Below are 113,787 nucleotides of genomic sequence, written 5' to 3' on the forward strand. Positions count from 1 at the left end.
ATAAAAAGATAAAGCCAAACCCCGATGGTTCGCTGGCCGAGATTCGGGCTTACCTGAATAAAGACGTAGAGGACAAGAAGGCGAAGGTGATCAACCGGCTGAACTTACAGGGCGAGTCGACTACCGAGCCGGAATTGACCTTTACACAGCTGTTCAGCATCGATGTGCGCGAGGGAGCCGTGCCGAAACCGCTTACCCGGAGCTTTATGTCCTTTCAGGCGGCTACCTGGCTGCCGAACGGTGAAGGACTGCTGGCTGTCACGGATCGTGACTCCCTCATTCATCCCGACCGCGGGGAGGATAACGCCATCATGTTTGTACCGGCGAGTGGTTCGGGCAAGTACGTAACGGTGCTCGCGGAGGCTGGTAAAACATACGGTTCGCCCGAGATTTCGCCCGATGGAAAGCAACTTGTGTTTCTGACGAGTGCATCGGAAGGGGTTAACTTTTCACAGATTGGCTTAGCCCGGTTAACCGGATATACCGCTTCGGATCTGCAACTCGTTACGTTCGATCGGGCCGCTGGAAATATGGTCTGGGCGGAGACGATGGCGTCGGCGAAAGCTAAGAAAGGAACGACCTATTCAATTTACTTCACCGCCCCCGCTAACGGAGGTATACCCATCTATCAACTCGATCCGGCGACTCGTCAGGTCACCCAGTTAACCGACTTTACGAGCGGCATTACGAGTTTCGACGTAAAAGGTAATCGGATTGTTCTGAGCAAAACAGAGGTCACTAACCCGTCGGAACTGTACATAGCTGATGCTACGGCTAAAAATCAAACCAGACTGAGTAACCACAACGCCTGGGTGGCGGAGCGGCAACTTAGCTATCCGGAAAAGCGGACCTACAAAAACTCCATCGGCCAAACCGTCGATTACTGGATCATGAAACCCTCGGTAGTAGAGGCCAGTAAAAAACATCCGCTTCTGCTCAACATGCACGGTGGCCCAACGGCAATGTGGGGACCGGGCGAACCATCGATGTGGCACGAGTTTCAGTACATGTGCGCACAGGGGTATGGCGTCGTGTATGCGAATCCGCGCGGCTCGGGCGGCTACGGCCTAAATTTTCAGCGTGCGAACATTAAAGACTGGGGTACCGGCCCGGCCGAGGACGTCCTGGCTGCGGCTACTGACGCAGCTAAAGAATCGTGGGTCGATACAAGCCGACAAGTGATTACCGGCGGGTCTTACGCGGGGTATCTGACGGCCTGGATTGTTGGGCACGACAACCGGTTCAAGGCGGCTTTTTCGCAGCGGGGCGTGTATGACCTCACTACGTTTATGGGTGAAGGAAACGCCTGGCGGCTGGTGCCTAACTATTTTGGTGGCTATCCCTGGCAGGCTGAAGCTCAAAAAGTTCTGGACGCGAACTCGCCTTACACGTTTGTCGAGAACATCAAAACACCGTTACTCATCAAGCACGGTGAGAACGACCTGCGCACGGGTGTCATCCAAAGCGAGATGCTGTACAAGAGCCTGAAAATCCTGGGTCGTCCGGTTGAGTACGTTCGCATGCCCGGCGCGACGCACGAATTGAGCCGGACGGGCAACGTGCGCCAACGTATCGACCGACTGTTACGTATCTATGAATTTTTTGAGCGCTACGTCGGCCCCGACGCGCAGGGACTAACCCAGAAGTAATCGCCAGCTAAAAAGTTGATAAGGAATACAATTTGATTGATTAAACAACCATGAGTAAGAAAGAAGAAACGCTTCAGGATGCTCCGAAATTCCGGTTCTGGAAGGGGCAGATGGAAAGTAACGGACTAAAAATAAACGAAGTAAAAGAGCATTTCATCCGGCGTCGTCACAATGGAGAAGTATTGTTTGCCATGATTGAGGTCGATGCTGATACGCCGGAGGGTGACAAAATTCCACCCGTTTGTTTCCTGAAAGGTCATGCTGCGTCAATTCTGGTTTGTTTGATTGACAAAGACACGAGAGAAAAATTTGTGGTGTTAGTGCGTCAGCGACGTATATCCGACGGGTCACAAACCTACGAGCACCCGGCGGGCATGGTCGATTCGAGCGACGCACCCGATGAGGTGGCGGCTCGGGAACTGGGCGAAGAAATTGGCCTGTCAGTCACGGCTGCCGAACTGACCAAGCTGAATCCGAGATTGTGGTTTCCCAGTACCGGAACCAGCGACGAAGCCATGCATTTCTTTTACATCGAACGGGAGCTTCCACGAAATGAGATCATGGCGTTTCACCACAAAAACATGGGTAACCAGTCGGAATTCGAGCGTATCACGACGATTATAGCTTCCTTGCCAGAGGCTCATAAATTAGTCAATAACGTCAACGGGCTACTGATTCACTTTCTGTACTTGAAGCACGTTGGGGATTACGACACTATGAAGTTATTGTGATCGGCGCCTAACAACCTTCTCCGAAGTACATAGGTCAGTACGTAATATTCACGGTGTAATGAGTCGTTTGCTGTACCTCAAAGAAGTAGGCGATTACGATACATTGAAATCATTATAAATCCACTACAATGGACGAGTTTATGCAGGAGGCCATTCGTCAGGCTCGAAAGAGTTTGGACGAAGGCGGTATCCCGATTGGGTCAGTGTTAGTGAAAAACGGTGCGTTAGTAGCTTCAGGCCACAACAAGCGCGTACAGGAAAACAACCCCATTCTGCATGGCGAGATGGATTGCCTGAACAACGCCGGTCGGGTTGGATCGTTTCGCGACACGGTCATCTACTCTACGTTGATGCCTTGCTATATGTGCGCTGGCACCATCGTACAGTTTAAGATTCCGAAGGTGATTGTTGGCGAGTCGAGGACGTTTGCCGGTGCCCGCGAGTTTATGGAACAGCACGGCGTTGAAGTCATTGATCTCGACTTACCCGAATGCGTTGATATGATGAACCAGTTCATTGCCGAAAAGCCAACGGTCTGGAACGAAGACATCGGCGAACTTTAGCAAAGAGTGTTACGTCGCCCACACCCAGATTGCCCTGTATGTCGACCACTTTGTAAAGTTAGACGACATATAGGGCAATCTGGCTTTCATTTCTTCTGGTAAGGCGTTACCTTGTCCGCTTTAAAAACAACCGTAACGTACTGAACTTGTGAAGATTTGTTGCCTTGTGTTGGCTACAGCTATGCTGTGGCTATTGTTGTCTGCTGACGGGGTCGCGCAGCGCTCCGAAATCTGGCGCGAAAAACCCGGTACCTGGCTCTTGAACGTTGGTGCTGGGCCTACTCATTACGCTGGCGATCTCACCGAGTGGGGAAACCTAGGCCATCTGCAGTTGGGTATTGCTTTAAACGCAGCCGCTGCGTACCGCTTTTCTCCCCAGTTAAGTTTTCGGGCTGAAGCGCAGGTCTATTACATCCGGGGTAGTCAGCAGAATACCCACTTGTATTACAACAACCTCTCTTTTAAAAGCGTAAATCCAGACCTGTGGGTAGGTTTGCAGTGGGACTTCTGGCGGGCCGATAATCGGAATCACGTCATTATTCCGTATGCTCTGGCCGGAGTAGGACTGACGTACCTCACCCCAAAAGCCAGCTACAAAGGACAAACCTATAGTCTGGCTCCCCTGCAAACCGAAGGCGTTGCGTATAACCGGTTACCGCCAATTATTCGGTATGGGATTGGGGTGCCCGTTCTGGCGACCGAACGATTCAAATTTCACCTCGAAGCCACGTATACGCACGTAATGAGCGATTACGTAGACGACGTGAGTACGGTTTATCCGGACCGTAGTCGAATGCAACCGATGGCTGCGGCCTTATCCGATCGTCGGGCCGAGATAGGGCAGAAACCCAGCTTCGCCGGAGAGCAGCGTGGAAACAGTGCCCGAAACGACGGCTACTTTACGGTATCAGGCCGATTGATTTTTGTAATGAGCACGCCGAACCAACGTAATTACCGCCGAATGTTTAGCCGTTAGGGTTTTGGGGGCTTTTGCCTTATTTTTGGCGCTAAACCCAGCGGTATACCGCACGAGCCGAATGATTCCAGCTGTTTTTGTTGACGCACTTCAAAACGAACTTCAACTTACTCAATACGGGCAGTACCCGCCTGAACTATACGATCCGATTCGATATATTATGGGCCTAGGTGGAAAGCGTATGCGTCCACTGATGACGTTACTAAGCGCTCAGCTATTTACGGACGAGTGGCAGAAAGCCGTTCGACCCGCTTTAGCCGTTGAGGTGTTTCATAACTTCACCCTCATGCACGACGACATTATGGATCAGGCTCCCCTTCGTCGGGGTCAGCCTACGGTGCACGAGAAATGGAACCAGAATATTGCCATTTTGTCGGGCGATGTTATGCTGGTAAATGCCCATCAGCTTCTGCTTGATGTCGAAACCGACAAAATAAAGTCTGTAATGGCTCGCTTTACCCGCACGGCGGCTGAAGTCTGCGAAGGCCAGCAGATGGATATGAACTTTGAAACCCGGTGGGACGTAACGGAAGCGGAGTACATTGACATGATTCGCCTGAAAACGTCTGTTTTGTTAGGCTATGCACTCGAACTCGGTGGGTTAATCGCGGGGGCAGATGCGGCTACGAACCAACTTCTGTACGAAGGCGGGGTGAACATCGGGATTGGGTTTCAGTTAATGGATGACCTTTTGGACGTTTATGGAGACCCCGCCAAATTTGGTAAACAGGTTGGAGGAGACATCATCGCCAATAAAAAGACATTTTTGCTGATAGAAGCGCTGGAGCAGGCCAGCGGAACCGTAAGGGACGAATTAACGAGCTGGCTCAACCGGACGGAATTTGATAAAGCCGAGAAAGTACAGGCTGTTACGTCTATTTACGATCAGTTGGGCATCCGGCAGATTACCGAAGCCCGCATCAGCGACTATTTCTCCCGCGGCTTTGCCAACCTCGACCAAGTCGACGCTGATCCGGCGCGGAAATCCGTATTAATTCAATTTGCCAAGCAATTGGTCGAACGAGAAAGCTAACATGAGCGTAACGCTGATCATTATTTTAATTACCGTCGGCATAAGCCTCTGGGCCTGGAACGACTATGCTGTAATGGATCGCTGGATTATGAACCCGTATCGGGTGGCCAATCGGGGCGAATATTATCGACTGCTGACATCTGGTTTTCTGCATGCCGACTGGAGTCACCTACTGTTCAACATGCTTAGCCTTTACTTTTTTGGTGGCTTCATTGAGCAGGTATTTGGGCTTTTGTTCGGAGCTAGCGGAGCCATTTATCTGATCGGATTCTATTTAGTCGGGATCATTGTATCGGATATTCCTACATTTTTAAAATACCGCAACAGCCCGAACTACAACTCTCTTGGGGCATCAGGCGGGGTGTCAGCTATTTTATTTGCCGCCATTTTTTTCGCTCCTCTGCAGAAAATTGCTCTGCTTTTCATCCCAATCGGCATTCCCGGATTCATCTTTGGCGGTTTATATCTGGCTTATTCATATTACGAAGCCCGGCGCGGGTACGGCACAATCAATCACGATGCCCACTTCTACGGAGCCTTGTTCGGTATCTTGTTCATGATTGTCGTGTACCCACCCGTTCTGCCGCAGTTTATCGAGCAGATTTCCGAGTGGCGGCTGTTTTAATGCAAAGATGGCAAGACGTGTATGGTCAAATTCTTTCGCCAGCCTTATCCTTCCGAAGAGCGACCGTGGCACCAACTGCGTAAAGCCGCCATCATTGGGTTGTTCGTCGGTGTGTTTCTCGTGGTGTTTCAGCCCTTTGGCCTGAACAATTGGGAAACGGCAAACAAAGCCTGGAAGGTCCTCGGATTCGGTTTGGTTACCTTTCTGGTGACGGCCTTTAACTTCCTGTTCTGGCAGCAGCTTTTCCCAAAACAGTTTTCCGACCAGTACTGGACCGTAGGGCGCGAAATCCTGCTTGTTACGTGTAATATACTCTTGATCGCTATTGGAAACCGGCTGTATCTGGAGTGGTTGTTGGGGAAGGGCCAGCACGGCGGCATGGACTGGACGAGTACTATTCTGGTTACGTTTCTGGTGGGCCTGTTTCCTGTAACAGGTCTGGTGTCGCTCCGGTACATCACCCAGCTTAAGAAATACAGCCAGGCTGCGGACGAACTGCAACTTCATGCCAACACCTCGGTCGTTAATTCAACTCCTTCCTCCGACACGAACAGCGAGCCAGCCGATGTAAGCTCAGATCACGAGATACTAACGCTCACCGCCGAAAACGATAAAGACACCGTTACGTTGCCAGCTCAGGATTTGCTGTTTATTGAGTCCAGCGATAATTACTGCACTGTGGTTTATATTAACCATGGTCAGCCAATTAAGTCTTTACTACGTAGCAGCCTGAGCCGCCTGGAGGGGCAAATTAATGCTCCACACATCGTTCGATGTCATCGTTCGTACGTCGTCAATCTTGATAAGGTTGAGCGGGTAACAGGCAATGCTCAAGGGTACAAGCTTCATTTGTCAGGTGGACAACACCAGGTGCCGGTTGCCCGTCGGTACAATGATACGTTGGTGGCGGAGCTTAAAGCTTTGTAGAACGTCCCACCGGCTTTGTCAAACGGCCTAGGCTTTGTCAAACTCCCCAAACCACTACTGTTCAGCCCTTTAATTTGCGGTCGATGACCCGGTCGCTGTACGTTTGTTTCATCGAATCGCAAACGTATAGACGCCATGAAAACGCTGATTACTGCCATCACCATCATCCACGTACTGTCTGGAACTGTTGCCTTACTCATCGGGCTGGTCCCTATGTTCTCGCAAAAGGGTAGCCGTCTTCACAACCGCACCGGACTCATCTACGTCTGGTGTATGATTAGCGTCGCCATAACTGCTCTGCTGATGTGTGGGTTGCAGCCTTTCAAAATGCTACGACTGTTTCTGACGGGCATAGCCGTGTTTAGCTTCTATTTGTGTGTGACTGGATGGCGCGTTACTAAACAAAAAAAGTCAGGTCCTAAACAAGCCGATAAGCTACTTACCTACGTAACGCTGGTGATTAGCGTAGCGATGGTTGGATTTGGCGCTTATCTACTGACCACGGGAGTATCTACTTTCGCCATCTTATTCCCATTTTTTGGGCTGCTTACTTTCCAGAACGCGTGGTTTGACTTTAAAAGTTTTGGCAAGGCGCCCGAGAAGATGCACTGGTTTTATCATCACATCACGCGCATGGGCGGCTCATATATCGCTACGTTCACTGCTTTCCTGGTAAACAACGTATACCGGATGCTACCAGCAGATGCTCCGGCCTGGATTGGTATGATGGGTTGGATTGCGCCGTCTATCGTCGGGGGGATGCTGATTGCACGAACTATCCGCTATTACAAGAGTAAATCTTCTCCTAAAAGCCCTGCTTTCGCTTAATCATACATTAAACAACAACTTACTGCCATGAGATCCTTTCGCTACGTAATCGGTATCTTGATACTGACTATAGCCAACCTTGTTTCAGGAAAAAATATGCCGCTAAGCCTAACAGGGGTTGTTACTGACACGTCGGGCATACCGTTGCCGTTTGCCAGCGTGGGTGTTATAAACACGTCTGTTGGCACAGTCGCCGACGAAAACGGACGATTCAGCTTATACGTAACGGAAACGATTCAACCCGCCGATACGCTACGTGTCTCCTTGTTGGGTTATTCTGCCGTGAGTTTGCCAATCAATACAGTTATGGCCAGACTAGCTGCCAAGCCCGTCATAACACTTACACCTTTGTCGATGCAGTTGAATGAAGTAACCGTACGTTCGGCAGACTGGACAGTACGGCAAACGGGTAACGACCGTATTCAGACGAAGATGAAAACGAACTTTGCTTTGTCGGGTAAACCGAGACAAAATTTAGGCGCTGAGATTGGCAGAGTATTTCGCGTACCAAAACGGGGTGCATTTCTGGAAGAGTTTCGCTTTTACGTGAGTGCCAACAATTTTGACTCAACCCGGTTCCGAATTAATGTTTATACGTTACGTGGTAATTATCCTGCCAATTCATTGCTGCAACGTCCGGTATATATTGATTTGAAGAAAGCAGAGAAAGGATGGATCACCGTCGATTTAAAACCCTACAACCTATACGCGACAGACGATGTGGCAATAAGTGTTGAGTGGGTTGACTACGGCGGAAATGGGAGTTACCTAGGTATTCCAATCACAATGCCATCCATTGGCGCCGTACACTTATACAAGTATGGGAGTCAGAGCCGCTGGAAGAAATTTGGTCAGATGTCCGCTTGCATGAATCTGGCGATGGTCTGTGCACCCCGGTGACTACTTCTTCAGTAAAGTTTTGGCTACGGGTAGGGCGGCTTCGGCCCACAACCGCATTTGCCGACCCGAATAATGAAGACCATCATTCGCAAATTGCTCGGTGTCGCCAACGGCCTGGCGTGTCAGCGGTGTGATGTCAACGTAAGAAACGCCTGCTTTCTGAGATTCTTCTTTAGCAATGGCGTTAAAAACATCAATTTCGTCCGCAATCTGCTTTTGGTCGCGGCCCTGCGCGAAAGGGGAAGCGCCCCAATCAGGAATTGATAGAACGAACACACGATCTGGTTTGCCTCCTGCAAAGTCTATTGCCGTTTGGAGGAGCTGGCTAAACTCTGTACGGTAACGATCCTGGTTTTGCCCGCGGTATTGGTTGTTGACACCAATGAGCAGCGATACTAAATCATACGTCTTCTTGTTGCCGCTGGCTTTAATGGCCTCTTGTAGCTCAGCGGTTGTCCAGCCGGTTCTGGCAATGATATCGGGGTTACCTAAGTCAATCCCATCTTTCTGTAGCATACCCGCTAGCTGTACACTCCAACGGTCCTTTGCCGACACGCTTTCGCCAATCGTGTATGAATCACCTAAGGAAAGGAATGTGTATTTCGACGCTACAGCATTAGGGTTCATGACCATAATAGAGTCATCGGAATGTTGCGTACAGGCAACTAGGAAGAGTGCCTGAACCAGGATTTTAAGGAGATTGAAAGGACTTATAAGTAACATCTGTTGAGTGGCAGTAAACCGTTTATGTTTAAATAAACGCTGGCTAGCCAAAATCGGATTTCTCCAATAAAATCCTGTAAATCCTTCTAATCTTGTTGAAATCCCGGTTCAGACAACTTATTCCTGCTCCAGCAAAAACGCTTTAATAAACGGATCAAGGTCGCCGTCGAGCACGGCATCGGTATTGGATGTTTGGTAGCCAGTGCGATGGTCTTTCACGCGCCGGTCATCCAGTACGTAAGACCGGATCTGGGAACCCCACTCAATTTTTTGCTTACCCGCTTCGACCTCGGCGCGGGCAGCGTTACGTTTCTGGACCTCTATTTCGTAGAGTTTTGATTTCAACAGACGCATCGCCACTTCCTTATTTTGCAACTGGCTACGTTCCTGCTGACACTCAATGATCAGACCCGACGGACGGTGACGTAACCGCACCGCTGTTTCTACCTTGTTCACATTTTGGCCACCCGCGCCCCCAGATCGGAACGTATCCCAATCAATATCGGCCGGGTTAACATCAATTTCGATGGTGTCGTCGACTAATGGATAAGCGAACACCGACGCAAAAGACGTATGCCGACGTGCATTTGAGTCAAATGGCGATACACGTACAAGTCGGTGTACCCCGTTTTCAGATTTAAGAAAACCATACGCCAGCGGCCCATCTACTTCTATGGTCGCCGACTTAATCCCGGCCGTATCACCTTCCTGGTAATCAACTTGTTTGAGCGTATAGCCGTGTTTTTCGGCCCAGCGCATATACATTCGGTAAAGCATATCGGCCCAGTCCTGGCTCTCTGTACCACCCGCTCCGGCATTTATTTCGAGCACGGCGCTGAGCTGATCTTCCTCATTACCGAGCATCTTTTTAAGTTCGAGGTCTTCGAGTGTATCGGTCACTTTGCGACCTTCCTCGTCGACTTCCTCTTCTGGTACGTCGCCTGCCTCGTAGAACTCAAACAAGGTTTCGAGATCGCCAAACTGGCCATTCAATTTGTCGAAGCCGCTTATCCAGCCCTTCAGGCCACGTACCTGCTTCATCACGCCTTCGGCACGATCTGCATCGCTCCAGAATTCAGGCTGAAATGTTTGTTGCTCAAGCTCAGCTAGTTGCTCTTTCTTCGCGTCGTAGTCAAAGGTACCCCCTCAAGGCCTCTACTCTGGCCCTCAAGTCGTTCAACTGGTCAGTTGTCATGAACTTGTCGTATACTGGTTTATTAGAAAAGAATGCAAAGATAGAACAAAAGAAGGCGGGTAAGAGGTTTGGCTCCGGTATCAACTTTTCAGTCTACCTTTGCGTTTCAAAATTGACAGCCATTACATAATCATTGATTGTCATTGGTTAATTAAAACGATGAATGACAATCAATGACTATGTAATGTCCACCTAATGACTAACTAAATCAAACTAATGGCTTCACAGTACGATGTAATCGTTGTGGGTAGCGGTCCGGGCGGTTACGTAGCCGCGATCCGGGCGTCGCAATTGGGTATGAAAACGGCCGTTATCGAGCGCGAAAGCCTCGGTGGCATCTGTCTGAACTGGGGCTGTATCCCAACTAAAGCCCTGTTAAAATCAGCGCAGGTTTTTGAATACATTAAGCACTCATCCGATTATGGAATTACCATCCAGGGTGAGTCGCAGGCCGACTTTGGAGCTGTTATTAAGCGGAGCCGGGGCGTTGCCGACAGCATGAGTAAGGGCGTCCAGTTCTTGATGAAAAAGAACAAAATTGACGTTATCAACGGCGTTGGTAAAGTTAAAGCTGGTAAGAAAGTCGAAGTGACCGGAGCCGATGGGAAAGCCACCGAATACGAGGCAAAGCACATCATCATCGCTACCGGAAGCCGCGCTCGACAACTGCCCGCTGCCCCCTACGACGGAGAAAAAATCATTGAGTACCGGAAGGCGATGTCTCTCGAGAAGCGGCCCGACTCTATGCTGGTGATCGGTTCGGGAGCTATTGGTGTTGAGTTCGCTTACGTCTACGCCAGCATGGGCACGAAGGTGACAATTGTTGAGTTCATGCCAAGCATCGTACCAGTTGAAGACGAGGAAATCTCGAAAGAACTTGCCAAACAGTACAAGAAGCTAGGCGTAGAGATATACACCAAGGCTGAGGTGACGAAAGTGGACACGAGCGGCCAGGGCTGTAAGGTGTTCGTAAAGACGCAGGATGGTGAGAAAACTTTCGACGTAGATATCGTTCTGTCAGCTGCTGGTATTGTCGCGAACATCGAAAACGTCGGCCTCGAAGAAGTTGGCATAACGGTTGACCGCGGAAAGATCGTTACGGATGATTATTACCGGACCAACGTTGAAGGATATTACGCCATCGGCGACGTAACGAAAGGGCAGGCGCTGGCACACGTAGCGTCCGCTGAAGCGATCATCTGCATCGAGAAAATTGCTGGCTTACCACACGTTGAGCCACTGAACTACAACAACATTCCGGGCTGTACGTACTGTACACCCGAAATTGCGTCGGTTGGCTATACCGAAAAAGCCGCTCGCGAAGCGGGTTATGAGTTGAAGGTAGGTAAGTTTCCGTTCTCTGCTTCAGGCAAAGCAAAAGCGTCGGGTACGCCAGAGGGTTTCGTAAAAGTAATCTTCGACGCGAAATATGGCGAATTCCTGGGTGCTCATTTTATTGGCAATAATGTAACGGAAATGATTGCTGAGGTTGTAGCCGCTCGCAAGCTCGAAACTACGGGCGAAGAGATACTCAAAGCGGTTCACCCGCACCCAACCATGTCGGAGGCTATCAAAGACGCAACCGAGGCTGCTTACGGTGAAGCAATTCACTTGTAGTATAAACTAACGTTAGCGGACAATCAGCGGCCAGCTCAATTCGCAGGAATCTAAGCTGGCCGCTGATTGTTAAGCTAAAAGAATCAGTAAATTAGTTTTAAATAAATTTTCTGATTCTTATTATTATTTCTTACTTTTGCACTCCCAAACTCGGAGTACAATTCAACGACATACGAGGATGAAGGTCCGCTAAGGTCCAAGCGACTTGGTAGAAACCACATCTGACTTTTCGGTAAACAAACCTTGCGGTGTAAGGCTTTGTTGCCATTGAAGGTCAGGTGCAGCGCGCCCGACCTTTTTTTATGTCTTTCTGGTGCTGATTGTTAAGCAGATATAGGATTCGTCTGATGATTTGCCTACCTTTGCGGCCCGATTCGGAAGGTCCGAGTGCGGAAAGAGTATCTAAATTTTACCTGCTTACTTTAAACAAACACAAATGTCTGGTTTAATTGGCAAGAAAATCGGGATGACCAGCGTGTACAATGCGGACGGGCAGGCTCTGGCATGTACTGTGATTCAAACAGGTCCCTGTGTCGTAACTCAAGTTCGTAGCGTCGAGAAAGACGGCTACGCGGCTGTGCAACTGGGTTTCGGCGAAAAGAAAGAAAAGCACACCAACAAGCCGGAGTTAGGCCACTTCAAGAAAGCTGGTACTACGCCCAAGCGCAAACTCGTTGAATTCAAAGAGTTCGACAAAGAGTTTAATCTTGGCGAAACGCTCACGGTAGCCGATGTATTCGCCGAAGAAGATTTCGTTGATGTTGTCGGAACAGCCAAAGGGCGCGGTTTCCAGGGCGTTGTGAAGCGTCATGGATTTGGCGGGGTTGGCGGTCAAACGCACGGCCAGCACAACCGGGGTCGTCACCCAGGTTCGATTGGTGCCTGTTCGTTCCCTTCGCGGGTGTTCAAAGGTCTGCGCATGGCCGGTCGCATGGGCGGCAACCGTGTGAAAGTGCAAAACCTGCGCGTTCTGCGTGTTATGCCTGAGCAAAACCTGCTCGTTGTTAGCGGTTCGATTCCAGGAGCCAAAAATTCATACGTTATTATCGAGAAATAGGCCATGGAAGTAATCGTATATAACAGCAAGGGCGAGGACACAGGCAAGAAGGTCACCCTTCCGGAAGAGGTTTTCGGTATTGAGCCGAACCAACACGCGATTTATCTCGACGTGAAACAATACTTGGCTAACCAACGTCAGGGAACTCACAAAGCGAAAGAGCGTGCCGAAAATGCGCACTCGACTCGTAAATTGAAGAAGCAGAAAGGCACCGGTGGTGCTCGGGCTGGTAGTGCTAAATCACCCGTATTCGTTGGTGGTGGCACCATCTTCGGTCCCCGTCCCCGCGACTACAGCTTCAAGTTAAACAAGAAAGTTAAATCGCTGGCGCGCAAATCAGCATTGGCTGTTAAAGCGCAGGCTAATAACATTTCGGTTATTGATAACATCGCTCTTGAAGCTCCTCGTACAAAGGATTACATTCAGTTCCTAAGCGCTCTGAACGTAACCGGTCGTAAGACTCTTCTCATTCTGCCAGATGTAAACGCGAACGTTGTTTTATCAAGCCGGAATGTGCAGAAAGCAAAGGTTACCACAGCTTCACAGGTAAATACCTATGATCTGATGAACGCTGACCAATTGCTGATTAGCGAAGAAGCTTTGTCAACCATTCAAACGCTGTTCGACAAATAATATCATGAGCGTACTGAAACGACCAATCGTCACCGAAAAGATGACGGGCCTTAACAAGCAGGGGAAGTATGCTTTTGAGGTTGAGCTAAAAGCGAACAAGCTCGAAATCGGTAAAGCCGTCGAAAAAATGTACGGTGTCAACGTTGAGTCTGTGCACACACTGCGGTCGCTGGGCAAAAAGCGTAGCAAGAACATTAACGGACGCGTTGTAACGGGGAAAACCCCAACTACCAAGAAAGCAATCGTAACGGTTGCAGAAGGCGAAGTAATAGATATCTACGCTGACCTGTAAACTAGCATTGCTCTACCAATTATTCAGTCATGGGAGTTAAAAAACTAAGACCAATAACGCCGGGTACACGTTTTCGCGTGGCACCCGACTTTGCGGAACTGACAGCCTCCAAGCCAGAGAAGAGCCTGCTGGAGCCCATCAAGAGAACCGGTGGCCGTAACAATGAAGGTCACCGCACTATGCGCTACATTGGTGGAGGTCATAAGCGGCACTACCGTATTATTGACTTCAAGCGCGACAAAGTCGGCCAACCTGCCGAAGTTTTGACTGTAGAATACGATCCAAACCGTTCAGCTCGTATCTCACTGGTACAGTACGCTGATGGTGAGAAACGTTACATCATCGCTCCTCAAGGTATTACTGTTGGTCAGACCGTAATGTCTGGCGAAGGTGCTACACCTGACGTAGGTAACGCTATGCCGTTGAACGCTATGCCGATCGGTACGATTGTTCACAACATCGAACTGACGCCTGGTAAAGGCGGAGCTATGGCTCGCTCGGCTGGTACGTATGCTCAGTTAGTAGGTCGTGAAGATAAGTATGCTATCCTGCGCCTTCCATCTGGTGAGACTCGCCGGGTATTGAGCGTCTGCGTTGCTACGGTAGGTTCGGTATCAAACCCTGATCACATGAACGTTGTGATGGGTAAAGCTGGTCGTAACCGTTGGTTAGGTATTCGCCCACGTACACGGGCTGTCGTGATGAACCCTGTCGATCACCCAATGGGTGGTGGTGAAGGTCGGGCATCTGGTGGTCACCCACGCTCGCGCAATGGCCAGTTCGCTAAAGGTCAGAAGACCCGTAAGAAGAACAAGGCATCGAACAGCATGATTATTAGCCGACGCAAAAAGTAACAGATAACAATGGCACGTTCACTTAAAAAAGGCCCATATATTGATTTTCGTCTGGACAACAAGGTGCAGGCGCAAAACGAATCGGGTAAGAAATCGGTCATCAAAACCTGGTCGCGTCGTTCGATGATTTCGCCAGATTTCGTAGGCCACACGTTTGCTGTTCACAACGGCAACAAGTTTATCCCCGTTTATGTCACTGAAAACATGGTGGGCCATAAGCTGGGTGAATTTTCACCGACGCGTAACTTCCGGGGTCACACCGCAAAGAAAGACAAGGGCAAACGATAAACATGAGTTGTATAGTTGTAGGGTTGTAAAGTCATATAGTTAGCTTACAAAACTAAACTTCATAACTCTAGAACTATACGACTTTACAACTCACAGTTTCAAATGGAAGCAGTAGCAAGACTTAGAGATGTGCCCACGTCGCCCCGTAAGATGCGGTTAATAGCTGACTTAATTCGTGGTCAGCGCGTTAGCCGGGCGTTGGGTTTACTAAAATATCAGCCGCAAGCCGGTGCCGCCGTATTGCAAAAAGTGCTGTTGTCGGCAGTTGCTAACTGGCAACAGAAAAATGAAGATGAGCGGATCGAAGACGCTGACCTTTATGTAAAAACGATTTTTGTTGATGGTGGTCCGATGCTTAAGCGTCTACGTCCAGCTCCTCAAGGTCGTGGTCACCGGATTCGTAAGCGGTCAAATCACATTACGATTGTGGTTGACAGTGCGGCTCAGTCTGCATTAACTCAGGTAGAAGAAACCACCCCTGAAAACGAACAATAAGAAATGGGACAAAAAATAAATCCAGTTGGCCTACGACTTGGCATTGTTCGGGGCTGGGAATCGAGCTGGTACGGCGGTAAAGAGTTTTCGGACAAACTCGTTGAAGACGAGAAAATCCGGAAATACGTAGCTGCACGTATCCCAAAAGGAGCTATCGCTCGTGTAGTTATCGAGCGTACGCTAAAGCGCGTAACGTTGACAATCCACACAGCTCGTCCGGGTATTGTGATCGGTAAGGGTGGTGGCGAAGTCGATAAAATCAAAGAAGAGCTGAAAAAGATCACGGGCAAAGATGTCCAGATCAACATCTTCGAAATCAAGCGTCCTGAGATTGATGCTAAACTGGTTGGCGAAGCAATTGCTCAGCAGCTACAAGCACGTATCTCTTTCCGCCGTGCCATGAAGCAGGCTATTCAGTCAGCCATTCGGGTAGGTGCGCAAGGTATTAAAGTAAAAGTGTCAGGTCGTCTTGGCGGTGCTGAGATTGCCCGTTCGGAGCAGTACAAAGAAGGTCGTGTCCCTCTTCACACGCTTCGTGCTGATATTGATTACGCCATTTCGGAAGCACAAACTGTCTACGGTAAAATCGGCATCAAGGTGTGGATTTTCAAAGGAGAAGTGTACGGAAAGCGTGATCTGTCACCAGCAGCTATGATGAGCCAAGCTCAAGCTGGCGAGCGTACTGCCAGTGCAAACGATCGCGGTGATCGTCGTGGTCCCCGTGGTGATCGCGATGGTAACGACCGTGGCGGTCGTGGCCGTGGTGATCGCGGTGGAAATGACCGTGGCGGTAATAATCGTGGCGGTGGCCAGGGCGGCAATCGTGGCGGTGGTAACAACCGCGGTGGCGGCCAGGGTGGTAACCGTGGCGGTGGAGGACCAAGACGATAAACGAGTTTCGGTTTTCAGTTTGCAATGTCGAATTTCTCTTGATAAATGCTTGTTAAACTGAAAGCCGCTAACTGCAATATGTAGACTTCTTACAAAGATGTTACAGCCAAAAAGAACAAAATTCCGTAAGCAGCATAAAGGGCGGATTCCAGGTATTGCCTCTCGCGGCCATGAAATCGCCTTCGGTACGTTCGGTATTAAATCCTTAGAGCCAGGTCGGATTACCGCTCGCCAGATTGAAGCCGCTCGTATTTCCGTAACGCGGGCAATGAAACGTGAAGGCCAGGTTTGGATTCGCATTTTCCCCGATAAGCCGATTACTAAAAAGCCAGCCGAAGTACGGATGGGTAAAGGTAAAGGTGCTCCCGAATACTGGGTAGCTGTAGTGAAGCCCGGCACGATTATGTTCGAAGCAACGGGCGTTGATTTAGCAACGGGTATGGAAGCCCTGCGCCTTGCCGCTCAGAAATTGCCAGTTCGGACCAAATTTGTGGTTCGGCGTGATTACCAGGAGCAAGGTGACGAGTAGTATCCTTAAGCGACGAACAAGATGAAAAAAGAAGATTTAAAAGGATTGTCAGCTGATGAGCTCCGCACGGAGATCAGTGCCGAGCAGGACCGACTGTTGAAGTTGAAGTTTGCTCATGCGGTATCTCCTATCGAAAACCCAATGCGCATTCGTGAGAGCCGTAAACGGATTGCTCGTTTGCACACGGAATTGACGGTTAAATCGGCACAAGCCTAATAAGATACGACAATGGAAGAGCAACAAGCACCAGCACCGCAGGCAGAAGAACAAGCTCCAGCGGTTACAGCAACAGAACAGCCGCAGGTAGCCGCCACTGCAACTCCTACCCAAGGTGATGCAAAACCGACGTCAGAGCGGAACGCTCGGAAGGAGCGCGTTGGAAAGGTGACTAGCAACAAGATGCAGAAAACGATCACGGTAGCGATTGATCGTAAAGTAAAGCATCCTTTGTATGGTAAGTTCCAGCACAAAACAAAGAAGCTGACAGTTCACGATGAGAACAACGAATGCGGTATCGGTGATACCGTTCGTGTGATGGAGACTCGTCCGTTGAGCAAGAATAAACGTTGGCGTTTAGTCGAAATCATCGAAAAAGCAAAGTAAGCCATGGTACAGCAAGAATCTAGATTAGGTGTAGCCGATAACAGTGGCGCGAAGGAAGTGCTGGTTATCCGCGTCTTGGGTGGTACAGGCAAGCGGTATGCGTCAGTCGGTGATAAGATTGTCGTAACGGTTAAGCAAGCGCTGTCATCCAGCAATATGAAAAAGGGTACGGTGTCAAAAGCCGTTGTCGTTCGTACAAAGAAAGAAATACGTCGTAAAGACGGTTCATACATTCGCTTTGAAGACAACGCAGCCGTATTGCTCAACAATAACGATGAGCCACGTGGCACCCGGATCTTTGGTCCTGTTGCCCGTGAGTTGCGCGAGAAGCAGTTCATGAAAATCGTATCGTTAGCCCCAGAGGTACTGTAAATAATGGAGAAGAAAATAACGCTGCCGAAACATAAATTCCACATCAAAACGGGCGATACGGTTCTCGTGATTGGTGGAAACTCAAAAGGCCAGCGCGGGGTTGTGAAAGAAGTAATTGTGGAAAAAGATCGTGCTCGGGTTGAGGGCGTCGCCATCATTACTAAACACACGAAGCCGACTGCTTCAAACCCGCAGGGTAGCCTGGAGAAAACGGAAGGATCTATTCACATCAGCAATTTGCAATTGATTGATCCTGCTACGGGCGAACCAACTCGCACAGGCCGTAAGTTGAACGATAAAGGGAAACTGCAACGCTTCTCGAAGAAGACAGGTAATTTCATTCCTGACTCGTTCCGTAAGTAACACTAAGAAAGGTCTAATAAGATGGCAACGCCAAGACTGAAAGAAAAATATGTAAATGAGGTTGTACCTCAGTTGAAGGACAAGTTCCAGTATAAGTCGGTTATGCAAGTACCGCGTCTGAGCAAAATTGTCATCAATAAAGGTATTGGAGCCGCAGTCGCTGACAAAAAGCTGGTAGACGTGGGTGTTGAAGAGCTTACCACCATCACAGGTCAGAAAGCTATTCCTACCTTATCGAAGAAAGCGGTATCTAACTTCAAACTGCGGGAGAAAATGCCCATTGGTGCGAAGGTAACGTTACGCGGTGAGCGGATGTACGAATTCCTGGATCGGTTAACGACTGTTTCGTTACCACGGGTACGAGATTTCAAAGGCATTAGCGACAAAGGGTTTGATGGCCGCGGCAACTACACTTTCGGTGTACAAGAGCAAATCATCTTCCCTGAAATCAGCATTGACAAAGTAGCACGTATATCGGGAATGGACATCACATTTGTGACAACGGCCTCGACGGATAACGAAAGCTATGAACTGCTGAAAGCAATGGGTATGCCGTTCGCAAACGCTGGTAAAAAATAACCAACCAACATGGCAAAAGAATCAATTAAAGCACGGGAACGGAAACGTGAAGCGCTGGTCGCCAAGTACGCTGCAAAGCGGGCTGCTCTGAAAGCCGCAGGTGATTACATTGGACTGGATAAACTGCCCAAAAATGCATCGCCTGTACGTTTGCACAACCGTTGTAAGTTAACGGGTCGCCCTCGCGGATATATGCGCAAATTTGGTATTTCACGGGTTACGTTCCGTGAGATGGCATCGGCAGGTAAAATTCCAGGCGTAACCAAGGCAAGCTGGTAAGTTCCAGAGGCCATTTTCATTTGTAATTCAGTTTCCGTAATTTTGCGAACTTTCTTGGAAACAGGGGTTTGCAAGTAACGCAACGCTAAGAATGAATACAGATCCAATAGCAGATTTTCTGACTCGAATCAGAAACGCTATCCGGGCTAAGCACCGGGTTGTGGAAATTCCTGCTTCCAATATAAAGAAAGAGATTACTAAGGTATTGTATGACAAAGGCTACATTCAGAACTATAAGTTCGATGATAGCACTCCACAAGGCATTATTAAGATTGCCTTGAAATACAATCCAACAACGAAGCAGCCTGCCATCGTTGACCTACAACGGATCAGCCGTCCTGGTCTACGTCAGTATCGGGGAGCCGATCACCTGCCACGAATTCTGAATGGTTTAGGTGTAGCCATCATCTCAACCTCCAAAGGTGTGATGACAGATAAAGAGGCTAAGACCTTGAACGTCGGGGGTGAGGTATTATGTTACGTATATTAATCCGAACTGAACGATGTCACGTATAGGTAAGAAACCCATCACCCTGCCCAGCAACGTTACGTTGTCTATTGACGATCAGAACATCGTCACTGTAAAAGGGCCAAAAGGTACGCTGACCCAGTCAATTGATCCGGATATTTCGGTTGCAGTTGAAGATGGTCAGATTCAGGTGAGCCGTCCTACTGAGCAGAAACGGCACAAAGCTCTGCACGGTTTGTATCGCTCATTAGTGAACAATATGGTAACCGGCGTAAGCGAAGGCTTCAAACTGGACCTTGAGGTAATTGGAGTTGGTTATAAAGCTTCTGTAACAAATAATGTTCTGGAGTTGCAACTCGGTTACTCACACAACGTATATGTTGCTGTCCCATCTGAAATTAAGGTAACCGCCGTTACAGAGAAAGGACAGAACCCAAAAGTTTATCTTGAAGGATCGGATAAACAACTTTTAGGCGATGTAGCCGCAAAAATTCGTTCGCTGCGTAAAGTTGAGCCTTACAAAGGTAAAGGTATTCGCTTCGTGGGTGAGCAGGTTCGCCGGAAAGCTGGTAAGTCTTCAAGCAAGAAATAGTTTGGTTGTTTATCTGTTCGATTGTTTAGCTGTTAGTATCAGAACAACAGTCAAACGGATAAATAATTAGACAGACAAACATTTTTAAATCGCCTATTTGGTCGGAATCAAATAACATGGCAACGAATAAACAAGAAAGAAGACAGCGGATCAAGTTTGGTATCCGGGCAAAAGTTTCCGGAACGGCCGAGCGTCCTCGACTGTCAGTTTTTCGCTCAAACAAAGCAATTTATGCACAATTAATCGATGACGTTGCTGGCAATACGTTAGCATCTGCTTCGTCGGTTGAGTTGAAGAGCGAGATTGAAGGTAACACTGTTGAAACCGCAAAAAAGGTTGGACAACGGTTAGCTGAAAAAGCAGTTGCTAAAAATATCAACGCCGTCGTGTTTGATCGCAATGGCTACTTGTATCACGGTAAAGTAAAAGCATTGGCCGACGCAGCCCGCGAGGGTGGCCTTAAGTTCTAAGCAATGAACACGAACGCAGCAAGACCGACAAAGTTTAACGAAGCCGACCTGAAAGAAAAGGTGGTGGCCATCAACCGCGTAGCGAAGGTGGTAAAAGGTGGTCGCCGGTTCAGTTTCTCGGCGATTGTCGTCGTCGGCGACGGAAACGGTGTCGTTGGTTATGGATTGGGTAAAGCCAATGAAGTAACTGACGCTATTGCCAAAGGAGTTGAAGATGCTAAGAAAAACTTAGTACAGATTCCTCTTCTGAAGCATACAGTACCTCATGAGATGGAAGGTAAATTCAGCGGTGGTTTTGTTCTGCTGAAGCCTGCTGCTCCGGGTACAGGAGTTATTGCTGGTGGTGCTATGCGGGCCGTTCTCGAATCGGCTGGCGTACGTGACGTACTGGCAAAATCGAAAGGATCATCTAACCCACACAACGTAGTAAAAGCGACTCTTGACGCGCTGCTGAAAATGCGGTTGCCTCACCAAGTGGCTTTCCAACGTCAGGTTAGCTTAGCTAAAGTGTTTAACGGTTAAAACAGGAGCAACAGACATGGCACGGGTACGTATCACACAGGTCAGAAGCACCATTGACCGTCCGCAAACGCAGAAGAATGCAATCAAATCGTTAGGCTTGGGTAAAATCAATCGGAGTGTCGAACTTGAGTATAATGATGCATTGAAAGGTGCACTTACGAAGGTTCAACATTTAGTAAAGGTTGAAGAAATTTAAGTATCTTTGTGATTCTTTTGGCTCTCAAGCTATCGTGAACAAGTGTTTACACGGATAGGAGAATCAAAAGAATCATTTTTTAACTAATAATACAATGAATTTAAGCAACCTTAGACCGGCAAAAGGTTCCGTCAGAGAGCGCAAGCGAGTCGGACGCGGGCAAGGCTCTGGTATGGGTGGTACGTCTACCCGGGGTCACAAAGGAGCGCAATCGCGCTCAGGTTATAGCCGCAAGACTCACTTTGAAGGTGGTCAGATGCCACTTCAGCGTCGTGTTCCCAAGTTTGGCTTTAAGAACATCAACCGCGTTGAGTATAAGCCGCTGAATCTTGATTCGATTCAGGCACTAGTTGATCAAACAAAAGCGACTGTAGTTGATATCGACTTCTTACGTCAGCATGGCTTGATTAGCAAGAATGACCTGGTGAAGGTGTTAAGTCGCGGTGAACTTACAGCAATTGTCGAAGTTCATGCGCACGCTTTTTCATCCAGCGCGAAAGAAGCTATTGAGAAAGCAGGCGGTAAGGCCATCGTGCCAACCAAACAGGCGAAAGAGGAAGCAGCGAACTAAGTTGTGAGCATGGCAATAGCCGACCTATCATATGAACCGACTCATCACCACGTTTAAAAATATTTTTGCAATTGACGAGTTGCGGAGTCGAATCCTCAACACGCTGTTGTTTATCACAGCGTTTCGTCTTGGTTCGGCTATCGTACTGCCGGGCGTTGACCCTAACAAACTAAACTTAAATCCGCAGGGATTACTTGGTTTGTTGGACACCTTCCTGGGTGGTGCTTTCAGCAAAGCGTCAATTTTTGCGTTAGGCATCATGCCGTACATATCGGCTTCGATTGCCATCCAGTTATTAACGCTAGCACTGCCTTATTTCCAGAAGATGCAGAAAGAAGGCGAATCTGGACGTAAGCGGTTAAATCAGATTACTCGAGTACTCACTATTGGGGTAACGGCGGTACAGGCGATCACTTATATCCGTACTACCATACCACAAGAGGCTCTTTTAATCGACCGTGGGCTGTTCACGATTTCTTCTCTATTCATCCTTACGTCAGGTACAATTTTTTGTATGTGGCTTGGTGAGCGTATAACGGATAAAGGTATTGGTAACGGGATCTCAATGATTATCATGATTGGGATTGTGTCACGTCTTCCGGGCGCTATTATCGGTGAGCAACAGTCTCGTGGTTCAGCAGGTATTCTGATTTTTGTATTGGAGCTTGTCGCCCTTTACTTTGTCGTGATGGGGGCGGTTGTCCTGACGCAGGCTGTGCGACGTATTCCAATTCAATACGCCAAACAAGTAATCGGTAATAAAGTAGTCGGTGGTCAACGGCAGTACCTACCTCTAAAGCTTAACGCGGCAGGGGTTATGCCGATCATCTTCGCCCAGGCGCTGATGTTCATCCCGACTTATCTGGCAGGTCTCTTTGCTGAGAAAAGCGATTTTGCTGCGGGTGTTCAGAATGCTTTCCAAAGCTACACGACCTGGCAGTACAACGTTTTGTTCGCTTTGTTGATTATCGTCTTCACCTTCTTCTACACTGCTATATCGGTCAACCCAACTCAAATTGCTGATGATATGAAGCGGAGTGGTGGGTTCATCCCTGGTGTGAAGCCTGGTATTCAGACTTCTGAATATATTGGAACTGTTCTCGACCGAATCACGTTACCAGGTGCTATTATGTTAGCTATCGTGGCAATTTTACCAGCAATTGCTAACCTACTTGGTATGACAAGCGGATTTGCTCAGTTTTTCGGGGGAACATCGCTGCTCATTATGGTAGGCGTTGTATTGGATACGCTGCAACAAGTAGAAAGCTATCTGCTGATGCGTCGGTATGAAGGATTAATGAAGTCAGGGCGTGTTCAAGGTCGAACAACCGAGACAGTAGCTGCCTAATTCAGAATGGCCGGTTCAGATAAGAAAGACAAAGTAATTTTTATCAGAAGTGATGAAGAAATCGCTTTGATAAAAAGTAGTGCACAAGTTCTGGGTAAAGCTCATGCTGAAGTAGCTAAACTAATTCGGCCAGGAATCGCTACGAAGGAACTTGATAAGGTTGCCGAGACGTTTATTAAAGATAACGGTGGCATTCCGTCTTTCTTAGGGTATAATAAGTTTCCTGCATCGTTGTGTATATCAGTTAATGACGTAGTGGTACATGGATTTCCTAGCCGCTATGAACTTCGTGATGGAGATATTATCTCAATTGATTGCGGAGTTAAACTAAACGGGTATCACAGTGATAGCGCGTATACATATCCAGTTGGCGAAGTAAATCCTTCGATAAGAAGGCTGCTTTCCAGGACTAAAGAATCTCTTTATGTTGGTTTAGAAAAAGCCGTTGAAGGGAATCGTGTCGGTGATATTGGTTACGCTATTCAGTCTTATACAGAAAAGTTTGGCTATTCTGTTGTTCGGGAGCTGGTTGGGCACGGTGTTGGGGAGAATCTACATGAAGCCCCAGAAGTGCCTAATTATGGTAAACGAGGACAAGGCCCCAAATTACTCGAAGGTATGATATTAGCTGTAGAGCCTATGATCAACTTTGGTAAAAAGGGAGTAGTACAGGAACGGGATGGTTGGACTATTCGTACGGTTGACAGAAAGCCCTCGGCTCACTTCGAGCATACTGTTGCTGTACGGAAAGGAAAACCTGAAGTGTTAACAACCTTTGAATATATAGAAGCAGTCACCGCGAACACGAGCCTGATGGTCGATACACCGGAACTGATGGCAGCATAAAGCGAACATGGCAAAGCAAAATTCTATAGAGCAGGATGGAGTTATTTTAGAAGCGTTATCAAATGCAATGTTCCGGGTTGAACTTGTGAACAAGCATGAGGTAATCGCTCATATATCCGGTAAGATGCGTATGAATTACATAAAGATCTTGCCTGGAGACCGCGTGAAATTGGAGATGTCGCCCTACGATTTAAGTAAGGCACGGATTGTGTACCGGTATAAATAAATAAGGAACCATGAAGGTCAAAGCGTCGATTAAAAAGCGCAGTGAAGACTGCATTGTGATCCGTCGGAAAGGGAAACTGTACGTGATCAATAAAAAGAATCCCCGTTATAAACAAAGACAAGGCTAAGAATGGCACGTATTGCAGGTGTTGATATTCCAGACAAGAAGCGTGGCGAAATTGCGCTGACGTACATCTATGGCATCGGCCGTAGTCGGGCTAAAAAAATTCTAACTGATGCTGGTATCAGCGTTGATAAGAAAGCCAGTGAGTGGTCAGACGATGAAGCTAGTGCTGTACGTAATGCCATCTCTAACGAGTATAAAGTAGAAGGTCAGCTGCGCTCAGAAGTACAGTTGAGCATCAAACGTTTGATGGACATTGGTTGCTACCGTGGTCTTCGGCACCGGAAAGGATTGCCAGTTCGTGGTCAACACACTAAAAACAACTCGCGTACTCGGAAAGGTAAGCGTAAGACAGTTGCTAATAAGAAGAAAGTAACGAAGTAATTAATTGGTCGTTCATCGCTGTTAGGATCATTTACAGTCATTAGAGATACTGATGACAATTAATGAAAACCAGCGGCATATTGACGATTACCTCAAAAAACAATGGCTCAAGCAAAACGCAAAGACAAAGCGAAAAAGCGGGTGGTGGTTGTTGAACCAGTTGGTCAGGTACATATCCGGGCTACGTTCAATAACATCATTATCTCGATTACCAACATGAACGGCCAGGTTATCTCCTGGGCGTCAGCGGGTAAAATGGGCTTCCGTGGCTCTAAGAAAAATACCCCTTATGCTGCTCAAACGGCCGCTCAAAACTGCGCAGCTGTTGCGCATGACTTAGGCATGCGGAAAGCAGAAGTTTTTGTGAAAGGTCCTGGATCGGGTCGTGAATCGGCTATCCGTACCATTCAGAATTCTGGTATCGAAGTGACCACAATCCGTGATATTACCCCGCTGCCGCACAATGGATGTCGGCCGCCAAAACGTCGTCGCGTATAATTACGGATGGCATGAATAGGGGCAGGTGACATTAAGTTGTGTCTGTCCGATGTTTCACAATATTCATTCATTGAACGAATGGCACGTTATATTGGGCCAAAAGCCAAAATTTCGCGTAAGTTCGGTGAGCCGATTCTCGGCCCCAGCAAAGCGCTTCAGAAAAAGAATTATGGACCGGGTATGCACGGTCGGGGTCGTAAACGGAAGCAGTCTGAATACGCGCTCCAATTGCTGGAAAAGCAAAAAGTAAAGTATACGTATGGCATTCTGGAACGTCAGTTCCGTGCCTTGTTTCACCGCGCTCAGGTACGTGAAGGCATCACCGGGGAGAACCTGTTGAAACTGTGCGAAGCACGTCTTGACAACACTGTATACCGCTTAGGTATCGCTTCTTCGCGTCGGGCTGCTCGTCAGCTTGTATCGCATAAGCATATCATCGTTGACGGTGAAGTAGTTAACATTCCTTCTTACTCTTTGAAGCCAGGTCAGCTGATTGGCGTTCGCGAAAAGTCGAAGTCATTGGAAGCTGTTACCTCCAGTTTATCGGCACGTAATATCAAGCGCTATAACTGGGTTGAATGGGATAATCAACAAATGACGGGTAAATTCATTAGTTACCCCGAGCGTGATCAAATTCCAGAGAACTTCAACGAGCAGGCAATCGTCGAATTGTATTCGAAGTAGTGAATTGGCTGGCAGAACTCGAATGGGTTCTGCTGCTATTATATATAGTTTGGTTAGCTCATTAGTAGACGTTTGTCAACTACTCACAAACGTAACACTGCAAGCGTTCAAGTAAGTGAGTAATCAAACAGTATTTGAGTCTTCACGCCAAGGCAGAGAACTGCTGTAAACAATACGAAACGTATGTCAATTTTAGCGTTCCAAATGCCCGACAAAGTCGTAGTGGAGAAAGCCGACGACTTTCACGGGGTGTTTGAATTCAAACCCCTTGAAAAAGGATACGGTGTAACGATTGGTAACGCGCTTCGGCGTATTCTGTTATCATCCCTGGAAGGATATGCCATCACAAGCGTAAAATTTCCGGGTGTGTTGCACGAGTTTTCTTCCATTGAGGGCGTAGTTGAAGATGTGACCGAGATTATTCTGAACCTGAAGATGGTTCGCTTTAAGAAGATCTCGGACATGGTTGACAACAAAATCACTGTCAACATTAAGAAGCAATCGGTTTTAAAAGCCGGAGATATATCTAAATTCTCGCCATCGTTCGAAGTGCTAAATCCTGAACTGGAAATCTGCCACATCGATGATACGCGGGATTTAGAAATGGAAATTTTTGTGGAGAAAGGCCGGGGCTACGTTCCTGCTGATGAACCACGGGCCAATGAACTGCCGTTTGGGCATATCCCAATCGACGCTATTTATACGCCGATCAAGAACGTAAAATACAGCGTTGAGAACACCCGGGTTGAGCAAAAAACGGACTATGAACGCTTATTGCTGGACATCGAGACTGATGGCTCGATTCACCCGGAAGAAGCGTTAAAAGGCGCGGCTTACATTCTGATTCAGCACTTCATGCTGTTCTCTGATCAGTCCATGACCTTTGAAACGGCTAAACCGGAAGAGGAAAATGTGGTTGATGAAGAAGTACTGCACATGCGGAAACTCCTGAAAACGTCATTGGCAGATCTCGATTTGTCAGTACGTGCCTATAACTGCCTCAAGTCAGCCGATGTACGTACATTGGGTGATCTGGTTCGGTTGGAGATTTCTGATATGATGAAGTTCCGTAATTTTGGTAAGAAGTCGCTGACGGAGTTGGAGCAACTGGTTGCTGAGAAGAACCTGACGTTCGGTATGGACGTCGCTAAGTACAGACTAGACGAAGATTAATCGATATTCGACCGGTGCGTCAGTTGTGAAATTCACGCACCGGTTTTGATTAACCAAAACAATGAGACACGGTAAAAAAGATAACCACCTAAGCCGGACGCACTCGCACCGCGAAGCGATGTTGCAGAACATGGCCTCGTCGCTCATCCTGCACAAGCGTATTGAGACGACAGTTGCGAAGGCGAAAGAGCTTCGTAAGTTCGTAGAGCCGATTTTAACGCGGGCTAAAGACGATACCTACCAAAATCGTCGGATGGTGTTCCAAACGCTGACGAACAAAGAAACAGTTAAAGAACTGTTTGGAACAGTAGCTGATAAAATTGCCAGCCGCCCGGGTGGTTATACGCGCATCATTAAATTAGGTAACCGGTTAGGCGACAACGCTGAGACTTGCCTGATTGAGCTAGTCGATTTCAACGAAGTTCTGATTGCGGCCGCTACTGAAAAAGCAACGGCAACTACCAGAACTCGCCGGAGCCGTCGGGGTGGTTCTAGCCAAGCTGCACCTGCTGCCGCAGCTCCAGTAGCTGCTGCCGAAACTGTAGAGACCCCAGTAGCCGAAGAAGCGCAGACAGCGGAAGCAGAAGATACTACGCCGGTAGCTGAGGCACCTGCTGCCGATGCAACAGAGGAAACACCTTCTACGCCGGAAGCGTCGGCTGACGACGAAACCAAACAGAGCTAATGATTCAACTGTTGTTCATACAAAATAGGGGTTAACCGTTAGGGTTAGCCCTTTTTTTTAATAGTTCAAGTCTAAAAAGCACTTATGAAACATACACGGCAACCCGAAGCCTTGCTGGTTCTGCAAGACGGCTCTGTTTATCGGGGATTGGCTTTAGGAAAAATTGGTACCGCTGGAGGTGAAATATGCTTTAACACCGGTATGACTGGTTATCAGGAAATATATACTGATCCGTCGTATTATGGACAAGTAGTTATCAACACTACATCACACATTGGTAATTATGGTGTATTAAACAACGCGGAGCAGGAGTCGAACAGCGTGAAAATCCGCGGAATGGTTTGTAACTTCTTCTCGAATATTCATTCGCGGTACACAGCTGACGGTTCATTACAGGACTACTTCGAACGGGCTAACATTGTCGGCATTCACGGGGTAGACACTCGGCAACTGGTGCGGTACATACGCTCGAAAGGCGTTATGAACTGTATTATTTCGTCTGAAATATTAGACCCGGCTGTACTTCTGGCTGAGCTGAACAAGGTGCCGGATATGGAAGGCTTAGAGCTTTCCTCTGAAGTGTCTACGCCAGAAGCCTACGAAGAGGGCGATCCCGAAGCTAAGTTGCGCGTAGCTGTCCTCGATTTGGGCGTTAAGCGCAGCATCCTGAGCAATTTTAATGAACGCGGTGTATTCTGCAAAGTGTTTCCTGCCCGCACCTCTTATGAGGAGTTAGCTGCCTGGAAGCCGAACGGATATTTCATCGCCAATGGACCCGGAGACCCTGCTGCTATGCCATACGCTGTCGAGACCGTGAAACAGGTTCTAGACGAAGAAAAGCCTGTATTTGGTATTTGCTTAGGCCATCAGATTTTGTCGTTAGCCAGTGGTATCTCAACGTATAAGATGCACAATGGTCACCGTGGCTTAAACCACCCAGTTAAGAACCTAATTACCGGGCATTGCGAAGTTACTTCGCAAAACCACGGATTTGCCGTTCGGGCGGAGGAAGTGATGGACCACTCAAACGTTGAATTGACACATATCAATCTAAACGATAAAACGATTGAGGGGATTCGCCGGAAAGACAAACCTGCCTTCTCGGTTCAATATCACCCTGAGTCGTCGCCAGGACCGCATGATTCGCGGTATCTGTTCGATCAGTTTGTAACGATGATGAATGAATAGTGAAAAGCCCAGAGATGTCTCTGGGCTTTTTTAATTAGCTGAGTTTCGCCAGTATTCACGGCTCCACATTCGCTGGAATAGCCATTGGCGGCTTGTTAACGTAATGGGTAAATAGGCGTGGGCTTGCTTGGGAGATTGTTGAAAATAGGCTTCATCATCGGTCAGAATAAGTGATTGATACGTATCTTCATTTTTAATGGTCAAGTCGGCAAAAGGTAGCTCTGGTTTCCAATTAGAGTGCGTCAACGCTAATTTGTCTTTTAGCAGGGCGCTGGAAGGCAATACCGGGACGTATTGAGATGTTACCTGAAAACGACCCTGCGATACGTCAAGTGCGTATTGAAGGTAAGCTTTCAATACCCTAGGCCCTTCGTTGAGGGTATTTTCCACGGAAAGCTCATCGGGCCAAAGGCTAGTCACGACGTAGACCTTTTCTCGGGCTCGGGTAATGGCTACGTTCAGGCGATTTTCACCACCCAGTGTGTTCAGGCTTCCAAACAGCATCGATAACCGACCACGTTGATCCGGAGCATAGCCTACCGAGAAAACAATAATATCGCGTTCGTCACCTTGCACATTCTCGATGTTTTTTACAAACAGCTGAGGGATCTGCCTATGAAGCGACTGGTTCTCGACTAAGTCCTGAATTAGTTGCTGCTGGGGGTAATTGAAGGTGACTACTCCGACTGAATGGCCGCGATATTTAACGGCTAGCTGGTTCAACAGCTTAATTACGGCCTCTGCTTCTGCCTCATTAGTTTGCTGATGCCACGTTCCCCTAACATTCTGGTACTGAATAGCTGGTTCGTGATCATTGACATCCTGGAAGTGGGGAAGGAGAGAAAGCTTGTTCTGATAAAAGTATTTGTTTGAAAAGGTAATCAAATCAAGGGAGCGACTCCGGTAGTGCTCCGTCAACGAGACTTGGGGTAAATACTGAGCCCCTAACTCAAGCAGCGATTCGACTTCTAAAGCCGCAGGGGTTTCGTCTTCGGGTACTAGTTCGTCCAGACGAATTCGATATAAATCCGTGGGGCGGAGTTGCTGTTTATCGCCCGTAATCACAATCTGCCTTCCGCGCGCAATAGCCGGAATGCCATTCTCGGCAAAGCACTGCGAGGCCTCATCGAAGATAACGAGATCGAACAAATCGTCCCGTAGCGGAAACATAGCGGATACCGATTCGGGCGAGGCAAGCCAGCAGGGCACCAACTTGAACACTTCATCCGCAAACGATTCCATCAACTTCCGAATAGGCCAGACGTTACGTTTCTTAGTTGTCTGATGCCGCAAGTCGCGGTACGTTACTCTGTTGTTTAAGCGGTTAAGTGTTAGGTTACGGTACGTTTGTTCGCGTAGTTTCATCAGGAGTATATCGCGGCTGAGGGCCTGCTTACGCTGAACGCTTTGCTGCAATGTCTGCTCGGTTTGCGCCAGTTTCAAGGAGGAAACACTACGTAGTTCGGGATGCTTGCGTTCGAGGTGGTCGAGCCAGGTCAGACGTAAGCTGTTCAGAAATAGCTTTGACCACGTACCGGCTGGATGAGCGGCCAGACGATCGATAACCAATAGTTCCGTTTCAGAAAAGCTATTCTGCAATCGATCGGCTTCGACGAGCAAATCAAAATCCTGCTGAAGAACTGCCTGAAGCGACTCTGCATACGTATCGTCCTGCCAAATCCGGTCGAGCTGTCCGCCTGTTAAGTAGGTATGTGCTTTCTGATATTGTTCCGCGACAGCACTAGTGCGGGTGAGTAGGGCAGTTACCGTTTGGATAAACTCCTGATGAGGCAAATCAATTAGCGACGACAGACCATGTATTGATTGTAAATCTGTGATACGTTGTAGTACGTGTCGGGCCTGTTGAATTACCCGCATACTTGCCGGGCTGTCTGGTAACGATAAGTTCGCCAATAAAGGAGCAGTTTTTTCATGAAGAGCGTTAAGTTCAATACGCTTCTCTATTTTCACCGACAACGTTTCTAAATCGCTTTCTGCCAGCGTAAGCCCATTTGCCAAAGCTGTTTGCTGGACTTGATTTTTGCCTGAATCGGTCAACAACCACCAGTTCCAGCGCACCCAGGCTGATCGGGCTGCGTGAGCGTTAGCTATCAGTGCCTTGAATGCGAAAAGGTCACTACTCGCCAGCGTAACCTCTGGACCAGGCGACAGAAGTAGGCTTTCCCAGGAGTGGGCTAGTTCATTGAGGTAGGCTTCGTCGATACGTAAAGCAGCATGGTTCGGATGCCGGTGTAACTGTTGAACAAGCTGCCATAAACTAGTCGGATCTGATACATCGAGAAGTGCTAGTAGGGTGGTTAACTCCTGACTGTAAGCCTGCCAGGTAAGTAGTTGATCCAGCGAAAGCACTTCGCCCACTAACTCGCTGGATTGAGAGTCAGTTGCCAGTCTGGTGTCTCGCCACAACGTAATGGTTTGCTTGATTTTCTGTAAGTCAGAACTTGTAAACAAAGTAAAGTTGACTCGGTTCACCCATGCGTGATCTGGCCCTAATCGCTGGTGATACGCGGCATATTCATTTAACCGTCGGATAAAGTTATCCACATCGGATAATCTAAATTGTGGATAACTATCATCTAACGTAATAGACGAATCGTTCACCCGGCTGGTCAGATACAGTTCTTTTGGGGAAACGCCACCTTCGCTGGTGTCAAAAAGTGCCTGTTTAAAAGCGGTTAATTCAGTAACTGCCTCGTCAATACGACGGCTTTCGGTATCAAAATCACGTTCAATCAGTACGGCGTTGAGGCTGTTATTCTGTTGCTGATAGGATTCGACCTGCTCTATTTGCCTGGCTATTTGAGCGTATAGGTCTCGGCGGTCATCCTGAAAGTCGTGGACTAAGGCTAGAAACGCACTCATGCCTACCTCGTTCAAACGCTCTGCAACAACGTCGAGGGCGGCTCGCTTCTGACAAACCAGCAACACCCGCTTACCGGCTGCCGCAGCGTCGGCCATCAAATTCGCGATCAACTGGGACTTACCTGTTCCCGGTGGACCTTGAACCACCAGAGATTGCCCCAATTTGACTGCGCGTAAAGCAGCCTCCTGCGACGCATCCATTGGCAGGGGCGTGTGGATAAATCGCTCCGGGAGAGTAGAAACAGGAGCTAAAGAAACGGGTGAAAACTGAAGGTCATCCGTTACCTCATCGGTTTCATCGAGTTGATGGTTGTTGATCAGTTCATCGTAATCCGGCACGAGAAAAGAACCCGCCTGGGGAAAGATGCCAAGAACGGCTTCGGGATGCAGTTTCAACTCGCCGGTGCGCGTTAACTGATCCAAATCTTTAGCCGTCTGCTTATCGAAGAACTGAAGTTTATCGGCGAATAAATCCTGATTAAAGTTGATTTCGAGCGAACTCTCTTTTAGCCATTCATACAGTTGCGTCCGGAACACCAGCGAATCTTTATCAAAGTCATCGGCGCTTTTTTCAATGACTTCGTCGGGAATCGTTATGTGATTGAATTGGCCATACGCCAGAACCAGCGTCGGATTTAGAAAGGCCAGTTCGTCACCGCGTCGGGTTAATTTCCAGAATTTTCCCTGCTGTTCGAGTTGCACGGGAAAGAACAGGAGCGGCCCATGAACCACCGTCCCATCCAGAAATTTACCCCGGACGAACGGCCAGCTAACATATAAATCTTCGGTGCCCCGTTCTTCTTCAATAAAGCGCGCTGTGCGGTCAATACGTCGAAGCCGACGGCTTACATCGTTGCTACGTTCCTGACGAGGATCAAGCACTTCGCACACAGAAATTGACCCCTTGCGGGCGATCAAATCCGCTATGATGCTAAACGATGGCTTATTGAGAAGGAAATCGATTTCGTGCAAATCCAGAAACTGACTGGCTGGTAGGCCCGAGAGCAAAAGCAGGCGATTGCGGCTGCTGAGATTCGTTAATCGCCGACGAAGAACTTTAAGTACGGATGGTTGAAGCGGTATTTTCACAGGAGCTAAACCAGGATGTAAACGTTTCGTACGTATCGTTTTGCAGAATTACGTAATAAACGTTTACATCCCATATATCCAGCTATTCTATACCTTCTTGCTTCGATCGTTCGGGAATTAGCCAGGACGCCAGAATACTTACCGCTAAAATCGAAACGATGATGTACAGCGAATAAACGGGTTTGAAGCCTATTCCTTCCAGCCAATGTTCGGCCAGCATCTTAACGCCAATGAACGTAAGAAGCACAGCCAGCCCAACTTTCAGGAACCGGAACTGGCTCATGATACTGGACAGGAAGAAGAACATGGACCGCAACCCCATGATGGCGAATACGTTTGAGAAAAATACGATGTACGGATCTTTCGTAATCGAAAAAATAGCAGGAATTGAATCGACCGCGAAGACCAAGTCCGTGAAGGCAACAACGATAACGATGATGAATAAAGGCGTTACAAACAGTTTCTTGTCTGTTTTTCGGCGGACAAAGAAATTATCGGTTACGTTACGTTTGTATACATTCAGGTATTTACTGGCAAACCGAACCACCGGGTGACTGCTCGGCTCAATTTTTTCATCTTCATCGCCCTGGAAGAACAACTGAACACCGGTATAAACCAGAAAAGCCCCGAACAGGTACATGATCCACTCGAAGCGCTGGATAAGGGCAGAGCCCACAAAAATGAAAACGAAGCGCAGAACAATGGCTCCGAGAATGCCCCAGACCAGAATTTTCTTGTAATACCGTTCACGAACCCCAAACGAGCTGAAGATGAGGATAAATACAAAGATATTATCAGCCGAAAGCGAGTATTCCACCAGATAGCCCGTAATGTACTCCAAAGCCATATTTGACTGAAAGCGATCCAGGCTAGCAGCAAAATCGCCCGGTACAAAATCGACATGGCTGGCATACCGATCACCGACTTCCTGAAGCCGCGCCATATCGGTTATTCCATGCACCAGATAGCCGTAATTCTTTAAGAAAAAATAAAAGGCAATGGACAACGCAACCCAGATGGCACTCCAGAAAGCCGCTTCTTTAAACGAGACTACGTGACTCTTACGCTTTGAAAAAGCGCCCAGGTCTAACGCCATTACCAGAAGAACAAAGGCCGCGAAGGCTAGAAAGAAAGAAGTTTCGCTCGAGAACATACGTAGTCAGCAGGACTATATATTTTAACCTTGTCCGGCTTGAAAAGTTGGTTAATTACTGGTAAAGCTACACCCAATCTGCTGAATGAACTGAGTTGATGGTTAAAATATTGGCATACTCAGACCTAGTTCTTAGTTTTGACTTATGTTTAATTCTAAAAAAGTGATTGTGGTCATGCCGGCTTACCGGGCAGCCCTAACGCTGGAGCGTACGTACCGTGAGATTCCGTTTGACCTGGTCGATGATGTTATTTTAGTCGACGATGCCAGTCCTGACAACACAGTTGAAGTCGCTCGTCAACTTGGTATTCGCCACGTAATTCGCCACGATAACAACAAGGGTTACGGGGGAAACCAAAAAACCTGTTACGCAAAAGCGCTAGAACTTGGGGGCGACATTGTGATTATGCTCCACCCCGATTATCAGTATACCCCCCTGTTGCTGCCAGCCATGATTTCAATTATTGGCAATGGATTGTATCCGGTGGTATTTGCCTCGCGTATCTTGGGTAAAGGTGCGTTGAAAGGTGGTATGCCGATGTATAAATACATTGCCAACCGCTTTCTGACCTTCACGCAGAACATCCTCATGAACCAGAAGCTATCAGAATACCATACTGGGTACCGGGCTTTTTCTGGAGAGGTGTTACGTAGCCTCGACTTCACGCACAACTCCGACGACTTCATTTTTGACAACGAAATGATCGCTCAGATTTTCTTTAAAGGCTACGAAATTGCGGAGGTGACCTGTCCCACAAAATACTTTGAAGAAGCTTCGTCTATCAATTTCCGTCGTAGTTCGATTTATGGCCTTGGGGTGCTGAAGACATCCGTGTTTTACATGCTCACAAAACTTGGACTGATGCGCTGGAAGGTACTGCAGTAACGTATTGCGGTTGCGTCACTACGGCTTCCAGCACCATCGATTCGAGCGTCAGACCGGGGCCGAATGCGCAGCTTAGAATGTTCGGCCGCTCCGGGTCAACCTCAGCCTGACCAGTCGCTAACTCGTTCCAGATTTCTTTCAGCACAAACAGGATCGTTGCTGATGACATATTGCCGTTTTGACGTAACACTTCGTAGGCGTACCGATCGTCCCGGGCCGTAATACCCAGCTGTTCTTCAATCACTTCGAGAATACGCCGTCCGCCGGGGTGCAGAGCATAATAGCCGATGTCGTCGAGCGTTAGCTGGCTCTGGTCGAGTAGTCGGTCCATCAGTTGACCAATGCCTTGCTGAATAAACGTTGGTACCTGAGACGTCAACGTCATTTCGAAGCCAAAATCACTAATGTGCCAGGCCATAGCCTCTTTGCCTTCGGGCAGGAGATCGCAGTAGAACGACCGCAGCCGGAACGAATGAGCCGGGCGCGGTCGGCTTTCAACAATCACAGCCGCTGAACCGTCGGCAAACAAGGCGTTCGATAGCAGGTGGTCAGTTTCTGTTTTCTTCTGAAAATGGATAGTACAGAGTTCAACGCAAACGACCAGCACCTTTGCGTCAGCATCGGCGCGAACGATCGCATCGGCGGTTTTAAGGCCGTTGAAAGCACCGTAACAGCCCATAAAGTTGATCGCCAGCCGCTGCGTTGATGTGGGTAGACCTAACGCTTCGATGATCTCGATATCAGGTCCCGGTGCATACAGACCCGTGCAACTGACGGTGATCAAATGAGTGATGGACTGCGGATCGAAGTCTGGGTAACTCTCAAAACAGTCCTGTATGGCTTTCAAGGCAAGCGGAACCGCTTCGTGTCGATAAACACCCATACGCTGGCTCACGGTCGGAAACGGTTCCATACCGGGGGTATTCGCATAAAACGTGTATTCTCCTTTGGGCCGGACATAATCAGCCAAGACTGAATGCCGTTGGTCGATACGAGTGTGCCTGTACAACGCCATGAGCCGTCGACTATCACGCTCATCCAGTTGAAGCACATCGGCCATGAACTCAGCTGCATTCTGTTGAGTAGAAGAATAGGCTGGCACAGCCGTACCAATGCCGTTAACGTAACCGCTTACCTGATTTCGCATTTCGTGGGTATTCCCGTTGCTGCGGGTTATAGACTTAGACACAAACGTCGGATACATCCTATAACTACGTGTTGTACGTAAAGTTCTGTAATTTGGTCGCTCCTTAGGCGAATTGATAATGACCCTGCGTACTATCTGGCTACACCTGCGCGTACCGTTTTCATTCTTTCTACTTCCCATCTATTGGTTTGCCCTTAGCCAATCGCCATCGCCAGATCTATGGCGGGCTATCGTAGTTCTGCTGACCGTGCATTTACTCCTGTATCCTGCCAGTAATGCTTATAACAGTTATTTCGATAAAGATGAAGGAAGCATCGGCGGGTTAGAAATACCTCCTCCAGTTAGTAAAGAGTTATACTGGGTATCGTGGGCGATTGATGGATTGGCGCTGTTAATCGGTGCGTTTGTGAACTGGTCGTTTGTCGTTTATTTGCTTGTATACGGGTTCATCACAAAGGCTTATAGCCACGATCGCATCCGGTTAAAGAAGTATCCTGTTTTCAGTTGGCTACTTATCAGCGTTCTACAGGGAGGCATTACGTACGTAATGACCTACGTATCGATCAATGACCTGCCAGTATCGGCGGCTTTTCAACCGAGATTGTTGTTCGGCGGTTTGTTGGGTGTACTGAATCTAATGGCGCTCTATCCGGTCACGCAGGTGTATCAACACGAAGAAGATGCTCGCCGGGGTGATCGAACGATTAGCCTGCTCCTTGGCATCCGGGGCACATTCATTTGCGCTGCGCTTATGTTTATGCTAGCCATAGTCGCCTTTTATCTGTATTTCGGTGGAAGTTATTATTTCTATCTGTACGTCCTGTGTCTATCGCCTGCGGTCATTTACTTTCTTCGCTGGTTTCTTCAGGTGTACCAAGACGAGCAGTGGGCAAATTATAAAGCAACTATGCAAATGATGTGGATTGCGGGGATATGTCAGAATTCTTTTTTCATGCTTCTCGTATTTTTAACTCATTCGTAGTCAGATTTTAGCGCTGGAAAGGCACGGTGCAGAAAAATATTTTTAACGCTAGGGCTTGACAAAGGCTAAAATCGCCCTAAATTTGCATCCACAATTCGCCACCACAACGGCGGATATGTAACGCGAAAGTAGCTCAGCTGGTAGAGCGCGACCTTGCCAAGGTCGAGGTCGCGGGTTCGAACCCCGTCTTTCGCTCCACGAAAAGGCACCGCCAAACGGTGCTTTTTTCGTAAACGCCGGGATGGTGGAATTGGTAGACACGCCGGACTTAAAATCCTGTGGGCCACAAGCCCGTGCGGGTTCGACTCCCGCTCCTGGTACTTATTGTTATTGAAAAGCCTTCGTAAATAATCGATTTACGAAGGCTTTTCTGTTTCTAATTACTCGATTCCAAAAACATTAAAATCAGGTACAGATTGGCTAAGAAGAGTGGACCCAAAATCTCGACTCAAACGATACTTAACAAAAAAGGCCGTTTCCGTAGAAACGACCTCCAATCCGATCTATAGGCTACAGGACCTTAGGTGATCCCGGATGAGAATACATTAGAAAAGATCTTTGATGTCAATCCGACGGTGGAGATGCTCTTCATCTTTGAAAGGTAGCATGACCATGACCTGACCGTGTTCGTGCACCGCTTCGATCTGGTCAGCATCAATAAAGGACGGAATGTCCAATACGCGTAGGAACATAGGTACAGCTAATCGCTGACTTGCGCCTTCTTCTTCCTGACTAACCGAGGTACTTACTAACAATGTATATAGTACGAGCTTAGTGCCTTCCACTAAAACATTAAATGAGCTAGCACTTACACCCGGAGCTGACAGGGTAATGATTAAGCGTTCATCTTCGCGCTCGACGTTCATAGTCGTCTGGCTCGAACCACCGTATAGGGTATTGAGTAAATCGATCTGTCCACCCGTCCCCTGAAATACATTTTCTATCGCTTTCATAGGAGTTGCTGTTTACTGTTCAAGTAGTATCTATTAATCAAACGTCGTGCCTAATCGGATTCAACAAAATATATACGCCAACCTGTCAGCGTTAGATGTGCTTTTTAGCGGTAAAATGCCGTTTTGGCGCTTGTTAGGCGTTATTGGAAAATTTTAAGCCATTATTGCCAGTGTGTAATAGTGTTGCTGATTGTGGGCTTTGTGTGGTTTTACTTCTACAAACAGCCACAGTAGCAGAAGCCGGAAAAGCGTGGTTTTCCTGTTATTCAAGCCGTATCTTTGCTGTATCATGCACATACGAATCGGAACGCGCAGCAGCCGCCTGGCGGTGTGGCAGGCAGAACATATACAAACGCTTCTTCAGGCGAGCGGTCTTACGTCTGAACTGGTGTTTATTGAAACCAAAGGGGATCAGGTGCTCGACCGGTCACTATCTAAAATTGGCAGTAAGGGTTTATTCACCCAGGAGCTGGAAGACCAACTGCGGGATGGATCGATCGATATTGCCGTGCACAGTGCGAAAGATTTGCCCTCAACGCTACCCGAAGGGTTAGAAATTATTGCATTTACAGAGCGCGAACGGGTGAACGACGTTCTGGTGAGTCGTAATCCGAACGTATCGCTGCGGGGTGGAGAAGAGTTTCGGATTGGTACATCATCGACGCGACGGGTGGCTATGCTCAAGCACTTCTGCCCGCATCTGCCGACCGTTGACATGCGGGGCAATCTGCAAACCCGTATTCGAAAACTGGATGAAGGCCACTGCGACGCCTTATTGCTTGCTTACGCGGGCGTGCATCGGATGGGCTATGACGATCTTATTGTTGAACACTTACCTCCTGCGGATTTTACGCCCGCCGTTGGTCAGGGCAGTATTGCTGTCGAAGCGGCTGCTACGTTAGACGAAGCCATTCGGGAGGCCATTACAGGAGTTGTTAACCACGAACCAACCGCTGCCTGCTTGAGAGCTGAGCGTGCTTTTCTGGCGCGACTCGAAGGCGGGTGCAGCATTCCAACCTTTGCATTAGCCGATTGGGCCGATGAGCAAACGGTACAGATAACGGGTGGTTTGATCAGTTTAAACGGTAGTCAACTGCTGCGTGATACGTTGTCGGGACCGGCCGGTGAAAGTGCTTCAGTAGGACATGCCTTAGCCGAAAGTATTCTTGCCAAAGGAGGTGACGAAATTTTGTTACGTATTCGGGAAGCGTTATGAACGTAACAATCGCCCAGACCGACGAACAGATCCGGCAGTGTATCCCAGCCCTGCTTTTGTTACGTCCGCACCTGACTGCCGAGGAAGCTTTCAAGCGAATCCGGTATCAGCAGGAAAACGAACGCTTTACGCTGGCGTTTATTGAGGATGGCGATGGTAGACCGGCTCCGGCGGTGATTGGCTACCGCACCATGCACTTGCTGTACAGCGGGAAGACGATGTACATTGATGATCTGAGCACCCTGGCCGACGCGCGCGGAAAAGGCTACGCGAGTGCGTTGCTGGATTACGTTATTGATGAAGCAAAGCAAGGCGGCTACACATGTGTTTCACTGGACTCAGGGCAAAATCCGGCCCGGTATGATGCGCATCGGCTGTATTTGAATAAACGGTTTTACATTGCTTCCCATCATTTTAAAATGGATTTATGAGCCGCCCTTAGGTTGGTTTGTCTAGTCGCTTAATCCCTACTACCTGTAATGAACCTGTTTCGAATCAGTTGGAGTAACCTGGTCGATAAACCCCTGAGTAGCTTTCTGAGCGGCTTATTGATGACGTTTGGCATCACTATCATCTCGCTGCTGCTGTTGCTCAACAAGCAGCTGGACGACCAGTTCCGCAAGAACATCAAAGGAATTGACATGGTGCTTGGCGCGAAAGGAAGCCCACTGCAACTGATTCTATCCAGTATTTACCAGATTGATTCGCCAACGGGTAATATTCCGCTCGACGAAGCCCAGCGGCTAACCCGTAACCCCATGATCAAAACGGCGATCCCGCTGGCCATGGGTGACAATTACCGCTCGTTTCGGATCGTCGGAACAAACAAACAATACCTCGACCACTTTGGCGCTACGGTCAGTCAGGGTAAGCTGTTTCAGCAGGATCTGGAAACGGTTATCGGGCCACGGGTGGCCGAAGTAACGGGCCTGAAAATTGGCGATACGTTCGCGGGTTCGCATGGACTCGATGCCGAGGGCGAAGAGCATGCCGACTCGAAGTACAAGGTTGTGGGGATTCTGAACGCTACCAATACGGTCACGGATCAGCTTATTCTTACGCCCGTTTCGAGTATATGGGCTATCCATAATCACGAGGAGCACGAAGCGGAGGGAGCGGGCCACGAAATGGAAGAACATGAAGAAGAGCATGCGGACGAACCCCGCGAGATCACGAGCATGCTGGTGAAGTTTCGGAATCCGATGGGTATGATGCTCAAACGTGGCATCGACCAGAACTCGAAACTACAGGCCGCTTTGCCATCCATCGAAATCAATCGGCTATTTTCGTTGCTTGGGGTGGGCGTTGAAACACTACGTGGCCTGGCGGTTGTGATCATGCTGATTTCCGGCATCAGTGTGTTTGTATCGCTGTACAACTCGCTGAAAGAACGGCGCTACGAAATGGCGCTTATGCTCTCGATGGGAGCGACGCGGGCGCAGTTGTTCGGTATGCTGCTGCTGGAAGGGCTTGCGCTGGCGTTAATCGGCTTTGGGTTGGGTATTGTGTTAAGCCGGGTTGGTTTATGGTTGTTTTCGAACAGTGTCTCTTCAGAATACCATTATAATCTGGCGACTTTTGGCATCTTACCCGAAGAGTGGGGCCTGTTGGGCGTAGCTGTATTGATTGGGCTGATTGCAGCCGCTCTGCCTGCTATCGGCGTATACCGGATGAACATTTCCCGGACTCTGGCCGAAGACTAGAATCTTCGGTAATCACTAAAAAGACAACGATTGCACCTGTTCTGCGCGAAGCCGGTTATTGACTTATTTTTAGAAGAGTTTTATAACTCACTTTATGTGAAAACATTATTTTGAGCGAGGAATGCTCAGGCTATATTGGTATTACGTAGCCTAAGCATTCCTCGGAAAAGCACAATTATGTGACTTACTTAAGCCGGAAGCCAATGCCTACTGTCGTGTTAAAGCTGTCGGCTCCTAAGCGGCCAATGTGATCCCCCATATTCTTTTCCGCTAAGGCGTTGATCGACCAACGAGCGCCTAGTTGATACTGAGCCCCTAAACCTAGGTTGAGCATGCCATAGTTAAGCTCTCCTCGGCGACGTACTAGGCTGGACGAGGTGGGAGAGGTCTCAATGGCTTGATAGTAGCCATAATTCGCTTTACCGTAGAAGTAGCCTAGCTGGCCAAAAGCGGAAAATTTATTGGTTTTTAGAAAATGGTATTGAGTCAATAAACCAGCTCCTACGTATTGACTCCCCTCCGGGCCGTTGTAGTTGTAGCGCCCTTCGACACGTAGTGCCCATCCATTCTTGAGAAAATACTGCGTATAGGGTGTTGCTCGTAGGTAGCCGCCTACTCTATCCCCCCAACCTGCTCCAACTCCGATTCCTACTTGCACTTGTCCTTGATTAAACCAAGGCGTTTCCAATGCTGATTGCGCCCAGCTACTAGCCGGAAACAAGAGGCTGGCTAACAGAAAATAGTTCTTCATCGTATGAAAATTAGTTCAAGTGACAAAGGTAGCCGCATTAGTCCAGCGGATCGAAGCAGTTAACTTCTTTTAACAATAACCGCGTAATGAAGACATTATAGAATACAAATGTGAATTCTGCTATATGAGTGATAATATGTTAACTGGTGTTGTTTTTTATAAAATTAGATTGACTTAATAGGATGGGGGGCCTTAACCTACTACGTTATAAATCACAGCGGGGGCTGTCTTGTTTTTGAGCGTTACCTCGCCGATACGTTCGCAGGTGAACGATTCGCCGATCTGTTCGTGGGCCGATTCGGTGATAACGATCTGGCCGGGACGGGCGGCCGTTTGCAGGCGCTGCGCCATGTTTACAGCATCACCAATTACGGTGTAATCTAGGCGACGTAGCGTAGTTGAACCAATGTTTCCCGACACCATTTCGCCGGTGTTGATTCCAATGGCAACCTGAGGGTGATAGTTAGGGTGGTTCGGCAGATTGTCTTCAAGGCCCATCACCTGATTACGTACCGCCAGCGCGGCTTCAATGGCCCGGTCGAGGTGATAATCACCCCGGAAAACGGCCATGACCGCATCGCCCATAAACTTGTCGACGTAGCCGCCCTGGGCGATGATTTCCTTGACCATTACGTCGAAGTAGCGGTTAACAAGCTTGACAACTGTATCGGCGGATTCGCGCTCAGAAATGGCCGTAAAGCCGCAGATGTCGATAAATACAACCGTCGCAACCACCGTTTCGCTGGCCGACAATGCTGTTTCGAACTCGGGTTGATTCATGAACGTCAGCACCGATTCGTCTACGTACATGCGCAGAATGTTGTTTTCTTTGATAGCCTGCAACGTCTGACGGAGTTGCTTTACGTACTCCATCGTTTTCTGCATGGTTGCTTCCAAATCCTCGAAGTTGACGGGCTTGGTCACGAAATCGAAAGCTCCCCGGTTCATGGCCGTGCGAATGTTTTCCATATCGCCGTAGGCCGAAACAATCACGGCCTTTAGCATGGGCTTGTTCTCATGGAGCTTAACCAATAGCGTCAGGCCATCCATACCTGGCATGTTGATGTCGGTCAGCACCATGTCGACATCCGGCTGCTGATCTAAAACGGCGAGTGCTTCGAGGCCGTCGTGAGCGAAGACAAACTCGTATACTTTTTCGCGGATCTGCCGTCTGAACTTTTGCTTGATGAGAAGTTCAAGGTCTGTTTCATCATCAACCACCAACACTTTAGCCGTCATGCTACACTTCGAAGTTTTTGTTTGAGGATGGAAAAGTCGAGCGGTTTCGTTAAGAAGTCGTTTGCCCCTAATGAAACTGCCTGCTGTTCCGAATCAGCATCGCCATAGGCCGTAATCATCATCACAACCGGCGGAGGGGGCGTATTGAAATCCTGCCGAATATGGCGCAAAAGCTCAAAGCCACTCATGCCGGGCATGTTGATGTCCGATAAAATGAGGATAACCTCCGATGCATGGCTGGTTAGATACGTTAACGCTTCTTCGCCCGAATTCGCAAAGTTTAACTCAACTTCACCGCTGCGGATTTCGCGCCGAAACCGTTGCTCGAACAGGTCTTTTACGTCAGTTTCGTCGTCGACAACTAAAATTTTCATCTGTAGGAAGGTTTGGTCAAAGATAAACAATTTGGGTCTAGCCAGCCGCATGCATTACGCAGGCAGTTGAATGATGAACGTAGTGCCCTGGCCTTCCTGACTGTCGACACGTAACGTGCCACTATGGCCTTTGGTAATAATGTCATAGGCCAGCGACAGACCCAGGCCCGTGCCCTGCCCGGTAGGTTTGGTGGTGAAAAACGGCTGAAAGATTTTCTCCCGAATGGCTTCTGGAATCCCCGTACCGTTGTCGCTCACAATAAGCTCTATAGAACTACCCACTCGCCTGGTGGTGACGCCAACTGTTGGCTGGTAGTTTACATCGCCTTGCTTCTGGCGCTGCTGGACGGCGTAGAAGGCGTTGGTGAACAGGTTCAGCAGCACCCGACCCATGTCCTGAGCCACCATACTGATCTGACCAATCGAGGTATCAAAATCAGTGATCAGCTTGGCGTTAAAGGTTTTGTCTTTGGCTCTGAGGCCATGGTAGGCCAGCCGCAGGTACTCGTCGGCCAGGGCGTTGAGGTCAGTGGCCTCCCGCTGGCCGCTGCTGGCTCTGGAGTGCTGCAACATCCCCCGCACGATGCTGGAGGCCCGCCCGCCGTGGTGGCTGATCTTTTGCAGGTTCTGCTTGAGGTCTTCCAGCAGTTCGGCTTCGAGTTGGGTATCGGGCTGGGGGCTGGTCTGTTCCTGGGCCAGTTCGTCGATGAGTTCGATGGAGACCTCGGCGAAGTTGTTGACGAAGTTCAAGGGGTTCTGGATCTCATGGGCGATGCCCGCTGTCAGCTCACCCAGCGACGCCATCTTCTCTGTCTGAATTAATTGATTTTGCGTGGCTTTCAGTTCCTCTTGTTGTTGCTGGAGCTGAATATTGGCCCGTTGCTGCTGGCGGTTACTACGCCAGAGTACGACGGCTACGATGCCTAGCAGACCTAAACCCACCAGCGACGATATAAGCCACTGCTGCTGCCGACGGTCTTTTTCAGCTTGCAGAGCCGACTGAGTCTTACGTTCGGTAGTCCGCATGTTCTGCTGAAACAAGGCGAGTTGTTGCTGCGTCCGGCGACCCGATAACGTATCGTTGTAATTGATGTACGTTTGCTGATACTGAAACGCCCGCTGGAAATCACCTTGCCGGGCATACGCCTGAGCCAGCACCTGACTCGCATCACGAGCTACTTCTTTATACTCGATTTGTCTGCTCAGGTTCCAGCTTTGAAGACCGTAATAAATGGCACTGTCAATACGTCCTGTTTGGTAATGAAGTTTGGCCAGCGTCGTTTGTGACCAGGCCACAATTTCGTACTCGCCACTCATCATTTTCTGACGTAACGCCCGATGCGCCAGCTCAGATGCTTCGTCGTAGCGACCTTCTTCCACCCGCACAGCCGCCAGGTTACTTTCTGGCCCCGCTTGTAGTCTGTCGCTGCCAATTCGACGAGCCAACCGAACAGCCTTGGTGAAATAGCGGGACGCTTCATCCATGTTGCCTTCCAGCCGGTACAACTCCCCAATGCCATTCAGCGAGACGCAGATGCCTTTTGTATTGTTTGTTTTTTCAAACTGTTCGAGGGCCGCTGTGTGGTATTGGAGGGCCTGTGTGTAGTCGCCAAGCAGCGAATAAATCGCGCCTAACTGCCAGGTATTTCGTTCAATCAGCGATTGGTCGGTTACGTCTTTGGCCAGCCGCAGGCTTTGTAGGGTCATGTCCAGCGCCGGTACGTAATCGCCCCGTTGTACCTGCACCCAGCTCAGATAACTTAATGTATGGGCTATGCCCATGCGATTTTTCAACTGGCTGAAGCGCTGGCGGGCCTGATTCAGATAGGCGGTTGCCATCTTATAATCATTCTTTGCGCTATGAGCGGCACCTAGTACAAGCAAGCCATTGGCTTCCCCAACCGGGTGCTTCAGTCGCCGGGACAAAGTCAACGCTTCCTGGCCCAGTTGGAGTGCTTCTACGTAGTCATCGGCCCGTATAGCATCCGAGAGCTTAACTAATAAGTTAACCCGAGCCGTGTCTGGTTGTTGATGAGCGCGAAGTTTGGTGCGCAAACTATCCGCCTGGGTTGTCTGCGCAGCTACCAGCCGGCTCGTCAGCAGGGCAAATAGGACCGATACAACAAGGCGACTGATCATTCGTGATGCTATTGACGAATTGAAACCACGGGTAAGTTCCGAAAGAACCATTACGCAGGCAGTTGAATGATGAACGTAGTGCCCTGGCCTTCCTGACTGTCCACGGCTAACGTACCGCTATGGCCTTTGGTGACGATGTCATAGGCCAGCGACAGACCCAGGCCCGTGCCTTCACCAGTAGGTTTGGTAGTAAAAAACGGCTGGAATATCTTATCACGTACCGTCTCGGGAATGCCGGTGCCGTTATCCGTAACAGTAATTTGAGCCTGCCCGTCCACGCAGCGGGTGTTCACCGTAACCGTAGGCTGGTAGTTTACATCGCCCTGCTTCTGGCGCTGCTGGACGGCGTAGAAGGCGTTGGTGAACAGGTTCAGCAGCACCCGACCCATGTCCTGAGCCACCATACTGATCTGGCCAATCGAGGCATCAAAATCAGTGACCAGCTTGGCGTTGAAGGTTTTGTCTTTGGCTCTAAGCCCATGATAAGCCAGCCGCAGGTACTCGTCGGTCAGGGCGTTGAGGTCAGTGGCCTCCCGCTGGCCGCTGCTGGCTCTGGAGTGCTGCAACATCCCCCGCACGATGCTGGAGGCCCGCCCGCCGTGGTGGCTGATCTTTTGCAGGTTCTGCTTGAGGTCTTCCAGCAGTTCGGCTTCGAGTTGGGTATCGGGCTGGGGGCTGGTCTGTTCCTGGGCCAGTTCGTCGATGAGTTCGATGGAGACCTCGGCGAAGTTGTTGACGAAGTTCAAGGGGTTCTGGATCTCATGGGCGATGCCCGCTGTCAGCTCACCCAGCGACGCCATCTTTTCCGACTGAATGAGCTGCGCCTGGGTGGCTTTCAGCTCTGTGATGGTCTCTTCCAGTTCTTCCTTCTGGCGGGTGATAAGCGCCGTGCGTTCGGCGACCAGATACTCCAGTTCGAGTTTTCGGGCCTCCATAATTCGTCGTTGTTCGGCTTCGCGCTCCCGTTCGGCTTCAAGCTTAATTAGTGACTTTTTCTGGCGGTTAGCCATGATCATGAACGTAGTGAGCCACAGAATTGAAAACGCCATGGCTGAGCCAAAGTAGTCTTCGTAGCGGTCATAGAACTTGGGCGCCAGATCTTCAGTTAATCCGCTGATTGTGATGATGGCCATGGACGGGGCCACTGCCTGTAAGACAGTACGTGCCGGTGGATAGTCGCTCAACTGCAGGAGCATGTATGTCAACACAAGACTGACGGCGAGCCAGTACCAGCCTGTCGACATGTTGTCGAGACGTACTACTGTGGCGGCACAATACAGACCAACACTAATCAGCCAGATTCGTCTCAGATAAGGCTCCCAGTCGGGCAGGCGAGTTTTCGTGTCCAGAAACTGCCGGAGGTATTGAAACACGCAGGCAGTCGTAATGACAGCCCCTATACCGTCGGGTGTTGGTAAACTCATGGTTGTTATGAATAGAGAGGAATAGTCACCTCTGCAAGATACGGGTCGCGTTCTAACCTCACAATAGAGACGTAAGCCACAGAGCCGACGACGTAGTACCCGTACTAGCTAACTTCCGCGTTCGGGTTCGCGCGATTGGTCAGGAGTTCGTTTTGCCGACGTATTCGGCCCGATAGGCTCCGAACGATGCTACGTAGTATTTCGCCCCGTTCTTCCATCAAATCGTAAAAATCATCCTGATCGAGCCGGAGCAGCCGAACGTCGGTCAACGCTTCGGCCGTAGCGGAACGGGCTTCGGTATCCAGCAGGGCCAGTTCGCCGAAGAAATCACCCCGTTTAAACCGGGCCAGTTCCGTGTTGCCGTCGAGAATAACCACATCGCCCGAATAGATCACGTACATGCCCGTTCCCAGATCCCCTTTCTGAAAAATCTGTTCGCCTGCCGGGTGGTGTTCTTCCTTCATAATGGGCGTGACACTGGCCAAGACGTTTTCGGGCGTTTGGGCAAACAAGCTGGTATTGGCCAGCAGCAGCACGCGGTCGTATTCAGGAATTAGATTCGTCGAAGAGGTTGAATGGCTCATGAGTAAAGGTGATAAGGCCGGGAAGCGAGAACGTAACGAATCGCGGGCTGCCGTTTCTTCGGCCGAAGATAACCCACGCAAAACCGTATTGATGGTCCAGGCCGAAAAGACGGTTTCGCCCATGTACAGGATGAACTCCTGGATTGGCTCCTGCTCTTGAAATGCCCCTAATTCTGCGTCCAGAATTTGTACTTTCTCGGCTTTCGGTAAATCGTCGATTAAGGCCTGCATGGTTTGGTAAACGCTCCTGGGCACTAGGTTATCGAGCATTTCCAGCGCATTGGCCCGGCGTTCGCGGGTGGGATGACCAATGCCTAATCGGGCTCCGGCAATGGTTTCGGAGTTGTACAACTGGGTAAGGATGTCGAAAAGCCGCTGTAGCAGTACCGAGAGTTCGTAGTCGAGGGTTGCCGCCATGTTGGGGGCTTGTACATTACCGTGCAGGAGTCGCTGGGCTAGCGTCGTTTCTTCCTGTAATAACGCCCGGAATTCGGCATCGTCGGCGGGTTCGTTCGGAAATCGACGTAATGCACGTAATGCCGCCCCCCGAACCACTACGTCCGGCTGACGGGCCAATTCATTGAGTAGCTTTCGGCTTTCCGGCGTATGAATGGTTCCACAAATGCTGGCAATCCGCTCCTGTACCAACCGGTCGTTGGTTGTATTGAGGGCCTGTCGCAAGCCCGGAATGGTTTCGTTCCCCTGGTTCTTTAAGGCATTTGTGGCGAGATAGCCTACAGTCTTATCCGCTAGTTTGTCAATCAGGTAATGCGTCAATTCGGCATTGTGGAGCTGTCCAGCCGTGGCCAGAGCCGCTTTCATGACTGTATCAGTCGAACTGGCTAGATGTTGCCTGACCAGCGGGGCAAATTCATTCAGACGCAGTTGAGCGATGAGCCGCAGCGCTATTTGCTGATGAGTCGGGTCGGCATCGTTCGCTAACCCGACTAAACTCTGCCGGGCCGCCGGATCATGAGGATTCGTGGTAAGAACCCCCTGGATAGCGCCCTGCCGAATGGCTACGTCGGTATGGTGGATGAACGGAGCCAGTTGCGACGGCTCAACATTGATCCGCCGGCCCAGGAGGTAAGCCGCCTGCTGACGTAACGAGGGCTCTGGATCTGTCAGGGCGATGTGGGTCAATGGCTTCACCGGCACAGGATGATCCAGCGTGGTCATTACCGTTAAGATTCGGCGACGCACATGGGTATCAGTATGAGCCAGTAACCGGGGCGCCTGCTTCGCCAACTCGTTCGGATTGTTGGTGCGAAGCCAGCCGATCGCGGCCACTACGTCCTCTGGCTTGTCGCTCTGTAACTGGTTCATAATACCAGCCTGAGCGGCCGTTGGCATGGCTAGCTGGTCACGCTCCAGAAAGCGTCGGCCAATGGCATCGTTTAGTTCGTGCAAGTACGACCGATACGTTCGACGAAGCAGCCAAACGGCCCCGCCCAGTAAGGCAATCCAGACCAGCGGTACCCATGTTTCTAAAGCAGGACGGGCGTGTAAGATAAAAATGAGTAAACCCGCTAGCCCTAAGCCAATCGGTTCGTAAAGTCCTTTGGCTACTGTATGCCCTTTTAGGCGCTGCGGAGGGGATAAAGGCTGAAAAAGCACCAGGAAAACCGGGTCGAATAATGATCGGCGCACGACCTCGAAAACCAGGTACAGTATACAGAAGTAAACGACCATGGTCGTATCTTCCGGAGCAAAGCCGTTCAGAATAGCTAACCCGATCAGACCGAGCAACGCGACCCAGGGTAGAACAAGCAACGACCGATGGACGCCGAAGCGATCGAGTGCTTTGCGGGAGAGCAGCAGCTTGACCAGCATGGCCAGTCCGTACGTTAACGTCAATACGTAACTGACGTAGCGGATTACATCGGTTTGATCGTGGAATCGGTGCTTAACGTTGATGAAAAAGCTGTACTCAATCTCCGTAGCCACGGCCGCCAGTGCCGCTAAACTCAGGCACATGTAAAAGATAAGTTCGCTGCCGCCAAAGCGTTGACCCACTAACCGCGATGGTTCACGCCGAACGGCTCGGGCCGGGCGATGTGGCGCGTGAACCTCGTGCGAACGAACCGTTTGCTGTAAGGCATACAGAGCTGCCAGAAAAGCGCCAAACGCAACTAGTAATAACCGCAACACATCGGCATGAGCGTGAACCAGCGCGGCCAGAATTGCTCCCATTGCTTTCGCTGGCATATCGCCGGAGCTGATAACGCCGAACAGCCGCTTACTCTGGCGCGTATCGAAGACGACGGCCGATACGCCCCAAAACTCCAGATTTGTCAACAGATAAATAATCCGGTAGCCCGTCATAATGGCAACCGCAGCCGTAACGGAGTGGCCGGCTACCACCAAAACACCGATGACTACGGTCATGACGACCACGGCCAGCAGAACGCGTACCGCCAGACTGCTCAGGGCCAGATGATGTTCGAAATAGGCGTATAACCGGCCTACGCCAATCATAGCCAGGGCAGACGCCACATACGCAATGGGCAAGCTCGTTTCCGGGTCATTTTCCAGCAGAATCGCATTGGCAGCCACATAAATGAGAATGGTCCCGATACCCAGCAGGAAATTATGAACGAAAAACAGCCCGACTGTCTGCGCTTCGTCGGGGCGAATACCTAACGCCCGTTGTAATCGTTGAGAGAAACTAGTTGGAGAAATATGATCAGCACCGACAGACATAAGCGGAGTTTGCCACTCGATTTACCGTCAAATATACACAACCCGCACCGAGAAGATGTCAGCAGGCAGGTCAAAGTAATCAAAGCAGGCGGTTTCATAAATTACCTGCCGGGTCAACCACAGGAGTCGAAGCCCGGTCATAACAAGCAGAAACACAAGTTGAATAAAGCTTTGTCGAGCTACTGGGGTTAATGGATCCCGTTGTGGTTTGATGACCAGGATAGATATAAGAAGACAGGTGCGGTTTACCTTAGTAATGAGTTGGTTAGGATAAACGGGTATTGGTCAACTAAAACCGGTTTTATACTGTTGTAGCACTAAGGCCGTCGTAATCAGCAAGCAGTAGGATAAAAACCGTAAATTTTGCGGCCAAGTGTTTGGCCGATACGCTACCTTTGCGGGTCAAAACAACGACGCGCCCTCGTCATGGATCAGTATTCATATATAGCCAATTCCGACGCGGCTTACGTAGATCAACTCTATCAGTCTTATAAGCAAGACCCTCAATCAGTTGACGAAAGCTGGCAGCAATTTTTTAAAGGATTCGAGTTCTCATTAACCTACGGCGAAAAAGCCAACGGAAACGGAGCTACTAAAACAAATGGTTCAGCGACAAACGGGCAGGCGGCAACGGCAACTCGTCCGGTTGATGCGAGCCACGCAGAAAAAGAAGTTTCGGTTGCCAGTCTGATCAAGGCCTATCGGTCCCGTGGTCACCTGCTGGCTAAAACCAACCCGCTCAAAGCACGGAAGGATCGTCAGCCCCGCGTCGATCTGCCTGATTATGCGCTGTCAGAAGCCGATTTAGATACGGTGTTCGAGTCTGGAAAGTTGCTGGGCATCGGCCCCGCTACGTTACGGACCATCATGGAGTCGCTGCGTAAGATCTACGCGGGCAACATCGGCTTCGAATACATGTACATCCGGGAGCTGGACGTAAAGAACTGGCTGCGGAACAAGATCGAAAAAGAGGCACTCGTATTTGAGCCTAGCCTTGACGAGAAAAAGCGCATTCTCGAGAAGCTGAACGAAGCTACGGTCTTCGAAAACTTCCTGGCGACCAAATATCTGGGACAGAAGCGCTTCTCGCTGGAAGGCGGTGAAGCGACCATTCCCGCCCTGGACACGATCATCAGCCAGGCCGCCGAACTGGGCGTTCAGGAAGTGATGATCGGTATGGCGCACCGCGGTCGGCTGAACGTACTAGCCAACATCTTGGGCAAATCGTACGAAAGTATTTTCGATGGTTTCGAAGGGAACGTGCCGCAGCAGGTGCACGGCGACGGCGACGTAAAATACCACCTGGGCTATTCGAGCCTGACTGAAACCCCGATGGGTAAGCAAATCAGCGTGAAGCTGGCACCTAACCCATCCCACCTCGAAGCCGTTAACCCGGTAGTGGAAGGGTTTGCACGGGCGCAGGCGGATGAAGAGTACAACGGCGACTTCACCAAGATAATGCCGATCCTGATCCACGGCGACGCAGCCGTAGCGGGTCAGGGTATCGTATACGAAGTAACGCAGATGGCCAAACTGGCCGGTTACCAAACCGGTGGTACGGTTCACTTCGTGATCAACAACCAGGTTGGTTTTACGACCGACTTTGAAGATGCCCGCTCGTCGATCTACTGCTCGGACATTGCCAAAATTATCGATGCGCCGATCTTCCACGTTAATGGTGATGATCCGGAGGCCGTAATATTCTGTGCGAAGTTAGCCGTTGAGTTCCGCGAGAAATTCAAGCGCGACGTGTTTATTGACATGGTTTGCTACCGGCGTTACGGACACAACGAGTCTGACGAGCCGAAGTTTACGCAGCCGACGATGTACAACATCATCGACAAGCACGCCAACCCACGCGAACTCTACAATCAACTGCTGATTCAGCGGGGCGATGTCGATGCCGAACTGGCAACGCGGATGGATTCGGAATTCAAGAAGCAGTTGCAGGACCGGCTCGACCGGGTTAAGCAGAAAGCTGAAATTCCCTACAAGCCGCTGCGGTTGGACCTCGATTGGGCCGAACTACGGTTCAGTGAGTCCCAGGATTTCGAAGCGTCTCCCGAAACAGGGGTATCACTCGAAACGCTGCAAACGGTTGGTAATGCACTAGTGAAGCTTCCCGAAGGCTTTAAACCGCTGAAACAGATCGACAAACTGCTGAAAGACCGGCAGACGATGTTGACCGATACGAAGATCGTGAACTGGGGTACGGCCGAGCTACTGGCTTATGGTTCGCTGTTGGTTGAAGGCAAGCCGGTTCGCCTGAGTGGTCAGGACGTACAACGGGGTACGTTCTCGCACCGTCATGCGGTTCTGCACGATGCCGAGACCAATCTGTCGTATTCATCGCTGGATCATATTCAGGAAGGGCAGCAGAAATTCCAGGTCTATAACTCGCTGCTATCCGAATACGGTGTACTGGGCTTTGAATATGGCTATGCCATGGCCAACCCGCACGCACTGGTTATCTGGGAAGCGCAGTTTGGTGATTTCTCGAACGGTGCCCAGCTCATCATTGACCAGTTCATTGCCGCTGCCGAATCGAAATGGGGTATCCAGAATGGGGTGACGATGCTGCTGCCACACGGCTATGAAGGGCAAGGTCCTGAGCACTCGAACGCTCGTCCAGAACGGTATTTGCAGCTTTACGCTGAGCATAATATGGTTGTAGCGAACGTTACAACGCCCGCTAACTTCTTCCACCTGATGCGTCGGCAACTGGCGTGGCCATTCCGTAAACCACTGGTGGTGATGTCGCCTAAGTCGTTGTTACGTCATCCAAAGTGCGTTTCCCCATTGGAAGACCTGACCAAAGGCTCATTCCAGGAGGTACTGGGCGATACATATGCCGACCCCAAAAAGGTAAAACGAGTGCTGCTTTGCACGGGTAAGATTTATTACGATCTGCTCGATAAGCAGCAGGCCGATCAGCGTACGGATGTGGCTATTGTCCGACTGGAACAACTGGCTCCGCTACCCAAAACGCAGCTGGATGCCATTCTGGCTCAATACAAAAAAGCCGAGGTGTTCTGGGTACAGGAAGAACCCGAAAACATGGGGTACTGGACGTATCTGCTACGTGTTGGCTTACGATTGCCGATCATTTCGCGGGAGGCTGCTGCATCGCCAGCTACGGGCTATGCTAAAGTACATACCCAGGAACAAGCCGACATCGTTCGGAGAGCATTTGAATAAATAACAGTCGGTCAGTTGGTCAGTCAATAGGTTGGTGAGTAGATTGCCGCTCGTATTGATTGACTTACTGACTGACCAACTGACTAACTGCTATATGGCCGTTGATATGAAAATCCCCGCTGTGGGGGAAAGTATTACTGAAGTAACCGTTGGCACCTGGTATAAAAAAGAGGGTGATCAAGTGAAGATGGACGATGTCCTTTGCGGACTCGACTCTGATAAGGCAACCTTCGAGCTAACCGCCGAAGCCGACGGAATTCTACACATCCTGGCGCAGGAAGGTGACGTATTGCCCATCGGAGCCAGCATCTGTACCATCGATGACGGCGGTAGTGCCCCGAGTGCTCCACAAGCGTCAGAGCCCGCTAAAGCTGAATCAGCTAAGCCTGCCGAACCAGCCGCTCCTGCTGCCCAACCGGCTCCTGCTCTGCAACCCGTGGCTGAACCGGCTGCTGCCGCAGTCGCTACCGGTTCCAGTGTCATCGAAATGAAAGTTCCGGCCGTAGGCGAGTCAGTTACCGAAGTGACCATTGCGTCGTGGAGCAAAAAAGACGGTGATCAGGTGGCCCTGGATGAAGTGCTGTGCGAACTCGAATCAGACAAAGCAACGTTTGAACTCCCCGCTGAAGCTGCCGGCACATTACGTATTGTGGCTCAGGCTGGTGAAACACTGCCAATTGGTGCCCTGATTGCTAAAATCGAGACGAGCGCTACGTCGGCTCCAGCAGCAACTACTCCGCAGTCGACCCCGTCGCAGCCCGCTCAAGCTGCTGAGCCAGCAGGTAATGGACAAAACAACGGCTATGCGGCTCATTATCCATCACCCGCTGCGGCCAAAATTTTGGCTGAAAAAGGCGTTGAAACCCAGCAGGTAGAAGGTACAGGCGTGGGTGGACGTATCACTAAAGAAGATGCGATAAAAGCGCAGCCAGGCGCTGCGTCTGCTCCACAACCCGCTCAGGCGGCTCCGCAGCCAAGTGCTGCACCGGCCGCTCCCAAGCCAGCTCCGTCTGCTCCGGCCCCCGCTGCGGTTGGCGATCGGAACCAGCGTCGTGAGAAAATGACGTCGTTACGTCGGACGATTGCTCGCCGGTTGGTAGCGGTTAAAAATGAAACGGCAATGCTGACTACCTTCAACGAGGTAGACATGAAGCCGATCATGGACCTTCGGAACAAGTACAAAGACAAGTTCAAAGAAAAAAATGGTGTAGGTCTGGGCTTCATGTCGTTCTTCACGAAGGCCGTTACGATTGCCCTGAAAGATTTCCCCGCCGTGAATGCGCAGATCGATGGTGATAACATGGTGTTCAACGATTTCTGTGACATTTCTATCGCCGTTTCGACCGATCGGGGTCTAGTCGTGCCCGTCATTCGGAATGCCGAGCAGATGAGCTTTGCACAGATTGAAAAAGAAATCGTACGCTTAGCGGGCCTGGCTCGTGACAACAAGCTGACCATTGAGCAGATGACCGGTGGTACGTTCACTATTACCAACGGTGGTACGTTTGGGTCAATGTTATCGACACCGATTATCAACGCACCCCAATCGGCTATTCTGGGTATGCACAACATCGTTGAGCGGCCCGTTGTCGTGAACGGTGAAATTGTGATCCGGCCGATTATGTACGTAGCGCTGTCGTACGATCACCGCATTATCGACGGTAAAGAATCGGTTAGCTTCCTCGTTCGCGTTAAGCAGATTCTGGAAGACCCAACCCGTATTCTGCTTGATATGTAAGCAACTAGATAAGGGCATAAAAAAAGCGCTGAAGCATATCAGCGCTTTTTTTATGCCTACGGATTTACGGATAAGCCTATTCAATGATCAAGCTTTCTCCACCCATTTCTGCCGGTTTGGGAACGCCCATCAGGTGCAGAATAGTAGGCGCAATGTCAGCCAGCTTACCGTCTTTTAGCTTGGGGTGGTAATCTCTGTCGACCAAGATGCACGGTACTAAGTTTGTGGTGTGCGCGGTATTTGGTGAGCCATCGTCGTTGAGCATGTATTCCGCATTACCGTGGTCGGCAATGATGATGGTTGCATATCCATGTTCGAGGGCGGCTTCCGTAACGGCCTTGGCGCAGGCATCGGCGGTTTCGGCGGCTTTTATAACGGCTTCAAATACGCCCGTGTGGCCCACCATGTCGGTATTGGCAAAGTTCAGGCAGATAAAATCAGCTTCTTCTTTCTGTAATTCTGGAATGATGGCGTCCCGAATGTCAAAAGCGGCCATTTCTGGCTTCTGATCATACGTTTTTACGGGGACAACTGTTGCTACGCCCTGCTCATCATATACCGTCATTTCTTTAGGCGACGGGCACAGAAGCCGTTTTTCGCCTTCAAAAGGCTCTTCGCGTCCACCCGAGAAGAAGAACGTAACGTGCGGATATTTCTCGGTTTCGGCGATACGTATCTGCTTGCGCCCCGCTCCGGCAACTACTTCGCCGAGCGTATTCTCTAAATTGTCCTTGTCGAAGATAACCTTTACGTTCTCGAACTCGCTGTCGTAATTGGTCATCGTAATATAATTCAACGACAACTTTTTCAGGCCTTGTTCGGGGAAATCCTTCTGAGTTAACGCCTGCGTGATTTCGCGGCCCCGGTCGGTACGAAAGTTGAAACAAAGCACAACGTCACCCTCTTCAATCACCGCTACGGGTTTATCTGAACCGGGCTGAGTAAGTATAATGGGTTCAATAAACTCATCAGTTATGCCATTGTCGTACGAATTCTGTAACGTACTAATCGCGTCGGTTGTATGGAAACCTGTACCATGAACCATAGCGTCGTAGGCTACCTTTACCCGCTCCCAACGGTTATCACGGTCCATGGCGTAATAACGCCCAACAACTGTCGCCAGTTGACCAGTAGTAGCAGCCATATGCGATAGAAGACCCGTCAGATAACCAACTCCTCCTTTCGGGTCTGTGTCGCGTCCATCGGTAAACGCATGAACGAACACATCGGTCAAGCCATTCGCATGAGCAATAGAAAGCAGGCCTTTCAAATGGTCAATATGGGCATGGACGCCACCGTCAGACACCAGACCGATGAAATGTACTTTCTTGCCCTGGGTCTTGGCATAATTTAAGGCATCAACCAGCACGGGCTCATGGTCGAGGGTATGTTCTTCAACAGCCTTGTTCACTTTTACCAGATCCTGATATACGATACGACCAGCGCCGAGATTCATGTGACCTACTTCGGAGTTGCCCATTTGTCCGGCTGGCAACCCAACGGCTAAACCAGACGCTTCCAGCTTGCTATGTGGATACTTTGGGTAAAGTGAATTTATAAAGGGCGTATTAGCCGCTTCGATAGCCGACACCTCTGGTTTAAGGGGGATGCCCCAACCATCGAGAATGATGAGAATTACTTTTTTATTCATAGTTGAAAGGAAAGTGAGGAAGCGAACGAGTGAAAGAGTGGCTGGCGCACGAACCACTCTTTCACTCTCTCACTCGTTCACTCTTTAATAAATTCAGTTTATGTTGTTCAACGAGGTAGGCAAGAAGTTGACGGCAGCAGCGTAAGGCAATCTGATATACCTCTTCAAAAACCTCGGGTCCTTCGTAATACGGATCGGGTACGTTTGGCTCATCACTGACATCCGGATCGAACTCGCGTAATAGAAAGATGGTGTCGGTAGTGTGTAAGCCGGTACTGCGGTAATTAAGCTTTTCAATGGCCTCCAAGTTGAGTTCATCCATGGCCACGAAGTATGTGAACTGCGCTAGGTCATCGCCGGTCATACGGCGGGCGCGGTGGGTAAGCGTTAGGCCATGTTCGAGGGCATTTTCGCGCGTTCGGCGGTCGGGAAGCTGGCCAAGGTGATAGGAGGAAGTACCGGCCGAATCGCACTGAATTTCTTTCTCCAGTCCTGTCTGGGCAACCAGTTGGCGAAAGACCTCCTCGGCTACCGGTGAACGGCAAATGTTTCCATAGCAAACAAAGAGAACGGAAATCATACTCTAGTAGTAAGTGCAAAAGTGGTAAGCTCTACATGGATAACACCAATGAGTGTCCATGTGTCACCTACGTACTGACCACTCTTACTATTTTTCCAGCGGTTCATTATGCTCATCTACGATGACAAATACGTCTTCCGTAGGTTTTTTCATCAGGTATTTTTCGCGGGCAAACTTCTCCCGGAGCCGGTCGTTGCCTAATACCTCACGCCGTTCGGTCTCCACAGCCTTAATTTTGTTCTGATAGAACGTAATATCCGCTTCCAGCTCACGCAGCTTCCACCAGTTCCAGCCCTGCGAAATCAGATCGTTGGCATCAAAAAACGTCATCCACAACAGCAGCACCAGACCGGTTGCAACGTAAAAGTTGCGCACGAAGCGAAGAAGTTTCTGGAGCATGAGTTAATTGTTTAGCTGTTCGGCTGCTTATCTATTTGTTATTAAACAGATAAACAGCCGAACAGTTGAACTAGAACTTCAATCCGGGGAAGTAAGCGCTTTCGCCTAATTCCTCTTCAATCCGGATTAGCTGGTTGTATTTCGCCATCCGGTCTGAGCGCGAAGCCGAACCCGTTTTGATCTGACCTGTGTTCAGCGCCACGGCAAGGTCAGCAATGGTTGCGTCTTCGGTTTCGCCCGAACGGTGCGACATTACGCTCTTGTATGAGTTCCGGTGAGCCAGATTAACGGCATCGATCGTTTCGGTCAACGAACCGATCTGATTTACTTTCACCAGAATCGAGTTGGCAATGCCTTTGTCAATACCTTCCTGCAGGCGCGTTACGTTCGTTACGAACAGGTCATCGCCAACAAGCTGCGTTTTCTTGTCTTTCAGTAGGTCGGTCTGCATTTTCCAGCCATCCCAATCGTCTTCGGCCATACCGTCTTCGATGGATAAGATTGGGTATTTGTCAACCCACTCCTTCCAATAATTTGCCATTTCTGACGACGTCAGCTTGTGGCCGGTCGACTTTTTGAAATGGTACTGTTTGGCATCAGCATCGTAGAACTCAGAGCTGGCTGCGTCCATCGCGATCCAAACGTCTTCGCCCGGACGGTAACCTGCCTTCTCGATGGCTTGCAGGATGGTCTGAATTGCTTCTTCGTTGGATTTGATATTTGGCGCAAATCCACCTTCGTCACCAACGTTGGTGGCCAAGCCCATGCCTTTCAGAACTTTCTTCAGGGTATGGAAGATTTCGGTACCCATCCGCAGCGCTTCGGAGAAGTTAGGTGCATTGGCAGGCATAACCATGAACTCCTGGAAATCGATGGAGTTGTCGGCGTGTGAGCCACCGTTCAGGATGTTCATCATCGGAACCGGCAACGTATTGGCATTAACCCCACCGATGTAGCGGTAGAGCGGAAGGCCTGCTTCCTGAGCGGCAGCCTTTGCAACGGCCAGCGATACACCCAGGATCGCATTTGCTCCCAGACGGGCCTTATTAGGCGTACCGTCTAACTCCAGCATGATTTTATCGATCATGCCCTGTTCATAGACAGAGATACCTACTAACTCAGGAAAAATTAATTCATTGACATTAGATACAGCCTTAAGGACACCTTTGCCAACGTAGACCTTTGGGTCATCATCGCGAAGTTCAACAGCTTCGTGGGTGCCCGTTGACGCTCCTGATGGCACGGCGGCACGTCCTAGATAACCGTTTTCGGTGCGAACGTCTACTTCGACGGTCGGGTTACCGCGTGAATCCAGAATCTGACGGGCATGAATGCTTTGAATTGTACTCATTGGAGGATTAAGAAGGGTTAACAACGAATTTTTTGATCGTTCCGGCGTTCCGGTTTTTCGGATTTGACTACCAAGTTGTTAAGTGGGTTGTCATCTCAACGACAAAGTAACGAAATACGAGCCAAAACATCAGAAGGAGGGAGGTGAAAAGACGGTTAGCAGGGTGGTTGACTTCCGAACAATTCAGGGTTGGCACCGTTCTAAACAGAAGTTGTCAGAAAAATTTGTCAATTTGTGCGCACTAACCGCAACTAAACCAACCAAGATCCATGCGAGGATTATTGTACTTCCTACTATTCCTATTAGTCGTTTTTGGCATATTGTACGCCTTAACGGGATGGAGTTATAGCGATGGCGAACGAGCCGGTACCGTATCAAAGTTCAGCCGTCGGGGTTATCTATTCAAAACGTACGAAGGGGTACTGAATGTTGGGGGATTTTCGGGTGAAACCGGTTCACTGACGCCCCAATATTTTGACTTCTCGGTAAAAGACGACAATGTAGCCAAGCAGATTACCGATGCCGTTAAAACGGGTCAGCGCGTTACGTTACATTACGAAGAGAAAATCTTAAGATTCCCCTGGAACGGAGAAACCAAATACTATATTACTAACGTGGAAATAATAGGGCCACCGCAACGCCCGTATGGAGATGCGTCGGCGTATCCGGGGTATCAGCAGGGGCAGTCACAACAGCCCCAAACCCAAGGACAACCGTCGGCTCCGGCGCAGCAGGAACCGGCCAGCGCAGATTCGACATTGTAGCGTATCTCTATTGACAAAAAGGCTTAGTTTATCCCCTGAAAATCAGGGGATAAACTAAGCCTTTTTGTTTTAAATTAATAGGCCTGAAAGCGGCTAAAAATACCATAACTATTTCAGAAATCTGTTTGGTAATCTGGCCGTTTTTGGTTAATTTTATCTGTTTAAACAACCATCCTAACATGGCAAAATCAGATACGGCGCAAGCCACAGCATCTGCTAATGACAGTAAATTAAAGGCCCTCCAAACCACCATTGAAAAGCTCGACAAAGCGTTCGGTAAAGGTACCGTTATGCGCTTGAGCGAAAGTAAAGTTGTAGACGTTCCAGTTATCTCAACCGGTTCGCTTGGCTTGGATTTGGCGTTGGGTATCGGCGGAATGCCTCGTGGTCGTGTCGTCGAAATATATGGTCCTGAATCGTCGGGTAAAACCACACTGACAATGCATTGCATTGCCGAAGCACAGAAGTCAGGCGGTTTGGCTGCTTTCATTGATGCCGAGCACGCATTCGACCGTGTCTACGCCGAAAAGCTGGGCATTGATACTAAGAACTTGTTGATCTCGCAGCCTGACAATGGTGAACAGGCGCTTGAAATTGCTGAGCACCTGATTAGCTCGGGCGCTATTGATATTATCGTTATTGACTCTGTAGCTGCGCTGGTTCCGAAAGCCGAGATCGAAGGCGAAATGGGCGAAAGCAAAATGGGTCTACAGGCTCGGTTAATGTCGCAGGCGTTACGTAAGTTGACGGGTACGATCAATAAAACCGGTTGCTGCTGCATTTTTATCAACCAGTTGCGCGAGAAGATCGGCGTGATGTTCGGTAACCCCGAAACAACAACCGGTGGTAACGCGCTGAAGTTCTATTCGTCGGTTCGTCTGGACATCCGGCGTATTGGCCAAATTAAAGAGGGTGCCGACAACGTAGTTGGTAACCGGACCAAGGTTAAGGTCGTTAAGAACAAACTGGCTGCTCCCTTCAAAGTGGTTGAGTTTGACATCATGTACGGTCAGGGTATCTCGAAAGTCGGTGAAGTACTTGACCTGGCTGTCGAAATGGAAATCGTTAAGAAATCAGGTTCTTGGTTCTCGTACGGTACCAGCCGTTTAGCACAGGGTCGTGATGCGGTGAAAGAGCTACTGCTTGATAACCCGGAATTGATGGCCGAGATTGAAGGTAAAATTCGGGCTAAGATTGCCGAAGATGAAAACGCTCTGCTCGATCCTGTACTTGCGGGAACGGATGCTGACGATGAAGGCGAAATCGAAGATTAATTACGTGTAATACATGCTAAAAAAGCGGTGGCTGATGATTCGGCCATCGCTTTTTGTTTTTCGAATTCAGTTCATAACTGGACTTATAAGAACGTATTAAAAACCAAAGCCCTAGTCAAACAGACTGGGGCTTTGGTTAGAAAAGGGTGGGTGATTTAGCGTTGCTCAATCGATTTGAACTCGCGCAACGTAGACCCTGTATATATTTGACGCGGACGGCCAATCGGTTCTTTCTGCTCGCGCATCTCTTTCCACTGGGCAATCCAGCCCGGCAGACGCCCAATAGCGAACATCACTGTGAACATATTGGTCGGAATACCCAGGGCGCGGTAAATGATACCGGAGTAGAAATCTACATTCGGGTACAATTTGCGCTGTACGAAGTACTCGTCGTGCAAAGCGGCTTCTTCGAGACCTTTGGCGATTTCTAAAACCGGATCGTTAACGCCGAGCTTGCTTAATACGTCGTCGGCCGCTTTTTTGATGATCTTGGCGCGAGGGTCAAAGTTTTTGTAAACGCGGTGACCAAAGCCGAACAGCCGGAAGCCTGTTGTCTTCGCGTTCTTGGCCATGTCAACATACTTCGCTACGTCGCCCCCGTTCGCTTTAATCTCTTCCAGCATCTCAATCACTTCCTGGTTAGCACCACCATGCAATGGTCCCCAAAGTGCACTGATACCCGCTGAAATAGACGAATAAAGATTTGCCTGCGACGAGCCAACAAGGCGAACGGTCGAGGTCGAACAGTTCTGCTCGTGGTCAGCGTGTAGGATGAGCAATACGTTCAGCGCTTCCGCAACAACTGGATCAACCTTATAGTCTTCGACTGGTAAGGCAAACATCATGTTGAGGAAGTTCGGAATATAGTCAAGCGTGTTCTTTGGATAGTTGATGGGGTGGCCCATTGCCCGCTTGTACGACCAAGTCGCTATTGTAGGCAACTTAGCTAATAGCCGGGTGATGTGCAGGTCGATATTATTTAAGCCCGCGCCTTCGTATGAATCGGGGTAAAAAGCGCTCATCGCACTAACGAGCGACGCCAGAACGCCCATCGGGTGCGCATTGACCGGAAAACCGTCGAAGATTTTCCGCATGTCCTCGTTCACCAGCGTATGGCGACGAATGGAATTTTCAAACTGGGCGTACTGCTCCCGGGTGGGTAGCTCGCCGTAAATGAGTAAGTAAGCAACCTCAAGAAATGAAGCTTTGGCAGCCAGGTCTTCGATGGCATAACCGCGATACTGTAAAATGCCCTGCTCACCGTCGAGGAATGTAACGGCACTTTGGGTTGCACCGGTGTTTTTATAGCCTCGGTCTAAGGTAACATAACCGGTTTGGTCACGGAGGTTTGAGATGTCGAAAGCTTTTTCGTGTTCAGTTCCTTCAATAATTGGGAATTGGTACGATTTGCCATCAACGGTTAAATCAGCAGTGTTTGCCATACAAAAATCAGGGTAGAGTATTCAGAAATAACGGATTAGCAGCTTGTTGAGTAACAGGATACGTCCATGCCGGGCGAAATTAGCCCAAAAAGCTAAACGACGAATGAAATTGACTTAAAAAAGCCGCTTAACGTTTATATTCTAATGTAACTTAAGGAGCGCGCAATAAGTTTTGCGCTACCGTTTAAAGAAAATGCCGCCTTTCATAACTGCCTGAACGCGCTGCACATCTGTGATTGTTTTTATCGGATCACCCTGAACAGCAACCAGATCGGCCAATAATCCAGGACGGACACGACCCCGATCGGCCAGGTGAAATACGTCGGCATTGACGGAAGTTGCTGACCGTAATACGTCCAATGGTTTCATCCCATAATCAACCATCATGACCAATTCTCGGGCGTTATCACCGTGTGAAAACACACCAACGTCTCCACCCGCGCAAATGATTACGCCTGTATCCAGCGCTTGCTTGAAGGTAACTCGTTTTTGCTTGATACGTTCTGGCTCAGGATCCTGGCCTTTTTTCCAGCCCCGGTATTGACTTACTGCATCGCCAGCGGCCAGGGTAGGACAGAGGGCCGTTTTGTTTTGTTTCATGAGGGCAAAAATCTCGGGTGTACCGGCATCGCCATGTTCGACCGTTTCGCAACCGCCTAAGATCGCCCGTCGCATTCCCTCGGCCGTACTGGCGTGGGCAATCACGGGCCGGCCGCTGCTGCGTGCTACGTCGACAATGAGTTTGATTTCCTCAATGGTGTAAGTCGGGCGTGCTTCGGCCATAAGTCCCCAGCGGTAATCAGCGTAGATTTTTATAGCATCAGCTCCTTTACCAATCTGCCGTCGAACGGCCTGAATCAGCGCATCATGTCCGTCGGCTTCTTCAGCGCCCTGCGGTACGTCGATGTCAGCGCTAAATCCTTTTGGCGCATAGCTGCCTGTCGCGATAAGTGCCCGGGTTACAACGACCATACGAGGGCCAGGAATAATACCTTGATTAATGGCCTGTTTTAAGCCAACATCGTCGTAGTCCGCGCCTTCGGTACCGAGGTCACGGATGGTCGTAAAGCCAGCTAGCAGCGTCTTCTGCGCGTGAACCGTAGCACGGGCTACCCGTAATGAACGGGCCTCTTTCAGAACCTGATCGTCCCAGGGCGTTTCGTTATACGGATGAAGGAGCAGATGTGAGTGCCCTTCGATCAGGCCGGGCATTAACGTAGTGCCTTTCAGGTCAATAATTTCGGCACCATTCGCCTGAATCGTATTCAGCGGACCAACGGCGTCAATCTTATCGCCCTTTACGCGTACGGCCCAACCTTCATGCATAGCTTCACCATCAAAAACGCGATCAGGACGGAGAAGGTAAGCCGATTGGGCAGTGGCTAGACTTGCCGATAAAACAGCATAAAGGATAAGTATCTGTTTCATCGACGAACTGGTTTATTCTGGAGAAGATCAAACGCTCCTTTACCAAATACCAGAACGAGTAGGCCCGGCAGCAGAATAGCGCCAGCCCGAAACCCAGCGCCAGTAAGTTTATAAACGCCTGAATTGTATTGCGTGAAGCTTTGGAATGTATAAAACGCGGAGCCAGCAAATAAGGCGGTTAGAATAATAATACCTAAGGGCCGGCCTAAACGGGAAATGATTCCGGAAATAAGCAACGATACCACCACTACGGCCGCAACAGTGCCTAGCGCCTTAGGAAACGTTTCGAGGTACGTATAGTCAAAAAAGAACACCCCAGCCCGGCCAATCAGGTTGGGGTGTGCCAGCAGCCAGCCGTCTAAAACGACCAGCACGAGCAATAAAATGTAAAAGAAGGGGTTACGCATAATCCAGTTTCGCAGGTTGTATTGAGACGAGCGAAGATAACGGATTTGCCGTGTTTACCTTTCCAATTCTAGCTTCAAAAACTTGCCGGTATAACTGCCTTTCGCTTCGGCTACTTTCTCAGGAGTGCCTTCGGCAATGATCTGACCGCCTTTATTACCGCCTTCAGGGCCGAGATCAATCAAATGATCGGAGACTTTTATAACATCCAGGTTGTGCTCAATGATTAGAACCGTGTTTCCCTTGTCGGCGAGTTTATTCAATACGTTCAGCAGGTGCGCAATATCCTGGAAGTGCAGACCCGTGGTGGGTTCGTCGAGGATGTAGAGTGTCTTACCCGTATCTTTCTTGGAAAGCTCTTCGGCAAGCTTTACGCGCTGGGCTTCTCCTCCCGACAACGTAGTAGCATGTTGTCCCAACGTAATGTAGCCTAAACCAACGTCATTCAACGTTGTTACCTTCCGTAGGATTTTAGGCTGACTGGCAAAAAACTCAAGAGATTGTTCAACGGTCATGTCGAGCACATCGGCGATGGATTTGCCTTTGAACCGTACTTCCAGCGTTTCGCGGTTGAAGCGTTTGCCTTTGCATGTTTCGCACATGACGTGTACGTCTGGCAGAAATTCCATCTCGATCTTCTTCATACCCGCTCCTTCGCAGTCTTCGCAGCGGCCGCCCTTTACGTTGAACGAGAAACGGCCGGGCTTATAACCCCGAATTTTGGCTTCGGGCAATTCGGCAAACAATGTCCGAATCTCCGAGAACATACCCGTATACGTAGCGGGATTCGATCGGGGAGTACGACCAATAGGCGATTGATCTACCTCGATGACTTTGTCAAGATACTCTAATCCGTCAACCGTCTTAAACGGTAATGGCTCCCGCTTTGACTTATAGAAGTGGCGGTTCAGAACCGGGAACAGGGTTTCGTGAATCAGCGACGATTTGCCACTGCCCGATACACCTGTAATCGTAACCATTTTACCCAGTGGTAGCTTAAGCGTTACGTTCTTGAGATTATGTCCCGTCGCATTTTTAATGATCAAAAACTTGCCGTTACCCTTTCTTCGCTCGGTTGGTAGATCAATATTCCGGCGGCCACTCAAATAAGCGGCTGTGGTACTACCGTTCCGGACAAATTCTTCCGGGGTGCCAATACCTACTACCTGACCACCATGGCGACCAGCGCCCGGGCCGATGTCGAGAATGTAGTCAGACTCAAGCATCATGTCCTTGTCGTGCTCAACAACCAGTACGGTGTTGCCTAGATCACGTAAGTTCTTTAGTGAATCGATCAGCTTAACATTGTCGCGCTGGTGCAGACCGATGCTTGGCTCGTCCATGATGTACAACACACCCACCAACTGGGTTCCAATTTGGGTCGCCAATCGAATACGTTGGGCTTCACCACCCGACAGCGTACGTAGCGAACGGTCGAGGGTAAGGTAATCAAGGCCAATGTCGAGTAGGAAGCCAATACGCTTCCGAATCTCTTTCAGGATTTCTTTTGCAATGACATTCTGCCGATCGGTCAAGCGGCTTTCAAGCCCGTTGAACCACTCCGTTAGTTCCGCAATGTCCATCCGGGCCAGTTCGGAAATGTTCTTTTGGTCGATCTTGAAGTAAAGCGATTCTTTCTTTAAGCGCGCACCGTCGCATTCAGGACAGGTCTTCACAACCATAAAATCTTTGAGCCATTCCTGAATTTTGTCGGTGCTGTTCTCTTGCTGCCGTTTTAGAAAGTTGACAATCCCTTCAAACTTAAAGCTGTAATAATCCTGACCGGGGTACTTCTTTGAAGGAACTGTCGCTTCCTCCTCTGTACCGTACATAAGTGCGTAGAGCAAGTCATCGGGATACTTCGATACCGGTGTACTCAAATTCAGCTTGTATTTCTTTAGAATCGCTTCAATCTCCTTAAAAATCCATAGCTCGCGAAACTCGCCCAGTGGCGCGATGGCACCCCGGCTAATGCTTAACGACTTATCTGGAATAACAGAATCCTCGGTGATCTCTTCAACAACGCCCAGGCCATGACAAACCGGGCAGGCACCATAGGGCGAGTTGAACGAAAAAGAGTTTGGGGACGGCTCATCGTAACTAATCCCCGATTCAGGATCCATCAGGTTCTGCGAAAAATACACAAGCTGACCGTTACCATCGAGCATTTGCATAGCACCCTTCCCCTGCTTCAACGCGGTCTGTACTGATTGACTCAGCCGATACCGATCTTCGGCTTTGGGAACGAGCCGGTCGATCACAATCTCAATATCATGAATCTTGTAGCGGTCGAGCTGCATTTTCGGTACGATGTCTTGCACGACGCCATCAACCCGAACTTTGGTATAGCCGGTTTTGGCAATCTGCACGAACAATTCGCGATAATGTCCCTTCCGTCCTTTGATGACTGGTGCCAGCAACGTCAATTTCTGCCCTTCATACTGACTCAGAATTGTGTCGATAATCTGGTCCTGCGACTGCCGCTCCATCTTACGGCCTGTCACGTATGAGAATGCTTCGCCAGCCCGGGCGTAGAGCAGCCGCAGAAAGTCATAGATTTCTGTGGTGGTACCTACCGTCGAGCGTGGGTTTTTTGAAGTCGTTTTTTGCTCGATCGAGATAACCGGGCTCAGGCCATTGATCTTGTCAACATCGGGCCGTTCCATATCGCCGATGAACGAGCGGGCATAAGCCGAAAAGCTCTCCATATACCGGCGTTGGCCTTCGGCATAAATGGTATCGAACGCCAGCGATGACTTACCGCTGCCGCTGATTCCAGTCACAACCACCAGCTTGTTGCGGGGGATGGTGACATCAATATTTTTCAGATTATGTTCGCGGGCACCGAGGACTTCAATTCGGTCGTAACCCGTTAGGTCAATATCGGTGAGTCCGGTTTGCTGACCGGTGGCTTTTTCTTCCGTCGTCACGTTGTATTTGTTGTGGTCGGATCGCCGAAGCGTCGGACCGCATGGGTGGCCCTGCATCGAAGCGATGGTTTATCTTATTAGCAACGTAAAACAAACAAGGGTAGTTTCCAGACGTAATGCCGAAAATAGTCAATGCATTAACTAATTAACATGTGGCTAATAAGCGGTAAATCGACTAGTTATCGTATTCGAACATAATTGCTGAACTATTTCAAGAAATTACTCAAGTCATTGTCGTTCAATCAGCTGATTGTGTACATGTTATAAGTTTTCGTCATTTGTATCAACGAGGTTGCCGGTTGTAAACGTAGCTAAAAGGTCTAATTTTGTTAGAACAAGTTAACGCAATAGTAGGCCACTCAAGCAGTCGATCCGGCCGCTTAATTTCCTATATAACTCTATATTCGTTATGGTACAGAACGACGTAATTGAACCTATCTTAGAAGAAGACAAAGGCCGCTTTGTCCTGTTCCCGATTAAGCACTGGGATATTTGGGAATACTATAAAACCCACGAAGCGTCGTTCTGGACGGCGGAAGAAATTGATCTGGGCCAGGACATGAAAGACTGGAATAGCCTGAACGACGGTGAACGCCATTTCATCTCACACGTACTGGCATTCTTCGCGGCTTCGGATGGGATCGTGAACGAAAATCTGGCCGTAAACTTCCTATCGGAAGTTCAATATGCCGAAGCGAAATGCTTCTACGGTTTCCAGGTCATGATGGAAAACATTCACTCGGAGACGTACTCGCTGCTGATCGATACGTACATCAAAGATCCTGTCGAGAAAGATCGGTTACTGAATGCCATCGATACAATTCCATGCGTGCAGAAGAAAGCGGAGTGGGCATTGCGCTGGATTGAGAACGGTACGTTCGCAGAGCGGCTCATTGCGTTTGCGGTTGTGGAAGGCATCTTCTTTTCGGGTTCATTCTGTTCGATTTACTGGCTTAAAAAGCGGGGAATGATGCCGGGCCTGACGTTCTCGAACGAACTCATTTCGCGGGATGAAGGTCTGCACCGCGATTTCGCCTGCATGCTCTATACTGATCACATTGTGAATAAGCTGCCAGAATCGCAGATCTATGACATCATTCGGAATGCGGTTGAAATTGAGCAGGAGTTCGTGGCCGATGCGCTACCTGTTTCGCTCATTGGAATGAATGCCGAGTTGATGAAGCAGTATATCGCTTTTGTAGCCGATCACCTGCTCGTAACATTGGGTATGCGTAAAATCTATAACGTATCAAACCCGTTCGATTTCATGGATATGATCTCGTTACAGGGCAAAACAAACTTCTTTGAGAAGCGCGTTGGCGAGTACCAGCGGGGCGAAGTAATGGCTAAATTTAAAGCTATGAAAGCGGCCGCTGCTCAACCCCAGACGGCGGAGTCTGAAGCGCCCGTTAAAGTTGCCGAAGAGCCAAAAGGCTTTGTTATGGACGCTGATTTCTGATTTGTTACGTTGACATCGACCAAATTTACTAACTGATAAGTCCTCGTGTAGCTGGAAGTCTATGCGAGGACTTTCTTTGTTAGCAGTTATTCATCCGTTCATAATGCTACGTTAAGTATCTGTCGGAATAAGTAAGAGTCGACTTTAACGCAGCGAAAATCACGTACTATCAGTAAGTTCATGGCAGTTGAAGGCATTAACCGCTATTACCGGCTCTGGAAACACATCGCAAATCCAGGGGAATATGTGTTTCACAAATCCGAGCGACGCAGACGGGATCTTGTGTTCACTACTAAACCACTACCCATACAATTTCAGGTACCAGCTAGCCTCTATATAGTATTTAAAGAAATATTTATGGTGGATGTGTATGAGATTGATGCGTTGGTACGTATGTTACCGAAGGAACCTGTGGTCGTTGATATTGGAGCCAATGCTGGATTCTTCGACATTCAGCTCTTATCCAAGCTGAACAAAGCAACGATTTTTGCCTATGAGCCGATGCCTGCTAACATCAATATGTTAAGCCAGACGTTGACGCAAAATCCTCGGCTACAACAAAACGTAAGGCTTTTTCAGATGGCTGTTACGGGTCAACCGATGGATAAACTGGACCTTTTCGCTGAACCCGAAGAAAACGCTCAGGTTGTAGCTTCTATGTTTATGGGGTTTAATGAAAACAATACCCAAAAGATTACCGTACCCTGCATAACGCTTACGGATATTATTAAAGAAAATAACCTGGAATCAATCGACCTCTTAAAACTGGATTGCGAAGGGAGCGAATATGATATTATATACAATACGTCGCCCGAGCTTATCAGGCGAATCGGACGAATGGTTATCGAGGTACACGATGTAGACAACGAACGTAACAACATTGGGGCGTTTGATCAGTACGTTCAGTCGCTGGGTTATTCGACTACCCATTCTCCGATCAACTCCTTTTGCCACGCTATGGAAGCTGTTCGATTATAGACTCCTACTACTGCCTTGGGGAAGGATACGCTGATACAACTTCCAGTAATCGGCAGCTATGGTATCCCAACGAAACATACGGCTGCGTTGGCGTAACCGATCGGGCATATCGGGATCATTTCGGTAAGCAGTCATACCCTTTCGGAACGTATCGATGACGGCTTCTTCATCGAAGGAGGGAAAATAAAAAGCTTCCTGGCCACCAACTTCTGGTAAACTAGTCAGCGGGGAGCAAAAAACCGGTTTACCAAACGCCATGGCTTCTACAACAGGCAATCCAAATCCTTCTAGCAAAGACGGAAATAAAAAGGCCTCGCAGTTGGCATAGAACCACCATTTTGTCGATTCGTCGATTGGCCCCGGCATAAGCAAACGATCTGATACGCCCATTTGCTTTGCCTGTTCGAGAATCTGCCCACGATATGCGTTGTTATCAGGACCCGCCAGTACCAATTGATACTCAGGAAATGCCTTTAATAAGGGTAATAAGGTATGTACGTTCTTATAGGGCTGTAGCATACCTATAAAAAACAAAAAGGGTTTGTCAGGTGGAATCGCTGGCGGGGTCTGGGGAGTATTAGTGGGCACATCTACTCCGCAATAAATCACTTCGAGAGGAGTATCGTTAGGAATCACTAACTGCTGACGTACATCCTGAGCTACATAATTCGATATTGTAGTAACTACAGCTGATTGATTTATTCGCCATTGATACCGTTTTTTCTGACGGGCCTTTCGCTGATCTGAATAAATAGGAAGGGATAAATAGTTAAGGTCTAAAATCGTATAGACCAGTGCCGTTTTGCCTAGAGGAAGAAATCGAGAGCCCTGATAAAGGCAATGCCATACATCATAACTCCAGGGACGCCAGAAACGACGCCATCGACTCGCTACAATGTATCGAACAGTAGGCCCAAACATGCCAACCTGATTATGAGGAACCAGAAAGGTCAATTCCCAGCCGGGTGGTTGCTGACGGATTAATTCATGACCTAAATGCAGACAAACCTGACCTAAACCACTAGTGAGGTTGGCCATCCGCTCAGTTTCCAGGAAAAGTCGTGGCATAAATTGTACGTGGAGGATAAGTAGGCAAAATACAAGAAAAAGGTCACTTCCAAAATGAACTTACTCTTCGCTATCTAAAACCGAAAAAACCAGGTCAGACTCGTACCCTTTACTTAGCGCATACCGCACAAGTTTTTGCTTAATCACCAGCGGGTTATCGTCTCGTAAACTCTGCCGTTTTTTGTTCAATAGCTCGCGGAGGGTGTGTCGGTAATCATCCGGTGCAATCTCTTTCATGGCCTGATCAAGATTATAACCTGTGATGCCTCTTTGCTGAAGATGTTGTTTGATCTTACGCTTACCCCAGCCTTTTACCCGAAACTTACCACCCGCAAACGACTTTGCAAAACGCTCTTCATTTAAGTAGTTCTGCTGGATCAGCTCGGCGATTACTTCTTCGGCATCATCCCCCCAAACACCCCATTCTTTTAATCGATCACGAACTTCTTGTTGCGTTCGTTCCTGATAAGCGCAGAACATAGCCGCTTTGCGAAGGGCGTCTTTTAAGTAATCTGTCATAGCATAAGCATAACAAGAAATGGCCCTGAAAACTCTCGCTCAGGGCCATTTCTCTTTGTAAATTAACGGTCGTTCATTTACTGTCGCCAATACGGCATTTCGGCATCAGTGATCAATAAATTTCGGTTACCACCGTTCAAATCGGCTGCATATATTGAGCGTACTCCGTTACCAGTATTGTCCGTATTTGTGAAGATGATTCGAGAACCGTTCGGTGAATAACGGGGCTCCAGATCATTGGTTCCGGCTGGCTTGTTAGTGCCTCCAGATGATGAACTACTCGTTGTGACTTCCGTCACTTTTTTGGTTGTTATATCCATCTGGTAAAGCCGGGCATCAAGCTGGCGAGCCTGTTCGTTCACGAAGTTGCTGGAGTCTGACGAAAATATCAATGTGCGTCCATTGATCGAGAATACTGGATTGCTTATCCGGGCCATACGACGAACATAAAGTAAATTACTTTCGGAACCATCCGGCTTAATCGTTACGATCTCGTTGTCGTAGACGTTAGTGCCCGTTGAACGGAAGACAATTCGGTTGCCTTGTGGAGTCCAGTCACAACCTGCGAACGTACGACCCGTCCATGCTCTGTGAACTAGTTGCAAACCGGTACCATCAGTTCGCACCGAGTACAATCGGTCGTTGCTCGGATAAAGAAGCTGAGTTCCGTCCGGCGACCAGCAGAACGACAAATCAGTTGGCAATAAACCTGCGATTGGCACCGTTGTGACACGCCTTATATTACTACCGTCTGAATTCATTACGTATAATTGAAGCTCTGTATCCACATTGGAAATGTAGGCGATTTGCTGGCCGTTCGGGCTGACAATGGGGCGCCAATTGCTTCCTTCAAAGGTAAATTGGGCTACATTACCGGCTGTATTCGAGGCAAAAATTTGGTATCTTCCATTTACACGTCTGGCGAACACGTAATTATATTCCGGAAACGCTCCCGTTCTAAATGACCATATCGGACCATTGACAGTGCTGACACCGTCCTTAACAATTACCTGCCACAGATATGATGAATTATAGTCTAAGTTTACTACTAAACTATCGACCGTAAGCCCGGTTACCGAAGAGGTAGGTGTAAGACTACCGTTCCGGTACAATAATACGTCGTAAGTGAGGGTGTCCCGATTAGGGTCAGTAGCGCTCCACTTTAAGGTTAAATTAACTGGTTGAACCGTACTGTTGATAGCTGGGGTTACCAAAGTTGGCGATGTAGGTGCCGTGTTCTGGCGCGTTTCATCGGACAACAGTATGGTTATCACTGGAGACGTATCAACATTCGTTTCTACCGTGGCTACTTCTGTTGCATAATTAGCTTTGGTCACTTCTACGGTGTATTTACCAACTAATACACTGTCGAACCGGAAATTTCCTAACGAATCCGTATTAATTATACGGCTGGATGGCGAGAGCTTTATCGTCGCATTGCTAACTGGCCGCTGATCAACACTATACAGAACACGCCCCCGAATGGTTGTTAGTTGAGCGGGCTCAACATACACTTCTTCATTACAACTCCACACGCCAATTGCCCCCGCAATCAGTAATGTTAGATAAAATATGTATTTCATTGATAATTATACAATCGGTTAAAAAAGTTGAGAAGCTTATCTATTATTCGGCGTAGATGGCGGATTAACTGGTGTCTGTGTCGGTGCCGGAGTAACAGGAGAAGGCGGAACAGGAGCAGGTTGGGTTTGAGGAGCCTGTGAGGCCGTAATTGGCTTCACTTTTGATCCAGAGAACTGACCCAGGTGTATAATTAAGCCTAACGTTCCGCGCAGGTAATAATCATTACGTGCCCCCGTCACTCGTCCATCCAAAACGTCCGTAAATGGCTGGTTGTAAGATATAGTTGATCTGAGACCAATGTTCTTATTGAACGAATACTGAACGCCTAGTCCACCTTGAGCCTGAAAATATTTAGCTCCTTGTAATTGGAGGGCCGACGAACCCGTACGTGACACCATACCTGCTCCAGCATATAGAAGAGTTGTCCAGCGTTGATAAGGAGTAGGCCGAAACAGTATATTTCCTTCTAGAGATGAAATGTTGCTGGAGAAAGCGCCCTCGCTGGCTAAAGTTCCCGTAGCTCCGTTTATCTGAAAGCCGAGGGCCGGCGTAACATGAAGATCGACCGATGCACCATAGCTGCCTTTTAGGGTATGACGCGCGTAATCACCATAATAACGCATAACACCAGCATACGGGCTAACCGTAACTCGCGATGGCGCCACTTCATTACGGATACCGAACACGTCTGTCTCGCTCATTACAGTTTTTTCTTTCTCGTAGTCATCAAGAACCGTCTTCATATCTGCAGCCGATTTATCTGCTACACCCCATAACCCATCCCGTACGCCTTCAATAATCAGGGCCTGAACCGACTTTTCAATGGCTTCGGTAACGGCTAATTGACCAGGTTCTGTAGTCGTCAGTCCGGTTTCCGTTTCTAGCAACCGTTTAAAGGTTACGTACCGGAACAAACTGGCGTTGACGGTTTGAGACAGTATGGTTTTGGATGTGTAAATAGTTTTTAGAATCTTACCGGACTTTGTAGCGACTGCCCGCAGATAAACCGTTACGCGATCTTGTCGGTATTGGGTTGAACCACCTGAACCGAAGTATTGAAGGCCACCACCACCGGTAATGATATTCGCATCATACGAAACGACACCACCTTCAAGTATGATACCTGCGAAGAGGAGCGGAGGTAAGTTTTCGCCTTCTTTAAATTGAGCAACGCTCGATCGAACAATTTTGCGTTCGTTGAGGAGGTTACTTACGTTCTCGCGCTCAATTGGAACGAACCAGCCACTTTCTTCGAGTGCTTTTAACAAAATGTTCGTAGTTCCCTGCGTAATAGCGGTTGAGAAGTTAGAACCGGCTTCGGTCAGCTTATACTGTCCGGTTAAGTCGCGGAACTTATAGACGGCTGCTACTACTTTTTCTTTGGCAGGTGGAAGGCTGCGTAAGCTTGCGGTTGCTGGAGTTTCTTCGCCTAATCGAGCTGGCCGTGCTTTTGTTGGTTGGTAGAAAAAGGCTGTACAGCCCGACATAACACCTACCAACCCACTCAGGATAAGAACCTGAGCGGCATTGGATAAATTTACTTTCATTGTTGCAACTAAGAAGAGGAAGTGAAAGCGGCAAATTTGCCCTCTTGTAAGTAATAATAAGATGAGTAGGTGATCAGAAGTAAGGAACAGTAACGGAGGTTTCTCCTCCTTTGCCATCAACTATTCGTACAATAACCCCGTCGGTCCCATTACGAATCTCAACTTGATACGTCCCAAATCGATACGTACCTTCTTTTAATTCACCTTCGCCAAATTGATTGGTAACTAACCGGCTGGTTATACGTTGCAGAATCTGGCTCTCGATACTCTGCGAGAAGTTATCTAATGTACTATTCGTGCTGGTACCGAAAGAACTGCCTGTTGTTGACGACTTTGCCGCTTTCGGATCGACATTTTTATCCTGCGCTTGCGCCTGGCCTAGTAACCAAGAGTAGTTTAAGTAGCTACCTCCGAAATTCGGGTTATTAGGGCGATAGATAAAGTTTTGACCTGATGAATAAGTAGAAGCCCCAGTGATCAAAAAAATGAAGAGTAAGAACTGTTTCATAATGCGTTGTAGAGTACAGGTTACAACAAATAAGAACTATTTAAGCGTTTAAAATAATCCACTTCCTTTTTGGTCTTCGCTTTCGAGAGATTGCTGAACCTCCTTAAAATTAAGGACATACTGATTAGTAACTTCGGCAGCGTCATAGGCGTATAACTCCACAATATCTAAGCGTGCTTGCACATAGTTTTGCCAAATTAATTGGTCGTTAAGTGTTACAGAAATAATCGTAGTCCCGACACCAAAGGCTGGTAATTCATCGATTGTTACCAGAAAGGCATTAAGATCTAACTCTAGATTTGGGGTTACTTTGGCAGTCGTATCCGATGAGATGGGAGAGTTACTTAGCGATTTTGGCAGTTCAGCGTAGTGGCGAAAGAAGGCGTCGTAGAACTCACGGCCAATTTTAGACCGGGTATTATCCAGGAGTAATGTTTCTGTGCCCTCATTAGATACAACGGCTTCATCCAAAGTACCCTCAATCAAGCGTCCCTCATCAAGGTCAGGGTCCTGAGCCCACCCATCCAGACTGATTATTACCAAAAAAGCGAGCAGAACGAAGCGTAAAAAAGCACTCATCAGTTCCCAAAAACTCTGCCTTGTTGAATCGTAATAGATGCTCCGCCTGACTGTTCGATTCTCAAATTGGGAATTCCGGTACTAAGCGGATCTTTAAACAGAGTCGAATTGTCCATGTTAAAAGAGTTGGCCCCAGCACCTTGCTTTAGTTCTAGACGCATGTTGTCTTTCTGAATTCCCTGTAGATTTACTACGTCTCCGCCGTCTTGAGTAATCATGAATCGGTTATTTGTTCCGCCCAAGCCAATATTAGCTATATTGCTGCCTCCCGTTTGAGTTAGGATTAAACTATTATTGGCACCAGTTAGTGTTGCATTTACGTTGTTACCGTTATTGACTTGATTTATATCTAACCGGTTATTGGTACCCGACAGAGTCTGAACAACTGCCTGATTATTTAAACCTTCTTGATAAAGTTTCACTGAACTTAACGGCAAAGACGGATCAGGAATATCAGTTTGACTTTTCACCAAAACTGTATTAACCTTTTGACTACTGCTTATTGGAATATCCCAATAAGCATCCAACGTATTGCTCTGAGGTTGAGAGACTGTCTGCGCCTGTGCTGTACCGAAAACAATACTTATTAAAACAAAGAGAAGACGATTCATAACAGTGTTCAGTTTGAACAGACTTTTAAGAGTATCAAAGATAATAAGTCTGATTGATAAAGTATCGCATTACTATTCACAAAAACACACAACTTATTTACCGTGAGCTATTAAGTATGTAGGCATAGATTTGAAACGCACATCCTATATTATTACCCTTAGAAAGACAGCATGTATCTATTACGTTTACTAACGTCACTACGTTGCTTGGTGATATACATATTAATAAAATTCAATACATGCCATTTGGACGCGTTACGTGCTCAACTACATTTATCGAATTTGGAGAGAGCACCTGGTTCCCACGTTGAGATGGTAGAAATGACATTTTCACCTTTAATAATCACTGATATTATACGCCATAAAAAAAACCTGAGCCTTACCACTAGGCTCAGGTTTTCGGTTACTTATCAGCTCGCCTTAGTTAGCGTTCTGCGTAACCACTTGGGTATTGTTGTTGCCCACCTGGGTGTAGGAGTACACCAGGTTAGACGACGAGTTGCCGTTCTGCACCAGCGTCAGACGGTTGTTGTAGCCGTTCTGGGAGGCAATGTCGTTGTTGCCACCTTGGCCCTTAACGATGTTGTTGTTACCGTTCTGGGTGATGTCAGCAAAGTTGTTGTTGCCCTGTTGGAGGAACCGCGTTACGTTGTTCGAACCGTTCTGGGTCAAGGTAATAAAGTTGTCGTTTGAGGACTGGATATCCGTTGCCCGGCCTTGTTGGAGGAAGGCAATATTGTTCGAGCCGTTGATCTGGTTAATGATGGCCTGGTTACCAAACGCACTCACCCCATCGGCGTTGGAACCGGTGAACTGCAGGATGGTCGCCTGGTTGCCGCTACCCGTCGAGCTTTGGTTGATCTCGGCCCGAGCTCGGATCGACCCCGAGGACTGGATGATCAATCCAAATGAACCGGAGCCCGCTGATTGATTGATCGTACCGGTGTTAAAGCGGCCTTGCTGGGCGATCACAGCATTATGGTCTACGCCCCCTGACTGGGTGATGCTACCTGTGTTATCGTTAGATAACAGACCGATGGTAAAGGCTTGTCCACCAATATCAGTCAAGGCGATGGTGTTACCAGCTGCATCTTCAACCGTGGATTTCCCTTGGCTGATGCGTGCATTCAGGTTATTGCCCGTCGTCTGGTCAATTGTAGCTGTATTCCTATTGGCTTGAACCACCTCGTTAGTAGCCAAACTAGTACGCCCCTGATCAATCAAAGCACTACTGTTTGTTACTCCGTTAGCTTGAGTAATAGTGGCAGTATTATCTCTGCCGTTGCTTTGTCCATTAAGACCGGTAGCACTATTCTGAACTACCTGCGCAAAATTGTTCTGACCATTTTGGTTAATAGTGGCTATATCGCCCGTTGAGTAAGAGCCACCACCAAATGCCTGGTAAATATTTGCAGTTCCGTTCAGTGTTGAACTTCCCTGGTTAATGGTTGCCTGATCACCGTCGCTTTGTCCGTTGTAGCCTTGGGCGATTACGGCCGCACTACTTTGCCCAGCCTGGGTTATACCTGCCGTACTTCCATTGTCACTTCCTAAGAATAAGGCGCCCTGAACAATTTCGGCGGTATTGTCAACATTCGTTTGAACTATAGCGGCTGAGCTTCCAAGCGCTTCGCCCGATTCAACGCCCTGTCTGATCGCAGCTAGGTTATTAACCGCCGATTGAAGAATACTAGCGGTACTAGCTTCTGAACGACCAGCTGAAATTGCGGCATCTCCATCGACATTATCAGTGGTTCCCTGATTGATGGTAGCGTTTACGTTACTGGCTAACTGAGTTATGGTTGCAATGTTAGAAATTGATTCTGCAATACTTCCATAATTACTAAAACTCACATCACCAGCGTTAGTTCTACCCTGACTGATTGTAGCGACAGCACCTGTAACGGCACCATCGGAGATATTCTGACCACTAAAGCCCTGGAAAATGAAGGCATCATTATTCACTGAACCATTACTTTGATTAACAGTTCCTGTTAACTGCGACCCGTTCTGGTAAATTTCGGATCCGTTCCGGCGGCTATTATTATCTTGGTTTAGTAGCGCCGTATTATTATTACCATTCTGGAGGATACCGCCGAAGTTACCGTCATTGGCAGCCGAACCAATCGTCGCTGAGCCCGATACACCACCACCACTCAGGCCTTGTGAACCGCCCGTCTGACTAATATTAGCTAGGTTGTTTGGACCGCCTATCTGGCTGATACCCGCCCGGTTACCCTGCGAGCCATTATTCTGAGTAATGTTAGCCTCATTAGGCCCCGTGTTAGTCGGCGTACCTTGGTAGGTGATAGCATAGTTACCATAGTTCTCGCCACCCTGTTGTTGTTGGCGGATAACACCGGTTTGATTCTCACCATTGCGCACTTGCTCGGCGTACTGTTGCAAGCCGTTCTGGAAAATTTGGGCGTGGGATGCGGCAGCGAAGGCCATCAACGCTGCGCTAGTTAGGATTACTTTTTTCATTTAGCGTACTACTTTAAAAAGTTAAAAAACATAACGTTCTTAGGTAGACTCACCAGTTAGTCTACCTAACCGCATAGTATACTATAATGAAAGTAAATTGTTTTGTTTATTTATTGATCAAAATTATCCAAAGACATTGATTGTTTATCCCGCTTATTTGCTCCTTACCTCACTTACTGATTATGACATACTATAATAAAAATAGGTTTTAGAATGGAACTGATACTAGTATCAGTTCCATTCTAAAACCTACACGAATACTTGTGAAGTAATTGCTTTGAAATTAACTACTCACGACTGGAGGCTAATCTTTTTTAGGTCGACTTTTATCATCCCGTTTCCCAGATTTTTTATCTGTTGGGTTTTTGCCATTACTTTGATGAATGTAAATCGAGTTGCTGCCATTAGTCTGATCGATCACCACATCACTATCGCCCGACTGGCTCACCGTAATGCTTTGTCCGGTTGCTTCATCACCCTGGCTAATAACAGCTGTATTACCGTGGCTGATCTTAGCTACGTTGCCACTCCCTGACTGAGTAATTATCGCTCGGTTTGAACCGTCACTCGACTGACTCACCGACGAGCTGTTGCCTGTCCCGCTCTGTACAATTGATATTTCCTTCCCATTACCCTGCTGGCTAATCACAGCTGTGTTCTGGGCCTGGACAGCGGCCGTACCTAGTAAGGTGGCTGCCCAAAAAAAGAGTGATTTCATAAGCTTGTTGTAGAGGTAATCTTTACGAGCAACGCCTGAATTTAATAAAAAAACCTGAGCCTTACCACTAGGCTCAGGTTTTCGTTTACTCATCAGCTCGCCTTAGTTAGCGTTCTGCACCACGTTTTGCGTGTTGTTGTTGCCATTCTGAGTGTACGAGTACACCAGGTTAGACGACGAGTTGCCGTTCTGCACCAGCGTCAGACGGTTGTTGTAGCCGTTCTGGGAGGCAATGTCATTGTTGGCACCTTGGCCCTTAACGATGTTGTTGTTACCGTTCTGGGTGATGTCAGCAAAGTTGTTGTTGCCTTGTTGGAGGAACCGCGTTACGTTGTTCGAACCGTTCTGGGTCAACGTAATGAAGTTGTCGTTGGAAGAGGCTACATCCGTTGCCCGGCCTTGTTGGAGGAAGGCAATGTTGTTCGAGCCAATACCGATCTGGTTAATGATAGCCCGGTTGCCGAAACCATCCAATCCATCGGCGTTAGAACCGGTGAACTGCAGGATGGTAGCTGAGTTACCGCTACCCGTCGAGCTTTGGTTGATTACCGCCTGACCCCGGATCGAACCCGAAGACTGAATAATCAGGGCTGTTGTACCTGAGCCACCCGTCTGGTTGATGGCACCGGTGTTGAAACGACCCTGCTGAGCGATAACCGCGTTGTTCAGGATGTTCGGCCCCGTCTGATTGATAGTAGCGTTGTTATCGTTAGACAACTGGCCAATGGTAAAGGCTTGACCGCCGATATCAACCAATGGGATAGTAGCACCCGTAGCATCCTGCGGGTTAGTTTTACCCTGGCTGATACGAGCCCGAGATGACGAGTTCGTTGCTCCAGTTTGGGTAATGGTAGCTGTGTTGCGGTTAGATTGAATAAATTCACCCGCTTGAGCCGACCCCTGATCGATAATGGCCAGAGCGTTGGTTACGCCAGTACCCTGCGTAATGGTTGCCCGGTTGCTACGTCCATTTGACTCGCCACCCCCTGCGCCTGTGAAGTCCTGAGAGCTGTTTTGTACGATGAACGCACCCGTCAGATTCAGCGTAGTTGCCGTGCTGTTCTGGTTGATGGTAGCCTGGTCATCGCTCGAGAAGGAGCCTATACCGTTACCCTGACGAATGCTGGCGACGCCAAGCTGAACGTTTGCACCTTGGGTGATATTAGCTGTGTTATTATCCGTAGCACCGAAAGAGCCTTGGGTAATGTACGCAGCGTTTGCAATGGTACCACCGTTCCCAATTTGCGTGATGTTAGCCACGCTATTCAAGTCCGAACCATTTGCATTAGAACCTTGGAAGACGAATGCTACATCGCTCGATCCATTCTGAACGATAGAGGCCCGGCTACCAACAGCTTCCCCTGATACGCTACCTTGTTCGATATAAGCGACGCTTGCTACTTGCGTTTGCAGGATGGTAGCTTCTACACCGTCAGCGCGGCCTGACTCACCCGTGGCACCACCGGCTAAACCTCTAGAACCTTGAGAAATACCAGCAACTACTGCACTAGCTAACTGAGTGATCGTAGCCCGGCTAGCTACTGCTTCCGGAATAACGCCACTGGTGCTAATATCATTCGCATCAACCCGGCCCTGATAAATTAAGGCTTGAGCGCCAGTTGTTGCAGTACCTTGGACATTCTGGCCTTGATAACCTTGGAAGATGAAAGCATCGTTGTTGACCGACCCGTTGCTTTGGTTAATAGATCCAGCGTTTTGGGTACCGTTCTGCCAGTACTCAGCACCGTTCCGGCGGCTGTTGTTATTCTGTTCCAAGAGAGCTACGTTGCCCTGACCTTGTTGCAGAATACCACCGAAGTTACCGTCGTTGGCAGCCGAACCAATCGTCGCAGAGCCCGATACACCACCACCACTCAAGCCTTGTGAACCACCATTCTGGTTGATGTTAGCGAGGTTACCAGGACCGCCGATTTGGCTGATACCCGCCCGGTTGCCCTGCGAACCACCACGTTGATTGATGTTAGCCTCGTTTGGTCCTCCATTGGTCGGCACGCCCTGGTAAGTAATGGCATAGTTACCATAGTTCTCGCCACCTGCGTTCTGCTGCCGGATAATACCAGTCTGGTTTTCACCATTGCGGACCTGCTCGGCATACTGCTGCAAGCCGTTCTGGAAGATCTGGGCGTAGGATGCGGCAGCGAAGGCCATCAACGCTGCGCTAGTTAGGATTACTTTTTTCATTGAAATGTACTGATTTGGAAAAGTTAAACATTTGATATTACTTAAATGACCTGCTGTTTGTAAGGGACCCTAAGTAATGCTTTGAATTAGCTCAAACATACCTATTAATGTGTGTGCTAAGGAAATTATATTCAGTTTTATCGACGTCTAAACTCGAGATGATGCACCTGCATGAATTGATAACTGCTGTGGTTTGCTGCTACGCTGCCTAAGCACGATACCAACTTATTCCATGAACAAATGTTTACGCTTTCCTTATTGAAGGGAGCGTAAAGACATCAACATTAATAAAGTTAATCGAGAACTCATAAAATTTTAGGTGTGGTTACAAAAGTTGCGTTATTCACGGCAGACTTCAGGGGCAAATGTAAGGTGATGGACAACAAAAAAAACTACCGTTAAATAGATATAGAACAAATACGGCGTCTTAATATAAAGACATCAGCATATTCTATTTTATTAATTCTGTTACATATAGAAAGTGCTTAGCGTTTGTTCTTACTTATAAAATTTTCTTACGCTGACAACACATGATTACCTCGTTGATGAGATTATCATAATTCATGACAAAACGAAAATTTCTACTGCATTGATCTTGAATGAGTTATTGTGAAGAGAGCTAAATCTACGGCTTGAGTTTATCGACCATGGCTATTCACGCGGTAAACATACTAATTGGTTCATGATCGTTGGTCTACCGATAAATAAGAAGTCAGTAGATAATCCTATAATAATGTTGCTATGCATGTATTACTAGATGATCAATTCTGTTCTTATTCTTAAAAGCTCAGATTAAATCAGCGCTATAAAAGCGAAATCTGACCCTTAGTTGTCACAGTGTAACTTTAAGTAACATTCGTTGATTTTTTGAATTACCAGGTGCGTTTACTCATTACTTTATCTAATTCGGCTCTCGTCATCGTGCCTAGTTCTGGATGTTGACCAAGCCATTTTAAAAACTCGGTCTTTATTTCGTCAGTCCATTGACTATCGATTTGGCCAGTTGTATATCGACCTGATTTAACCGATTCAAAACCGAATTGATCTTTGCGCGTAACAAACTCGCAGGTGGTGATTACTTGTTCAGCCATATGAGCAGGCACAAAAAGTACCCCTTCCCGTTGGGCAATGACCAAATCGCCGGGTAATACCATTGCATTTCCAATTCGAATAGGTGTGTTCAGCCCCATCAAGACCATTTCTTCCAGAAACGATGGATGGAAATCCCGAACAAAGGCATTAAACCCGTTTATATTTTGTAATTCCTGAAGATCTCTGGCGGCTCCGTTAAACACAACTCCGTTTCCCGTTTTGCTAAAAATGGCGTTACCTAACGTAGCGCCCATAAGGGTGCCACCCCCAATTTTTCCGAACGCATCTGCAACGTATACATCTCCTTTTGTCAGGACCTCAATCGGCCACGCGTTTGTATTTCCTTTTCGGCCCTGCTTTGTCGTGCCACGTTCCTTAATATTCTTTTCTACATCCGGACGGCTGGGCATGAACATGGCTGTAACGGCACGGCCGACCACGGGCACATCATCTTTGATCAGTTTCCAGTTGCCTTCAAACTGATTTGTATAGCCTTCGTTCTTCAGCACCGTCCATGCGTCGTCAATACCTATACGTTTCGCCCGTTCGATTAAGGCATCCGGAACTTTAGGACGGCCATCAGCAAACCGCTCGCCTTTCCATTCAGCAGTTAGAAATACTAATTCTTCTTTCGGGATTGTTTGAGCACATAAAGAACGTCCAATGCAAAAACCAAGGAGTAGTGAGAGTGTAATGACTTTACCTTTCATTGTACGGCTTATCTGGTACTGAATGCAGCGTTGTTTTACGCCTGTTAAATAACGTACTGGACGGCTTAGAGCCGTTACAAAAACGCTTTGTTACGAACAGGGATCTGTCTAGTGGCCTTCTTTGGCTAAGTAAGCGTCTAGATCTTTCTGCGATATAGCTAATTTTTTAGGGTATTTGCCAACCCATGCCCTAAACTCGTCTTTTATCTTAGCAGACCAGTTGCCGTGAATTTCACCGGATGGGTATTTGCCCTGTTGAAGCAACACGCGCTCGAACTCGTCACGCAAAGCGGTCATTTCGGAGGCTGATACCAAGCCTTCGACTAGGTGCGATGGAATAAATACGACACCATATTCATTGGCAAACACGACATCACCGGGCAATACCGATACCTCACCAATGCGAACGGGGGCGTTGATAGCGGTAGGCGTCATATCTTTTATATAGGATGGGTGATGGCCTTTTACCCAGGCGTTAAAGCCTTTGGTATCCTTCAATTCCTGCATATCGCGCACCGATCCGTAAAAGATAACACCCTTACCGGTTTTGCCGTAAATGGCATTGCCCAGGCTGGAGCCAATCAACGTACCGTCTTTAATCTTACCATACCCATCCGCTACGTATATATCGCCTTTTGTCAGGATGTCGATCGGCCAAATATTGATACCACCTTTCTGCGAACGGCCTTCCGCTTTTCCCTGAGCTCTCACGAGACTGTCCAGATCTGGACGGGTGGGCATAAATTGAGCCGTAACGACCCGGCCAGTCATGGTTTCGCCGGGTTTTAGGATGATCCAGTCCCGTTCCACCTGATTGCGGTAGCCCCGACGATCCAGATATCCCCAAATCTGCTCTAGGGTGCAATTCTGCAAGCGTTCCAGAACGATATCGGGCACCATCGGGCGACCATCCGGAAAGCGTTCGCCTTTCCAGTTCGCCGTCAGGGCTTTTACATAGTCGGGAGATGACCCAACGCGTTGGGCCTGGGTATGCACAGATACGGATAAGGCAGCAATTGTCAATGCAAGTAATGATTTCTTGATCATTGGGGTAAATGTTCTCAAGTAACTCAGCCGGTATTTGGCGTATAAAGGCCCGATGATAAGTAAAATACTGGCATTGGTTCATTTTATATATGAATACTTATAAACCAAGATTGACCTTTTACCATGAGAAACATGTTCACGCGTACTAACTCACCGAAACCACCCGCGGGCAGTTCAACTGACCGTCGGGATTTTATACGGAATGCGGGCCTAGGCGGTCTTTCGCTGGGCATGATGTTTGAAAAACTGGCCGGCAAATACACGACTGAGCAAGAATTAGAATTCATTACCCAAAAAGTATCGCGCGATTCCAAACCGGCTGATTTACGTATCACCGATATGCGTGTTGCCGTGCTGGCGGGGGTTCCGTTTACCAGCCCGATCATTCGGATCGATACAAATCAGGGACTAGTCGGCTGGGGCGAAGTGCGCGACGGTGCTAGCGCCAATTACGCATTGATGCTTAAAAGTCGGCTTTTGGGAAAGAATCCCTGCAACGTAGAGCAGATTTTTAAACAGATCAAGCAGTTTGGGAATCACAGCCGTGCAGCCGGTGGCGTCTGTGGCGTTGAAATGGCTCTCTGGGATTTGGCTGGTAAGGCTTACAACGTACCCGCTTATCAACTATTGGGGGGAAAATATCGTGATTTCGTCCGGTTGTATGCAGATACAGCAGAAGGCAGAACGTACGACGATTTTGCCAAGAACATGCAGATTCGGAAAGACCAGGGGTATACATTCCTGAAAATGGATTTCGGCATTGGTATGCTGGCCGACAAACCGGGTATGCTGGTCAACGCCAACAACTGGAGCGTGAAACGGCAATGGGATGATAAAGAAATGGGTAAACTGGGCAATTACGCCAATACGCGCCACCCCTTTACCCGTATTCAGGTTACCAAAAAAGGGCTTGATGCCCTAGTTGATCACGTGGGTAAAGTACGTGACATTGTCGGATACGATACACCCCTAGCGGCCGACCACTTTGGCCACTTCGACGTAAACACCGCTATTCAGATCGGCCGGGCTATGGAGCCGTTCCGACTGGCCTGGCTGGAAGACCTCGTGCCCTGGTTCTATACGGATCAATGGAAGCAAATTTCGGATGCTATTGAAACGCCTACGCTGACGGGTGAGGACATCTTTCTGAAAGAAGAATTCATTAAACTTATCGATGCGAAAGCCATTGATATGATTCACCCGGATCTGGCATCGTCGGGTGGTTTGCTGGAAACCAAGAAAATTGGCGACTATGCTGAGGAAAAAGGGATTCCGATGGCCATGCACTTTGCCGGTTCGCCTATTTCGATGATGGCAAACGTTCACTGTGCAGCCGCTACCGAAAACTTCGTGGCACTCGAACACCACGGCGTCGATGTTGCTGGCTGGGAAGATATTGTTACGGGGCTGAAACCCATTGCCGATAAGGGCTTTGTGAAAGTACCGGATCGGCCGGGTCTGGGCGTTGAATTAAACGAAGAGGCTGCCAAGAAATTCCTCAAGAAAGGAGCAACCTGGTTTGCGCCAACGGACACCTGGAATACGAAGGATTCTGCCGACCGTGAGTGGAGTTAATCCATAAAAAATAAAAGAAATAGGGGCCAGCGGTTAACGTACTGCTGGCCCCTTGTTTTTAATGTAGTAGGTTTTCCAGCGCTTTGGTCAGATCGGCGTACTGATAGCGAAACGAGGTCTCTTCGGCGATACGTTTGTTGAGTACGTAGTTGCCTCCAATTACGGTAATCGCCAGTTCTCCGAATGCCAGTTTTATGGCAAAAGCGGGGATACTGGGTAGGATGATCGGTCGATGCAGGACCTGAGCTATAGCTCGCGTTAGGGTTTCGTTGGTAACCGGAGTAGGCGCAACGGCATTGTACGTACCCTGCCACGACGTATCGGTTAACGCCTGGATATACAGTTGACAAAGGTCGTCAAGGTGGATCCAGGAAATATACTGTTGGCCCGACCCAATGGGAGCCCCGGCTCCCAGTCGTATGGGTTGCGCTAACTTAGGCAGTGCGCCCCCTTCCATGGTCAGGACAACACCCGTTCGAAACTTCACGGTACGTATACCCAAGGCTGCTACCTGATCTTCGGCTCGTTCCCAGGCTCGCGTTACCTGCGCCAGAAAATCACTGCCCCCCTGACTGGTTTCTGTAAGCGGCCGATCGCCGGTATCACCTCCGTAATAACCTATTGCGGAAGACGCCAGAAAGGATTTCACTTTATGCGTGTTTTTGCTCAACGCCTGCGCCAGCAGATCGGTCGATTGGGTGCGGCTGCTTAATATCTCTTCTTTACGCGCGTCGGTCCAGCGCTCATCGGCGACGCCCGCGCCAGCAAGGTGAATGATGTGGTCAGCCGTCGCGATGGCCTGCGGATCAATATGGCCCCGTTTTATATCCCACTGGTACGTTTTTACCTGTGGTGCAGCGTGTGCAGATCGACTTAGGTACGAAACCTGATAGCCTTGTTGAAGCAGTATCTGAGTCAGGCGACGACCGATTGTACCAGTACCGCCTGTAATTAAAACCGTTTGGTTCATTGATTGAGAAGTGGGTTAGTCAATGATAACATTCGGTTCAAGCCGGGGGTTTTGTTTTAGCAGGAATAGAAAACCAGGTTAGGTGTGCCACTCCTTGGGTAAGCCCATCTGTCGGACGTAGTGAGCCGGAGCTGCGTAATGTACCCAACTCAGCAGTTTATTGATCTCATCGGCGAACTCAATGTGGTAGTCCGGATCAAGCTTCGCGGCTTTCTTTAGCACCTGATCGGTACGTTTGGCGATGTATTGAGCGGCTTTGTCCGTACGACTGTTGTACTTGTGCAACAGGTGCGCATTGTGGCCGTAAAACGTATTGAGCATATACAGCATCAACTCGACTTCGCCGTAGCTGTCTTTGGTCACTTTTACATGACGGCTAATGTAGCCGCTCACCGTGCGCATGTCCATCATAACCCATCCGGCCGAATCCTGACCTGCCTTAGCCGTGCGATTTATAAACTGCCGAATCAGCTCCCGTCGTTCGTCGATGGTCGTTTTATGTTCAACCAGCTCGAACTGGAGCCGTTCGGTCAGGATGGCGTCTTTGGCAATCAGCCGTAACAGAAGCCGGTCTTTTTCCACGCCCGACAGGCGAACAATGGCTTTTTTTAGGTCAGGGTCGAGGGCCATCTATGGAATAATGAATGCTATAGAATGAATAATTGGTGCTTGCCGCGTAAAGCTACATCATCATTAGCCATACTTTGTTATTCATTTCTAAACGCCTACCATATCGCCTTCGTCGGTTCGGATTTTATCTTCGATATACGCAATGATAGCCGCTGCAACGTCGACATTTGTGGCCATTTCAATCCCCTCCAGGCCGGGTGATGAATTGACTTCCAGAACGAGTGGTCCGCGGTCGGAGGGGAGCATATCAACGCCCGCTACTTTTAGGCCGAGGGCCTGAGCGGCTTCGATGGCGGTCGTTTCTTCGTCGGCAGTCAATTGGACCGCAACGGCGTTGCCGCCCCGGTGGATGTTAGACCGAAACTCACCTTCCAGCCCCTGCCGCTTCATGGCTCCTACTACCTTACCGCCAACCACAAAAGCCCGTACGTCGGCACCTTTGGCTTCGGCTACAAACTCCTGCACCAATACGTGTTTTTTAAGGCCGTAAAATGCTTCAATGGTTGAGGTGGCCGCTTTGGCGGTTTCTGCCAGTACAACCCCAATCCCCTGCGTTCCTTCCAGCAGCTTGATAACGACCGGCGGGCCGCCGACAAGTTCGATAAGCTGAGCGACGTTGCCATTTTTCGGATGATTGGCGAATACCGTTTTCGGCAGGCCAACGCCAGCTTTCGACAAAACCTGCAAGCTGCGGAGCTTATTGCGGGAGCGCGTTATGGCTTGTGATTTCGCCGTCGTGAAGACGTTCATCATCTCAAACTGCCGCACAATCGCACAGCCATAATCGGTAACGGAAGCCCCAATACGAGGTACGATCGCGTCGACGGGATCAAGTTCGCGGCCCTCGTAAAGAACAGACGGGCGCCCACCTTCAATCATAACCTGACAGTTGAGGTGATTCACCACAATACCTTCGTGGCCGCGTTCATTGGCCGCTTTAAGAAGCCGTCGGGTAGAGTATAAATTCGGATTAGCCGATAGAATGGCAATACGCATCAGTTCGTAGAATAAGAACAGTAAGTCGTTGGTATGAGTGAGCTAAGGATAGGTTCAGATCGTTGGTCGCTCAACGATTTTTGCGCAGAGGTGCCTGGTCGGATTGATGGTTTTTGGCGTCGTAAGACACATTTTGTAGAGCAACATCGACCACGAAGCGATTACGGAGCAGCTTACGGCCAAGCAGTACGGGGTTCTTGAGCCGTTCGCGGTCGGCGAGGGTAAATTCGGTTAGAATAGGGCGCTCAAATAAAATGATTCGGGTTTTGATGACGTAGCGTTGTTCGGCGATACCAAACGAGTTACGAATGATGCGTTTGCTGAACTGGTCGCTGTAGAACTGTCGGGACGACGCTCCGGTTTTATCAATCAGCCAAAAACTTAGTAAGGTACGGCCATTGACATTGGTTAGGCGGACGTCTTTGCAGTGTAACGCCGACGTATACGCCCCAGTGTCGACTTTGGCCTGTACGTTGAACAGGTCGAGATCAGGAAAATCGACGAGGTCTTTCTTGCCAATAACTTGTTTGGGCCGCATAAGCGTTACGTTCGCGTACGTATAAATCGGCAACGACTTTACGCCGGTACCGCAGCGTTAAAATTTTGTTTTGATCAGGCGACTAAACGTTAACGACATATCGAGCATAACCATCTTCGCGCGGGCGTTCCGCTCAAGGTGATAGGTGGCTTCGTTAAGATCGGCTACAATTTGTTCGATATGATACGTAGTGAGCACCTTCGCGAAATTCTTGACAAACGCCATCTCATCGTCGGGGAGCCGGAGCAGGGCCCCCGCTCCCTGCTGCCACAGAAATAAGTCCCGGTACAAACGAATGCTGTATTCCAGCAATCCCTTCTGTTTTTCTTTGCTAAAACCGTCAAACTGGTCGGCCTGTTTAACCAGTGCCGTTAAATCCTGCCGGTAACACGTCCGCATCCAATCGGCAAACCAGGTGTGCTGGTCCGAGCTTTCACTACGGTCGCCTTCCTGACGGCTGAGTTGAAGTGCTTTTGATAAATCGCCGTCGGCAAGGTAGGCAATACGCCGGGCAACGGTTTCGTCGAAATTCAGGTATTGCCGCAGGTACGTTGCCACTTCTTCGTCGGTAAAGGCCTGTACCGCCACGCGTTGGGTTCTCGAGAGAATCGTGATGAGCAGTTTGTCGGCCTGGTTCGTCACTAACAGAAAAAGCGTTTGCGCCGGGGGCTCCTCCAGCACCTTCAGCAGGGCGTTCGCCGACGTAACGTTCATGAGTTCGGGCAGCCAGATGAGCATGATTTTATAAGCGCCCTCGTATGACTTCAGCGACAGCTTCTGTAGGATGTTCCGAGCCTCTTCGGCCGAAATATTTCCTTGCTTATTATACGCGCCGACCGTTTCGAGCCACTCGGGTAAGGTACGGTACGGCTGATCGAGCAGAAATTTGCGCCAGTCGGCCAGATACGCTTCCGAGGTTTTCCCTTTTGCCATATTCGCTACCGGAAACACCATGTGCAGATCGGGGTGGACGAGCTTCTGCATTTTTATGCACGACGCACACCGACCGCAGGCATCATCCGCCATACCGCTTGTCTGCTGTTTGTCTTCGCAATTAACGTACTGGGCTAAGGCCAGCGCCAGCGCCAGGTTGGCACTACCTGTAGGACCATCGAACAGCAGGGCGTGCGCCAGGTGATTGGTCTGCACCGCCCGTAGCAATAGTTGCTTTGTGTCGTCGTGGCCAATAATTTCAGAGAATTGCATAGAAAGGAGGAAAGGGAGCAAGGAGGAAAGGGAGAGGGGGAATAATTATCCTTGTTCCTCTCCTTTCTTTACTCCTGCTTCTCTTTCTCAAAAATAGCCCGTAAAATATCTTCTTCTACTTCATTAAATTCCATACCTCGCCGTAAAAAGGCTTCTCTGGCTACCTGAATCGCTTTGTCAAGCCGATACGTCGAAAAGCCCTTATCGGCACCACCCCACGAAAAGGACGGAATGTGTTTTGACTGAAAGCCTCCGCCGAACACATTGGCACTCACGCCCACAACCGTACCGGTATTGAACATGGTGCTGATGCCGGCCTTTGTAAAGTCGCCCATCATCAGCCCACAGAAAATTCGCCCGGTATCTTCGAGCTGACCAGTAGCGTAGGAGTGGAGTTTAACGTTGGTGTAATCGTTCTTCAGGTTCGAGTTGTTGACGTTGGCACCCAGATTACACCATTCGCCGACTACCGAATTACCCAGAAAACCTTCGTGTCCTTTGTTACTATAGCCGAACAAGATCGAGTTGCCTACCTCACCGCCTACCTTGCAGAACGGTCCAATGGTGGTGTTGGAGCGCATTTTTCCGCCCCAGTTAACAGTAGAGCCTTCGCCGAGTGCAAACGGACCGATCACAACCGAGCCTTCGCTGATGGTGGCGTTACGTCCAATATAGATAGGACCGCCCTCGGCGTTTAATATGGCCGCGCGAATGGTGGCTCCCTCTTCAATAAATACGTTGTTGGGCGCGTAGCAGCGTGTAAATGGGTCGGTGATCGGCTGCGATTGGCGATCAGCCGTAAGCCGCCTAAAATCGGCCCGAATTTGGTCGCCGTTCTGAACGAATATGTCCCATAGGTTACGAACCAGGGTGAGTTCCTCGCCGAAAGCAGCCGTGTGTTGCGGTAAATCCGCTAACTGGCTGGCTTCTGAAGCTGTTCGGTCGGTACGTAGTGCGAGCAGAGAACCCGCCGGGCTTATCAGACTTTCGCCAGGCGACAAGGCGTTTATCCGGTCAGCCAGCGTGGGAGTTGGGCAAACCGCCCCGTTGATGTACAGATTATCGTCGCCAGCCTGCTGCGGAAACTTGGCTTGTAGATACGGCTCCGTTAGGTACGACGGCGCTATATTGAGCGAATGGGCCCATTTTTCGGCCAGCGTTTGGATGCCGACCCGAATACCCGCCACCGGACGGGTGAAGGTGAAAGGCAGCAAGGCCGTCCGGATTGCCGGGTCGTCGAATAAAATCAGTTTAGACATGTTGAGTGCTAAAATCAGGCGGCAAATATCCGCGCTTAATTCCAGAAAATAGAACGTATTAACGATGGCCTTTTTGTTAAATCATCCTTGCCAACTGTAAAGAGACAGGCCGCACGCGTTGTATTTTTGCCTTACTCATGACTCTTAACGTAACGCCCGACGCTAGTATTCAGCGCATTGCTCACCTGCAAAACGACCTGGGACTGTTTCCTTCGATTCGGCGCAATTCGCTGATTTTTTACCAACGGCCCGATACGAACGTCTTTTTTACGGCCATTACGGTCTTTACGCTCCAGCAACTACGTCCGCAGGTGTCGGCGTCGGCGCAGCAACTGATTGATCGGATCAAGGCAAAGGCTCAGTCGACTTATCCGATGTTTCGAAATAAAGATGGGCTGAATACGTACAATTTCTGGCCAACGAAGCCCTCGCAGCACTTTTCGAACGGGTACATCTTTCGTCATTTTGAGCACTTTCGCATCCCCGATGATATTGACGACACGGCGATGGTCTACCTGACCACTGACCCGTTGGCCGATGAGTTGCGGTGGCTAAAGAGTAAACTCACCCAGCACGCCAATGGAGCCCCGTCACAGCCGCCTATCCGCAATACGTATATCGACTACCGGAACCTGAACGCGTATTCGACCTGGTTTGGCAAGAACATGCCCATTGATTTCGATGCCTGTGTGCTGAGTAATATACTTTATTGCATTTACCAGTACGATCTGCCCCGCGATCAGTATGATGCCGACTCACTGACTTATTTGAGGGGCATTGTGGAGTCAGGACGTTATCAAACAGAACCGTTCCGATGCGCTCCGCATTACGCCCGCACGTCGCTGATTATCTATCACCTCGCGCGGTTGATGGCTGCCTTCCCGATTCCGGAGTTGGCCTCAATACGTGCACGATTAATCAGCGATGCGAAAGAAGAGCTGGGCCGCGGTGGAAATCGGCTTGAACAGGTTGTGCTGGCTATTGCGTTACTGCGATTCGGTGAGCGCCCACCGGCTATTGATCTGACCAATATCGAGCAGGACTTTCCTGGTTTTAATTTCTTTATCGCGGGCCTGCTGACGGCCTACGAACACCCTCTGATACGTCGGTTTGCCGATCAGCCGCTTATGCAGATGCGGTGGCAGTGCGAAGCCCACAACTGGGCACTGATTACCGAATACCTGGTATTGAGGGAAACCACAGATTAAAATAGCTTCATTTCATTGGTGGTTGATATTCAAAACCAAACTGACGCGCATACTCTTCAATTGGACCCAAGCCCATTTCAGCTCGTCGTTTGTTCACATTTGCTTCGTCTTCAATAGGGTCGAAAAAGTTTTTACCGGTTGGGTTTATAGTAACTTGAGTGCCATATAATTGTTTCTGACCTTTATACACCCGAATTCGATCGGTCAATAAAGCCAGATTTGACTTTCGCATTTCACCTTGCTCGGCCGCTTTCTGCATCATCGCCAAATACTTTTCCTGGATAGCCAGGGGCGAATGCTGAATGACCAGCCAGGCAATGTTTCCCAACCTGCTCCCGACTAGGCTTTTTCCCGGGTAACCATGTTGCCGAATAATTTGTTCGATTTTCGTTAAATTTATCGAATCCGTTTTGGCAATCTGCTGCCCCAATTGCCGCATTTGTGGTGAATCATGGCCGTAAACTTTCCTGACGGAATCAATTCGTGAACGAGGCTGCTGATCAGTCTGATAAATCGTTTGCAGCTCTCTTTTAAGAGGAATGTTCAGTTTCAACAGGCTGTCTCTACGCTCAAAAATAGCCTGAACATATTCATTCATCCTTGTGTTGCGGACGGCATTGAGTTCGGGTGCTGCCTGCCGATCGAGCCATGTATCTTCGGCAATGGCATAGTCAATGTCAACCGCCCGCTGAATGTATGCTTTGGCAAGGTCTTCCTGCTTACATTGATACGCGCAAACAGCCGCCCGTAACGTACTTAAAGCGCTTTTCTGCGAAAGTTTAAACGCTTTCTGGTATTGGTTGAGACAAGTCTGACAATCAGATTTTTGTAACGCTGTAAAAGCATTCTCGACCGCTCGTACATAGGTTGTGTCCTGAACCGCGTACGTAGTTTGAGCGTACGTAGATGTAGTTAGCAACCCTAAAAAAGCGAAAGTAAATAGTGCATTATTCATTAACAGCTTATTGACGGGTGGTTTGTAAATCTATCAGCAATGATCCGATTGTCGTAGTTAATCTTTATTAAATGACTCGTTCTTAGTACGTCTTGGTCATGTCGGCCGGGATAGCCAGAACAAAATCAGCCAGATTCCGATTGTCGCTGTCTGCTTCGGCGGTGCGTTCGGGCTTGTCAAGGTCGGCTAGCTCCACCGAAGAAAGCGTGAGAATTTTAAGGTCGGGCCGTTGCTTCCGCAGGTACCAGACAATGCCTTCAAAGTTCTTGGAATGGTAATCGCCGTTAAAATGCAGGAACGTCTGGTTGGGCTTCAGGTTTTGTAAGATGAAGTGCGCCATTGTGGCATCTTTGATCGCCTGAGCACGGGCGAAGTTGGCGGCCATATCGGTAGCACCCCCATGCGGATTGCTATCGCCGTGACCAGAGCCATTCATCATGCTTAACATGGCTTTGTAGCCAGGTAAGGTCAAATCGACGGTTAAGGGCAAAGGCGCAATCTGACGCTTGGCATCGGCAGACAGGGTGTCGAGGGCCGCCAGACCTTTGCGCGACACGAGACTGGCGTACCGGCGCGGTACGTTGGTAGCAACAAACGGGATTTTCTGCTCACGGGCAAAATCGGCGAGGGGCTTGTAGTCGGTGTCGAAATTCGGCCAGAGCCGGGCCTGGGTCGCCAGTTCTTTTCCGGTGGTTCGGCCCTGTACATAATCGCTGAGGGCAGTTTGATTGTCTGCTTCGAACATCTCGGCTCCCAATACCAGATTACCTTTCTTCTGAGCTTGTAGGTCCTTCGTTAATTGCAGTTCGAGCCAGTGACAGATGGGATTGTTATGCAACTCGCCGAACAATACTACGTCGGCTCCTGTAGCCTCGCGGAGCAGCTTAGCGTACGTAGTGGTTTTCAGTTGAGCAGTATAAAGGCGATAAGCGGGCTTGTCGGCGCGAAACGCAAACGCTGCCAGACTCAGCAGCACTAAAGTCAGACGGATGGACATAGGGCGTTGGTTGTTCAATCTGCCTGTACAGATCGGTTATATACATTTAAATTTGTGCGTAATTAGCTGACTAATATCTCCCCGTAACTAATCCTGTTTAGAATTAGTTACCTGTGTGCAGTTGGCCCATGTTTGGTTTAGCCCTTCCTGCTTCATGACCTTACTCGAATCATTACGTCAGTTTTCTCAGTTTACGAATGTGCCTGACGAACAGCTTCAGTGGCTGATGGAGCGGGCGGAGGAGAAAACGTTTCCTAAAGATCACATACTTTATAAACCCGATACGCCCGTCGATTATTTGATTGTCCTGCTCGACGGACGCATTCGCATTGACGCTGGGTCAGGTGCCGCTAACGACGAACTGATCATCTATGAGTCGCAGTCCATTCTGGGGGTGCTGCCTTTCTCGCGGATGAAAAGCATTCCAAACCGAATCGTTGCCGAGAAGTCTTCACACGTTTTGATGCTGCATCGCGACCACCTGCGCGAACTGGTACAAACCTGCTTTGAACTGACCGAGGCTCTGGTGCAGCAAATGACAACCCGAGTTCGAGATTTCACCCGCTATGCGCAGCAGGAAGAGAAGATGGCTTCACTGGGCCGCCTATCGGCGGGTCTTGCCCACGAACTGAATAACCCCGTGTCGGCTGTTGTACGCTCGGTCGATACGCTCAGGGAGCACATGCACGCTACGCCCGAAGCTTTTAAAACGATCATGCACCTGAATCTGAACGATGGGCAGGTTGACTCAGTGAACGAAGCGTTTTTTAAGAAACTGGAGCAAAAGGCGTCGACAAATGCCAGGCTTAGCTTGCTCGAACGGAGCAGTCTGGAAGATGAGGTAACCGACTGGTTCGATGATCATGGCGTCGATGATAGTGTTGATCTGGCTGGTCCGCTGGTGGAATACGGGTTTACCGTCGACGATCTGGATTGGATTCTGGATCGGATTGGCGACGAAAACCTGGTCGGGGTGATGAACTGGCTCGTCAATAATCTGGTGACCCAAAATCTCGTTAGAGACATCAGCGAAGCGTCCAAGCGAATCTCAACGTTGATCGGGTCGATCAAAGACTACACGCACATGGACCGGGGGGTGGGCAAAGAGTTGGTTCATCTGGCCGAAGGGATTCGGAGTACCCTGGCACTGCTGAATCATAAACTCAAAAAAAAGCAGATAACGGTCGATGTGCAGCTACCCGATGATCTGCCACCGGTTTGCGGCTGGCCGAGCGAATTGAATCAGGTCTGGACGAACCTGATCGACAATGCCATTGATGCGTTACCTGAGGGCGGCCAGCTTAATATCAGTGGGGAGATTGATCGGGAATTCGTTTTGACGAAGGTAACGGACAACGGAAGTGGGATACCCGAAGCGATTCAGGATAAAATATTTGAACCGTTTTTTACGACTAAAGGCATAGGAAAAGGTACTGGTCTTGGCCTCGATATTGTGCAGGGTATTGTGAAACACCATAACGGCTCGATCCGAGTCGACTCAAAACCCGGCCGAACCGAATTTTGCGTATGCCTTCCGATACAATGAGTAAAAGAGCGAATGAGCGATAGAATGCATAGCTAAACTAGTCCTTTTCGTTCGTTCACTCATTCGCTCATTAATTTACGACTTATGAAATTGCCCATAATCTTTTCGATCGACGACGACCCGCAGGTGCTACAGGCTATTCAGCACGATTTGCGGCAGAAATACCGGAAACAATACCGCATTCTTTGTACCAGCTCCGCCCGCGAAGCGCTTGACTCGCTCACCGAACTGAAGAAGAAAGGCGAAGAAGTGGCCTTATTTCTGTCGGATCAGCGGATGCCCGAGATGACGGGCGTTGAGTTTTTGATGCAGGCCCGTAAGGTGTTTCCCGCAGCAAAGCGAACGCTGCTGACGGCTTACTCCGACATCGACGCGGCTGTGCGGGCGATCAACGAAGTGCAGTTGGACTACTACATCGCCAAACCCTGGGACCCGCCCGACGAGAAGCTTTATCCCATCTTAGACGATCTGCTTAGCGACTGGCAGTCCGCGTACCGGCCTTCGTTTCAGGGCGTAAAACTGGTGGGCTACCAATTTTCGCCCCGGTCGCACGACCTGAAAGATTTTCTGGCCGGTAACTTGTTCCCCTACCGGTGGCTGGACGTCGAAAACGATCCGCAGGGTCAAGAGCTGCTCGACCTGCACGGCATTGAGCGAAAAGATTTGCCCGCGGTGGTGCTCGAAGACGGTACGGTCTTGAAACAGCCCAGTCTGAGTGATCTGGGCGAAAAGCTGGGGCTAAAGCCCAAGGCCTCCGAAAGTCTGTACGATCTGGCCATCATCGGCGCTGGCCCGGCTGGGCTGGCAGCGGCCGTATACGGTGGCTCCGAAGGGCTGAAAACAATCCTGATTGATAAGCGGGCACCTGGTGGGCAGGCCGGAACCAGTTCACGCATCGAAAATTACCTGGGCTTCCCGAACGGCTTGAGCGGAGCTGATCTTACCCGGCGGGCCATTACGCAGGCGCAACGCTTTGGGGTCGAGTTTCTGGCTCCGCAGGAAGTCATATCCATCAAGTCCCAGGGGCAGTACAAACACATTGCCATGGCTGACGGGTCGGAAGTGGTGGCGCGGGCGATTCTGCTCAGTACGGGCGTATCGTATCATAAACTCGATAACGAAAGCCTCGACAAATACACCGGAGCGGGCGTGTATTACGGTGCCGCTACAACAGAAGCTTATGCCTTTAAAGGAAAGCCGGTTTACGTTGTCGGTGGCGGAAATTCAGCCGGGCAGGGGGCCATGTATCTCTCCCGAACGGCCTCCGAAGTGTTTATCTGCATTCGTCGCCCAAGCTTAGGGGAAACCATGTCGCAGTATCTGATTGATCAGATTGAACGCACGCCCAACATTACCGTCTTGGCGTGTACTGAGGTTGTAGAGGGGTTAGGCAACGAGCAACTGGAGTGTCTGGTCCTGGAGGATATGGATACGCACGAACGCCGTACTGAAAACGCAGCCGGACTGTTCGTTTTTATCGGAACCAAACCGCTGACCGACTGGATTGAGCTGAACATCATTAAGGACCCGAAAGGATTCATTGCCACGGGACGTGATATGGCTCGGTACGCCGAGTTTCGAAACGTGTGGAAGCATGAGCGAGAACCGTATCTGCTGGAAACATGCAGTGCGGGTATCTTTGCGGCTGGCGACGTACGAGCCGGGGCGATGAACCGCGTAGCGTCGGCCGTAGGCGAGGGTGCTATGGCTGTTAGTTTTGTGCATAAATACCTGGCCGAAAATTAATTAGATACGTTATATGCTCAAACAAACGTATTGTTCCCATCTGGGAGCCTTGACCAGCATTCGCGAAGCCGAAGAGTACGCCTGCGAAGAGTGCATGAAAACAGGTAGCTCGTGGGTTCATCTGCGCACCTGCCAAACCTGCGGTGTTACGCTCTGCTGCGACTCATCGCCCAATAAACACGCAACAAAACATTTCCACCGATCCGGTCATCCGGTGGTGGCTTCCGCTGAACCCGGCGAACGCTGGGTGTGGTGTTACGTCGATGAGCAAATAAGCGGATATTGAGCCATTAACCCATTTTTAATGGGGTCGATCTCTAACTTAATTGCGAACCTCTGGTTAATCTATTAACGAAAACCACTTACGCTCCACTTCATTGTGATTGCAGAACAGACGCTTACGCAGCAGTATCTCCGCGTTCGAGCCCATACCGAAGCCATCTGCCAGGATTTAGAAACGGAGGATTACGTCGTGCAGCCTACCGCCGATGTGAGTCCGCCTAAATGGCACCTGGGGCACACAACCTGGTTCTGGGAAACCTTTATACTGGTGCCTAATGTGCCAACGTACCGGATCTTCAACGATGATTTTAGCTTCGTGTTCAACAGCTATTACGAATCGGTTGGTCGGCGCGTACTCCGGACGGATCGGGGCAATCTAAGTCGGCCAACGGTTAAAAACGTTTATGCCTACCGGGCTTACGTTGACGAACACATGCGCCGATACCTGGATTCGGATGATGTGGTACCTAGTCTGCTGTCCTTGATTGAACTGGGTCTGAATCATGAGCAGCAGCACCAGGAACTTCTAATCACCGACATCAAGTATATTCTCGGTCATAATCCACTGTTTCCGGCCGTTCGTATGCCCCTTGTCGAGCACGTAACGGAATCGTCCCGCTCGATTGTAGGGATCAACGAAGGCATTTATACGATTGGTCATCGGGGGAATTCGTTCTGCTTCGATAATGAGTTGAATCCACATAAAGTTTTTCTTCATGAAGCCGCGCTGTCGGGAAATCTGGTTACGAATGGCGAGTATATGGCGTTCATTGAAGCCGGTGGCTACCGTAATTTCCGCTATTGGCTGGCTGATGGCTGGGCCTGGGTCAATGCCAATGGCATTCAGGCTCCCCTGTACTGGCACCGGATTGAGGGCGTCTGGCATCATTATACATTCGATGGGCTAAAGCCTGTGGAGCCAGAAGAGGTAGTAACTCATGTTAGTCATTACGAGGCCGATGCATACGCCCGTTGGAAAGCGACGCGTTTGCCTACCGAGTTCGAATGGGAAGCTGCTGCCGGTACGCTTGACTGGGGCCAGCGGTGGGAGTGGACCAGTTCGGCCTATCTGCCTTATCCGGGCTTTAGCACAGCAGAAGGAGCCGTGGGCGAATACAACGGTAAATTTATGAGCGGACAGACGGTCTTGCGGGGTGCCTCAGTTGCTACGCCGGAGGGCCACTCCCGACCTACGTATCGTAATTTCTTTCAACCTGATAAGCGATGGCAGTATACGGGAATACGATTAATCGAGAGCTAAGGGTAACCGATGACGCGACCGAGGGGAATGCAAACACCCTATCTGATGATACGTCACCCCTGGCCGAAGAAGTACGGACGGGTTTGCTCAAAACACCTAAACGGTTGTCGTCGCGTTTTTTCTATGACGCCGAAGGGAGTCGGATTTTTCAGGAGATCATGCGGTCGCCGGAGTATTATCTGACCCGGTCGGAATACGAAATTCTGGATACCTACCAGGCCGACCTGCTTGATGTGTTTGCCGCCGACGATCAGGCGTTCGATCTGGTAGAACTGGGTGCGGGCGATGGGCTGAAAACGAAACTATTGCTTAGCTATTTTCAGGAACGTAACGTTCGGTTTACCTATGCGCCGGTTGACATCTCCGCGGATGCACTCAACGGACTGGTCGCTGATGTACGGCAAAACTGGCCGAATCTACCTCTTAATCCGCAGCATGATGATTACTTCGCGGCTCTGGAACAACTCTCAGTTGAGTCCGATAATCGCCGGGTCGTCCTGTTTCTGGGATCGAATGTCGGGAATTTCGCCCCTGACGAAGCCATTGATTTTTACCGTCAGCTTTCCGATCGGCTCAAATCCGGTGATCTGGTGCTAACGGGTTTCGACCTGCAAAAGCATCCGGCCATTATTCATGCGGCTTATAACGACCAGCAGGGATTAACGAAAGCATTTAACCTGAATCTGATTCGACGTATCAATGAGGAACTTGACGCTGATTTCGACCTCTCGGCGTTCAGTCACTACGAAGTGTACAATCCCGAGACGGGCGAAGCTCGCAGTTATCTGGTGAGTGAACAGGCGCAGGCGGTTCAGATCAGAGCCCTTAACATGGTTGTGCCCTTCGACGCCGGTGAAATTATTCACACTGAAATCTCCCGCAAGTTTACCCGCGCTCAGATCCAGGACCTGGCTCAGCAGACTGACTTTAACGTAGTGAGTTGGTTTACAGATGCAAACGGATACTTCACCGATGTCGTGTTCCGGAAGAGCTAACGGCTGAGGAAACCAGGAACCAGTCTGAATATCATCCCGAAAGAGCACCTTTCTAGACCCTATTTCGTCCGTTTATCCGATTCACGCGGTTAAAACGCTGGAACTCTACAATATTTCCGGCCTGATTCCGACTACCTGGTTGTAAGGAAACCGGCATGAACGTGACCCCTCTCCCTGTAGCAAAGTCCACTGAGAACCCCGATCGCGAATCGGCTCGTCAGCTCGGCGAAACCGTCCGGAAGGAGCGGGGGCGTTTGTTAGCGTTTATTCTCCGACGGCTCCCTGACCCCGACGAAGCCGAAGATTTGCTGCAGGATGTGTTTGTGGAACTCACCGAAGCGTATCAACTGGCGAAGCCCATTGAGCGGGTAGCATCGTGGTTGTTTGCCGTTGCCCGCAATAAAATCAGCGACTGGTACCGGCGCGATCGGTCAGCGGGCGGACGCACCGTCTCGCTGAATGGGCCTGATTATACCGATGACGACGAGGCTCCAGTGCTGGGCGAGTGGCTGGCCCTGGCCGACGACTCCGGACCCGAACGCACGTTTTTCCGGGATACGTTGCTGGAAGCGATCACCGAAGCCCTCGCTGAGTTGCCCGAAGAACAGCGGGACGTGTTTGTTCAGCACGAGTTCGAAGGCCGAAGTTTTAAGGACATGGCGGCTGAGTGGGACGTATCGGTCAGCACGTTACTATCCCGAAAACGATACGCGGTGCTGCATCTGCGCGAGCGATTACGCGACTTATATGAAGACTTTTTCAGCGAAAACTAACGACTAGACCAATAAACATGATGATCGTACAGGCAGTTGGTTTTGTGGTTCTTGGAGTCGGCTTATTTCTGCTGGCAGCCTACGTACTTACCTGGCTCTGGAATTGGCTCGTTCCTCTTTTCTTTAATGGTCCCCGATTGTGGTTCCTACAGGCGTTAGGGCTTCTGGTACTAGCCCACCTCCTGATTGGCCTCGGTGCCTGGCGCGGGGGGCGAAGATCTCATTATGGGTACGGACGGCATCAGTATTTGTATGAACATCGCCGACTCCGTCAAAAACCAGTTAAATACCGCATCAGGCCCCTTCAGAAAAAAACTGAACTACTTCAAACCCGTATCTTATGAAACGCTTCTGGATTCGCCGGGGTTTACGCTTTCTTGGCTTCGCTGTCCTCTTCGTCGGGTTCGCTGGCTTTGCCGTTATGGCGCTATGGAATGCGTTGCTACCCGACATTCTAGGGATTTCTGCCATTACGTTCTGGCAGGCTCTGGGTTTACTGGTATTAAGTCGGCTGTTGTTTGGCGGGGGGCGTGGCTTCGGCCCCGGCCGGTACGGGTTTCAGCGCGGCAACCACGACTGGCAAGGTGGCCCTGGCCGACGTGAGTGGAAGCAAAAAATGACCGAGCGCTGGCAACAGATGACACCTGAGCAGCGCGAACAGATGAAACAGCAATGGCGTAATCGTTGCAGTAGCTGGGGGCGTGGTCGTGGGTTCCCTCCGCGACCGGATAGCACGGGGCAAGGTGAGCCCACAACCGATGCGTAGCGTTACGTGTATGTAAACTTATGGCGCCAGGACTCGTTTACATCATAAACAACTTGACGCTATGAAAACGCTGATGATGAAGGGCGATTACCTGAGTAGTCGCCAGTTTGACAGTGAAGAAGTGAAAAACGAAAACCCGACTTCGCAACCACAGGCCAGCCACGAAACGCCCCCGGAGGAAGAAGATAACGCCGATGTAGAAAGCAATACGCTCGGTGGTACGTCGGATACAGGAGCCGGTCCAGCTGTCGGCGATGGGCAACCCGCAAAGCCGAATGAGTAAACCGTTTATAAAACACAAAAGCAGCCTACCTCAGGCTGCTTTTGTGTTTTTGCAGGATAAGTTTATGGTTACTGCTTGTCCCACCAAACGCGTGTGTCCAGGTTATCGGGACCCTGGCGGGTTAGTGCTTCGTTCAGTTTTGATAGGTTTACCGAAATCTCCTGATCAGGATAGCTTAACCGGCGAATAAAATCGCCTTTGATCTCCTTACCCGGATACGGGTTAGGGGTTAGCTTCGGAAAACCACTGCGCCGAAAGTTCGCAAACACTTCGGGTCCATTCAGCAGCGACGCTACCCAGTACTGCGTATTGATCAGTTCCAGGCCGTTGGCCGCTACGTATGGATTTTTCTGAAGATAGGTCGCAATGTTCGCGTCAGATACCAGCGCGCTGGCATCGTAATCGCCCAGTTGCTTCATGTGCGCCGTAACGCCTGCGTTGTAGAAGTCGGCGGCATTCCCCGTTGTCCAGCCCCGCTGAGCGGCTTCAGCCAGCAATAATTGGGTTTGGGCGTAGGTTACCAGAAAAGTCGGCGCGAACTGACTGCCCATCCGCGTCCGGTCTAGCTGCGAATAGTCGTAGAAACTCGCCAGCTTATCCGCGGTGGCGCGGGCCGTAATCGTTCCATTATCGTATCCTAGTGGCATACCGATCTGCACCGACGGGTCACGGTTCGCGCGGGCGGCTGTTTGCTCAGGACCACTTTTGGCACCAACGTACCGTACCGCGATCGATGCCAGACGAGGGTCGCCCGTCGACTTCAGGTAATCCACAAAATTACCCGTCAGGTAATAGTTGGCGGCTTCGGTCGAGTTCAGGGTACCACCAACCGGATTGGTGTAGTTGGCGTTGTTCCGAATCACGGCGTTATCGGCATTGGATTGCATCAGTCCACCGGCTACGGCCTTCTGCACAGTCGCCTGGGCCAGCGTAGGGTTCACCTTTGTCAGGCGCATACCTGCCCGGAGCAACAACGAATAGCCGAACCGCTGCCACTTCTGAACGTTCCCGCCGTAGATGACTTCACCGGCTTCGGTCGGTTTGGTGGCGTCTAAAGCCGCCGAGGCTTCGGTCAGTTCTTTAATGATGTCCGTATAAATACTTTCCTGGGTGTCGTATTTAGGCGTTGTGTTCCCGCTGATGTATCCAGTCCCGGCCTCGGTGTATGGCACATCGCCGTAGGTATCCGTCAGCACCATGAACGTGTAAGCTTTCCAGATACGCGTCATGTTGTAGAGATTGGTTCGGTTGGCGTCGCTTTTGGTTTGTTTCACCACATCGACCAGGTACCGAACTACGTTCTGGTAATACTGCCGCCAGATACCGCCGTTGCTGCCCGCGGGGCCACGGTTGTCGATGTTATAGTTGCCACCCGCCACAATTCCTGAGTTGGGGGTGAAAATCTGCTGAACAATCGCTTCTTCGAAGATCAGCGTAGAGCCCGGATAGGCCGTATTGACCATTGCGTTGTTCAGCTCAAAAAGCGGATTGATGGACGTAGCCGCCGTTGGATTGATATTGAGCTGATCGAAACCTTTGTCGCAACTGCTCATCCAGCCCAACACACAAATCAGCCCAAGCGTAAGTGTTATTTTTTTCATAAGTAAAATCGTTGGTGCCTGTAGTCACTGAACAAGCCGGTGACTACGGGCAATTCAGTTAGAATTTGACGTTCAGGTTGAAACCGATGCTTCGGGTGGTAGGTAAGCCGGTCGATTCCAGCCCAACCAGGTTGTCGGAGCTAAAGCCGAAAGATTCAGGGTCGATGTTTGGTACCCACTTCTTCAGAATCGCTACGTTGTTGGCTACCGCACTCAGACGAACGCCTTTGATGAACAGCGTTCTGGGTAGGAACCGGGTGAAATCGTACGACAACGTAATCTGGCGTAATTTCCAGAAACCGGCATCGTACGTAACCTGCTCACCGAGGCTTTTCGACCGGCCAACAGAGTAATAATCCTGTACGAATGCGCGAACAGAATTAGCTTCGCCTTTTTCGTTTACACCCACGCCGACCATTTTCTGGTCAGCTTCACCCCGGCCCACCAGCGTTTCCATTTGCAAACCATGGCGGAATGCGTTGAGGTTTGTACCGGAAATCATCTTTCCACCGAGTTTGAAGTCGATCAGGAAGGCGAGGTTGACACCTTTGTAGGTAAAGCTGTTGGTGATACCGCCAACGTATTTGGGTAGCGCCGAACCAAACGAGATCGGCGTTGGCGTCCGAACGGGCAGACCATCACCCCCGTGTACAATCCGACCCTGCGCGTCGCGAACATAGCCATACGTATACAACTGACCTAATTCCTGACCGACAACCTGACGAAGTTCACCCACGTAGATCCCGTCGCCGGTTTTGATCTGCTCGGCTCGACCGTCTTTGTTGTAATCTTTTTCCGGACTGCCATCATCGTCAGTCAATAAACGCAACAGCTTCGTTTTGTTGTAGGAGCCGTTCAGCGTTACGTCCCACGAGAAGGACGAGGTCCGAATAGGGGCCAGGTTAATTAACAACTCGACACCCCGGTTGCGGCTTTGTCCGCTGTTAATAAGCGTGCTGGTGTAGCCAGACGCATCAGATGATTGGGCGGATACGATTTGATCGCTGGTAATCTTGTTATAATACGTGAAATCGAGGCCAACCCGGTTGTTGAACAGCTTCAACTCCAGACCTACTTCAGCCTCGGCCGTCCGGCTTGGCTTTAAATTCGTACTTGGAATGGTGTTCGAGGTGATATTACCCAGTGGTTGGTTCTGCCCTGCCGGGTTAGGAAACAGGTTGGCGTTGACGGCGTAGAACAGGTTGTTTGAATACGGCGCTACGTCCCCGTCGCTGCCTACTTCGGCGTAGGCCGCCCGGATTTTACCGAAGTTCACCCAGGCTGGCAGGTTGTTGAACGCCTGAGAGAATACGAAGCTACCCGTCACGGATGGATACAGGATGCTGCGGTTGGCGGGAGAAAGGGTCGAGAACCAGTCGTTCCGCGCCGTGGCATTGATGTAAAGGAAGTCGTTGTACGAGAACTCTGCAGCCCCGTAGAGCGAGTTTACTTTACGCTCGCTCAAGCCAAAGGTTGGATCTTTTACCCGGCCGTTCTGGGGTACGTATAATCCGCGCACAATGAAATCAGTAGCCAGTACGCTGTTCACGTCACTCCGGCGGTAGAGCTGGTTGCCCCCCAGGTTCAGGTTGACACCAAACTTACCGAATTGCCGGTTGGCACCGATCAGGAAGTCTGCATTGACTTCGCGGAAGCGCCGAGCCTCCTGCACATACGCACCGTTGACGAATCCGGCCGGAGCCGCGGCCAGTGACGCCTGACCGGTGGGGAAGTTATAATCCTGATCGCGGGTCCAGAAATCCTGCCCAACGCGGCCCTGCAAATACAGCCAGTCGGTAAAGTTGTAACGAGCCGTGATGTTACCAAACAGACGGTCGCGCCGGATGTTCTCAAACTTGTTGTTCAAGACGAAATAGGGATTCGTGCGGTTCATGAACCGCGAATAGATGAACTCGTTGCCGGTAGCGGGGTTGATCTGATTGGCTTCGAGCACGTCGAACGGCATGGAGTTAGCCAGCGTATACACTACAGTTGGCGTACTGTTGTCCTGCTGGGCGATCTGAGGTGGGTTTTTGTTGTACTCGTTGGAGTAGTTGAGCGTACCCGTTACGTTCAGCTTCGGCGACAGGTTATAGCTGAAGCCGAGGTTAATCGTTTTCCGGTTGTACGTATTGTTTGGGGTAATACCCTTATTGTCGGTATTGGAAACCGAGAGATTAAAGCCACCTTTCTCGCTGCTCGACGAAACGGCAATCGAGTTCGTCCAGGTTGAACCGTCGCGGTAGAATTTATTGATTCGGTTGCGAACGGGCTCATAAGGCACCGTTACGCCCCCGAACAGAACCTGCGTCATGCCCGGCTGAAATTTCTCGCCGAAACTCCACACGCCCGACGTAGGGTTAGCCGCTGTCGGCCGGACGCCGTACTCGCCCTGGCCGTACTCGTACTGATAATCCGTGAAATCGAGCGGTCGGTCGGTAGTAAAGTTGGTGTTATACGTAACGCCGATTCCAGAACTGGCACCTTTGGTGCGGGTGGTAATCAGAATAGCGCCATCCTTAGCTCGTGAGCCGTAGAGAGCTGCTGCTGTACCCCCTTTCAGGATCGTCATCTGCTCAATATCGTCGGGGTTGATCGACGACAGCCCGTCGCCACCGTCCGAGTAGTTGCGGTCACGGCTGCCTATGGAGTTATCGCCACCCGTGTTGCCGTTATTCTGACCAAAGTTGGTGTTGTCGACGGGCACACCGTTGATCACGATGAGCGGGTTGTTCTGCCCAGAGAACGACGACTGGCCCCGAATCCGGATTTTACTCGTACCGGCGGCTCCCGTGCCGAGGCTGCTGATGTTCACGCCCGCAATTTTACCCTGGAGCGCGTTCACGAAATTAACTGTCCGGTTGGTTGTGATTTGGTCAGGCGATACGGTGGCCGTAGCGTAGCCCAGCGTTTTTGCTTCTTTCTTGATACCCAGGGCCGTAACGACTACCTCGTTCAGGCTCTGATTGGCCTCCTGAAGCGAAATGGTAAGCTGCGTGCGGTTTCCTACAGCAATTTCCTGACCGGCGAAACCAATGGCACTGACAACCAACGTAGCGTTTGGCGATACATTCAGCGAAAAGTCGCCATCGGCGCTCGTCGTAGTCCCGGTTTGGGTACCTTTAATAAGGATGTTCACACCCGGAATGGCCTGTTGGTCCTTGCTGGACGTAACGCGCCCCGTAATGCGACGTTCCTGCGCCTGAGCCGTGGTAGCGATCAGACAGACTGCCCACAGCAGTAGACCAATCACGACAGTCCGTACTCGTACAAATTGTTTCATTTGGCTGGTAAGGTTAGTTAAGTACTCAATTATTTAAATAAAACAAAATATTCTACGCTTATTAATAGCCCAAAGATATATACTCATCCGTTTTTACCTATGCGTATCTATAAGTTCGTAAAATTTATAGAAAGCAGGTCGCTAAAACGTTGTTAAGCAGTGTAATTCTTAATTGTACTCGACAGTGATAAAGGCTCTATAAGCGATATAGCGTTATTTTTGTAAAGCTGACCGCTATCCGTCAGCGTCATGAACGACTCATTAACAACTATGTCTGATACACAGAAGCCAATTGGCGTTTATTATGAGCACCCTGAGTGGTTTAAGCCGCTGTTTGCCGAGCTGGATCGTCGGGGATTAGCTTACGAGAAAATTGACGCAGCACATCATCAGTATGATCCCTCGGAAACCGAAAGTCCGTATTCGCTGGTCGTCAACCGCATGAGTTCGTCGGCTTACCTGCGGGGGCATGTGCAGGGCATTTTTCATACCGCCGGGTATCTGACGCACTTGGAGCGTATCGGTCGCTCCGGCCGGTCCGCCGGAACGGCACCGGTTCGGGTTATCAACGGAACTGTGGCAACCAGCATCGAAACGAACAAGGCCCGCCAGTTAGCCCTATTGTCGTCGCTTGGACTGAGTTACCCCAAATCGCGGGTGGTGAACCACGTATCACAGATTCAATCGGCGGCTGCGCAACTACGTTTTCCGCTGGTCGTAAAAGTGAACATTGGTGGAGCCGGTGCGGGCATCATTCGTTTCGATACGCCTGAAGGCTTGCAACTGGCCATTGAAACGAACCAGATTGATTTAGGTATTGACTATACCGCCCTGGTTCAGGAGTATGTGAAGCCGAGCGGTGGTCATATCGTGCGGGTGGAAACGCTGGGTGGGAAGTTTCTCTATGCCATGAAGGTGTTTACTACGGGCGAGAGCTTTAACCTGTGTCCAGCCGAGATTTGTGCCATTCCCGAACAACCGGAAGCTGATTTCTGCCTCACTGAAGCCCCCAAGAAAGGTATACAGGTAGAAGCATATACACCTCCAGCGGAGATCATTGCCGATGTCGAGCGTATTGTGAAAGCGGCTCAGATCGACGTAGGCGGGATTGAGTACCTGATTGACGAACGTAACGGCGATATCCTGTACTACGACATCAACGCCTTGTCGAACTTCGTGGCTGATGCGGTGAACGTAGTTGGATTCGATCCGTACGCACGCTTTGTCGATTACCTGGAAACGCAGCTCGAACTGGTTCAACAAACAGAAACTGTATGAAATTTGGCTATTGGTTGCCCGTGTTTGGCGGCTGGCTCCGCAACGTCGAGGACGAAAACATGCAGGCCGACTGGAATTACGTCAAGAAATTGGCGCAACGCAGTGAGGAGTTGGGTTATGACCTGACGCTTATTGCCGAGTTGAATCTCAATGACATCAAGGGTGAAGAAGCGCCTTCGCTCGATGCCTGGTCGACGGCGGCTGCATTGGCGGCTGTCACCGAACGTATTGAGTTGATGGTAGCCGTTCGCCCGACTTTTCACTCGCCGGCTTTACTGGCAAAGCAAGCCGCTAACATCGACCACATCAGTGGAGGACGGTTAACGCTGAACGTAGTGTCGTCGTGGTGGCAGGATGAAGCCCGGAAGTACGGCGTTCATTTCGAGCAACATGATGATCGATATGCGCGTACGGCCGAGTGGTTACACATCGTGGACAACCTATGGAAGCAGGATCACTTCTCGTTCGAGGGAAAATATTACCGCGTCAGTGATTCGATTTTACAGCCGAAACCGATTTCGCAGCCTCGCCCGTTCATCTATGCCGGTGGCGAGTCGGAGGCCGCGAAAAACCTGATTGCCGAAAAATGCGATGGGTACGTCATGCATGGTGATGATCCGGAAGCCATTGGTCGGCGGATCAACGACCTCCGCGAACGACGTGAGCGATTCGGTCTGCCACCCATGAAATTCGGCGTAGCAGCTTATTCAATCGTTCGGAATACCGAACAGGAGGTGAAACAGGAAATCGCTCGTATTACCGACGTAAACGGATTTGCCGCAGGTTACAAGAACTACCAGCAGTGGTTAGCAGGTACCCAGTTGGAAAAGAAGCCATCGCTGGAAGATTATTCGGTATCCAATCGTGGGTTACGGTCTGGTCTGGTCGGTACGCCCGATCAGGTAGCCGAGCGTGTAGCCGCTTTTGAAGCCGTTGGTGTTGACTTCATGCTGTTGCAGTGCAGCCCACAGCTTGAAGAGATGGAGCGTTTCTCCGAAGCGGTTATCCGGGTCATGGTTTAATAGAGTTTATTAATAGTGTTAAGCTTTTTGTCATTCCTCCTACGTCAGAATGACAAAAGTGTTAGGTTAATCAACTTGACTAAGGCTTACCCCACATATGAATAGCACACCCGCAACGCGTCTTGCATCGAAGTTACCAGCCGTCGGCACCACCATTTTCACCGTCATGTCGAAGCTGGCGACTGAGGTGGGAGCTATTAACTTGTCGCAGGGCTTTCCGGGTTTCGACTGTTCGCCTGAACTAGTTTCGTTGGTGGAGCGATACCTGCGGAAAGGCTTCAACCAGTACGCGCCAATGGCGGGTGTTCCGGCCTTACGCGAAGCGTTGGCGCAGAAAACGGCTGATCTATACAACGTCAACTACGATCCTGAAACGGAGATCACCGTTACGTCCGGCGCTACCGAAGCCATTTTTGCGGCTATAGCGGCTGTGGTTCGGCCGGGTGATGAAGTGCTTGTGTTTGAACCCGCCTACGATAGTTATGTACCCGCCATTGAATTGAACGGTGGTGTGCCGGTATACGTAACGTTAACCCCGCCTGATTATACCATTGATTGGCAGGTCGTTGAGCAGAAGATTACCGATAAGACGCGGATGATTCTGGTCAACACACCGCACAATCCAACCGGCCATGTCTGGACCACTGATGATCTGGCCCAACTGGCTGCCCTCGTTCGCGACAGAGACATCTGGATCATGAGCGATGAGGTTTACGAACACATTTTATTCGACGGACGGGTACACCATTCGCTGATGACGCACCCCGAATTGCGTGAACGGACGTTTGTAGTTGGATCGTTTGGTAAAACGTTTCACATCACCGGCTGGAAGATTGGTTACTGCCTGGCTCCGGCTGAATTAACCACTGAATTTCGTAAAGTTCACCAGTACCTTACGTTCAGCACCGTTACGCCCATTCAGTACGCGCTGGCAGATTATCTGCAACAGCCCGATCATTACTTACGGTTACCCGACTTTTACCAGCGCAAGCGGGATCTGTTTCTCGCCGGTCTTCAGAATTCCCGTTTTACCTTCAAACCAGCTGAGGGGAGTTTCTTTCAAACCGTCTCCTATACAAACATTACCGACGAACCTGACTACGATCTGGCCTTACGACTGACGCATGAAATCGGCGTAGCCTCTATTCCTGTCTCGGTGTTTTACAATCAGAAAAACGATTACAAAATCCTGCGCTTCTGCTTCGCCAAAGATGATGCTGTCTTGCAGGAAGCCGCCGAGCGATTGAGCCGACTTTAATACTTATTCGGAATAGTGGATAATTTATTGATGGCTTTATTGTCCCGAGTGTTTTATAGTAGTTTTTGTCATCTCGAGCTTGCGAGGGATCTTCTGTAACAGAAATCTTTGCAGCCTCATCCGAAGATCCCTCGCAAGCTCGAGATGACAAAACTTTACTTGTTCAGGCTTAGAAGGCTACACATTATACCCATCAACCGACCAACTGCTCATACAACCGTGATAGCGTTTCGGTAGCATCGGTACACAGTCCGGCGTGAACGGGCGAGGTTTGCACGATGGTACTGCGGGTAGCTGTCAACCACCGAAAACGTCCGGCTGTGGGTAGCTGACCAATGGGTCCGCCTTCTCTACGTCCGGCACAAATTCGTTCGAAGGCCCGAAGCCGCTCCCGAAGCTCCTCCATATCTACATCCGGTGAAAACGCCCGAAGCCGCTCTTCGGGTAACGCATAGACCGTTTTCAGGAAACCTTGCGTAGAGCAATAAACAATAACGCCGACGTTGAGAAACTCTTCTCGCTCAACGCGCGGCACAACCCGAATCACGGCGTATTCAAACAAGTGCTTTTCTGGCATGTTGGGCTTCCTTGACAAAGACGTCCGACGCAGCAAGGCGCGTCTCTAAAAATTGGGCATAAACCTGCCGCAGTTCATTCGCCGACTCAGAAGAGGGCTCTGCGGTCAGCCATTCGTCGGGAACCAGCGACACGATGGATTGGATACGTTCGGGCGTAAGTAGCTGTTTATATTCCGCGTCGACGGCATCGAGTTCGGTGGCTCGGGGTAGCAAAACATGATCTTTTACCTGCGCAAACGGCCGCTTCGCCTGCTCCTGCCAGGGCTGACCCGTATGATGAAAATACAGCGATGCTCCGTGGTCGATCAGCCAGAGCTCTTTATGCCAGCTGAGCATGTTCGTGTTGCGTGCCGTGCGGTCAACATTCGTAATGAGACAGTCGAGCCAGACAATCTGCGAAGCGAGCTTTGCATCGATACTGGTCACGAGTGGATCGAACGTAATGGCCCCCGACAGGTAGTGAAGAGCTAAATTCAGACCGGTGCTGGCACGTAGCAAATCCTGTATTTCTTCGTCGGGCTCGGTACGTCCGAAGGCCTCATCCAGATTCGCAAACACCAACTCGGGTATGCGCAGGCCAAGCGTACGGGCCAACTCGCCCGAAATGAGTTCGGCAATCAACGCCTTTGTACCCTGACCGGCTCCCCGAAATTTCAGGACGTACAAAAAATCGTCGTCTGCTTCAACAATGGCCGGTAAGGAGCCACCTTCGCGCAGTGGGGTAACGTAGCGCGTTACGTTGACAGTTCGGAGTTCAGGTTGGCGATCACTCACAAGTACGTAATTGGTGATAATTCTTAATCAAGCCTTAAAAAAACACTGATGCGTGACTTATGTTCGAGCAGGCTCACTGGTATATTGCAAAATCAGCGCCTGACCAACGCATTTGCATAAACGTTTTTCTCGGTTATGCATCCAGAAACAGGCCGCTTGTTGCACTTCGGATAGTAGACTTGAAATCGCTCATTCTTTGTTTAAAAAAGAACTGAATACCGCAATTGTCTATCTTTGGACGTTTTACCCGCGAATTTAATAACCCTCAATTATTACCATGAAAAACGTGATGCTTTCGCGTGCTTTTTCCCTAAGCCTGTTAGGTGTAGCTATGGTTCAGGTGGCCATGGCTCAGCCTGAACCCGCCAAACAAAATCCCCAGTCAAGCGAAATATGGGAACCTGTTCCTCCGGTTATTACGCCGGGTAATACTGGACCGACCGCTACGGGTCCGACCGCTCCGTCTGATGCTATCGTGCTTTTCGATGGCAAAAACACCGACGAGTGGGTTGCTATTAAAGGATATGCGCCCGCGAACTGGGAAAAAACCAACGAAGGTCCGCTGAAGTGGCCGGTTCAGGATGGTGTCCTGTATTCGACCAAAGGCTTTTCAGCGCGCTCGAAGCGGGAGTTTAACGACTTTCAACTGCACATTGAATTCAAAACGCCCGAAAAGGTAGAGGGCACCAGCCAGGGCCGCGGAAACAGCGGCATTTTCTTGCAGGGACGTTATGAGTTGCAGGTGCTGGACAACTACAACAACCCAACTTACGTGAATGGTATGGTGGGCTCGATTTACAAGCAGGCAATCCCCCTGGCTAACCCAAGCCGCAAACCCGGCGAGTGGCAAACCTACGATATCATCTACCAAGCACCGAAGTTCAACAAAGCCGGTTTGATGACGGACTATGCCTACGTAACGGTGCTGTTGAACGGGGTGCTGGTGCAGAACCACACCGCCATTCGTGGAACAACCGAGTACATCGGCTACCCCAAAGTACAGCCTCACGGAGCTGGTCCAATCCTGCTTCAGGATCACGGTAATCCGGTTGGTTTCCGCAACATCTGGATTCGGGATCTGTAAACCGTTGTTATTAATCAGTTTGCTAGTGAGGTAGCCGTATAGAGGACTACCGTTTGGCCAGCGAACAAACGAGCTAAAATAGCTTTGTTTGTTCGCTGGCTGTTTTTTTAGGGTAACGCGACTAACCACGAAAGCGCATTCATACTCACATCGCCCGAATGCATTCGTCTGGCGGCTTCAGTACCGATAAGTGCCGCTTTAGTCAGTTCGGTATGGCTAATCGCTTCTGATTGGGTACAACTTTGGGCTATCAACGTCGGAACATTAATCTGCGATGGGTTAATCCAATCCGCTCGTTTTCCAGCATCTAGTTTTAACCAACAAGCTCATGCAGACCACAAAGACGGCCCGTACCATTATCAACCCTATTCTGAAAGACGAAGTTGTTTTTCTGGAAACCAGCCGCGAAAGCAATGATTACCACACGTTGGTAGAGGTTACATTATCCGCCGGG

General features: G+C 49.5%; 110 protein-coding genes, 2 tRNA genes and 1 pseudogene (2 of these 113 running past the window's edge). 69 read left to right on the forward strand and 44 right to left on the reverse strand.

The features are described 5' to 3' along the window. From ACYVIY_RS20805 to ACYVIY_RS20845, 9 genes are all read left to right on the forward strand, one after another. A protein-coding gene (locus tag ACYVIY_RS20805; protein ID WP_460978332.1) for a S9 family peptidase crosses the window boundary here: on the forward strand, positions 1 to 1,649 show its 3' portion. It extends 562 nt beyond the left edge of the window; the window shows 1,649 of its 2,211 coding nt (coding positions 563-2,211); the start codon falls outside the window, past its left edge; the stop codon is at positions 1,647 to 1,649. A 50-nt stretch (positions 1,650 to 1,699) separates the two neighbouring features. Continuing rightward, complete coding sequence (locus ACYVIY_RS20810; RefSeq protein ID WP_460978333.1) at positions 1,700 to 2,380, forward strand: NUDIX hydrolase; 681 nt, start codon at positions 1,700 to 1,702, stop codon at positions 2,378 to 2,380. 128 nt (positions 2,381 to 2,508) lie between these two features. Continuing rightward, a complete protein-coding gene (locus ACYVIY_RS20815; RefSeq protein ID WP_460978334.1) occupies positions 2,509 to 2,943 on the forward strand; it encodes a nucleoside deaminase in 435 nt (144 codons plus the stop codon). Positions 2,944 to 3,124: 181 nt separating this feature from the next. Then, on the forward strand, positions 3,125 to 3,919 hold the full coding sequence (locus tag ACYVIY_RS20820) for a hypothetical protein (protein ID WP_460978335.1): 795 nt from the start codon (positions 3,125 to 3,127) through the stop codon (positions 3,917 to 3,919). Between the two features lie 61 nt (positions 3,920 to 3,980). Then, a complete protein-coding gene (locus ACYVIY_RS20825) occupies positions 3,981 to 4,952 on the forward strand; it encodes a polyprenyl synthetase family protein (RefSeq protein ID WP_460978336.1) in 972 nt (323 codons plus the stop codon). A gap of 1 nt (position 4,953) precedes the next feature. After that, on the forward strand, positions 4,954 to 5,577 hold the full coding sequence (locus ACYVIY_RS20830) for a rhomboid family intramembrane serine protease (protein WP_460978337.1): 624 nt from the start codon (positions 4,954 to 4,956) through the stop codon (positions 5,575 to 5,577). Positions 5,578 to 5,598: 21 nt separating this feature from the next. Next, positions 5,599 to 6,504: a LytR/AlgR family response regulator transcription factor gene (locus ACYVIY_RS20835; protein WP_460978338.1), complete on the forward strand. Its 906-nt coding sequence runs from the start codon at positions 5,599 to 5,601 to the stop codon at positions 6,502 to 6,504. A 135-nt stretch (positions 6,505 to 6,639) separates the two neighbouring features. Further along, positions 6,640 to 7,332 (forward strand): DUF2306 domain-containing protein, encoded by a 693-nt coding sequence (locus tag ACYVIY_RS20840; RefSeq protein ID WP_460978339.1) that lies wholly within the window; start codon positions 6,640 to 6,642, stop codon positions 7,330 to 7,332. A gap of 27 nt (positions 7,333 to 7,359) precedes the next feature. Next, a complete protein-coding gene (locus tag ACYVIY_RS20845; RefSeq protein WP_460978340.1) occupies positions 7,360 to 8,232 on the forward strand; it encodes a carboxypeptidase-like regulatory domain-containing protein in 873 nt (290 codons plus the stop codon). Here ACYVIY_RS20845 and ACYVIY_RS20850 read toward each other — a convergent pair whose 3' ends face one another. Then, positions 8,233 to 8,865, reverse strand: coding sequence for an SGNH/GDSL hydrolase family protein (locus ACYVIY_RS20850; protein ID WP_460978509.1), 633 nt, complete (start codon positions 8,863 to 8,865; stop codon positions 8,233 to 8,235). Between the two features lie 207 nt (positions 8,866 to 9,072). After that, positions 9,073 to 10,150 (reverse strand): peptide chain release factor 2 gene (gene prfB / locus ACYVIY_RS20855; RefSeq protein WP_460978341.1). Its coding sequence is split into 2 segments (ribosomal slippage): positions 9,073 to 10,089 and positions 10,091 to 10,150, totalling 1,077 coding nucleotides; the frame shifts between segments, so codons are not numbered across the junction. Between the two features lie 216 nt (positions 10,151 to 10,366). On the opposite strand from prfB, the gene lpdA reads away from it, so the two are divergent. The 31 genes and pseudogenes from lpdA (at position 10,367) to carA (ending at position 28,977) form a co-directional block, all read left to right on the forward strand. Then, complete coding sequence (gene lpdA, locus ACYVIY_RS20860) at positions 10,367 to 11,767, forward strand: dihydrolipoyl dehydrogenase (protein WP_460978342.1); 1,401 nt, start codon at positions 10,367 to 10,369, stop codon at positions 11,765 to 11,767. Positions 11,768 to 12,203: 436 nt separating this feature from the next. Beyond that, a complete protein-coding gene (gene rplC / locus ACYVIY_RS20865; protein WP_460978343.1) occupies positions 12,204 to 12,824 on the forward strand; it encodes a 50S ribosomal protein L3 in 621 nt (206 codons plus the stop codon). A gap of 3 nt (positions 12,825 to 12,827) precedes the next feature. Next, a complete protein-coding gene (gene rplD / locus ACYVIY_RS20870) occupies positions 12,828 to 13,457 on the forward strand; it encodes a 50S ribosomal protein L4 (RefSeq protein WP_460978344.1) in 630 nt (209 codons plus the stop codon). A 4-nt stretch (positions 13,458 to 13,461) separates the two neighbouring features. After that, positions 13,462 to 13,749, forward strand: a complete 288-nt coding sequence (rplW, locus tag ACYVIY_RS20875) for a 50S ribosomal protein L23 (protein ID WP_381526253.1) — start codon at positions 13,462 to 13,464, stop codon at positions 13,747 to 13,749. A gap of 29 nt (positions 13,750 to 13,778) precedes the next feature. Next, positions 13,779 to 14,603, forward strand: a complete 825-nt coding sequence (rplB, locus tag ACYVIY_RS20880) for a 50S ribosomal protein L2 (RefSeq protein ID WP_460978345.1) — start codon at positions 13,779 to 13,781, stop codon at positions 14,601 to 14,603. A gap of 9 nt (positions 14,604 to 14,612) precedes the next feature. Beyond that, on the forward strand, positions 14,613 to 14,891 hold the full coding sequence (rpsS, locus tag ACYVIY_RS20885) for a 30S ribosomal protein S19 (protein WP_020600951.1): 279 nt from the start codon (positions 14,613 to 14,615) through the stop codon (positions 14,889 to 14,891). A 102-nt stretch (positions 14,892 to 14,993) separates the two neighbouring features. Beyond that, positions 14,994 to 15,386, forward strand: a complete 393-nt coding sequence (gene rplV, locus ACYVIY_RS20890; RefSeq protein ID WP_381526257.1) for a 50S ribosomal protein L22 — start codon at positions 14,994 to 14,996, stop codon at positions 15,384 to 15,386. Positions 15,387 to 15,389: 3 nt separating this feature from the next. After that, the gene (rpsC, locus tag ACYVIY_RS20895; protein WP_460978346.1) at positions 15,390 to 16,277 is read left to right on the forward strand and encodes a 30S ribosomal protein S3; all 888 of its coding nucleotides are present in this window, start codon (positions 15,390 to 15,392) and stop codon (positions 16,275 to 16,277) included. 97 nt (positions 16,278 to 16,374) lie between these two features. Then, on the forward strand, positions 16,375 to 16,806 hold the full coding sequence (rplP, locus tag ACYVIY_RS20900; RefSeq protein WP_381526260.1) for a 50S ribosomal protein L16: 432 nt from the start codon (positions 16,375 to 16,377) through the stop codon (positions 16,804 to 16,806). 21 nt (positions 16,807 to 16,827) lie between these two features. Next, positions 16,828 to 17,022 (forward strand): 50S ribosomal protein L29, encoded by a 195-nt coding sequence (gene rpmC, locus ACYVIY_RS20905; protein WP_460978347.1) that lies wholly within the window; start codon positions 16,828 to 16,830, stop codon positions 17,020 to 17,022. A 138-nt stretch (positions 17,023 to 17,160) separates the two neighbouring features. Beyond that, positions 17,161 to 17,409: pseudogene (rpsQ, locus tag ACYVIY_RS20910) on the forward strand (30S ribosomal protein S17); the annotation flags it as partial. 3 nt (positions 17,410 to 17,412) lie between these two features. After that, entirely contained in the window at positions 17,413 to 17,781 is a 369-nt protein-coding gene (gene rplN / locus ACYVIY_RS20915) for a 50S ribosomal protein L14 (protein ID WP_169550472.1), read from the forward strand. Positions 17,782 to 17,784: 3 nt separating this feature from the next. Next, positions 17,785 to 18,144 carry a 50S ribosomal protein L24 gene (rplX, locus tag ACYVIY_RS20920; protein WP_460978348.1) on the forward strand — a complete coding sequence of 120 codons (360 nt, stop codon included), beginning with the start codon at positions 17,785 to 17,787 and terminating at the stop codon, positions 18,142 to 18,144. A 21-nt stretch (positions 18,145 to 18,165) separates the two neighbouring features. Then, positions 18,166 to 18,723, forward strand: coding sequence for a 50S ribosomal protein L5 (gene rplE, locus ACYVIY_RS20925; RefSeq protein ID WP_460978349.1), 558 nt, complete (start codon positions 18,166 to 18,168; stop codon positions 18,721 to 18,723). 9 nt (positions 18,724 to 18,732) lie between these two features. Next, entirely contained in the window at positions 18,733 to 19,002 is a 270-nt protein-coding gene (rpsN, locus tag ACYVIY_RS20930; protein WP_077919287.1) for a 30S ribosomal protein S14, read from the forward strand. 91 nt (positions 19,003 to 19,093) lie between these two features. Then, a complete protein-coding gene (gene rpsH, locus ACYVIY_RS20935) occupies positions 19,094 to 19,492 on the forward strand; it encodes a 30S ribosomal protein S8 (protein ID WP_460978350.1) in 399 nt (132 codons plus the stop codon). 13 nt (positions 19,493 to 19,505) lie between these two features. Further along, complete coding sequence (rplF, locus tag ACYVIY_RS20940) at positions 19,506 to 20,063, forward strand: 50S ribosomal protein L6 (protein ID WP_460978351.1); 558 nt, start codon at positions 19,506 to 19,508, stop codon at positions 20,061 to 20,063. Positions 20,064 to 20,179: 116 nt separating this feature from the next. After that, positions 20,180 to 20,533, forward strand: coding sequence for a 50S ribosomal protein L18 (gene rplR, locus ACYVIY_RS20945; protein WP_460978352.1), 354 nt, complete (start codon positions 20,180 to 20,182; stop codon positions 20,531 to 20,533). 3 nt (positions 20,534 to 20,536) lie between these two features. Next, positions 20,537 to 21,055 (forward strand): 30S ribosomal protein S5, encoded by a 519-nt coding sequence (gene rpsE / locus ACYVIY_RS20950; protein ID WP_163941476.1) that lies wholly within the window; start codon positions 20,537 to 20,539, stop codon positions 21,053 to 21,055. A 16-nt stretch (positions 21,056 to 21,071) separates the two neighbouring features. Continuing rightward, positions 21,072 to 21,251 (forward strand): 50S ribosomal protein L30, encoded by a 180-nt coding sequence (gene rpmD / locus ACYVIY_RS20955; protein ID WP_460978353.1) that lies wholly within the window; start codon positions 21,072 to 21,074, stop codon positions 21,249 to 21,251. A gap of 94 nt (positions 21,252 to 21,345) precedes the next feature. Further along, positions 21,346 to 21,822: a 50S ribosomal protein L15 gene (gene rplO / locus ACYVIY_RS20960; RefSeq protein WP_460978354.1), complete on the forward strand. Its 477-nt coding sequence runs from the start codon at positions 21,346 to 21,348 to the stop codon at positions 21,820 to 21,822. 31 nt (positions 21,823 to 21,853) lie between these two features. Then, on the forward strand, positions 21,854 to 23,170 hold the full coding sequence (secY, locus tag ACYVIY_RS20965; protein ID WP_460978355.1) for a preprotein translocase subunit SecY: 1,317 nt from the start codon (positions 21,854 to 21,856) through the stop codon (positions 23,168 to 23,170). A gap of 6 nt (positions 23,171 to 23,176) precedes the next feature. Next, entirely contained in the window at positions 23,177 to 24,016 is an 840-nt protein-coding gene (map, locus tag ACYVIY_RS20970) for a type I methionyl aminopeptidase (RefSeq protein WP_460978356.1), read from the forward strand. 7 nt (positions 24,017 to 24,023) lie between these two features. Further along, positions 24,024 to 24,242, forward strand: a complete 219-nt coding sequence (gene infA / locus ACYVIY_RS20975; protein ID WP_381526289.1) for a translation initiation factor IF-1 — start codon at positions 24,024 to 24,026, stop codon at positions 24,240 to 24,242. 10 nt (positions 24,243 to 24,252) lie between these two features. Beyond that, positions 24,253 to 24,369 carry a type B 50S ribosomal protein L36 gene (gene ykgO, locus ACYVIY_RS20980; RefSeq protein WP_009284800.1) on the forward strand — a complete coding sequence of 39 codons (117 nt, stop codon included), beginning with the start codon at positions 24,253 to 24,255 and terminating at the stop codon, positions 24,367 to 24,369. 2 nt (positions 24,370 to 24,371) lie between these two features. Then, on the forward strand, positions 24,372 to 24,749 hold the full coding sequence (gene rpsM, locus ACYVIY_RS20985; protein WP_020603978.1) for a 30S ribosomal protein S13: 378 nt from the start codon (positions 24,372 to 24,374) through the stop codon (positions 24,747 to 24,749). 102 nt (positions 24,750 to 24,851) lie between these two features. Next, positions 24,852 to 25,247, forward strand: coding sequence for a 30S ribosomal protein S11 (gene rpsK / locus ACYVIY_RS20990; RefSeq protein ID WP_171737784.1), 396 nt, complete (start codon positions 24,852 to 24,854; stop codon positions 25,245 to 25,247). A gap of 78 nt (positions 25,248 to 25,325) precedes the next feature. Next, positions 25,326 to 25,931, forward strand: a complete 606-nt coding sequence (gene rpsD / locus ACYVIY_RS20995) for a 30S ribosomal protein S4 (RefSeq protein ID WP_460978357.1) — start codon at positions 25,326 to 25,328, stop codon at positions 25,929 to 25,931. A gap of 183 nt (positions 25,932 to 26,114) precedes the next feature. Next, entirely contained in the window at positions 26,115 to 27,104 is a 990-nt protein-coding gene (locus tag ACYVIY_RS21000; protein ID WP_460978358.1) for a DNA-directed RNA polymerase subunit alpha, read from the forward strand. A gap of 61 nt (positions 27,105 to 27,165) precedes the next feature. Further along, the gene (gene rplQ / locus ACYVIY_RS21005; protein WP_460978359.1) at positions 27,166 to 27,789 is read left to right on the forward strand and encodes a 50S ribosomal protein L17; all 624 of its coding nucleotides are present in this window, start codon (positions 27,166 to 27,168) and stop codon (positions 27,787 to 27,789) included. A gap of 84 nt (positions 27,790 to 27,873) precedes the next feature. After that, the gene (gene carA / locus ACYVIY_RS21010) at positions 27,874 to 28,977 is read left to right on the forward strand and encodes a glutamine-hydrolyzing carbamoyl-phosphate synthase small subunit (protein ID WP_460978360.1); all 1,104 of its coding nucleotides are present in this window, start codon (positions 27,874 to 27,876) and stop codon (positions 28,975 to 28,977) included. Positions 28,978 to 29,007: 30 nt separating this feature from the next. Here carA and ACYVIY_RS21015 read toward each other — a convergent pair whose 3' ends face one another. Both ACYVIY_RS21015 and ACYVIY_RS21020 read right to left on the reverse strand, forming a co-directional pair. Next, on the reverse strand, positions 29,008 to 32,949 hold the full coding sequence (locus tag ACYVIY_RS21015; protein ID WP_460978361.1) for an AAA domain-containing protein: 3,942 nt from the start codon (positions 32,947 to 32,949) through the stop codon (positions 29,008 to 29,010). An 82-nt stretch (positions 32,950 to 33,031) separates the two neighbouring features. Further along, positions 33,032 to 34,102, reverse strand: a complete 1,071-nt coding sequence (locus ACYVIY_RS21020) for a TerC/Alx family metal homeostasis membrane protein (RefSeq protein WP_460978362.1) — start codon at positions 34,100 to 34,102, stop codon at positions 33,032 to 33,034. Between the two features lie 145 nt (positions 34,103 to 34,247). Between ACYVIY_RS21020 and ACYVIY_RS21025 the strand changes: the two genes are divergently transcribed. After that, the gene (locus ACYVIY_RS21025; protein ID WP_460978363.1) at positions 34,248 to 34,988 is read left to right on the forward strand and encodes a glycosyltransferase family 2 protein; all 741 of its coding nucleotides are present in this window, start codon (positions 34,248 to 34,250) and stop codon (positions 34,986 to 34,988) included. Here the strand turns inward: ACYVIY_RS21025 and ACYVIY_RS21030 are convergent. Further along, positions 34,948 to 36,177 carry a type III polyketide synthase gene (locus tag ACYVIY_RS21030; RefSeq protein ID WP_460978364.1) on the reverse strand — a complete coding sequence of 410 codons (1,230 nt, stop codon included), beginning with the start codon at positions 36,175 to 36,177 and terminating at the stop codon, positions 34,948 to 34,950. The genes ACYVIY_RS21025 and ACYVIY_RS21030 overlap by 41 nt on opposite strands. Before the next feature lie 76 nt (positions 36,178 to 36,253). On the opposite strand from ACYVIY_RS21030, the gene ACYVIY_RS21035 reads away from it, so the two are divergent. From ACYVIY_RS21035 to ACYVIY_RS21045, 3 genes are all read left to right on the forward strand, one after another. After that, positions 36,254 to 37,117 carry a UbiA family prenyltransferase gene (locus ACYVIY_RS21035; protein ID WP_460978365.1) on the forward strand — a complete coding sequence of 288 codons (864 nt, stop codon included), beginning with the start codon at positions 36,254 to 36,256 and terminating at the stop codon, positions 37,115 to 37,117. Positions 37,118 to 37,239: 122 nt separating this feature from the next. Next, positions 37,240 to 37,315: transfer RNA gene (locus tag ACYVIY_RS21040), tRNA-Gly, on the forward strand. 37 nt (positions 37,316 to 37,352) lie between these two features. Continuing rightward, positions 37,353 to 37,437, forward strand: a tRNA-Leu gene (locus ACYVIY_RS21045). A 225-nt stretch (positions 37,438 to 37,662) separates the two neighbouring features. Here the strand turns inward: ACYVIY_RS21045 and ACYVIY_RS21050 are convergent. Then, positions 37,663 to 38,070 carry an Hsp20/alpha crystallin family protein gene (locus tag ACYVIY_RS21050; protein WP_460978366.1) on the reverse strand — a complete coding sequence of 136 codons (408 nt, stop codon included), beginning with the start codon at positions 38,068 to 38,070 and terminating at the stop codon, positions 37,663 to 37,665. Positions 38,071 to 38,359: 289 nt separating this feature from the next. Between ACYVIY_RS21050 and hemC the strand changes: the two genes are divergently transcribed. The 3 genes from hemC to ACYVIY_RS21065 are packed head-to-tail and all read left to right on the forward strand — an operon-like array spanning position 38,360 to position 40,989. Then, on the forward strand, positions 38,360 to 39,286 hold the full coding sequence (hemC, locus tag ACYVIY_RS21055) for a hydroxymethylbilane synthase (protein WP_460978367.1): 927 nt from the start codon (positions 38,360 to 38,362) through the stop codon (positions 39,284 to 39,286). Next, positions 39,283 to 39,717, forward strand: coding sequence for a GNAT family N-acetyltransferase (locus tag ACYVIY_RS21060; protein WP_460978368.1), 435 nt, complete (start codon positions 39,283 to 39,285; stop codon positions 39,715 to 39,717). The genes hemC and ACYVIY_RS21060 overlap by 4 nt, the downstream gene beginning before the upstream one ends. A 48-nt stretch (positions 39,718 to 39,765) precedes the next feature. After that, positions 39,766 to 40,989, forward strand: coding sequence for an ABC transporter permease (locus tag ACYVIY_RS21065; protein WP_460978369.1), 1,224 nt, complete (start codon positions 39,766 to 39,768; stop codon positions 40,987 to 40,989). 184 nt (positions 40,990 to 41,173) lie between these two features. Here ACYVIY_RS21065 and ACYVIY_RS21070 read toward each other — a convergent pair whose 3' ends face one another. The 6 genes from ACYVIY_RS21070 to ACYVIY_RS21095 all read right to left on the reverse strand — a co-directional run bounded on the left by ACYVIY_RS21070 (position 41,174) and on the right by ACYVIY_RS21095 (position 50,203). After that, positions 41,174 to 41,740, reverse strand: coding sequence for a hypothetical protein (locus tag ACYVIY_RS21070; protein ID WP_460978370.1), 567 nt, complete (start codon positions 41,738 to 41,740; stop codon positions 41,174 to 41,176). A gap of 192 nt (positions 41,741 to 41,932) precedes the next feature. Further along, complete coding sequence (locus tag ACYVIY_RS21075) at positions 41,933 to 42,979, reverse strand: adenylate/guanylate cyclase domain-containing protein (protein ID WP_460978371.1); 1,047 nt, start codon at positions 42,977 to 42,979, stop codon at positions 41,933 to 41,935. Then, positions 42,976 to 43,353, reverse strand: coding sequence for a response regulator (locus tag ACYVIY_RS21080; protein ID WP_460978372.1), 378 nt, complete (start codon positions 43,351 to 43,353; stop codon positions 42,976 to 42,978). Before ACYVIY_RS21080 ends, ACYVIY_RS21075 begins: the two co-directional genes overlap by 4 nt. Positions 43,354 to 43,407: 54 nt before the next feature. Beyond that, the gene (locus ACYVIY_RS21085; protein WP_460978373.1) at positions 43,408 to 45,492 is read right to left on the reverse strand and encodes a tetratricopeptide repeat-containing sensor histidine kinase; all 2,085 of its coding nucleotides are present in this window, start codon (positions 45,490 to 45,492) and stop codon (positions 43,408 to 43,410) included. 50 nt (positions 45,493 to 45,542) lie between these two features. Then, positions 45,543 to 46,916: a sensor histidine kinase gene (locus tag ACYVIY_RS21090; protein WP_460978374.1), complete on the reverse strand. Its 1,374-nt coding sequence runs from the start codon at positions 46,914 to 46,916 to the stop codon at positions 45,543 to 45,545. Positions 46,917 to 47,020: 104 nt separating this feature from the next. Then, positions 47,021 to 50,203 (reverse strand): cyclic nucleotide-binding domain-containing protein, encoded by a 3,183-nt coding sequence (locus ACYVIY_RS21095; protein WP_460978375.1) that lies wholly within the window; start codon positions 50,201 to 50,203, stop codon positions 47,021 to 47,023. 426 nt (positions 50,204 to 50,629) lie between these two features. Between ACYVIY_RS21095 and ACYVIY_RS21100 the strand changes: the two genes are divergently transcribed. Both ACYVIY_RS21100 and odhB read left to right on the forward strand, forming a co-directional pair. Beyond that, complete coding sequence (locus ACYVIY_RS21100) at positions 50,630 to 53,401, forward strand: 2-oxoglutarate dehydrogenase E1 component (RefSeq protein ID WP_460978376.1); 2,772 nt, start codon at positions 50,630 to 50,632, stop codon at positions 53,399 to 53,401. A gap of 94 nt (positions 53,402 to 53,495) precedes the next feature. After that, positions 53,496 to 55,139, forward strand: a complete 1,644-nt coding sequence (odhB, locus tag ACYVIY_RS21105; RefSeq protein ID WP_460978377.1) for a 2-oxoglutarate dehydrogenase complex dihydrolipoyllysine-residue succinyltransferase — start codon at positions 53,496 to 53,498, stop codon at positions 55,137 to 55,139. 76 nt (positions 55,140 to 55,215) lie between these two features. Here the strand turns inward: odhB and gpmI are convergent, their stop codons facing one another. The 4 genes from gpmI to eno form a co-directional block, all read right to left on the reverse strand. Beyond that, positions 55,216 to 56,790 (reverse strand): 2,3-bisphosphoglycerate-independent phosphoglycerate mutase, encoded by a 1,575-nt coding sequence (gene gpmI / locus ACYVIY_RS21110; protein WP_460978378.1) that lies wholly within the window; start codon positions 56,788 to 56,790, stop codon positions 55,216 to 55,218. A gap of 61 nt (positions 56,791 to 56,851) precedes the next feature. Further along, positions 56,852 to 57,370, reverse strand: coding sequence for a low molecular weight protein-tyrosine-phosphatase (locus tag ACYVIY_RS21115; RefSeq protein ID WP_460978379.1), 519 nt, complete (start codon positions 57,368 to 57,370; stop codon positions 56,852 to 56,854). A gap of 87 nt (positions 57,371 to 57,457) precedes the next feature. After that, positions 57,458 to 57,769, reverse strand: a complete 312-nt coding sequence (locus tag ACYVIY_RS21120) for an FtsB family cell division protein (protein WP_460978380.1) — start codon at positions 57,767 to 57,769, stop codon at positions 57,458 to 57,460. Positions 57,770 to 57,839: 70 nt separating this feature from the next. Next, entirely contained in the window at positions 57,840 to 59,120 is a 1,281-nt protein-coding gene (eno, locus tag ACYVIY_RS21125) for a phosphopyruvate hydratase (RefSeq protein WP_460978381.1), read from the reverse strand. Positions 59,121 to 59,389: 269 nt separating this feature from the next. Here eno and ACYVIY_RS21130 point away from each other — a divergent pair, with 269 nt between their 5' ends. Together ACYVIY_RS21130 and recA are read left to right on the forward strand one after the other, a co-directional pair. Continuing rightward, positions 59,390 to 59,884: a hypothetical protein gene (locus tag ACYVIY_RS21130; RefSeq protein WP_460978382.1), complete on the forward strand. Its 495-nt coding sequence runs from the start codon at positions 59,390 to 59,392 to the stop codon at positions 59,882 to 59,884. 179 nt (positions 59,885 to 60,063) lie between these two features. After that, positions 60,064 to 61,158 carry a recombinase RecA gene (gene recA, locus ACYVIY_RS21135; protein WP_460978383.1) on the forward strand — a complete coding sequence of 365 codons (1,095 nt, stop codon included), beginning with the start codon at positions 60,064 to 60,066 and terminating at the stop codon, positions 61,156 to 61,158. A 155-nt stretch (positions 61,159 to 61,313) separates the two neighbouring features. Here recA and ACYVIY_RS21140 read toward each other — a convergent pair whose 3' ends face one another. The 4 genes from ACYVIY_RS21140 to uvrA form a co-directional block, all read right to left on the reverse strand. Beyond that, entirely contained in the window at positions 61,314 to 62,600 is a 1,287-nt protein-coding gene (locus ACYVIY_RS21140; protein WP_460978384.1) for a citrate synthase, read from the reverse strand. Between the two features lie 177 nt (positions 62,601 to 62,777). Then, on the reverse strand, positions 62,778 to 64,028 hold the full coding sequence (locus ACYVIY_RS21145) for a metal-dependent hydrolase family protein (RefSeq protein WP_460978385.1): 1,251 nt from the start codon (positions 64,026 to 64,028) through the stop codon (positions 62,778 to 62,780). Continuing rightward, entirely contained in the window at positions 64,025 to 64,435 is a 411-nt protein-coding gene (locus tag ACYVIY_RS21150; protein ID WP_460978386.1) for a hypothetical protein, read from the reverse strand. The genes ACYVIY_RS21145 and ACYVIY_RS21150 overlap by 4 nt, the downstream gene beginning before the upstream one ends. 54 nt (positions 64,436 to 64,489) lie before the next feature. Further along, the gene (gene uvrA / locus ACYVIY_RS21155; RefSeq protein ID WP_460978387.1) at positions 64,490 to 67,420 is read right to left on the reverse strand and encodes an excinuclease ABC subunit UvrA; all 2,931 of its coding nucleotides are present in this window, start codon (positions 67,418 to 67,420) and stop codon (positions 64,490 to 64,492) included. Between the two features lie 352 nt (positions 67,421 to 67,772). On the opposite strand from uvrA, the gene ACYVIY_RS21160 reads away from it, so the two are divergent. Both ACYVIY_RS21160 and ACYVIY_RS21165 read left to right on the forward strand, forming a co-directional pair. After that, positions 67,773 to 68,822 carry a ribonucleotide-diphosphate reductase subunit beta gene (locus ACYVIY_RS21160; protein ID WP_460978388.1) on the forward strand — a complete coding sequence of 350 codons (1,050 nt, stop codon included), beginning with the start codon at positions 67,773 to 67,775 and terminating at the stop codon, positions 68,820 to 68,822. 180 nt (positions 68,823 to 69,002) lie between these two features. Further along, the gene (locus ACYVIY_RS21165) at positions 69,003 to 69,800 is read left to right on the forward strand and encodes an FkbM family methyltransferase (protein WP_460978389.1); all 798 of its coding nucleotides are present in this window, start codon (positions 69,003 to 69,005) and stop codon (positions 69,798 to 69,800) included. On the opposite strand, the gene ACYVIY_RS21170 is transcribed toward ACYVIY_RS21165, so the two are convergent. From ACYVIY_RS21170 to ACYVIY_RS21225, 12 genes are all read right to left on the reverse strand, one after another. Continuing rightward, the gene (locus ACYVIY_RS21170; protein WP_460978390.1) at positions 69,795 to 70,868 is read right to left on the reverse strand and encodes a glycosyltransferase family 4 protein; all 1,074 of its coding nucleotides are present in this window, start codon (positions 70,866 to 70,868) and stop codon (positions 69,795 to 69,797) included. The two genes, ACYVIY_RS21165 and ACYVIY_RS21170, sit on opposite strands and share 6 nt — an antisense overlap. A gap of 60 nt (positions 70,869 to 70,928) precedes the next feature. Continuing rightward, entirely contained in the window at positions 70,929 to 71,387 is a 459-nt protein-coding gene (locus ACYVIY_RS21175; protein ID WP_460978391.1) for a regulatory protein RecX, read from the reverse strand. A gap of 77 nt (positions 71,388 to 71,464) precedes the next feature. Next, entirely contained in the window at positions 71,465 to 72,970 is a 1,506-nt protein-coding gene (locus tag ACYVIY_RS21180) for a carboxypeptidase regulatory-like domain-containing protein (RefSeq protein WP_460978392.1), read from the reverse strand. A 36-nt stretch (positions 72,971 to 73,006) separates the two neighbouring features. Then, the gene (locus ACYVIY_RS21185; RefSeq protein ID WP_460978393.1) at positions 73,007 to 74,518 is read right to left on the reverse strand and encodes a CsgG/HfaB family protein; all 1,512 of its coding nucleotides are present in this window, start codon (positions 74,516 to 74,518) and stop codon (positions 73,007 to 73,009) included. A gap of 73 nt (positions 74,519 to 74,591) precedes the next feature. Next, positions 74,592 to 75,026, reverse strand: a complete 435-nt coding sequence (locus tag ACYVIY_RS21190) for a curli assembly protein CsgF (protein WP_460978394.1) — start codon at positions 75,024 to 75,026, stop codon at positions 74,592 to 74,594. 48 nt (positions 75,027 to 75,074) lie between these two features. Beyond that, positions 75,075 to 75,605 (reverse strand): hypothetical protein, encoded by a 531-nt coding sequence (locus ACYVIY_RS21195; protein WP_460978395.1) that lies wholly within the window; start codon positions 75,603 to 75,605, stop codon positions 75,075 to 75,077. Further along, positions 75,605 to 76,216 carry a curlin repeat-containing protein gene (locus ACYVIY_RS21200; RefSeq protein ID WP_460978396.1) on the reverse strand — a complete coding sequence of 204 codons (612 nt, stop codon included), beginning with the start codon at positions 76,214 to 76,216 and terminating at the stop codon, positions 75,605 to 75,607. The genes ACYVIY_RS21195 and ACYVIY_RS21200 overlap by 1 nt, the downstream gene beginning before the upstream one ends. Before the next feature lie 420 nt (positions 76,217 to 76,636). Then, positions 76,637 to 78,700, reverse strand: coding sequence for a beta strand repeat-containing protein (locus ACYVIY_RS21205; RefSeq protein WP_460978397.1), 2,064 nt, complete (start codon positions 78,698 to 78,700; stop codon positions 76,637 to 76,639). A 304-nt stretch (positions 78,701 to 79,004) separates the two neighbouring features. Beyond that, positions 79,005 to 79,418, reverse strand: coding sequence for a hypothetical protein (locus tag ACYVIY_RS21210; protein WP_460978398.1), 414 nt, complete (start codon positions 79,416 to 79,418; stop codon positions 79,005 to 79,007). 102 nt (positions 79,419 to 79,520) lie between these two features. Continuing rightward, positions 79,521 to 81,620 (reverse strand): beta strand repeat-containing protein, encoded by a 2,100-nt coding sequence (locus ACYVIY_RS21215; RefSeq protein WP_460978399.1) that lies wholly within the window; start codon positions 81,618 to 81,620, stop codon positions 79,521 to 79,523. Between the two features lie 872 nt (positions 81,621 to 82,492). Beyond that, the gene (locus tag ACYVIY_RS21220) at positions 82,493 to 83,422 is read right to left on the reverse strand and encodes an RraA family protein (RefSeq protein WP_460978400.1); all 930 of its coding nucleotides are present in this window, start codon (positions 83,420 to 83,422) and stop codon (positions 82,493 to 82,495) included. Positions 83,423 to 83,530: 108 nt separating this feature from the next. After that, complete coding sequence (locus ACYVIY_RS21225) at positions 83,531 to 84,469, reverse strand: RraA family protein (protein ID WP_460978401.1); 939 nt, start codon at positions 84,467 to 84,469, stop codon at positions 83,531 to 83,533. Between the two features lie 123 nt (positions 84,470 to 84,592). Here ACYVIY_RS21225 and ACYVIY_RS21230 point away from each other — a divergent pair, with 123 nt between their 5' ends. Beyond that, positions 84,593 to 86,044: a mandelate racemase/muconate lactonizing enzyme family protein gene (locus ACYVIY_RS21230; RefSeq protein ID WP_460978402.1), complete on the forward strand. Its 1,452-nt coding sequence runs from the start codon at positions 84,593 to 84,595 to the stop codon at positions 86,042 to 86,044. Positions 86,045 to 86,102: 58 nt separating this feature from the next. Here the strand turns inward: ACYVIY_RS21230 and ACYVIY_RS21235 are convergent, their stop codons facing one another. The 6 genes from ACYVIY_RS21235 to ACYVIY_RS21260 all read right to left on the reverse strand — a co-directional run bounded on the left by ACYVIY_RS21235 (position 86,103) and on the right by ACYVIY_RS21260 (position 91,643). Next, a complete protein-coding gene (locus tag ACYVIY_RS21235) occupies positions 86,103 to 87,014 on the reverse strand; it encodes a TIGR01777 family oxidoreductase (RefSeq protein ID WP_460978403.1) in 912 nt (303 codons plus the stop codon). Between the two features lie 78 nt (positions 87,015 to 87,092). Continuing rightward, positions 87,093 to 87,644, reverse strand: coding sequence for a hypothetical protein (locus ACYVIY_RS21240; protein WP_460978404.1), 552 nt, complete (start codon positions 87,642 to 87,644; stop codon positions 87,093 to 87,095). A gap of 87 nt (positions 87,645 to 87,731) precedes the next feature. Beyond that, on the reverse strand, positions 87,732 to 88,640 hold the full coding sequence (gene rimK, locus ACYVIY_RS21245; RefSeq protein ID WP_460978405.1) for a 30S ribosomal protein S6--L-glutamate ligase: 909 nt from the start codon (positions 88,638 to 88,640) through the stop codon (positions 87,732 to 87,734). A 70-nt stretch (positions 88,641 to 88,710) separates the two neighbouring features. Next, positions 88,711 to 89,178, reverse strand: a complete 468-nt coding sequence (locus tag ACYVIY_RS21250; protein ID WP_460978406.1) for an ATP-dependent zinc protease family protein — start codon at positions 89,176 to 89,178, stop codon at positions 88,711 to 88,713. 57 nt (positions 89,179 to 89,235) lie between these two features. Then, on the reverse strand, positions 89,236 to 90,384 hold the full coding sequence (locus ACYVIY_RS21255) for a DNA polymerase III subunit (RefSeq protein ID WP_460978407.1): 1,149 nt from the start codon (positions 90,382 to 90,384) through the stop codon (positions 89,236 to 89,238). A 68-nt stretch (positions 90,385 to 90,452) separates the two neighbouring features. Continuing rightward, on the reverse strand, positions 90,453 to 91,643 hold the full coding sequence (locus ACYVIY_RS21260; protein WP_460978408.1) for a GlmU family protein: 1,191 nt from the start codon (positions 91,641 to 91,643) through the stop codon (positions 90,453 to 90,455). 137 nt (positions 91,644 to 91,780) lie between these two features. Between ACYVIY_RS21260 and ACYVIY_RS21265 the strand changes: the two genes are divergently transcribed. Then, positions 91,781 to 92,851: a hypothetical protein gene (locus ACYVIY_RS21265; protein ID WP_460978409.1), complete on the forward strand. Its 1,071-nt coding sequence runs from the start codon at positions 91,781 to 91,783 to the stop codon at positions 92,849 to 92,851. Positions 92,852 to 92,858: 7 nt separating this feature from the next. On the opposite strand, the gene ACYVIY_RS21270 is transcribed toward ACYVIY_RS21265, so the two are convergent. Both ACYVIY_RS21270 and ACYVIY_RS21275 read right to left on the reverse strand, forming a co-directional pair. Then, positions 92,859 to 93,806, reverse strand: coding sequence for a DUF6624 domain-containing protein (locus tag ACYVIY_RS21270; protein ID WP_460978410.1), 948 nt, complete (start codon positions 93,804 to 93,806; stop codon positions 92,859 to 92,861). An 82-nt stretch (positions 93,807 to 93,888) separates the two neighbouring features. Next, positions 93,889 to 94,797, reverse strand: a complete 909-nt coding sequence (locus ACYVIY_RS21275) for a ChaN family lipoprotein (RefSeq protein WP_460978510.1) — start codon at positions 94,795 to 94,797, stop codon at positions 93,889 to 93,891. Positions 94,798 to 94,957: 160 nt separating this feature from the next. On the opposite strand from ACYVIY_RS21275, the gene ACYVIY_RS21280 reads away from it, so the two are divergent. The 9 genes from ACYVIY_RS21280 (at position 94,958) to ACYVIY_RS21320 (ending at position 102,455) form a co-directional block, all read left to right on the forward strand. Then, positions 94,958 to 96,349 (forward strand): sensor histidine kinase, encoded by a 1,392-nt coding sequence (locus ACYVIY_RS21280; RefSeq protein WP_460978411.1) that lies wholly within the window; start codon positions 94,958 to 94,960, stop codon positions 96,347 to 96,349. An 84-nt stretch (positions 96,350 to 96,433) separates the two neighbouring features. Further along, positions 96,434 to 98,095, forward strand: coding sequence for an NAD(P)/FAD-dependent oxidoreductase (locus ACYVIY_RS21285; RefSeq protein ID WP_460978412.1), 1,662 nt, complete (start codon positions 96,434 to 96,436; stop codon positions 98,093 to 98,095). Between the two features lie 13 nt (positions 98,096 to 98,108). Next, positions 98,109 to 98,381, forward strand: a complete 273-nt coding sequence (locus tag ACYVIY_RS21290) for a UBP-type zinc finger domain-containing protein (RefSeq protein ID WP_460978413.1) — start codon at positions 98,109 to 98,111, stop codon at positions 98,379 to 98,381. A gap of 93 nt (positions 98,382 to 98,474) precedes the next feature. Continuing rightward, positions 98,475 to 99,638 carry an ergothioneine biosynthesis protein EgtB gene (gene egtB / locus ACYVIY_RS21295; protein ID WP_460978414.1) on the forward strand — a complete coding sequence of 388 codons (1,164 nt, stop codon included), beginning with the start codon at positions 98,475 to 98,477 and terminating at the stop codon, positions 99,636 to 99,638. Beyond that, positions 99,602 to 100,633, forward strand: a complete 1,032-nt coding sequence (egtD, locus tag ACYVIY_RS21300; RefSeq protein WP_460978415.1) for an L-histidine N(alpha)-methyltransferase — start codon at positions 99,602 to 99,604, stop codon at positions 100,631 to 100,633. Before egtB ends, egtD begins: the two co-directional genes overlap by 37 nt. Positions 100,634 to 100,788: 155 nt before the next feature. Then, positions 100,789 to 101,406, forward strand: a complete 618-nt coding sequence (locus ACYVIY_RS21305; protein WP_460978416.1) for an RNA polymerase sigma factor — start codon at positions 100,789 to 100,791, stop codon at positions 101,404 to 101,406. A 17-nt stretch (positions 101,407 to 101,423) separates the two neighbouring features. Next, on the forward strand, positions 101,424 to 101,750 hold the full coding sequence (locus ACYVIY_RS21310; protein ID WP_460978417.1) for a hypothetical protein: 327 nt from the start codon (positions 101,424 to 101,426) through the stop codon (positions 101,748 to 101,750). Continuing rightward, on the forward strand, positions 101,747 to 102,172 hold the full coding sequence (locus ACYVIY_RS21315) for a hypothetical protein (RefSeq protein ID WP_460978418.1): 426 nt from the start codon (positions 101,747 to 101,749) through the stop codon (positions 102,170 to 102,172). Before ACYVIY_RS21310 ends, ACYVIY_RS21315 begins: the two co-directional genes overlap by 4 nt. Before the next feature lie 61 nt (positions 102,173 to 102,233). Further along, positions 102,234 to 102,455, forward strand: coding sequence for a hypothetical protein (locus tag ACYVIY_RS21320; RefSeq protein ID WP_460978419.1), 222 nt, complete (start codon positions 102,234 to 102,236; stop codon positions 102,453 to 102,455). A gap of 68 nt (positions 102,456 to 102,523) precedes the next feature. On the opposite strand, the gene ACYVIY_RS21325 is transcribed toward ACYVIY_RS21320, so the two are convergent. Together ACYVIY_RS21325 and ACYVIY_RS21330 are read right to left on the reverse strand one after the other, a co-directional pair. Then, entirely contained in the window at positions 102,524 to 104,056 is a 1,533-nt protein-coding gene (locus tag ACYVIY_RS21325) for a SusD/RagB family nutrient-binding outer membrane lipoprotein (protein ID WP_460978420.1), read from the reverse strand. Between the two features lie 58 nt (positions 104,057 to 104,114). Next, entirely contained in the window at positions 104,115 to 107,339 is a 3,225-nt protein-coding gene (locus ACYVIY_RS21330) for a SusC/RagA family TonB-linked outer membrane protein (protein WP_460978421.1), read from the reverse strand. Between the two features lie 270 nt (positions 107,340 to 107,609). Between ACYVIY_RS21330 and ACYVIY_RS21335 the strand changes: the two genes are divergently transcribed. The 3 genes from ACYVIY_RS21335 (at position 107,610) to ACYVIY_RS21345 (ending at position 110,897) form a co-directional block, all read left to right on the forward strand. Then, positions 107,610 to 108,617: an ATP-grasp domain-containing protein gene (locus ACYVIY_RS21335; RefSeq protein WP_460978422.1), complete on the forward strand. Its 1,008-nt coding sequence runs from the start codon at positions 107,610 to 107,612 to the stop codon at positions 108,615 to 108,617. After that, positions 108,614 to 109,639 carry an LLM class flavin-dependent oxidoreductase gene (locus ACYVIY_RS21340; RefSeq protein WP_460978423.1) on the forward strand — a complete coding sequence of 342 codons (1,026 nt, stop codon included), beginning with the start codon at positions 108,614 to 108,616 and terminating at the stop codon, positions 109,637 to 109,639. Before ACYVIY_RS21335 ends, ACYVIY_RS21340 begins: the two co-directional genes overlap by 4 nt. A 97-nt stretch (positions 109,640 to 109,736) precedes the next feature. After that, positions 109,737 to 110,897, forward strand: a complete 1,161-nt coding sequence (locus tag ACYVIY_RS21345) for a methionine aminotransferase (RefSeq protein ID WP_460978424.1) — start codon at positions 109,737 to 109,739, stop codon at positions 110,895 to 110,897. Positions 110,898 to 111,090: 193 nt separating this feature from the next. Here the strand turns inward: ACYVIY_RS21345 and ACYVIY_RS21350 are convergent, their stop codons facing one another. Beyond that, on the reverse strand, positions 111,091 to 111,474 hold the full coding sequence (locus ACYVIY_RS21350) for a DUF3037 domain-containing protein (RefSeq protein WP_460978425.1): 384 nt from the start codon (positions 111,472 to 111,474) through the stop codon (positions 111,091 to 111,093). After that, positions 111,452 to 112,249 (reverse strand): HipA family kinase, encoded by a 798-nt coding sequence (locus tag ACYVIY_RS21355; RefSeq protein ID WP_460978426.1) that lies wholly within the window; start codon positions 112,247 to 112,249, stop codon positions 111,452 to 111,454. The genes ACYVIY_RS21350 and ACYVIY_RS21355 overlap by 23 nt, the downstream gene beginning before the upstream one ends. Before the next feature lie 277 nt (positions 112,250 to 112,526). Between ACYVIY_RS21355 and ACYVIY_RS21360 the strand changes: the two genes are divergently transcribed. Next, entirely contained in the window at positions 112,527 to 113,333 is an 807-nt protein-coding gene (locus ACYVIY_RS21360; protein ID WP_460978427.1) for a 3-keto-disaccharide hydrolase, read from the forward strand. 328 nt (positions 113,334 to 113,661) lie between these two features. After that, positions 113,662 to 113,787, forward strand: partial view of a cupin domain-containing protein gene (locus ACYVIY_RS21365; protein WP_460978428.1) — the beginning only. Its footprint extends 435 nt past the window's final position; the window shows 126 of its 561 coding nt (coding positions 1-126); its start codon is at positions 113,662 to 113,664; the stop codon falls past the right edge of the window.

The sequence above is a fragment of the Spirosoma knui genome (assembly GCF_054780635.1).

What these genes read in the sequence shown, in the direction of transcription:
- ACYVIY_RS20835 (WP_460978338.1), top strand. Translation starts at nt 5,599, where the DNA reads ATGGTCAAATTCTTTCGCCAGCCTTATCCTTCCGAAGAGCGACCGTGG.
- rpsN (WP_077919287.1), top strand. Translation starts at nt 18,733, where the DNA reads ATGGCAAAAGAATCAATTAAAGCACGGGAACGGAAACGTGAAGCGCTG.
- ACYVIY_RS21280 (WP_460978411.1), top strand. Translation starts at nt 94,958, where the DNA reads ATGACCTTACTCGAATCATTACGTCAGTTTTCTCAGTTTACGAATGTG.
- rplC (WP_460978343.1), top strand. Translation starts at nt 12,204, where the DNA reads ATGTCTGGTTTAATTGGCAAGAAAATCGGGATGACCAGCGTGTACAAT.
- ACYVIY_RS21170 (WP_460978390.1), bottom strand. Translation starts at nt 70,868, where the DNA reads ATGCCACGACTTTTCCTGGAAACTGAGCGGATGGCCAACCTCACTAGT.
- ACYVIY_RS21120 (WP_460978380.1), bottom strand. Translation starts at nt 57,769, where the DNA reads ATGCTCCAGAAACTTCTTCGCTTCGTGCGCAACTTTTACGTTGCAACC.
- ACYVIY_RS21160 (WP_460978388.1), top strand. Translation starts at nt 67,773, where the DNA reads ATGGTACAGAACGACGTAATTGAACCTATCTTAGAAGAAGACAAAGGC.
- odhB (WP_460978377.1), top strand. Translation starts at nt 53,496, where the DNA reads ATGGCCGTTGATATGAAAATCCCCGCTGTGGGGGAAAGTATTACTGAA.
- ACYVIY_RS20820 (WP_460978335.1), top strand. Translation starts at nt 3,125, where the DNA reads ATGCTGTGGCTATTGTTGTCTGCTGACGGGGTCGCGCAGCGCTCCGAA.
- ACYVIY_RS21050 (WP_460978366.1), bottom strand. Translation starts at nt 38,070, where the DNA reads ATGAAAGCGATAGAAAATGTATTTCAGGGGACGGGTGGACAGATCGAT.
- ACYVIY_RS20840 (WP_460978339.1), top strand. Translation starts at nt 6,640, where the DNA reads ATGAAAACGCTGATTACTGCCATCACCATCATCCACGTACTGTCTGGA.
- rpmC (WP_460978347.1), top strand. Translation starts at nt 16,828, where the DNA reads ATGAAAAAAGAAGATTTAAAAGGATTGTCAGCTGATGAGCTCCGCACG.
- ACYVIY_RS21205 (WP_460978397.1), bottom strand. Translation starts at nt 78,700, where the DNA reads ATGAAAAAAGTAATCCTAACTAGCGCAGCGTTGATGGCCTTCGCTGCC.
- eno (WP_460978381.1), bottom strand. Translation starts at nt 59,120, where the DNA reads ATGAGTACAATTCAAAGCATTCATGCCCGTCAGATTCTGGATTCACGC.
- ACYVIY_RS21200 (WP_460978396.1), bottom strand. Translation starts at nt 76,216, where the DNA reads ATGAATCGTCTTCTCTTTGTTTTAATAAGTATTGTTTTCGGTACAGCA.
- rplE (WP_460978349.1), top strand. Translation starts at nt 18,166, where the DNA reads ATGGCAACGCCAAGACTGAAAGAAAAATATGTAAATGAGGTTGTACCT.
- ACYVIY_RS21095 (WP_460978375.1), bottom strand. Translation starts at nt 50,203, where the DNA reads ATGTCTGTCGGTGCTGATCATATTTCTCCAACTAGTTTCTCTCAACGA.
- secY (WP_460978355.1), top strand. Translation starts at nt 21,854, where the DNA reads ATGAACCGACTCATCACCACGTTTAAAAATATTTTTGCAATTGACGAG.
- ACYVIY_RS20845 (WP_460978340.1), top strand. Translation starts at nt 7,360, where the DNA reads ATGAGATCCTTTCGCTACGTAATCGGTATCTTGATACTGACTATAGCC.
- ACYVIY_RS21150 (WP_460978386.1), bottom strand. Translation starts at nt 64,435, where the DNA reads ATGCGTAACCCCTTCTTTTACATTTTATTGCTCGTGCTGGTCGTTTTA.
- ACYVIY_RS21290 (WP_460978413.1), top strand. Translation starts at nt 98,109, where the DNA reads ATGCTCAAACAAACGTATTGTTCCCATCTGGGAGCCTTGACCAGCATT.
- ACYVIY_RS21350 (WP_460978425.1), bottom strand. Translation starts at nt 111,474, where the DNA reads ATGCCAGAAAAGCACTTGTTTGAATACGCCGTGATTCGGGTTGTGCCG.
- rplP (WP_381526260.1), top strand. Translation starts at nt 16,375, where the DNA reads ATGTTACAGCCAAAAAGAACAAAATTCCGTAAGCAGCATAAAGGGCGG.
- rpsD (WP_460978357.1), top strand. Translation starts at nt 25,326, where the DNA reads ATGGCACGTTATATTGGGCCAAAAGCCAAAATTTCGCGTAAGTTCGGT.
- rplX (WP_460978348.1), top strand. Translation starts at nt 17,785, where the DNA reads ATGGAGAAGAAAATAACGCTGCCGAAACATAAATTCCACATCAAAACG.
- ACYVIY_RS21360 (WP_460978427.1), top strand. Translation starts at nt 112,527, where the DNA reads ATGAAAAACGTGATGCTTTCGCGTGCTTTTTCCCTAAGCCTGTTAGGT.
- rpsE (WP_163941476.1), top strand. Translation starts at nt 20,537, where the DNA reads ATGAACACGAACGCAGCAAGACCGACAAAGTTTAACGAAGCCGACCTG.
- ACYVIY_RS21195 (WP_460978395.1), bottom strand. Translation starts at nt 75,605, where the DNA reads ATGAGTGCTTTTTTACGCTTCGTTCTGCTCGCTTTTTTGGTAATAATC.
- rpsC (WP_460978346.1), top strand. Translation starts at nt 15,390, where the DNA reads ATGGGACAAAAAATAAATCCAGTTGGCCTACGACTTGGCATTGTTCGG.
- ACYVIY_RS21000 (WP_460978358.1), top strand. Translation starts at nt 26,115, where the DNA reads ATGTCAATTTTAGCGTTCCAAATGCCCGACAAAGTCGTAGTGGAGAAA.
- rplQ (WP_460978359.1), top strand. Translation starts at nt 27,166, where the DNA reads ATGAGACACGGTAAAAAAGATAACCACCTAAGCCGGACGCACTCGCAC.
- ACYVIY_RS21260 (WP_460978408.1), bottom strand. Translation starts at nt 91,643, where the DNA reads ATGTCTAAACTGATTTTATTCGACGACCCGGCAATCCGGACGGCCTTG.
- ACYVIY_RS20815 (WP_460978334.1), top strand. Translation starts at nt 2,509, where the DNA reads ATGGACGAGTTTATGCAGGAGGCCATTCGTCAGGCTCGAAAGAGTTTG.
- ACYVIY_RS21320 (WP_460978419.1), top strand. Translation starts at nt 102,234, where the DNA reads ATGAAAACGCTGATGATGAAGGGCGATTACCTGAGTAGTCGCCAGTTT.
- ACYVIY_RS21230 (WP_460978402.1), top strand. Translation starts at nt 84,593, where the DNA reads ATGAGAAACATGTTCACGCGTACTAACTCACCGAAACCACCCGCGGGC.
- hemC (WP_460978367.1), top strand. Translation starts at nt 38,360, where the DNA reads ATGCACATACGAATCGGAACGCGCAGCAGCCGCCTGGCGGTGTGGCAG.
- ACYVIY_RS21145 (WP_460978385.1), bottom strand. Translation starts at nt 64,028, where the DNA reads ATGAAACAGATACTTATCCTTTATGCTGTTTTATCGGCAAGTCTAGCC.
- rpsK (WP_171737784.1), top strand. Translation starts at nt 24,852, where the DNA reads ATGGCTCAAGCAAAACGCAAAGACAAAGCGAAAAAGCGGGTGGTGGTT.
- ACYVIY_RS21085 (WP_460978373.1), bottom strand. Translation starts at nt 45,492, where the DNA reads ATGATCAGTCGCCTTGTTGTATCGGTCCTATTTGCCCTGCTGACGAGC.
- egtD (WP_460978415.1), top strand. Translation starts at nt 99,602, where the DNA reads ATGGCAGTATACGGGAATACGATTAATCGAGAGCTAAGGGTAACCGAT.
- rplW (WP_381526253.1), top strand. Translation starts at nt 13,462, where the DNA reads ATGAGCGTACTGAAACGACCAATCGTCACCGAAAAGATGACGGGCCTT.
- ACYVIY_RS21075 (WP_460978371.1), bottom strand. Translation starts at nt 42,979, where the DNA reads ATGACGGCTAAAGTGTTGGTGGTTGATGATGAAACAGACCTTGAACTT.
- ACYVIY_RS21025 (WP_460978363.1), top strand. Translation starts at nt 34,248, where the DNA reads ATGTTTAATTCTAAAAAAGTGATTGTGGTCATGCCGGCTTACCGGGCA.
- ACYVIY_RS21165 (WP_460978389.1), top strand. Translation starts at nt 69,003, where the DNA reads ATGGCAGTTGAAGGCATTAACCGCTATTACCGGCTCTGGAAACACATC.
- ACYVIY_RS21065 (WP_460978369.1), top strand. Translation starts at nt 39,766, where the DNA reads ATGAACCTGTTTCGAATCAGTTGGAGTAACCTGGTCGATAAACCCCTG.
- ACYVIY_RS20825 (WP_460978336.1), top strand. Translation starts at nt 3,981, where the DNA reads ATGATTCCAGCTGTTTTTGTTGACGCACTTCAAAACGAACTTCAACTT.
- ACYVIY_RS21035 (WP_460978365.1), top strand. Translation starts at nt 36,254, where the DNA reads ATGACCCTGCGTACTATCTGGCTACACCTGCGCGTACCGTTTTCATTC.
- rplV (WP_381526257.1), top strand. Translation starts at nt 14,994, where the DNA reads ATGGAAGCAGTAGCAAGACTTAGAGATGTGCCCACGTCGCCCCGTAAG.
- ACYVIY_RS21225 (WP_460978401.1), bottom strand. Translation starts at nt 84,469, where the DNA reads ATGATCAAGAAATCATTACTTGCATTGACAATTGCTGCCTTATCCGTA.
- rpmD (WP_460978353.1), top strand. Translation starts at nt 21,072, where the DNA reads ATGGCACGGGTACGTATCACACAGGTCAGAAGCACCATTGACCGTCCG.
- ACYVIY_RS21270 (WP_460978410.1), bottom strand. Translation starts at nt 93,806, where the DNA reads ATGAATAATGCACTATTTACTTTCGCTTTTTTAGGGTTGCTAACTACA.
- ACYVIY_RS21340 (WP_460978423.1), top strand. Translation starts at nt 108,614, where the DNA reads ATGAAATTTGGCTATTGGTTGCCCGTGTTTGGCGGCTGGCTCCGCAAC.
- ACYVIY_RS21330 (WP_460978421.1), bottom strand. Translation starts at nt 107,339, where the DNA reads ATGAAACAATTTGTACGAGTACGGACTGTCGTGATTGGTCTACTGCTG.
- rpsH (WP_460978350.1), top strand. Translation starts at nt 19,094, where the DNA reads ATGAATACAGATCCAATAGCAGATTTTCTGACTCGAATCAGAAACGCT.
- ACYVIY_RS21070 (WP_460978370.1), bottom strand. Translation starts at nt 41,740, where the DNA reads ATGAAGAACTATTTTCTGTTAGCCAGCCTCTTGTTTCCGGCTAGTAGC.
- ACYVIY_RS21335 (WP_460978422.1), top strand. Translation starts at nt 107,610, where the DNA reads ATGTCTGATACACAGAAGCCAATTGGCGTTTATTATGAGCACCCTGAG.
- ACYVIY_RS21090 (WP_460978374.1), bottom strand. Translation starts at nt 46,916, where the DNA reads ATGAGTTTACCAACACCCGACGGTATAGGGGCTGTCATTACGACTGCC.
- ACYVIY_RS20810 (WP_460978333.1), top strand. Translation starts at nt 1,700, where the DNA reads ATGAGTAAGAAAGAAGAAACGCTTCAGGATGCTCCGAAATTCCGGTTC.
- ACYVIY_RS21140 (WP_460978384.1), bottom strand. Translation starts at nt 62,600, where the DNA reads ATGGCAAACACTGCTGATTTAACCGTTGATGGCAAATCGTACCAATTC.
- ACYVIY_RS21175 (WP_460978391.1), bottom strand. Translation starts at nt 71,387, where the DNA reads ATGACAGATTACTTAAAAGACGCCCTTCGCAAAGCGGCTATGTTCTGC.
- ACYVIY_RS20850 (WP_460978509.1), bottom strand. Translation starts at nt 8,865, where the DNA reads ATGGTCATGAACCCTAATGCTGTAGCGTCGAAATACACATTCCTTTCC.
- ACYVIY_RS21255 (WP_460978407.1), bottom strand. Translation starts at nt 90,384, where the DNA reads ATGCAATTCTCTGAAATTATTGGCCACGACGACACAAAGCAACTATTG.
- rplN (WP_169550472.1), top strand. Translation starts at nt 17,413, where the DNA reads ATGGTACAGCAAGAATCTAGATTAGGTGTAGCCGATAACAGTGGCGCG.
- gpmI (WP_460978378.1), bottom strand. Translation starts at nt 56,790, where the DNA reads ATGAATAAAAAAGTAATTCTCATCATTCTCGATGGTTGGGGCATCCCC.
- rplD (WP_460978344.1), top strand. Translation starts at nt 12,828, where the DNA reads ATGGAAGTAATCGTATATAACAGCAAGGGCGAGGACACAGGCAAGAAG.
- map (WP_460978356.1), top strand. Translation starts at nt 23,177, where the DNA reads ATGGCCGGTTCAGATAAGAAAGACAAAGTAATTTTTATCAGAAGTGAT.
- rplO (WP_460978354.1), top strand. Translation starts at nt 21,346, where the DNA reads ATGAATTTAAGCAACCTTAGACCGGCAAAAGGTTCCGTCAGAGAGCGC.
- recA (WP_460978383.1), top strand. Translation starts at nt 60,064, where the DNA reads ATGGCAAAATCAGATACGGCGCAAGCCACAGCATCTGCTAATGACAGT.
- rplB (WP_460978345.1), top strand. Translation starts at nt 13,779, where the DNA reads ATGGGAGTTAAAAAACTAAGACCAATAACGCCGGGTACACGTTTTCGC.
- ACYVIY_RS21310 (WP_460978417.1), top strand. Translation starts at nt 101,424, where the DNA reads ATGATGATCGTACAGGCAGTTGGTTTTGTGGTTCTTGGAGTCGGCTTA.
- rpsS (WP_020600951.1), top strand. Translation starts at nt 14,613, where the DNA reads ATGGCACGTTCACTTAAAAAAGGCCCATATATTGATTTTCGTCTGGAC.
- uvrA (WP_460978387.1), bottom strand. Translation starts at nt 67,420, where the DNA reads ATGCAGGGCCACCCATGCGGTCCGACGCTTCGGCGATCCGACCACAAC.
- ACYVIY_RS21060 (WP_460978368.1), top strand. Translation starts at nt 39,283, where the DNA reads ATGAACGTAACAATCGCCCAGACCGACGAACAGATCCGGCAGTGTATC.
- ACYVIY_RS21235 (WP_460978403.1), bottom strand. Translation starts at nt 87,014, where the DNA reads ATGAACCAAACGGTTTTAATTACAGGCGGTACTGGTACAATCGGTCGT.
- ACYVIY_RS21100 (WP_460978376.1), top strand. Translation starts at nt 50,630, where the DNA reads ATGGATCAGTATTCATATATAGCCAATTCCGACGCGGCTTACGTAGAT.
- ACYVIY_RS21220 (WP_460978400.1), bottom strand. Translation starts at nt 83,422, where the DNA reads ATGAAAGGTAAAGTCATTACACTCTCACTACTCCTTGGTTTTTGCATT.
- ACYVIY_RS21215 (WP_460978399.1), bottom strand. Translation starts at nt 81,620, where the DNA reads ATGAAAAAAGTAATCCTAACTAGCGCAGCGTTGATGGCCTTCGCTGCC.
- ACYVIY_RS21265 (WP_460978409.1), top strand. Translation starts at nt 91,781, where the DNA reads ATGACTCTTAACGTAACGCCCGACGCTAGTATTCAGCGCATTGCTCAC.
- ACYVIY_RS21315 (WP_460978418.1), top strand. Translation starts at nt 101,747, where the DNA reads ATGAAACGCTTCTGGATTCGCCGGGGTTTACGCTTTCTTGGCTTCGCT.
- ACYVIY_RS21250 (WP_460978406.1), bottom strand. Translation starts at nt 89,178, where the DNA reads ATGCGGCCCAAACAAGTTATTGGCAAGAAAGACCTCGTCGATTTTCCT.
- ACYVIY_RS21285 (WP_460978412.1), top strand. Translation starts at nt 96,434, where the DNA reads ATGAAATTGCCCATAATCTTTTCGATCGACGACGACCCGCAGGTGCTA.
- lpdA (WP_460978342.1), top strand. Translation starts at nt 10,367, where the DNA reads ATGGCTTCACAGTACGATGTAATCGTTGTGGGTAGCGGTCCGGGCGGT.
- ACYVIY_RS21115 (WP_460978379.1), bottom strand. Translation starts at nt 57,370, where the DNA reads ATGATTTCCGTTCTCTTTGTTTGCTATGGAAACATTTGCCGTTCACCG.
- ACYVIY_RS21325 (WP_460978420.1), bottom strand. Translation starts at nt 104,056, where the DNA reads ATGAAAAAAATAACACTTACGCTTGGGCTGATTTGTGTGTTGGGCTGG.
- ACYVIY_RS21210 (WP_460978398.1), bottom strand. Translation starts at nt 79,418, where the DNA reads ATGAAATCACTCTTTTTTTGGGCAGCCACCTTACTAGGTACGGCCGCT.
- ACYVIY_RS21345 (WP_460978424.1), top strand. Translation starts at nt 109,737, where the DNA reads ATGAATAGCACACCCGCAACGCGTCTTGCATCGAAGTTACCAGCCGTC.
- ACYVIY_RS21020 (WP_460978362.1), bottom strand. Translation starts at nt 34,102, where the DNA reads ATGTTCTCGAGCGAAACTTCTTTCTTTCTAGCCTTCGCGGCCTTTGTT.
- ACYVIY_RS21185 (WP_460978393.1), bottom strand. Translation starts at nt 74,518, where the DNA reads ATGAAAGTAAATTTATCCAATGCCGCTCAGGTTCTTATCCTGAGTGGG.
- rplR (WP_460978352.1), top strand. Translation starts at nt 20,180, where the DNA reads ATGGCAACGAATAAACAAGAAAGAAGACAGCGGATCAAGTTTGGTATC.
- ACYVIY_RS21080 (WP_460978372.1), bottom strand. Translation starts at nt 43,353, where the DNA reads ATGAAAATTTTAGTTGTCGACGACGAAACTGACGTAAAAGACCTGTTC.
- ACYVIY_RS21305 (WP_460978416.1), top strand. Translation starts at nt 100,789, where the DNA reads ATGAACGTGACCCCTCTCCCTGTAGCAAAGTCCACTGAGAACCCCGAT.
- ACYVIY_RS20830 (WP_460978337.1), top strand. Translation starts at nt 4,954, where the DNA reads ATGAGCGTAACGCTGATCATTATTTTAATTACCGTCGGCATAAGCCTC.
- rplF (WP_460978351.1), top strand. Translation starts at nt 19,506, where the DNA reads ATGTCACGTATAGGTAAGAAACCCATCACCCTGCCCAGCAACGTTACG.
- ACYVIY_RS21130 (WP_460978382.1), top strand. Translation starts at nt 59,390, where the DNA reads ATGCGAGGATTATTGTACTTCCTACTATTCCTATTAGTCGTTTTTGGC.
- ACYVIY_RS21190 (WP_460978394.1), bottom strand. Translation starts at nt 75,026, where the DNA reads ATGAAACAGTTCTTACTCTTCATTTTTTTGATCACTGGGGCTTCTACT.
- ykgO (WP_009284800.1), top strand. Translation starts at nt 24,253, where the DNA reads ATGAAGGTCAAAGCGTCGATTAAAAAGCGCAGTGAAGACTGCATTGTG.
- infA (WP_381526289.1), top strand. Translation starts at nt 24,024, where the DNA reads ATGGCAAAGCAAAATTCTATAGAGCAGGATGGAGTTATTTTAGAAGCG.
- rimK (WP_460978405.1), bottom strand. Translation starts at nt 88,640, where the DNA reads ATGCGTATTGCCATTCTATCGGCTAATCCGAATTTATACTCTACCCGA.
- ACYVIY_RS21240 (WP_460978404.1), bottom strand. Translation starts at nt 87,644, where the DNA reads ATGGCCCTCGACCCTGACCTAAAAAAAGCCATTGTTCGCCTGTCGGGC.
- ACYVIY_RS21180 (WP_460978392.1), bottom strand. Translation starts at nt 72,970, where the DNA reads ATGAAATACATATTTTATCTAACATTACTGATTGCGGGGGCAATTGGC.
- rpsM (WP_020603978.1), top strand. Translation starts at nt 24,372, where the DNA reads ATGGCACGTATTGCAGGTGTTGATATTCCAGACAAGAAGCGTGGCGAA.
- carA (WP_460978360.1), top strand. Translation starts at nt 27,874, where the DNA reads ATGAAACATACACGGCAACCCGAAGCCTTGCTGGTTCTGCAAGACGGC.